Annotated in this window: 99 protein-coding genes and 1 tRNA gene (2 of these 100 running past the window's edge); 53 read left to right on the top strand and 47 right to left on the bottom strand. The window is 65.2% G+C overall.

Annotated features, from left to right (window positions below; translation table 11 throughout):
• The 5 genes from FKV23_RS14150 to FKV23_RS14130 all read right to left on the bottom strand — a co-directional run.
• Window positions 1-56, bottom strand: partial view of a M23 family metallopeptidase gene (locus FKV23_RS14150; protein WP_141624435.1) — the start only. The gene continues 733 nt to the left of window position 1, outside the view; only the first 56 of its 789 coding nucleotides appear in the window; it begins with the start codon at window positions 54-56; its stop codon lies beyond the left edge, outside the window.
• A 225-nt stretch (window positions 57-281) separates the two neighbouring features.
• Complete coding sequence (locus FKV23_RS14145; protein WP_141624434.1) at window positions 282-1,721, bottom strand: dihydrolipoamide acetyltransferase family protein; 1,440 nt, start codon at window positions 1,719-1,721, stop codon at window positions 282-284.
• Window positions 1,722-1,740: 19 nt separating this feature from the next.
• Window positions 1,741-2,772, bottom strand: coding sequence for an alpha-ketoacid dehydrogenase subunit beta (locus FKV23_RS14140; RefSeq protein WP_141624433.1), 1,032 nt, complete (start codon window positions 2,770-2,772; stop codon window positions 1,741-1,743).
• On the bottom strand, window positions 2,769-3,842 hold the full coding sequence (gene pdhA / locus FKV23_RS14135; RefSeq protein ID WP_141624432.1) for a pyruvate dehydrogenase (acetyl-transferring) E1 component subunit alpha: 1,074 nt from the start codon (window positions 3,840-3,842) through the stop codon (window positions 2,769-2,771). The genes FKV23_RS14140 and pdhA overlap by 4 nt, the downstream gene beginning before the upstream one ends.
• Window positions 3,843-4,467: 625 nt before the next feature.
• Window positions 4,468-7,356 (bottom strand): lamin tail domain-containing protein, encoded by a 2,889-nt coding sequence (locus FKV23_RS14130; protein ID WP_167285268.1) that lies wholly within the window; start codon window positions 7,354-7,356, stop codon window positions 4,468-4,470.
• A gap of 232 nt (window positions 7,357-7,588) precedes the next feature.
• On the opposite strand from FKV23_RS14130, the gene FKV23_RS14125 reads away from it, so the two are divergent.
• The 3 genes from FKV23_RS14125 to FKV23_RS14115 all read left to right on the top strand — a co-directional run bounded on the left by FKV23_RS14125 (window position 7,589) and on the right by FKV23_RS14115 (window position 10,736).
• On the top strand, window positions 7,589-8,479 hold the full coding sequence (locus FKV23_RS14125) for a tryptophan 2,3-dioxygenase (RefSeq protein WP_141624430.1): 891 nt from the start codon (window positions 7,589-7,591) through the stop codon (window positions 8,477-8,479).
• Between the two features lie 76 nt (window positions 8,480-8,555).
• On the top strand, window positions 8,556-10,139 hold the full coding sequence (locus FKV23_RS14120; protein WP_141624429.1) for an AbgT family transporter: 1,584 nt from the start codon (window positions 8,556-8,558) through the stop codon (window positions 10,137-10,139).
• An 18-nt stretch (window positions 10,140-10,157) separates the two neighbouring features.
• Complete coding sequence (locus FKV23_RS14115) at window positions 10,158-10,736, top strand: ECF-type sigma factor (RefSeq protein WP_141624428.1); 579 nt, start codon at window positions 10,158-10,160, stop codon at window positions 10,734-10,736.
• 13 nt (window positions 10,737-10,749) lie between these two features.
• Here FKV23_RS14115 and FKV23_RS14110 read toward each other — a convergent pair whose 3' ends face one another.
• The 6 genes from FKV23_RS14110 to FKV23_RS14085 form a co-directional block, all read right to left on the bottom strand.
• Window positions 10,750-11,406 (bottom strand): DUF4412 domain-containing protein, encoded by a 657-nt coding sequence (locus FKV23_RS14110; protein ID WP_141624427.1) that lies wholly within the window; start codon window positions 11,404-11,406, stop codon window positions 10,750-10,752.
• Window positions 11,407-11,445: 39 nt separating this feature from the next.
• A complete protein-coding gene (locus FKV23_RS14105; RefSeq protein ID WP_141624426.1) occupies window positions 11,446-11,964 on the bottom strand; it encodes a hypothetical protein in 519 nt (172 codons plus the stop codon).
• A 103-nt stretch (window positions 11,965-12,067) separates the two neighbouring features.
• Complete coding sequence (locus tag FKV23_RS14100) at window positions 12,068-12,829, bottom strand: hypothetical protein (RefSeq protein WP_141624425.1); 762 nt, start codon at window positions 12,827-12,829, stop codon at window positions 12,068-12,070.
• Window positions 12,830-13,102: 273 nt separating this feature from the next.
• Window positions 13,103-15,922: a serine/threonine-protein kinase gene (locus tag FKV23_RS14095; RefSeq protein WP_141624424.1), complete on the bottom strand. Its 2,820-nt coding sequence runs from the start codon at window positions 15,920-15,922 to the stop codon at window positions 13,103-13,105.
• Window positions 15,923-16,030: 108 nt separating this feature from the next.
• Window positions 16,031-17,773 (bottom strand): hypothetical protein, encoded by a 1,743-nt coding sequence (locus FKV23_RS14090; protein WP_141624423.1) that lies wholly within the window; start codon window positions 17,771-17,773, stop codon window positions 16,031-16,033.
• On the bottom strand, window positions 17,770-18,381 hold the full coding sequence (locus FKV23_RS14085) for a hypothetical protein (protein WP_141624422.1): 612 nt from the start codon (window positions 18,379-18,381) through the stop codon (window positions 17,770-17,772). The genes FKV23_RS14090 and FKV23_RS14085 overlap by 4 nt, the downstream gene beginning before the upstream one ends.
• 246 nt (window positions 18,382-18,627) lie before the next feature.
• On the opposite strand from FKV23_RS14085, the gene FKV23_RS14080 reads away from it, so the two are divergent.
• Window positions 18,628-20,226, top strand: a complete 1,599-nt coding sequence (locus tag FKV23_RS14080) for a peptide MFS transporter (protein ID WP_141624421.1) — start codon at window positions 18,628-18,630, stop codon at window positions 20,224-20,226.
• Between the two features lie 155 nt (window positions 20,227-20,381).
• Here the strand turns inward: FKV23_RS14080 and FKV23_RS14075 are convergent, their stop codons facing one another.
• Entirely contained in the window at window positions 20,382-20,915 is a 534-nt protein-coding gene (locus FKV23_RS14075) for a MarR family winged helix-turn-helix transcriptional regulator (RefSeq protein WP_141624420.1), read from the bottom strand.
• Window positions 20,916-21,035: 120 nt separating this feature from the next.
• Here FKV23_RS14075 and hppD point away from each other — a divergent pair, with 120 nt between their 5' ends.
• The 5 genes from hppD to FKV23_RS14050 all read left to right on the top strand — a co-directional run bounded on the left by hppD (window position 21,036) and on the right by FKV23_RS14050 (window position 25,608).
• Window positions 21,036-22,130 (top strand): 4-hydroxyphenylpyruvate dioxygenase, encoded by a 1,095-nt coding sequence (gene hppD, locus FKV23_RS14070; protein WP_167285265.1) that lies wholly within the window; start codon window positions 21,036-21,038, stop codon window positions 22,128-22,130.
• A 40-nt stretch (window positions 22,131-22,170) separates the two neighbouring features.
• A complete protein-coding gene (locus FKV23_RS17860) occupies window positions 22,171-22,230 on the top strand; it encodes a hypothetical protein (protein ID WP_407067682.1) in 60 nt (19 codons plus the stop codon).
• A gap of 120 nt (window positions 22,231-22,350) precedes the next feature.
• Complete coding sequence (gene hmgA / locus FKV23_RS14060) at window positions 22,351-23,682, top strand: homogentisate 1,2-dioxygenase (RefSeq protein ID WP_141624419.1); 1,332 nt, start codon at window positions 22,351-22,353, stop codon at window positions 23,680-23,682.
• A gap of 131 nt (window positions 23,683-23,813) precedes the next feature.
• Window positions 23,814-24,557 carry a hypothetical protein gene (locus FKV23_RS14055; RefSeq protein ID WP_141624418.1) on the top strand — a complete coding sequence of 248 codons (744 nt, stop codon included), beginning with the start codon at window positions 23,814-23,816 and terminating at the stop codon, window positions 24,555-24,557.
• 97 nt (window positions 24,558-24,654) lie between these two features.
• Entirely contained in the window at window positions 24,655-25,608 is a 954-nt protein-coding gene (locus tag FKV23_RS14050) for a sodium:calcium antiporter (protein ID WP_141624417.1), read from the top strand.
• On the opposite strand, the gene FKV23_RS14045 is transcribed toward FKV23_RS14050, so the two are convergent.
• From FKV23_RS14045 to FKV23_RS14005, 9 genes are all read right to left on the bottom strand, one after another.
• On the bottom strand, window positions 25,605-26,552 hold the full coding sequence (locus FKV23_RS14045; RefSeq protein WP_141624416.1) for an alpha-L-glutamate ligase-like protein: 948 nt from the start codon (window positions 26,550-26,552) through the stop codon (window positions 25,605-25,607). The genes FKV23_RS14050 and FKV23_RS14045 overlap by 4 nt on opposite strands.
• On the bottom strand, window positions 26,549-28,078 hold the full coding sequence (locus FKV23_RS14040; RefSeq protein ID WP_141624415.1) for an inactive transglutaminase family protein: 1,530 nt from the start codon (window positions 28,076-28,078) through the stop codon (window positions 26,549-26,551). The genes FKV23_RS14045 and FKV23_RS14040 overlap by 4 nt, the downstream gene beginning before the upstream one ends.
• Window positions 28,075-28,638 (bottom strand): ATP-dependent zinc protease family protein, encoded by a 564-nt coding sequence (locus FKV23_RS14035; RefSeq protein ID WP_141624414.1) that lies wholly within the window; start codon window positions 28,636-28,638, stop codon window positions 28,075-28,077. Before FKV23_RS14035 ends, FKV23_RS14040 begins: the two co-directional genes overlap by 4 nt.
• Before the next feature lie 202 nt (window positions 28,639-28,840).
• Window positions 28,841-29,182 carry a Na+/H+ antiporter subunit G gene (locus tag FKV23_RS14030; RefSeq protein WP_141624413.1) on the bottom strand — a complete coding sequence of 114 codons (342 nt, stop codon included), beginning with the start codon at window positions 29,180-29,182 and terminating at the stop codon, window positions 28,841-28,843.
• 11 nt (window positions 29,183-29,193) lie between these two features.
• Window positions 29,194-29,460 (bottom strand): K+/H+ antiporter subunit F, encoded by a 267-nt coding sequence (locus FKV23_RS14025; RefSeq protein ID WP_208543296.1) that lies wholly within the window; start codon window positions 29,458-29,460, stop codon window positions 29,194-29,196.
• Between the two features lie 20 nt (window positions 29,461-29,480).
• Entirely contained in the window at window positions 29,481-29,966 is a 486-nt protein-coding gene (locus FKV23_RS14020) for a Na+/H+ antiporter subunit E (RefSeq protein ID WP_141624411.1), read from the bottom strand.
• A complete protein-coding gene (locus FKV23_RS14015) occupies window positions 29,963-31,507 on the bottom strand; it encodes a monovalent cation/H+ antiporter subunit D (protein ID WP_244244016.1) in 1,545 nt (514 codons plus the stop codon). The genes FKV23_RS14020 and FKV23_RS14015 overlap by 4 nt, the downstream gene beginning before the upstream one ends.
• Window positions 31,504-31,851, bottom strand: coding sequence for a Na+/H+ antiporter subunit C (locus tag FKV23_RS14010; protein WP_141624410.1), 348 nt, complete (start codon window positions 31,849-31,851; stop codon window positions 31,504-31,506). Before FKV23_RS14010 ends, FKV23_RS14015 begins: the two co-directional genes overlap by 4 nt.
• Window positions 31,851-34,643: a monovalent cation/H+ antiporter subunit A gene (locus FKV23_RS14005; protein WP_141624409.1), complete on the bottom strand. Its 2,793-nt coding sequence runs from the start codon at window positions 34,641-34,643 to the stop codon at window positions 31,851-31,853. The genes FKV23_RS14010 and FKV23_RS14005 overlap by 1 nt, the downstream gene beginning before the upstream one ends.
• Window positions 34,644-34,881: 238 nt before the next feature.
• Between FKV23_RS14005 and FKV23_RS14000 the strand changes: the two genes are divergently transcribed.
• The gene (locus FKV23_RS14000) at window positions 34,882-35,739 is read left to right on the top strand and encodes an NAD-dependent epimerase/dehydratase family protein (protein WP_141624408.1); all 858 of its coding nucleotides are present in this window, start codon (window positions 34,882-34,884) and stop codon (window positions 35,737-35,739) included.
• 25 nt (window positions 35,740-35,764) lie between these two features.
• On the opposite strand, the gene FKV23_RS13995 is transcribed toward FKV23_RS14000, so the two are convergent.
• From FKV23_RS13995 to FKV23_RS13975, 5 genes are all read right to left on the bottom strand, one after another.
• Window positions 35,765-36,688 (bottom strand): universal stress protein, encoded by a 924-nt coding sequence (locus FKV23_RS13995; protein WP_141624407.1) that lies wholly within the window; start codon window positions 36,686-36,688, stop codon window positions 35,765-35,767.
• A complete protein-coding gene (locus tag FKV23_RS13990) occupies window positions 36,685-38,367 on the bottom strand; it encodes a cation:proton antiporter (RefSeq protein WP_208543173.1) in 1,683 nt (560 codons plus the stop codon). Before FKV23_RS13990 ends, FKV23_RS13995 begins: the two co-directional genes overlap by 4 nt.
• A gap of 111 nt (window positions 38,368-38,478) precedes the next feature.
• Window positions 38,479-39,366, bottom strand: coding sequence for a DMT family transporter (locus FKV23_RS13985; RefSeq protein WP_141624405.1), 888 nt, complete (start codon window positions 39,364-39,366; stop codon window positions 38,479-38,481).
• Between the two features lie 148 nt (window positions 39,367-39,514).
• On the bottom strand, window positions 39,515-40,027 hold the full coding sequence (locus tag FKV23_RS13980) for an Mpo1 family 2-hydroxy fatty acid dioxygenase (RefSeq protein ID WP_141624404.1): 513 nt from the start codon (window positions 40,025-40,027) through the stop codon (window positions 39,515-39,517).
• A gap of 46 nt (window positions 40,028-40,073) precedes the next feature.
• Entirely contained in the window at window positions 40,074-41,030 is a 957-nt protein-coding gene (locus tag FKV23_RS13975) for a phosphoribosylaminoimidazolesuccinocarboxamide synthase (RefSeq protein ID WP_141624403.1), read from the bottom strand.
• A gap of 210 nt (window positions 41,031-41,240) precedes the next feature.
• Between FKV23_RS13975 and FKV23_RS13970 the strand changes: the two genes are divergently transcribed.
• The 8 genes from FKV23_RS13970 (at window position 41,241) to FKV23_RS13935 (ending at window position 49,224) form a co-directional block, all read left to right on the top strand.
• Window positions 41,241-41,579, top strand: a complete 339-nt coding sequence (locus FKV23_RS13970; protein ID WP_141624402.1) for a J domain-containing protein — start codon at window positions 41,241-41,243, stop codon at window positions 41,577-41,579.
• Window positions 41,580-41,649: 70 nt separating this feature from the next.
• Window positions 41,650-42,324 (top strand): ribulose-phosphate 3-epimerase, encoded by a 675-nt coding sequence (rpe, locus tag FKV23_RS13965; protein ID WP_141624401.1) that lies wholly within the window; start codon window positions 41,650-41,652, stop codon window positions 42,322-42,324.
• Window positions 42,325-42,829: 505 nt separating this feature from the next.
• Window positions 42,830-44,332 (top strand): anthranilate synthase component I, encoded by a 1,503-nt coding sequence (gene trpE, locus FKV23_RS13960; RefSeq protein ID WP_141624400.1) that lies wholly within the window; start codon window positions 42,830-42,832, stop codon window positions 44,330-44,332.
• A gap of 381 nt (window positions 44,333-44,713) precedes the next feature.
• The gene (locus FKV23_RS13955; RefSeq protein WP_141624399.1) at window positions 44,714-45,418 is read left to right on the top strand and encodes a hypothetical protein; all 705 of its coding nucleotides are present in this window, start codon (window positions 44,714-44,716) and stop codon (window positions 45,416-45,418) included.
• Between the two features lie 329 nt (window positions 45,419-45,747).
• Window positions 45,748-46,329 carry an anthranilate synthase component II gene (locus FKV23_RS13950; RefSeq protein WP_141625213.1) on the top strand — a complete coding sequence of 194 codons (582 nt, stop codon included), beginning with the start codon at window positions 45,748-45,750 and terminating at the stop codon, window positions 46,327-46,329.
• A gap of 264 nt (window positions 46,330-46,593) precedes the next feature.
• Window positions 46,594-47,640, top strand: a complete 1,047-nt coding sequence (gene trpD / locus FKV23_RS13945; RefSeq protein WP_141624398.1) for an anthranilate phosphoribosyltransferase — start codon at window positions 46,594-46,596, stop codon at window positions 47,638-47,640.
• 64 nt (window positions 47,641-47,704) lie between these two features.
• On the top strand, window positions 47,705-48,496 hold the full coding sequence (trpC, locus tag FKV23_RS13940; protein ID WP_141624397.1) for an indole-3-glycerol phosphate synthase TrpC: 792 nt from the start codon (window positions 47,705-47,707) through the stop codon (window positions 48,494-48,496).
• Complete coding sequence (locus tag FKV23_RS13935) at window positions 48,493-49,224, top strand: haloacid dehalogenase-like hydrolase (RefSeq protein ID WP_141624396.1); 732 nt, start codon at window positions 48,493-48,495, stop codon at window positions 49,222-49,224. Before trpC ends, FKV23_RS13935 begins: the two co-directional genes overlap by 4 nt.
• Before the next feature lie 608 nt (window positions 49,225-49,832).
• Here FKV23_RS13935 and crp read toward each other — a convergent pair.
• Window positions 49,833-50,525: a cAMP-activated global transcriptional regulator CRP gene (crp, locus tag FKV23_RS13930; protein WP_141624395.1), complete on the bottom strand. Its 693-nt coding sequence runs from the start codon at window positions 50,523-50,525 to the stop codon at window positions 49,833-49,835.
• A gap of 232 nt (window positions 50,526-50,757) precedes the next feature.
• Between crp and speD the strand changes: the two genes are divergently transcribed.
• Entirely contained in the window at window positions 50,758-51,549 is a 792-nt protein-coding gene (gene speD / locus FKV23_RS13925; RefSeq protein WP_141624394.1) for an adenosylmethionine decarboxylase, read from the top strand.
• 220 nt (window positions 51,550-51,769) lie between these two features.
• Here speD and coq7 read toward each other — a convergent pair whose 3' ends face one another.
• Window positions 51,770-52,411 (bottom strand): 2-polyprenyl-3-methyl-6-methoxy-1,4-benzoquinone monooxygenase, encoded by a 642-nt coding sequence (gene coq7 / locus FKV23_RS13920; protein ID WP_141624393.1) that lies wholly within the window; start codon window positions 52,409-52,411, stop codon window positions 51,770-51,772.
• A 125-nt stretch (window positions 52,412-52,536) separates the two neighbouring features.
• Entirely contained in the window at window positions 52,537-53,676 is a 1,140-nt protein-coding gene (locus FKV23_RS13915; protein WP_141624392.1) for a (Fe-S)-binding protein, read from the bottom strand.
• 233 nt (window positions 53,677-53,909) lie between these two features.
• Here FKV23_RS13915 and rplM point away from each other — a divergent pair, with 233 nt between their 5' ends.
• The 5 genes from rplM to FKV23_RS13890 all read left to right on the top strand — a co-directional run bounded on the left by rplM (window position 53,910) and on the right by FKV23_RS13890 (window position 56,603).
• Window positions 53,910-54,338, top strand: a complete 429-nt coding sequence (gene rplM, locus FKV23_RS13910; RefSeq protein ID WP_141624391.1) for a 50S ribosomal protein L13 — start codon at window positions 53,910-53,912, stop codon at window positions 54,336-54,338.
• A gap of 11 nt (window positions 54,339-54,349) precedes the next feature.
• Window positions 54,350-54,742 carry a 30S ribosomal protein S9 gene (rpsI, locus tag FKV23_RS13905; RefSeq protein ID WP_141624390.1) on the top strand — a complete coding sequence of 131 codons (393 nt, stop codon included), beginning with the start codon at window positions 54,350-54,352 and terminating at the stop codon, window positions 54,740-54,742.
• A 36-nt stretch (window positions 54,743-54,778) separates the two neighbouring features.
• Window positions 54,779-54,853 (top strand) — tRNA-Gln (locus FKV23_RS13900).
• A gap of 392 nt (window positions 54,854-55,245) precedes the next feature.
• Window positions 55,246-55,719, top strand: a complete 474-nt coding sequence (locus FKV23_RS17275; RefSeq protein WP_167285263.1) for a hemerythrin domain-containing protein — start codon at window positions 55,246-55,248, stop codon at window positions 55,717-55,719.
• Window positions 55,720-55,787: 68 nt separating this feature from the next.
• On the top strand, window positions 55,788-56,603 hold the full coding sequence (locus FKV23_RS13890) for a DUF3050 domain-containing protein (protein WP_141624388.1): 816 nt from the start codon (window positions 55,788-55,790) through the stop codon (window positions 56,601-56,603).
• A gap of 124 nt (window positions 56,604-56,727) precedes the next feature.
• Here FKV23_RS13890 and FKV23_RS13885 read toward each other — a convergent pair whose 3' ends face one another.
• Entirely contained in the window at window positions 56,728-57,387 is a 660-nt protein-coding gene (locus tag FKV23_RS13885; RefSeq protein WP_141624387.1) for an acyl-homoserine-lactone synthase, read from the bottom strand.
• 115 nt (window positions 57,388-57,502) lie between these two features.
• Entirely contained in the window at window positions 57,503-58,240 is a 738-nt protein-coding gene (locus FKV23_RS13880) for a helix-turn-helix transcriptional regulator (RefSeq protein ID WP_141624386.1), read from the bottom strand.
• 189 nt (window positions 58,241-58,429) lie between these two features.
• Here FKV23_RS13880 and FKV23_RS13875 point away from each other — a divergent pair, with 189 nt between their 5' ends.
• Entirely contained in the window at window positions 58,430-59,410 is a 981-nt protein-coding gene (locus FKV23_RS13875) for a fumarylacetoacetate hydrolase family protein (RefSeq protein WP_141624385.1), read from the top strand.
• A gap of 201 nt (window positions 59,411-59,611) precedes the next feature.
• Window positions 59,612-60,268, top strand: a complete 657-nt coding sequence (gene maiA / locus FKV23_RS13870) for a maleylacetoacetate isomerase (protein ID WP_141624384.1) — start codon at window positions 59,612-59,614, stop codon at window positions 60,266-60,268.
• A 177-nt stretch (window positions 60,269-60,445) separates the two neighbouring features.
• On the opposite strand, the gene FKV23_RS13865 is transcribed toward maiA, so the two are convergent.
• Entirely contained in the window at window positions 60,446-61,558 is a 1,113-nt protein-coding gene (locus FKV23_RS13865; protein WP_141624383.1) for a PilT/PilU family type 4a pilus ATPase, read from the bottom strand.
• Between the two features lie 190 nt (window positions 61,559-61,748).
• Here FKV23_RS13865 and FKV23_RS13860 point away from each other — a divergent pair, with 190 nt between their 5' ends.
• The 20 genes from FKV23_RS13860 (at window position 61,749) to FKV23_RS13765 (ending at window position 88,437) form a co-directional block, all read left to right on the top strand.
• Window positions 61,749-62,051: a DUF4398 domain-containing protein gene (locus FKV23_RS13860; protein ID WP_167285261.1), complete on the top strand. Its 303-nt coding sequence runs from the start codon at window positions 61,749-61,751 to the stop codon at window positions 62,049-62,051.
• Window positions 62,048-62,905, top strand: a complete 858-nt coding sequence (locus FKV23_RS13855; RefSeq protein WP_141624381.1) for an OmpA family protein — start codon at window positions 62,048-62,050, stop codon at window positions 62,903-62,905. The genes FKV23_RS13860 and FKV23_RS13855 overlap by 4 nt, the downstream gene beginning before the upstream one ends.
• 447 nt (window positions 62,906-63,352) lie before the next feature.
• Window positions 63,353-63,568: a YdcH family protein gene (locus tag FKV23_RS13850; protein WP_141624380.1), complete on the top strand. Its 216-nt coding sequence runs from the start codon at window positions 63,353-63,355 to the stop codon at window positions 63,566-63,568.
• A 611-nt stretch (window positions 63,569-64,179) separates the two neighbouring features.
• On the top strand, window positions 64,180-65,556 hold the full coding sequence (locus FKV23_RS13845; RefSeq protein ID WP_141624379.1) for a pyridoxal-phosphate dependent enzyme: 1,377 nt from the start codon (window positions 64,180-64,182) through the stop codon (window positions 65,554-65,556).
• A 213-nt stretch (window positions 65,557-65,769) separates the two neighbouring features.
• Window positions 65,770-66,948 carry a cystathionine gamma-synthase gene (locus FKV23_RS13840; RefSeq protein WP_141624378.1) on the top strand — a complete coding sequence of 393 codons (1,179 nt, stop codon included), beginning with the start codon at window positions 65,770-65,772 and terminating at the stop codon, window positions 66,946-66,948.
• Window positions 66,945-67,811: an ABC transporter permease gene (locus FKV23_RS13835; RefSeq protein ID WP_141624377.1), complete on the top strand. Its 867-nt coding sequence runs from the start codon at window positions 66,945-66,947 to the stop codon at window positions 67,809-67,811. Before FKV23_RS13840 ends, FKV23_RS13835 begins: the two co-directional genes overlap by 4 nt.
• 4 nt (window positions 67,812-67,815) lie before the next feature.
• Window positions 67,816-68,964 carry an ABC transporter ATP-binding protein gene (locus FKV23_RS13830; protein WP_167285259.1) on the top strand — a complete coding sequence of 383 codons (1,149 nt, stop codon included), beginning with the start codon at window positions 67,816-67,818 and terminating at the stop codon, window positions 68,962-68,964.
• Window positions 68,965-69,024: 60 nt separating this feature from the next.
• On the top strand, window positions 69,025-70,410 hold the full coding sequence (locus FKV23_RS13825; protein WP_167285258.1) for a class I SAM-dependent methyltransferase: 1,386 nt from the start codon (window positions 69,025-69,027) through the stop codon (window positions 70,408-70,410).
• A gap of 458 nt (window positions 70,411-70,868) precedes the next feature.
• On the top strand, window positions 70,869-71,378 hold the full coding sequence (locus FKV23_RS13820; RefSeq protein ID WP_141624374.1) for a hypothetical protein: 510 nt from the start codon (window positions 70,869-70,871) through the stop codon (window positions 71,376-71,378).
• Window positions 71,379-71,520: 142 nt separating this feature from the next.
• Window positions 71,521-72,999, top strand: coding sequence for a polysaccharide pyruvyl transferase family protein (locus tag FKV23_RS13815; protein WP_407067627.1), 1,479 nt, complete (start codon window positions 71,521-71,523; stop codon window positions 72,997-72,999).
• A gap of 143 nt (window positions 73,000-73,142) precedes the next feature.
• Entirely contained in the window at window positions 73,143-73,715 is a 573-nt protein-coding gene (locus FKV23_RS13810) for a hypothetical protein (RefSeq protein WP_167285256.1), read from the top strand.
• Window positions 73,712-76,441 (top strand): CDP-glycerol glycerophosphotransferase family protein, encoded by a 2,730-nt coding sequence (locus tag FKV23_RS13805; protein ID WP_141624371.1) that lies wholly within the window; start codon window positions 73,712-73,714, stop codon window positions 76,439-76,441. The genes FKV23_RS13810 and FKV23_RS13805 overlap by 4 nt, the downstream gene beginning before the upstream one ends.
• Window positions 76,438-76,836 (top strand): glycerol-3-phosphate cytidylyltransferase, encoded by a 399-nt coding sequence (gene tagD / locus FKV23_RS13800; RefSeq protein ID WP_341867564.1) that lies wholly within the window; start codon window positions 76,438-76,440, stop codon window positions 76,834-76,836. The genes FKV23_RS13805 and tagD overlap by 4 nt, the downstream gene beginning before the upstream one ends.
• 57 nt (window positions 76,837-76,893) lie before the next feature.
• On the top strand, window positions 76,894-77,835 hold the full coding sequence (locus FKV23_RS13795) for a hypothetical protein (protein WP_141624370.1): 942 nt from the start codon (window positions 76,894-76,896) through the stop codon (window positions 77,833-77,835).
• Complete coding sequence (locus FKV23_RS13790; protein ID WP_341867589.1) at window positions 77,832-79,706, top strand: glycosyltransferase; 1,875 nt, start codon at window positions 77,832-77,834, stop codon at window positions 79,704-79,706. The genes FKV23_RS13795 and FKV23_RS13790 overlap by 4 nt, the downstream gene beginning before the upstream one ends.
• A 260-nt stretch (window positions 79,707-79,966) precedes the next feature.
• On the top strand, window positions 79,967-81,823 hold the full coding sequence (locus FKV23_RS13785; protein ID WP_141624368.1) for a hypothetical protein: 1,857 nt from the start codon (window positions 79,967-79,969) through the stop codon (window positions 81,821-81,823).
• The gene (locus tag FKV23_RS13780) at window positions 81,820-85,731 is read left to right on the top strand and encodes a glycosyltransferase (RefSeq protein WP_141624367.1); all 3,912 of its coding nucleotides are present in this window, start codon (window positions 81,820-81,822) and stop codon (window positions 85,729-85,731) included. The genes FKV23_RS13785 and FKV23_RS13780 overlap by 4 nt, the downstream gene beginning before the upstream one ends.
• Entirely contained in the window at window positions 85,719-86,660 is a 942-nt protein-coding gene (locus tag FKV23_RS13775) for an NAD-dependent epimerase/dehydratase family protein (RefSeq protein ID WP_141624366.1), read from the top strand. Before FKV23_RS13780 ends, FKV23_RS13775 begins: the two co-directional genes overlap by 13 nt.
• Window positions 86,657-87,454, top strand: coding sequence for a sulfotransferase domain-containing protein (locus tag FKV23_RS13770; RefSeq protein ID WP_167285253.1), 798 nt, complete (start codon window positions 86,657-86,659; stop codon window positions 87,452-87,454). The genes FKV23_RS13775 and FKV23_RS13770 overlap by 4 nt, the downstream gene beginning before the upstream one ends.
• Window positions 87,409-88,437, top strand: a complete 1,029-nt coding sequence (locus FKV23_RS13765) for a hypothetical protein (RefSeq protein ID WP_141624364.1) — start codon at window positions 87,409-87,411, stop codon at window positions 88,435-88,437. The genes FKV23_RS13770 and FKV23_RS13765 overlap by 46 nt, the downstream gene beginning before the upstream one ends.
• Window positions 88,438-88,534: 97 nt before the next feature.
• On the opposite strand, the gene FKV23_RS13760 is transcribed toward FKV23_RS13765, so the two are convergent.
• From FKV23_RS13760 to FKV23_RS13730, 7 genes are all read right to left on the bottom strand, one after another.
• Complete coding sequence (locus FKV23_RS13760; protein ID WP_141624363.1) at window positions 88,535-89,200, bottom strand: hypothetical protein; 666 nt, start codon at window positions 89,198-89,200, stop codon at window positions 88,535-88,537.
• 120 nt (window positions 89,201-89,320) lie between these two features.
• Window positions 89,321-89,887: a hypothetical protein gene (locus FKV23_RS13755; protein WP_141624362.1), complete on the bottom strand. Its 567-nt coding sequence runs from the start codon at window positions 89,885-89,887 to the stop codon at window positions 89,321-89,323.
• 213 nt (window positions 89,888-90,100) lie between these two features.
• The gene (locus tag FKV23_RS13750; RefSeq protein WP_141624361.1) at window positions 90,101-91,072 is read right to left on the bottom strand and encodes a sulfotransferase; all 972 of its coding nucleotides are present in this window, start codon (window positions 91,070-91,072) and stop codon (window positions 90,101-90,103) included.
• A 52-nt stretch (window positions 91,073-91,124) separates the two neighbouring features.
• The gene (locus FKV23_RS13745) at window positions 91,125-91,652 is read right to left on the bottom strand and encodes a lipoprotein (RefSeq protein ID WP_141624360.1); all 528 of its coding nucleotides are present in this window, start codon (window positions 91,650-91,652) and stop codon (window positions 91,125-91,127) included.
• A gap of 33 nt (window positions 91,653-91,685) precedes the next feature.
• Window positions 91,686-93,596 (bottom strand): sulfate adenylyltransferase subunit CysN, encoded by a 1,911-nt coding sequence (gene cysN / locus FKV23_RS13740; RefSeq protein WP_244244014.1) that lies wholly within the window; start codon window positions 93,594-93,596, stop codon window positions 91,686-91,688.
• Window positions 93,596-94,507 (bottom strand): sulfate adenylyltransferase subunit CysD, encoded by a 912-nt coding sequence (cysD, locus tag FKV23_RS13735; RefSeq protein WP_141624358.1) that lies wholly within the window; start codon window positions 94,505-94,507, stop codon window positions 93,596-93,598. The genes cysN and cysD overlap by 1 nt, the downstream gene beginning before the upstream one ends.
• A gap of 182 nt (window positions 94,508-94,689) precedes the next feature.
• On the bottom strand, window positions 94,690-96,480 hold the full coding sequence (locus tag FKV23_RS13730; protein WP_141624357.1) for an SLC13 family permease: 1,791 nt from the start codon (window positions 96,478-96,480) through the stop codon (window positions 94,690-94,692).
• Window positions 96,481-96,694: 214 nt separating this feature from the next.
• Here FKV23_RS13730 and FKV23_RS13725 point away from each other — a divergent pair, with 214 nt between their 5' ends.
• Both FKV23_RS13725 and FKV23_RS13720 read left to right on the top strand, forming a co-directional pair.
• Window positions 96,695-99,004 (top strand): glycosyltransferase family 2 protein, encoded by a 2,310-nt coding sequence (locus FKV23_RS13725; RefSeq protein WP_244244013.1) that lies wholly within the window; start codon window positions 96,695-96,697, stop codon window positions 99,002-99,004.
• A 14-nt stretch (window positions 99,005-99,018) separates the two neighbouring features.
• Window positions 99,019-100,950 (top strand): DUF2142 domain-containing protein, encoded by a 1,932-nt coding sequence (locus FKV23_RS13720; protein WP_141624356.1) that lies wholly within the window; start codon window positions 99,019-99,021, stop codon window positions 100,948-100,950.
• A 1-nt stretch (window position 100,951) separates the two neighbouring features.
• Here FKV23_RS13720 and FKV23_RS13715 read toward each other — a convergent pair whose 3' ends face one another.
• The 3 genes from FKV23_RS13715 to FKV23_RS13705 form a co-directional block, all read right to left on the bottom strand.
• Entirely contained in the window at window positions 100,952-101,908 is a 957-nt protein-coding gene (locus FKV23_RS13715; RefSeq protein WP_208543172.1) for a glycosyltransferase family 2 protein, read from the bottom strand.
• An 81-nt stretch (window positions 101,909-101,989) separates the two neighbouring features.
• The gene (locus tag FKV23_RS13710; RefSeq protein WP_141624354.1) at window positions 101,990-102,931 is read right to left on the bottom strand and encodes an electron transfer flavoprotein subunit alpha/FixB family protein; all 942 of its coding nucleotides are present in this window, start codon (window positions 102,929-102,931) and stop codon (window positions 101,990-101,992) included.
• Window positions 102,931-103,677: an electron transfer flavoprotein subunit beta/FixA family protein gene (locus tag FKV23_RS13705; protein WP_141624353.1), complete on the bottom strand. Its 747-nt coding sequence runs from the start codon at window positions 103,675-103,677 to the stop codon at window positions 102,931-102,933. The genes FKV23_RS13710 and FKV23_RS13705 overlap by 1 nt, the downstream gene beginning before the upstream one ends.
• Window positions 103,678-103,940: 263 nt before the next feature.
• Between FKV23_RS13705 and FKV23_RS13700 the strand changes: the two genes are divergently transcribed.
• From FKV23_RS13700 to FKV23_RS13690, 3 genes are all read left to right on the top strand, one after another.
• Window positions 103,941-105,356 carry a mannose-1-phosphate guanylyltransferase/mannose-6-phosphate isomerase gene (locus FKV23_RS13700; protein ID WP_141624352.1) on the top strand — a complete coding sequence of 472 codons (1,416 nt, stop codon included), beginning with the start codon at window positions 103,941-103,943 and terminating at the stop codon, window positions 105,354-105,356.
• 112 nt (window positions 105,357-105,468) lie between these two features.
• On the top strand, window positions 105,469-106,197 hold the full coding sequence (locus tag FKV23_RS13695; protein ID WP_141624351.1) for a CoA transferase subunit A: 729 nt from the start codon (window positions 105,469-105,471) through the stop codon (window positions 106,195-106,197).
• A gap of 12 nt (window positions 106,198-106,209) precedes the next feature.
• A complete protein-coding gene (locus FKV23_RS13690; protein WP_141624350.1) occupies window positions 106,210-106,839 on the top strand; it encodes a CoA transferase subunit B in 630 nt (209 codons plus the stop codon).
• Window positions 106,840-107,062: 223 nt separating this feature from the next.
• Here FKV23_RS13690 and FKV23_RS13685 read toward each other — a convergent pair whose 3' ends face one another.
• Complete coding sequence (locus FKV23_RS13685) at window positions 107,063-108,700, bottom strand: electron transfer flavoprotein-ubiquinone oxidoreductase (protein ID WP_141624349.1); 1,638 nt, start codon at window positions 108,698-108,700, stop codon at window positions 107,063-107,065.
• A 161-nt stretch (window positions 108,701-108,861) separates the two neighbouring features.
• Between FKV23_RS13685 and FKV23_RS13680 the strand changes: the two genes are divergently transcribed.
• Window positions 108,862-109,440 carry an alpha-ketoglutarate-dependent dioxygenase AlkB family protein gene (locus FKV23_RS13680; protein ID WP_208543171.1) on the top strand — a complete coding sequence of 193 codons (579 nt, stop codon included), beginning with the start codon at window positions 108,862-108,864 and terminating at the stop codon, window positions 109,438-109,440.
• Window positions 109,441-109,614: 174 nt separating this feature from the next.
• Here the strand turns inward: FKV23_RS13680 and FKV23_RS13675 are convergent, their stop codons facing one another.
• From FKV23_RS13675 to FKV23_RS13660, 4 genes are read right to left on the bottom strand one after another with little or no spacing between them, the layout of a single operon-like run.
• A complete protein-coding gene (locus FKV23_RS13675) occupies window positions 109,615-110,286 on the bottom strand; it encodes an ABC-type transport auxiliary lipoprotein family protein (protein ID WP_244244012.1) in 672 nt (223 codons plus the stop codon).
• A 17-nt stretch (window positions 110,287-110,303) separates the two neighbouring features.
• Window positions 110,304-111,230, bottom strand: coding sequence for an MlaD family protein (locus FKV23_RS13670; RefSeq protein ID WP_141624348.1), 927 nt, complete (start codon window positions 111,228-111,230; stop codon window positions 110,304-110,306).
• Window positions 111,231-111,233: 3 nt separating this feature from the next.
• Window positions 111,234-112,043 (bottom strand): ABC transporter ATP-binding protein, encoded by an 810-nt coding sequence (locus FKV23_RS13665; RefSeq protein WP_141624347.1) that lies wholly within the window; start codon window positions 112,041-112,043, stop codon window positions 111,234-111,236.
• Window positions 112,043-113,167 (bottom strand): MlaE family ABC transporter permease, encoded by a 1,125-nt coding sequence (locus FKV23_RS13660; protein WP_141624346.1) that lies wholly within the window; start codon window positions 113,165-113,167, stop codon window positions 112,043-112,045. Before FKV23_RS13660 ends, FKV23_RS13665 begins: the two co-directional genes overlap by 1 nt.
• A gap of 84 nt (window positions 113,168-113,251) precedes the next feature.
• Between FKV23_RS13660 and FKV23_RS13655 the strand changes: the two genes are divergently transcribed.
• Window positions 113,252-114,326: the 5' portion of a threonine/serine exporter family protein gene (locus FKV23_RS13655; protein WP_141624345.1), read on the top strand. 191 nt of this gene lie beyond the right edge of the window; only the first 1,075 of its 1,266 coding nucleotides appear in the window; its start codon is at window positions 113,252-113,254; its stop codon lies beyond the right edge, outside the window.

Below are 114,326 nucleotides of genomic sequence, written 5' to 3'. Positions count from 1 at the left end.
ACGCCGAGCAGGACGAGTGACGACAGGCGGAGCTGCAAACGTTTGACTGGAGTCATTAGCTTGTTCCTCTCCATTGCAGGAATGGTCCATGGATACCGGGCCCCCTGTCCTCCCGGCGACAATGCGCGATGGGTCGGCGCCAGCTCAAGCTAATGGTTACGTGCGGTTATTCTGTGACTGGTTATGCAATTTATTATTCCAGCAAGGTAAATCTCTGTCATAAATGGAGACGCCCGCGTCAGCGCGGGCGTCTCTGCACGGTCATTCCGGTCCCCCGGCACTCAGCCGGGCAATGCCAGGTCGTCGATCATCGCGCGCAGGAAGCGCGCGGCCTCACCGCCGGTGCAGGCACGGTGGTCGAAGGTCAGCGACAGCGGGATGACCTTGTGCGATTCGAAGCCGCCCATCACCGGCATCACCTGGTGGCGGCCGCGGCCGGCGGCGACGATCGCCACGCACGGCGGCACCACCACCGGGGTGGCGTAGCGGCCGGCGAACATGCCGAAGTTCGACAGCGAGATCGTGTAGCCGGTCAGCTCCGAGGCCGGGATGCTGCGCGCCTCGACCTGCGTGCGCAGCCGGTTGACCGCTTCGCGCACGCCGCGCGCGTCGAGCACGTCGGCGTTGCGCAGCGCGGGGACGAACAGGCCGTCGTCGGTATCGACCGCGATGCCGATGTCGACGTGCGGGTGCAAGGTGCGGACCAGATTGTCGCCATCGAACCAGGCATTGAGCGCCGGCACCGCCTTGCAGGCAGTCACTATCGCGCGGATCAGGCGCACGGTGATGTCGTTGCCGGGCGTCCATGCATGGATGTCGGCGTCGTCGGCGAGGGTGGTCGGCACCACCTTGCTGTGCGCATCGGCCATGACCCGGGCCATGTTGCGGCGCACGCCCTTGAGCTGCTCGGGCTGGCCGCTGGCGGCGACGCCCGGTGGCTGGGTGCGCATCGGCCGGCCGGACTGCGACAGGGTCGTGCGTTGTGCAGTCGAGCCCCTCTCCTGCTCGCGGGAGAGGGGTTGGGGTGAGGGTTGGGCTGCCGTAGCCCCCTCACCGCCGGCCCCTCTGTCGCCGCCAGAAGAAGGGAGCAAGGCGGACGGATCGGCCGCGGCCCGCTTGACGTCGGCCATGGTCACCACGCCGTCGGCACCGGTGCCGCGCACCCGGGCGATATCGACCTTGAGCTTGCGCGCCATCGCCCGCACCGCCGGCATCGCCTTGACCCCGCCGGCATTGCTGGCCTGTTCGCTGTGCACGGTGTCGGAGGACTGCATCGCACCGACCACGGTGCCGCTGTCGGCCCGTTCCGCATTGCTCTTCGCCGCCGGCTCGCCGTCATCGCGGATCGCGCCGCCTTCGTCGGACGCAACCACGCGGTCGTCGGGTGCGGGGTCCTGGCTGCCGACGCTGGTGTCGCGGTCGTTCCCGCCGTGATGGTGGCCGGTGTCCTGGCCCTCTGCACGCTGCGGCATCGACGGGTCGAGCTCGAACTCGGCCAGCATCTTGCCGGTGACGATGACGTCACCCGCCTCGCCGGCGAGTTTGAGCACCTTGCCGGACACCGGCGAGGGCACCTCGACCACCGCTTTCGCGGTTTCCATCGACACCAGGTTGTCGTCGAGGCGGATGGTGTCGCCGGGCTTGACGAACCACTCGACGATGGTGGCGTCGGGCAGGCCCTCGCCGAGGTCGGGCAGCAGGAAGGTCTTCTTGTCGCTCATTTTGGTCCTTGCAGGTCGATCAGCCGTGGTCGAGGGTACGCTTGGCGGCGGCGATGATGCGGTCCACGCCCGGCATGTACTTCATCTCCAGCCGGAACAGCGGGATGTGGGTGTCGTAGCCGGTGACGCGCTCGACCGGGGCGAGCAGGTCGTACATCGACTCTTCGGCCAGCCGTGCGGCGATCTCGGCGCCGAAGCCGGCAGTCTTCGGCGCTTCGTGCACGATCACGCAGCGGCCGGTCTTCGAAACCGACTCGGCGATGGTGGCGAAGTCCAGCGGCTTGAGCGTGGCGACGTCGATGACCTCGGCGCTGATGCCGTCGCTTGCGAGCTTGTCGGCCGCTTCCAGCGCTTCCTTCACCTGCGCGCCCCAGGTCACCAGGGTCACGTCGCTGCCGTCGCGCAGCACGTAGCACACGTCCAGCGGCAGCGCTTCGCCGTCGTCGGGCACGACTTCCTTGTACTGGCGGTAGATGCGCTTGGGCTCGAAGAAAATCACCGGGTCCGGGTCGCGGATCGCCGCCAGCAGCAGGCCGTAGGCGCGCGCGGGCGAGGACGGCATCACCACCCGCAGGCCGGGCACGTTGGTGAAGATCGCCTCGTTGGCCTCGCTGTGGTGCTCGGGCGCGCGGATGCCGCCGCCCCAGGGCACGCGCAGCACCATCGGGCAGGTCAGGCGGCCGCGGGTCCGGTAGCGCAGGCGCGCGGCGTGGCAGACGATGTGGTCGACCATCGGGTACATGAAGCCGTCGAACTGCGATTCGGCGACCGGCTTCATGCCCTGCGCGGCGAGGCCGACGGTGAGGCCGGCGATGGTGGTTTCGTCGAGCGGGGTGTCGAGCACGCGCTCGTCGCCGAACTGCTGCTGCAGGCCGGCGGTAGCGCGGAACACGCCGCCGTTGACGCCGACGTCCTCGCCCAGGACGAGTACGCTGTCGTCGTTGCGCATCTCCCAGGCGAGCGCCTGGGTGATCGCCTCGATCAGGGTAATGGCTTGTGCAGTCTGCATGTCGGTACTCGCGGCCGGGCTCTTGTCTTCGAGCTTGTTCATGCGCGGCCCTCCCGACGGATCGCGGCCTCGCGCTGTTCCAGCAGGTCCGGCGGCGGGTCGGCGTAGAGGTAGTCGAACATCGCCTCGACCGGCTGCACCGGCGTTTCGAGATAGGCGTTGATCTCGACGTCGACCTTCTTTGCGCATTCCTCGATCCAGGCTTTCTCCTCGTCCTCGCTCCACAGCTTCTGCGCGGTCAGGTAATTGCGCAGGCGGACCATCGGGTCGCGGGTCCAGGCGTCCTTGACCTCGGCATCGTCGCGGTAGCGGCGGGCGTCGTCGGCGGTGGTGTGGTCGTGCAGGCGATAGGTCAGGAACTCGATCACGCTGCCGCCCTCGCCATTGCGCGCACGCTCGGCGGCGCGGCGCATGCCTTCGAGCACTGCGATCAGGTCGTTGCCGTCGACCTGCAGGCAGTGCAGGCCGCCGGCCAGGCCCTTCTGCGCCAGCGTCTGCGCACCGGTCTGGGCCGAACGCGGGACCGAGATGGCCCAGCCGTTGTTGATCACGCACAGGATCAGCGGCAGCCGGTAGGCGCCGGCGGAGTTGAGCGCTGCGTAGAAATCGGTCTTGGACGAGCCGCCATCGCCGCAGCAGGCCACGGCCAGGCGCTTCTCGTTACGCAGCTTGAAGGCCAGCGCCGAGCCGGCCGCGTGCAGGCACTGGGTCGAGATCGGCACGCACCAGCTGAAGTCGTTGCGCGGGCCGGCGAAGTCGTTGCCGCGCTCGTCGCCGCCCCAGTACAGCAGGATTTCGCGCGCCTGCACGCCACGCATGAACTGCGCGCCGTACTCGCGGTAGCTGGGGGCGAACACGTCCTCGTCCTGCATCGAGGCGCCGATGCCGACGTGGGTGGCCTCGTGGCCGAGGCAGGAGGCGTAGGTGCCGAGCTTGCCGGTGCGCTGCAGGCGGATCGCCTTGTCGTCGAAGGTGCGCACGAACAGCATCTGCCTGAACAGCGGCAGCAGTGCCTTGGGGTCCTTGAACGCGGGCGGCAGCTTGCCGACCGGCTTTCCTTGTGGATCGAGGTATTGCAGATACTCGATCTCGAACTTGGCGGCGATGGTCATCGCGATCGTTTCCCTTGAAACAGGTTTCCGATCATAACCAAGCGACGGTAAGGGATCGTTGCGCGGTGCGGCATGCATGCGGGCCGGAAAAACGCTATGGCGGGAGCTCTGCGAGGAAGCCGGTGGCCATGGGCTTGCGGGACACGCTGTGAGTACGTCCATGTACGCTCATCGTCGGCATCCTTGCCTCCGAAGGTCCCGCAAACCCATGGCCACCAGCTTCTGGACAGTTGGTTGGCATGTGCCGGGAGAACCATCCCCACCCAACCCTCTCCTTGAAGGGTAGGGCTTTAAAGCGGTTCTTCTCCAAAGTGAGGGGGATCGCGCGGCCACGCTGGAACGCGAAGCAGACCCTCCCTGGGAGTGCGCTTCTGGAACCACCGGTCATGTCGGAACGCCGGGGGCGAAGGCCCTTGGATGCGAGTGTCCCCCGGCACCGGCCAGGGCCGGCGCCTCCTCCTTGATTTCGCACCCAAGGGCCTTCGCCCCCGGCGCCCCGGTCATCCAACAGACCCGGCGCTTTCCCCTCGATTGGGCGACTCGTTCCCAAGCCCCTATTCAAAGAACCATCAAAAAGGGCGCAGTCATCATGACCGCGCCCTGTGTTGCTGCCGAAGCTGCGGGACTATTTGTTCTTCTTGTCCTTTTTCGGCTTCTTGTCCTTCTTGGGCCCATGCACCGCCACCGAAACACTGGTCTCGTTGTCGGCATTGGCCGGGTCCGTGACCTGCGAGTGTGCGGCCACGCCCAATCGCAGCGCATCGCCGGAGCTGGCGCCCGGTGCGATCGCGTCGATCGTGAACGCGGCGTTGCTGCCGGTTGCGAGCGAAGCGGTGGTGCAGGTGACGACGGTGGTGTCGTCGTCCTGCACCGGTGCGGCGCAGGACCAGCCGGCCGGAACGGTGGCCATCGACGGCAACAGTACGGCATCGAACGCGAACGCCACCGCGGTCGACTCGGCGGCGCCCGGGCCGGCATTGGCGACCGCGGCGTTGAAACGCACGCTGTTGCCGGTCTTCACACGATGAAGATCGGTCGATGCGGCCACCGAGAGGTCGGCGCGGCGGAAGCCGGGGACGCCGATGCTCAACCGCACCGGATCGTGGTCGGAGGAGCGCACCGCAATGGTGTCGTCATCGAAGTTGTCGACGCCGAAGTCGGCATTGATCCGCGCGTGGTCGACCTGCAGGCTGCCGGCCTCGAGCACTACCGTTTCGTTGAGCAGCACGTGATCGAGGGTCTGCGCATTGCCGGCGAACACGAAGGAGTAGTGCTGTTCGGGATCGGCGATCAGCTCCGAACCGTCGACCAACGGGGTGGTCAGCGGGCTGTCGACCCAGGTCAGTACCTGCTCCGGCGCGGCCGGCTCTCCCTTGACGATGCCGAACACGTCGACATAGCCGTCGTTGAACTCGAACGCGTTGAAGTCGCCGACCAGCACGATCTTCTCGTCGGGGTCGGCTTGCTGCATCTGCTCGACCAGCCCTGCCAGGTAGGCCGCTTGCGCGCCGCGCTTGACGCGCACGCGTTCGCCGTTGGTGGCCCAGCCGCTGCTGCCAGGTGCGACGCTGTCGATGCCGCTGAGCGAGCGCAGGTGGTTGACGATCACCGAGACCGGGTAGCTGCCGGCACCGTCCTGGTGCACGCGTGCACGCAGCCGCAGCGGCGGACGATCGTTGAGCAGGCTGGTGCTGCCGTCGGGGTTGGCGAGGGTCGCGTCCTTGCCGAACTGGGTGACGTCGAGAACCTCGACCCGTGCCAGGCCGCCATCGACCGCACGGGTACTGACCAGGAAGCCGACATTGATGCCGCCGACGTCGTTGCCCGGCTCCAGGTACGGCACGTAGCCGGGCGCGGTGGCGCAGGTGGTGTCGATGCGTTCGGACAGCAGTTGCAGCACGCGGGCGTTCTCGACCTCGACCACGCCGAGGATGTCCGGCGCCTTCAGGAAGTCGCAGATCGCCAGCGCCGTCTTGCTGAGGCGCTTGTCGAGTGCTTCGGGCGTGAGCGTGGGCGCGCCGTTGCCGTCGGCGATCTCGTCGAACAGGCGCAGCAGGTTGAAGCTGCCGATGGTGACCTGATCGTAGTCCGGATCGTTGACCGCCTCGGGCAGGCGACCGCCGGCGACCGATGGCGGGGTGGCCACGTCGGGCAGCAGCGCCCAGGTGCCGGCGAAGTAATCGAGCACGCCGACCAGCCCTGCCACTTCGGCGCCGGTGTCGACCGCGATCGGCTGCGCGCCAACCTGGCCGCGGCTGCGCACCATCAGGCGTTCCTGGTTGGTGTCGAAGCGCGGCGGGTTCTTGTCGGCCGGGATCGGGATCACGTCCATCACGCCGATGCCTTCTTCGCGGAACGGCCGCGCGATACCGGGCAGGGTGACGTGGAACACGCCATCGGTGGAGGCGGTGGCGTTGCGCTCGTTGATGAAGCCGCCTGAGGCCGCGATCACGACAGCCTCGGCCACGCTCACGCGCATGCCTTCGAGTCGCTCCAGGGTGCCGGGCAGGGCATCGGGCCCGAGCTCGGCGGCGGTCAGCTCGACCGGGGCTGGCAGGGCGACGCCGGTATCCAGCAGCTCGATGGCCGGGTCGACGAGCTCGGTGATGCTGAGCTGGTTGGGGTTGGAGGCGGGAGTGAACTCGGTGACGGTGGCGGTTACCCGCACCCGGTTGCCGACGGCGACGCTCGGAGCGCTGCCGGTGAACACGAAGATGCCCTCGGAGGTGGCCGGGTTGCCATCGTCGTTGGCGCTCTGCAGGAAGAAACCGTTGTTGAACTTGAGCGCGGTGACGATGCCTTCGGTGACCACCGGCTGGTCAACGTACGGCGAGACCAGGCCGTGACCCTGGATCTGCGCGATGGTCAGTTCCTGCGCCGGCGGAGGCGGCGGAGGCGGTTCGCTGCCGCTGTTGCGCGGGTCGGGGGCGCCACGGTCGAAATCGGCGGCGTTGTCGTCGGTATCGACGCTGCCATCGCCCTTGCGCAGGGCGGCAGTGGTGTTGCTCAGGGTCGGTGTGGCGCCGCTGCCTTCGAAGCAGTTGGCGCTGCCGAAGCCGACGAAGTCGACCACCATGATCTCACCGAGCGGGCAACCGCCCGACAGTGCGCCGCCGCCGTTGACCAGCGCGACCTTGCCGTTGGCGGCTGCCATCGGGATGGTGCCGATCGCATCGGGCGTCGGCAGTGGCGTGGTGCCGCCCGCGCCTTGCGCCTGTTGCACCAGGTAATAGCCGCCCGGGGCGATGCTGCCGGCCAGCTCGGTGCGCTGCCAGCTGGAGCCGCTGGAGGAGGCGTACTGCACGCTCCAGCCGTCGAGACTGACCGCCTCGTCGCCGTTGTTGCGCAGTTCGATGAAGTCGTGGGTGTACGTGGCGCCGGAATTGCCGCCGCCGCCGTAGACCTGGCTGACGACGACCTGGGCGTTGGCGTGACCGTTGAATCCGGCCAGTGAGGCGATTGCGAGAACAGCCGCCAGAAGTTGGCCGGATGGTCGGCCAGATGGGATATGCATGGTTCCTTCCCCAGTGAGCGTGAGATGTCCGTCCCCCTGTCGGAACCGGCCCCGGTCCCGGACGGCGCAGGGCCTGTGAGCCTGCCGGAGGCATATTACGGGAAGGTGAACTCCGCGTGGCCGATGCGGTCTCGGACCGGCCGGGAGCTCCGATGCGGTACCCTTGCGCGCTCCAGAGCCTGTCCATGCGAGCTGCGCGGTGAGTGCGGACGGGCTCAAGCCGGGGATCGAGATGACCGTCAACAAGAACGAACGCGAGCTGGAATCGGGCATCCATACCGACCTGGCCGGCCGCATGAGCTATGGGGGCTACCTGCACCTGGACCGGCTGCTGTCGGCGCAGGAGCCGGTGACGGACCCGCCGCACCACGACGAACTGCTGTTCATCATCCAGCACCAGACCTCCGAGCTGTGGATGAAGCTGATGATCCACGAGTTGGGTGCCGCGCTCGATCACCTGCGCCGCGACCAGGTCTGGCAATGCCAGAAGGGCTTCGCCCGCTGCAAGCAGATCCTGCGCCAGCTGACCGAGCAATGGTCGGTGCTGGAGACGCTGACCCCATCCGAATACATGGGCTTCCGCGACCGGCTCGGGTCGTCGTCGGGGTTCCAGTCGCTGCAGTACCGCACCATCGAATTCCTGCTCGGCAACAAGAACGCCTCGATGCTCAAGGTGTTCGCCTACGATCCCGGGGCGCAGGCCGGGCTGGCGCGGGTGCTGGATGCGCCGAGCCTGTACGACGAGTTCCTGATGTACCTGGCCCGATTCGGCCACGAGGTGCCGGCGCGCCACCTGCAGCGCGAATGGCGCCAGACCCACGTCCACGACCCGGCGCTGGTGCCGGTGTTCGAACGCATCTATGAGGACACCGACCGCTACTGGCGCGAATACGCGCTGTGCGAGGATCTGGTCGACCTGGAAACCCAGTTCCAGCTCTGGCGCTTCCGCCACATGCGCACGGTGATGAGGATCATCGGCTTCAAGCGTGGCACCGGCGGCTCCAGTGGCGTCGGCTTCCTCAAGCAGGCGCTGGAGCTGACCTTCTTTCCCGAACTGTTCGACGTGCGCACCTCGGTCGGGCCGGCGGCCGATTACGGTGCCGCGCCTTCGCCGGCGGGTTGAGACTGCACCGATTCCTCCTTCCCCACGCGTCCAGCTGCACCCAGTTGCCACCTGCAAAACGTAGCCAGGAGTCGCCATGAGCCAGTCAACACCCACCCCCGCGCTTGCCTCGCGCGGCCTCGTCACCCGCTTCCTCGATGGCGTCGAGCGCATCGGTAACAAGCTGCCCGACCCGGCGATGCTGTTCCTGCTGCTGATGCTGGTGGTCTGGGTCGTCTCGGCCCTGCTGTCCAACGTCAGCTTCAGCGCGGTCGATCCGCGCAGCGGTGACCCGATCCAGATCAGGAACATGCTCAGCGGCGGGGCCCTGGTCGAGTTCATGAGCCAGCTGGTGCCGACCTTCGTCAACTTCCCGCCGCTGGGCGTGGTGCTGGTGGCGATGCTGGGCCTGGGCGTGGCCGAACACACCGGTTTCATCAACGCGATGATCAGGGCGATCATGTCGGTCACCCCGAAGATGCTGCTGACCCCGATGCTGATCGCGGTCGGCGTGCTCAGCCACGTCGCGGTCGACGCCGGCTACGTACTGGTGATCCCGCTCGGCGCGGTGATCTTCTATGCCGCCGGCCGCCATCCGCTGGCCGGCATCGCCGCCGCCTTCGCCGGCGTGTCCGGCGGCTTCTCGGCGACGATGTTCGTGCCGTCCAGCCTCGACCCGCTGCTGGCCGGCCTGACTCAGGCCGCGGCGCACATCACCGATACCTCGGTCGAGGTCAATCCGCTCAACAACTACTTCTTCACCACCGCCTCCACCTTCCTCGTGGTCGCGGTCGGCTGGTTCCTGACCGACAAGGTGATCGAACCGCGCCTGCGCGGCACCGAGGTCGACGGCGACCCGGCGGACATGCCGACCATGGATGCCCTCAAGTCGCAGGAAATCCGCGGTCTGATCGCGGCGGTTGTCGCGATGGTCGTGGCGATCGCGCTTTTCGTGGTCACCCTGGCCTGGCCGGGCACCCCGTGGGCGGCCCCGGCCGACCAGGTCCTGGCCGGCATGAACCCGCTGCTGACCGCGGCGGCACCGCTGATGCGCTCGATCGTCGGCCTGATCTTCGTGTTCTTCCTGATCCCGGGCGTGGTCTACGGCTACGTCTCCGGCAGCGCGACCTCGCACCGCGACATCATCAAGGGCATGAGCAAGGCGATGAGCGGCATGGGTTACTACGTCGTCATGGCGTTCTTCTGCGCGCAGTTCATCTACGCTTTCGGCCAGAGCAACCTCGGCGCGCTGCTGGCGATCGAGGGCGCCGCGCTGCTGCAGGCGATGAACCTGCCGATGGGCGTGACCGTGATCGGCATCGTGCTGCTGTCGGGCTTCGTCAACCTGATGGTCGGCTCGGCCTCGGCCAAGTGGGCACTGATCGGCGCGGTGATGGTGCCGATGCTGATGCAGCTGGGCGTCTCCCCCGACCTGACCCAGGCCGCCTACCGCGTCGGCGACTCCAGCACCAACATCATCACCCCGCTGATGCCGTATTTCCCGTTGATCGTGGTGTTCTGCCAGAAGTACGTGAAGTCCAGCGGCATCGGCACCCTGATCGCGCTGATGCTGCCGTTCTCGGTCGTGCTGCTGGTGCTGTGGACCGCGTTCCTGCTGGCGTTCTGGGCACTGGGCCTGCCGCTCGGCATCGGCGCGAGCTATGCGTACCCGGTCGGCTGAGGCCGGGTTGGCGCGGCCGTGAGCGACACCCGTCCGGACCCGCGCGAGGGCACTGCTCCGGCCGACACGCCGACCGAAGCAGTGCGCCGGCTGGCCGACCGACTGCTTCCGTTGTTCTACGACGACCTGCGTCGCATCGCTCACCGCGAACGCGTGCGCGGCGGCCCGGGCGGCACCTTGCAGACCACCGAACTGGTGCACGAGGCCTACCTGAAGCTGCGCAACGCGCGCGACTGGAACGACGACGCGCACTTCCTGCGGTCGGCCGCGCTGGCCATGCGCCACGCGCTGGTGAACCACGCCTGCGAGCGCCGCGCCGCCAAGCGTGGGGGCGGGGCCGCCCACGTGCCGCTCGACCTCGCCCCCGAACTGGCGGCGGAAGATGCGGCCGACGAGCGCCTGCTCGCCCTGCACGAGGCTCTCGACCGCCTGGCCGGGCATGCGCCGCGGGTGGCCGCGGTGGTCGAATGCCGCTACTTCGGCGGTTGCGACGAGGCCGAGACCGCGCGCGCGCTGGGCGTGTCCGAGCGCACCGTCCGCCGCGACTGGAAACTGGGACGGGCGTGGCTGTACCGGGAGCTGGAGGAGGGCGCCTGAGCGCCCGCCCTGCCTACATCATCTTCCTGTAATCCGGCGGGATCGCGAACACGGCGTCGTCGATGCGCTGCTTTTCCACCGACAGCACTTCCCAGACGGTTTCCATCCTTCCGTCGCCGCTGTCGCCGCTGACCTTCATCGGAAAGTGCCCGTCGAGTCCCGTCCTCCACGAGGACGATTGCATCATCGGCATGAACAGCGCGGCGAAGTCGAGGCCGAGCTGCTTCGTAACCCACATTTCTGTGCGGCCGTCATTGACGCTCACGATCCATTTCTCGCATTCGTACCCGTGGATCGTCCGGGTCTCGCCGGTCCTGGTGACCTTGTCATCGCTTTCTTCGGCGTACGGGCTCATGTCGCGCACCGGCATCTCGACCCAGGCCTTTTCCTGGGGCATCAGCATGCGCACGGTGGGCTGGCGAATGTTGCGCAGCGCGATCATCGGCTCCTCGCCACCGGCCTCCATCCGCACGTTGTCGCCCTTGATCGAATAGGTGATGCGTTCTTCGCCCATCGACGAGCCGATGACGAGCCTGCCTTCGAATGCCTGCGCGGAGAGGCGAGTTCGCGTGGAGACGTCTGCCGTTTGGGAGGGGGCATCGGCCTGCGTGGAGGCGTCGCAGCTAGCGCAGAACACCAGCAGGAACAGGGAGAGAAGGATGGTTTTCATGGCACGCAGCTCCTGTTTCGATCTATATGGCGGTGGCCGCTACCGGACCCGGCTGCCAAGTGCGCGTGCCAGTCCTTCGGCGTGTTCGCGCCGGTACTCGCTGGATGCGGTCACCACCTTGATCCCGCAGTAACGGCCACCGGCGCAGCGGAACCAGAGCTCGCCATACAGTTCGGCCCAGGTCGCGCCTTCGCCGAAGCCGTCGATCGGTTCGCCGATCTCGGCCAGTTGGCGGTATTCCCCTTCGGAAAGTACGGCGGCGTGGATGGCCTCGGGCCGGCCATCGGACAGCGTCGTCTTCGACGGCCAGATACAACCGCCGAACAGCAGGTCCTGCCGGCCGGGGGTGTGTTCGTCGATGACGGCTTCGATCTCGCTGTCCCTGAGCAGCTTGCAGGTTTCGTTGCCCCAGGATTCGGGCGCGCTGTAGCTGGACAGGCCATCGGAGCCCTGTGTGGTCGAATCTGCCTGTGGACGGTCGCAGCCGGCAATGGCCGCGATCAAGACGGTCGCCAGAATCAGTGCGGAACGGGCGATGGCGGGGATCGGGATGCGCATGGATGGAGCTCCTCCGGGCACGCCGTCCCGAGCGGATCGGGACAGCCTCACCCCCATGCAACAGGAAACGGCGCCGGATCAGGCCACGCCGGCAACCGTTCGCTCAGCCGACCAATCCGGTGGCCCAGCGCGCGAACGCATCCCAGCCGTCGGTACCTGCTAGGACCATCCGCAAGGGCTGCGACAGGATGATGGCGAGGCCGCCCCACAGCGTGACCGGGTGCAGTCGGCCGCGCGAACGGAAATCCCACAGCGCCAGCGCGACGATGAACAGGTCGGTCAGTCCCCAGAAGGCCGGCGGGCCGTAGTCCAGCACGCCCGGCCAGCGGGCGATGGCGGCGGCCAGCAGGTTGATCGTGGCCAGCAGCATCCAGCGCTTGTGGGCTTGCGGATTGCGCCGCTGGCCGAGCGCCAGCGCGACGAAAACCGTGAACAGGCCGACGTCGAAGATCGGGATCGCGAGAAACTGCAGCGGCGGCACCGGCACCGCGACGAACCCCTCCGGCCGCGCCGCGGCGACCAGCGAGCCCCACAACCCCAACACCAGCATCGCCACCGCCAGCAACGCCCCGAAGGGACCGATCCGGCGATGCACCCCGATGCGCTCATTGGCGACCAGCGACGTCTGCACGACCAGCAGCACGAACCAGGCAGCGAACACCGCGCCATGCACGAAGAAGATCGTCTCGGACGCAGCGGCATGGTCCGGGAACAGTGGCCGCAGGAAGAAGCTGCGCGAAAAGCCGATGAAGACGACAACCAGCATCGCCCATGCCATTGCGCCGAAGAAGCGCCGCTCGGCCAGCGTGCCGATGGCGAGGTGGGGTGGTGACGCCTGGACATCGAAAGGAGCGCTGCTGTTCATGGCCGATGCCCTTGACGATTGAAGGTGGACTCGGCTGCGATGCCGGGACGCCTCTGTATGACAACCGGAAATGGTGCCGAAACAGGACAAGGCCGGCGCAGGCCGTCGATCAGGCCACGCCCACCAGTGCATGGATGCCAGCCATTCCCAGCGCGCCCGCATCGGCACCGCGGCGACCGCTAGCAGCAGTGCGAGCAGGGCCAGCGCGAGCGCGCCGCGCAAGCCCTCCCGAGCGCCGAAGCACGGGGACCGGGCAATCTCCGGTCAGCGGGCTCACGGCGCCCGCTCCAGCCGCGCCAGCCAGGCTTCGGCGGCGGCGCGTTCAGCGCTGTCGGGGTGATGGTGGCGACGGTAGCCATCGACCGCGCGTTCGGCCCATCCGCGCGCCTGCGCCGCGTTCCCGGCCTGGGCCAGTGCGCGTGCATGGAGCCACCACAGTTCCGGGGCGAGGCGGGCATCGCGCAGGCCCTCGCTGCGGTCATGGGTGGCGAGGGCGTCGCCGCTGTGGCGCAGCGCGGCCGCAGTGTCGCCTTCCTCGAGGGCGAGCCGTGCCAATCCGGCCTGCGCCAGCGCGACCGAGGGCAGCCGGCGCGGTCCGGCGTCCGCCAGAACACGGGTGAGCTGGCGGCGGGCTTCCCCGATTTCGCCGCGGGCCAGCAGGAAACCGCCCCAGCGTGAGCGGATGTCCAGCACCGGGACGCTGTCGGCCGGATTGTCGGCCTCCCGGCCTTGCAGGGATTGCTGCAGCCAGTGGCGGGCTTCCGGATGGCGGCCCAATGCCGCGAGTGCTTCGCCAAGGCCTTGCTGGGCGTAGTGGATCTGGTAACGGTGGGCGGCGCTGAGCCGGTAGTCGCGTTCGGCCGCTTCCAGCAGCGGCAACGCGACCTGTGGCCGGCCTTCGCGCAGCAGGGCGATGCCGTGCGCGGCGCGGGCCAGCGCGACGGTGCCGCGCTCGTCGGCGGCGGGTTCTGCCGGCAGCAGCGGTTGCAGCGCCTCGAAGATCGCCAGTGCGCGCTCGCGCTCGCCGATTTCGTGCAGCAGCCCGGCCCAGCCGGCGGCGGCATGCCAGTAGCGGCGGTTGTGCTCGCCATGGGTCTGCTGCGTGAGCGAGGCGGCGGTGGCGAAGGCGGCCTCGGCATCGGCGGCACTGCCGAGGAAGGCTTCCAGGTGGCCTAGGTTGGCGTACATCACCTGCAGTTCGCCGTCGTCACGCTCGCGTGCGGATTCGGCCACGGTCAAGGCGCGGCGCAGCCAGTCGCGGCTGTGCGCCGCGTCGCCGTGCTGCCCGCGTTCCCAGTACGCGGTAGCGAGGTTGGCCAGCGTTATCACGCGGTCCCAATCGTCGGGGGCGGTGCGTTCGAACAGTCGTGTCGCCTCCTCCAGCGCCTGCACCCGCGCCGGCCATTGCGACAGGTCGGCTTCCAGCGCGTTGGCGCGGTGCAGCCACCAGCGTGCGCGCAGGGCGCTGTGGTCCAGGCCGGCGCGGCGGATCAGCGGGTCGGCGCGTTCGACCAGGGCCAGGGCGGTGGCGTGGTCGTCGTGCTGGCGGGCGTCGTCGGCCTCCAGCAGCAGGGCGTGGATCACTGCCGGGTGGTGGTCGCCGTGCAGTTGCCGTGCCAGTGCGACCTGGCTTGCCTGCAGCGCGGCGTAGCGTTCGCGCTCGCCGAGGGCGCGGTAGATCTCCGCAGTCAGGCCTAGCATCTCCAGTTGCAGCTCCGGACGATCGGCGAACTCGCTGTCCAGGCGTGCGCTGCCGATGTCGAGCAGTTCGCGCGCGGTGATCTGGCCGCGTGGGCGGTCCGACGCGATCCGCGGGTCGCTGGCCTTGAACAGCTGGACCAGGTAATTCCTGATCGCGGTGGCCTGGGCGGCCTGCTGCTCGGCGCGACGGGCCTGCCAGGCCGTGCCAACCAGTCCGGCGGTCAGGGTCATGAGCAGCGTGGCGGTGGCGGCGACCGGCCAGCGGTAGCGGCGCAGCAGGCGTCCGAGCACGTACAGGCGTGCGCCTTCACGTGCGGCCACGGGGGCGCCGTCGAGCGCACGCTGGATGTCCTGGTGCAGCGCGTCCACGGTGACGTAGCGGCGTTCCGGTTCCCGGCGCAGGCATCGCGCGACGATCGCCTCCAGGTCGCTGCGCAACCGGTGCGGCGCGTGCGCCAATGCGGTCCCCGCGGCGGCGACCGCGCGCATCGGTGGCGCGGGCGTGTCGAGCATCAGCCGCACCGTCCGCACCAGCGGTTGCCCTTGCAGCGGCCAGGGGCGTGTATCGGTGAGCAGATGGAACAGCAGCAGACCGAGCGCGTGGATGTCGGTTGCGGTGGTGACCGGCTCGCCGGCCAGTTGCTCGGGTGCGCACCAGTCCGGGGTCAGGACGGCCTGGGTGAGGGTGGGCGCGGCGGCATCGACGATCGGCTTGGCGATGCCGAAGTCGAGCAGGCGTGCGCGGCCGGCGGCGTCGACCAGAATGTTGGATGGCTTGATGTCGCGGTGCACGACCAGGTTGCGGTGCGCATGGTCGACCGCATCGCAGACCTGCAGCAGCAGGTGCAGGCGGTTTTCCGCCGGCAACGCATGCTGCCGGCAGTAGCGGTCGATGGGCTCGCCTTCGACATACTCCAGCGCCGCCCACGGCCGGCCATCGGTGCTGATGCCGCCATCGAGCAGGCGGGCGATGCCGGGATGCTCGAGGCGGGCGAGGATCTCGCGTTCGGCGTGGAAACGCTCGACCTGGGCCACCGCCTCATGACGCAACAGCTTGAGGGCGACGGTCTGGTGGAAGGCGCCGTCGGCGCGCTCGCCCAGGTAGACCTCGCCCATGCCGCCATGGTCGAGCGGCGCACACACCAGCCAGGGACCGAGCCGATCGCCGGACGAAAGGGTGAAGCCGGCGTCTGTCATGCCGGATGCGGGTGCGGGCGATGAATCGAGATAGCCTTCGGCCGAGGCATCGGCCTGCAGCAGCGACATCACTTCCGCATGCACCTGCTCGTCGCTGCAGACGGCGTTGACGTACGCCGCCCGTGCCGCTGGCGGAAGGCGGCTGGCAGCGGCGAACAACTGCTCGATCCGTTCCCAGGAAGCCTGGTGCTTCATCGGCGGACCCGTCCTCGTGGTGCCACCGCGCGCGGACTGGCGGCGGTCTAACAGGCTGTTCTTCAACAGCCTGCCAAGGATAGCGCCGCACGCGGGGGTGGATGGCGGTCAAGTTGGCCGGCCGATCCCGCGGCAGGCCTTCGTCATGTCGAGACCGGCCTGCTGCAGTTGGCTGCGCAATACCGGATTGTCGCAGGCGCGGCCCAGGTCCAGAGGCGGCAACGAGCGTGTGTCCGCCGGCGATGCCGGTGTGGGCAGCGGGGGCTTCGGCTTCGTCGGCGAGGATGGGGGTGGGCCGCCTCCGCTGCTCCGGCCACCACCTTGTGCCTGGCCCGCCGGTCCGCCGCCAGCGGCCTCGCGGCACAGCGGCGTGTCGGGCGCGTAGGCCGTGCGCTTTAGGACGTGCTTGCCCTCGGAATGGACGCCACCCGTGCTTTCGATCTTCCTGGTCCGCAGCAGGCCGAGGATCGCATTGACGCCGTCGGCGATCAGTTGCGGAACCTGCCAGCCGATCCCGGGGGCGACATGTATCGCCAGCGTCGCCGCACGGCAGACGTTGGGCTGCAGCGGCAGGGCCAGATTGGAGCCGCGCGAGACGCCCACCGACGAGGTCATCGCCATGTACGGACCCACCCGGAAGCCGAACCCGCCGATCCCGGCCAGCACCCGCAACTGGTGGGCGAGCACCATGCCGCTGACGCCGACCGAAATTCCACGCAGTCCCTCGACCATGCCGCTGTTAACCGTCTGGATGACCGGGCCGCCGAATTGGCCGAAGCGGCCGTCGCGGTAGCCGAAGTGCAGGTCGCCCTGCAGGCCGTAGTCGCCGATTGCCTTGAGCACGCTGTTGCTGGCGCTGAACGCCGACTTCACCATGAACCGCTGGTGCAACGACAGGCTCAGCGGGCTGCCGATGTTGAGCAGGATCGGCAGGGTCATCGCTACCGGCACCAGCCGGCCCAGGGTGTTGATGTTGGCGTCGACCTTGCCCTGCGTGGTCGCGACGAAGCCCAGCCGCAGACCGGCCGCGCCGCTGAGCCGCAGGCTGGCCTCCTTGAGCTTGCCGATGCCGATCCTGAGCCGCACGTGCACGCGCGGTGCCTGCAGCCGCAGCTTGGCCACGAATTCGATGTTGGCCTGGCTGTTGCTGAGCGCGGTGCGGATGCCGATGCCGCCGGCGCCGACTTCGGGGATCACTCCGATCTGCAGCGGCAGGCGGCCTGCGGCAGCCGGCCATGCCCGCGGCCACGCCTGCAGTACCCCGAACGCCTCGGCGCGGGCCAGTTCCTCCTCGGCGTCGCGTTCGCGCCAGGGCACCGCCGGCGACAGGTTCATGTCGGTGCCCGGCAGGCCCGGGGCCACCTCGACGATCGCGCGGGACAGGTCCACCGGCTGCTCCAGTGCCAGGTCGCAGTCGCGGATGTAGTCGGTCAGCTCGGCCGGGCCCAGCACCACCACCACCGCATCGCCGGCGCGGTGCATCGCCAGCACCCGCCCGGCGCAGCGGTCGGTGATCAGGGCGACTGCGCCGGGCCGCAGGCGCGAGGCGCCGCGGGCGCCGGCATCGATGACCCAGGTCAGGCCGTCGTCGCCGCGGTCGAGGATGCTGGATGCGCCGTCGCGGACCATGACCACGTCGGGCTGGTAGTGGATGTCGCCCTCGGCGGGTGCCATGCCATAGCGCAGCTCGGCCTCGCCGAGCTCGGCAGCGCCGAGCAGGCGCGGTTCGGACGGTCCGCGGCCGCAGCCGGCCAGCCACACGCCGAGGCCGGCGAGGGCGGCGCCCTGGCAGAACGCCCGCCGGCCCGGCATCCAGATCGGACGGTCCCGGCCAGGGTCGAAACCGCTCACGGCCGGTGCTCGGCCTCCCCGGCCAGCAGCCGGGCGTCGGCGGAACGCGCCGCGGCGACCAGCGGTTCGTGCAGCAGCGTCTCGTCGATCAGACGGACTGCGCCGACCACGATCCAGGTCTCGCCACGACGGAAATAGACCGTGCTGCGGCGCAGCCAGCCCTCGTCGCCGAGGTCGTCGATGGCGGTGAAGGCGTCGGGGTCGCGCTCGTTGAGCCGGCGGTCGGTGGCGACCAGCGTCTGCGCGCCTTCGCCGATCGCGACATCGACCTTGGCCACCGGTCCGGCCGGGAAGCCGGGGTAGACACAGCTGGGCCGGACCGAGCCGAGGTTGAACGACTGCGGCGTATCGAGACGCAGCTTGACGATCGCCTCCGCCTCTTCCTGGGTGACCAGCGCGCAGGGGTCGATCAGCGTCGGGTCGGGGCCGGTGTCGGGTGCCGCGGCCACCGCGGCTTCGGCCGGGTCTGGCTGGGCGATCAGGTGAGCGAGGTCCGCATCGACTCCGATCGCGCTATCCGACGCGTCGCTGCCGCGGGAACAGGCGGCGCAGGCGACCAGCAGGCCGACCAGCAGGCTGCGGGAGATGGACGGGCAGTATGCGGGCATGGGGTGTCTCCTTGCCGCCCGGCGTACGACGGGCTTGTGTCCATCCAGAACAGGAAACCGACCCGTGACCGGACATCCGATACGACTGCCCGAGGGAAATGCTGCACTGCCGCAATACGCCGCCGGTTTGACTCCGCCGAGTCGCAGCGGTTACACCTTGCGGTCGTTTTCACGCCCCCGGTTCCGGCCGGGGGCGTCCGATCCGTCTGCCCAGGGCTATCCGTGGCCCGCAGGAGTCCACCACACATGAGTTCCACACCCGGTTCCGTCGGCGAGGAAGGCAAGACCCTTCTCGGCCATCCACGCGGCCTGTTCATGCTGTTCTTCGCCGAAATGTGGGAGCGTTTCTCCTACTACGGCATGCGCGCGCTGCTGGTCCTGTACCTGACCAAGCACTGGTTGTTTTCCGACGGCGAAGCTTCGGTGGTGTACGGCGCCTATACCGCGCTGGTCTACATCACCCCGGTGATCGGCGGCTACCTGGCCGACAAGTACCTGGGGCAACGCAAGGCGGTGTTGTATGGCGCGGTGCTGTTGACCATCGGCCACTTCCTGATGGGCTTCGAAGGCGATGGTGGGCAGGGCAGTCCCGCGCTCGATGCGTTCTGGCTGGCGCTGGCCTTCATCATCGTCGGCTCGGGCTTCCTCAAGGCCAACATCTCGGTGATGGTGGGGCAGCTGTATCCGCGCACCGACGTGCGCCGCGATGGTGCGTACACGATCTTCTACATGGGCATCAACCTCGGCGCCTTCCTCGGTTCGCTGCTGTGCGGCTACCTGGGTGAGGTGTACGGCTGGAAGTACGGCTTCGGCGCCGCCGGCGTCGGCATGTTGCTGGGCCTGATCGTGTTCGTGATCGGAAAGCCGTTGCTGCAGGGGCGCGGTGAGTCCAGGGCGCCGGCCAAGCTGCGCGAACGCATCGCGGGCATCCCGTTCGAATGGCTGCTCTACGGTTTCGGCATCCTCGTCGTCGTTGCCTGCTGGTGGATGGTGCAGAACCAGAAGGTTGTGGGCTGGGCGCTGTTCGTCAGCGGCATCGTGCTGCTGGCATACGTGATCTGGACGGCGGTGACCAAGCTCGACCGCCATGCGCGCGATCGCATCTTCGCGGCGATGATCCTGATGATCGGTTCGGTGCTGTTCTGGTCGTTGTTCGAACAGGCCGGCTCGTCGCTGAACCTCTATACCGACCGCTACGTGGACCGCAACATGCTGGGCTGGGACGTGCCGGCTTCGATGTTCCAGTCGATCAACGCGATGTACATCATCCTGCTGGCGCCGTTCTTCGCGATGCTGTGGACGTGGCTGGGCAAGCGGGGGCTGGAGCCGCCCGCACCGGCGAAGTTCGGACTGGCCATGATCCAGCTTGGCTTCGGTTTCCTGGTGCTGGTGGCCGGCGCAGCGGGTGTCGCCACCGGCAACATGACGCCGGTGCTCTTCATCTTCCTGATCTACCTGCTGCACACCACCGGCGAGTTGTGCCTGTCGCCGGTTGGGCTGTCGGCGATGAACCGGTTGGCGCCCGCGCACCTTGCCAGTCTGATCATGGGCTGCTGGTTCTTCGCGTCGGCCACGGGCAACTTCGTCGCCGGATTGATCGCGGCTGCGACGGGTTCGGAAGCCGCGTCCGGCGAGGATGCCGCCCAGCAGGTGGTGCTGGAGGTGTACACCACGGTCGGCTGGGTCGCGGTGGCGGTGGGTGTCGGCTTCATGATCGTGGCGCCGCTGATCCGCAAGCTGATGCACCTGGACACGCTCAAGGATGACAACCCCGCGCTTGCCGGTGTGGGCGAACTTGCAGAACCGGCCGCTGCCGGCATGCATCCGGAAGAAGAACTGAAGTGACGATCCACACCCGTGCCCGCATCGCGGGTACGGGTGGCGACGGGTGGTCATCGAATCGAGAACGGCGGCCTTGGGCCGCCGTTCTTCGTTGTATCGGGTGTGGGTGGTTTGCAGGCTGGCCCAGTCTCAGCGGCCGGGAAGCAGTACCGGTGCCTTCAACCTCCGGCTGCGTCGGCTTCGGCCTGCAGCTCCAGTTCGTCGAGGCGGTCGAGCAGGTTGAACAGCGCCGTGCGCTCGTCCTCGCCGATGCCGCCGAGCAGGCGCCGCTCGAAGTCCAGCGCCAGCGGCACGATCTCGTCGTAGATCCTGTAGCCGTCCTCGCTCAGGCGCAGCACCGAGCGGCGGCGGTCGTCGTCGTGCATCTCGCGCTCCAGCCGTCCGGCTTCGACCAGCCGCGAAACCGCCCGGCTTACCGCGACCTTGTCCATCGCGGTGCGCTGGGCGACCGCGTTGGCCGACAGGTCCGGGTAGCGGCCGAGCACGGCCATGACCCGCCATTCGGTGATGCTGAGGGCGAAGCGCTGCGAATAGACCTGCGCGATCGCCGAGCTGACCCGGTTCGACAGCACCGACAGGCGGTAGGGCAGGAAATGCTCGAGATCCAATTGGGCGTGACCCAATTGGGCGTGACCAGGGCGGGTGGGGCCGCGGCCCTGCGGGGGCTTGGTTGCCGGCTTGGACGTGTTCATTGCGTACGATGGCCTTGCGTATGGTTTCATTTGAAACTATAAAGGGTGATTATGAAGCGCGACAGTGCGCGCCGCCCATCCAGCCATCCCAGGCAACCCAGGCAGAACCCAGGAGTCCCCATGAGCGCCCAACCCAACCTTGGCATGCAGGTCACCACCTTCGAGAACCCGCTCGGCATCGATGGCTTCGAGTTCGTCGAGTTCGCCGCGCCGCAAGGCCAGGCTGGATCCCTGCACGACTATTTCCGCAAGCTGGGCTTCACGGCCGTGCTGCGCCACAAGCGCCGTCCGATTACGGTGTATCGGCAGGGCGGTGTCAACTTCCTGGTCAACGAAGATCCGGACGGTTTCGCCGCCGACTTCGCCGCCAAGCACGGCCCGAGCGCCTGCGGCTTCGCGATCCGCTTCAAGGAACCGGCCGGCAAGGTGTTCGACACCGTGGTCGGCAACGGCGGCGAGGCGATCACCGACAAAGCCGACAGCAAGGCCGTCGACGCGCCGGTGGTCAAGGGCATTGGCGACTGCATGCTGTACCTGGTCGACAGGTACGGCGACAAGGGCAGCATCTACGACGGCGACTACGAGGCGATCGAAGGTGCCGACCCGAATCCGGCCGGTTTCGGCCTGACCTTCATCGACCACCTGACCCACAACCTGTACTTCGGCAACATGCAGAAGTGGTCGGACTACTACGAGAAGCTGTTCAACTTCCGCGAGATCCGCTACTTCGACATCAAGGGCGCAAAGACCGGTCTGGTGTCGAAGGCGATGACCGCGCCGGACGGCATCGTCCGCATCCCGCTCAACGAGTCCAATGACCCCAAGAGCCAGATCAACGAGTACCTCGATGCCTACAAGGGCGAGGGCATCCAGCACATCGCCTGCTTCACCGACGACATCTACACCACCGTCGAGGCGATGCGCGCGCAGGGCGTGGAGTTCCTCGATACTCCGGACACCTACTTCGAGGTGATCGACCAGCGTATTCCCGACCACGGCGAGGACGTGCCGAGGCTGGCGAAGAACAAGATCCTGATCGACGCCGACCCGGAGACCCAGCAACGCAAGCTGCTGCAGATCTTCACCCAGAACGCGATCGGTCCGATCTTCTTCGAGATCATCCAGCGCAAGGGCAACGAGGGCTTCGGCGAGGGCAACTTCCAGGCCCTGTTCGAGAGCATCGAGCGCGACCAGATGAAGCGCGGCGTGCTGTAATCGGCGCCGCCTTCTGGATGGTTCGCAGCACGATCCCGAGGTGGATGCAGCGCGTACCGACTGTTTGGAATCCCAGGGGATCACGGTAATGCGGTTCTGACAACGATGCTTTGAACCAAACGGAAGCGGTGGTTGGGGCGATCTTCAACTTCGCTGGCCGCCAGACCCTCACCCCAACCCCTCTCCCGGAGTGAGAGGGGATTCAAGCGGTGTTTTCAACATGGCAATCGCAAGCAACGGCTACCAATCAGGCTTCGGCAACGAGTTCGCCACCGAGGCGCTGTCCGGCACCCTGCCGGTCGGGCGCAATTCGCCGCAGCGGGTCGCGCACGGGTTGTACGCGGAGCAGCTGTCGGGCACCGCGTTCACCGCGCCTCGAGCCGAGAACCGCCGCAGTTGGCTGTATCGGATCCGCCCGGCGGCGGTGCACGGCTCGTTCGAGCGCTATCTGGGCGCGCCAGGCATGCAGCCCCCGGCTTCCATTGGCAGGTTCCACAACGACTTCGGCGACGGTCCGGTCAGCCCGGACCAGATGCGCTGGAATCCCCTGCCGACGCCGGAACGGCCGACCGACTTCATCGACGGCCTGTTCACCATGGCCGGCAACGGCTCGCCGGCCGCGCAGCACGGGATCGGCATCCATCTGTACGCGGCCAATCGCGACATGGACGGGCGATATTTCTACGACGCCGACGGCGAACTGCTGATCGTGCCGCAGCAGGGGCGGCTGCACATCGCTACCGAGCTGGGCGTGCTCGAGGTCGAGCCGCAGGAGATCGCGGTGGTGCCGCGCGGCATCCGTTTCGCGGTCTCGCTCCCCGACGGCGAGGCACGCGGTTACGTCTGCGAGAACTTCGGCGCTCTGCTGAAGCTGCCCGACCTCGGCCCGATCGGCAGCAACGGACTGGCCAACCCGCGCGATTTCCTGACCCCGAATGCGGCATACGAAGACAAGCAAGGCAACTTCGAACTGATCGCCAAGTTCCAGGGCCACCTGTGGCGTGCGTCGATCGGCCATTCGCCGCTCGACGTGGTCGGCTGGCACGGCAACTACGCGCCGTACAAGTACGACCTGCGCCGCTTCAACACCATCGGCTCGATCAGCTTCGACCATCCCGACCCGTCGATCTTCCTGGTGCTGCATTCGCCCAGCGATACCCCCGGCACCAGCAACCTGGACTTCGTGATCTTCCCGCCGCGCTGGCTGGTGGCGCAGGACACGTTCCGGCCGCCGTGGTTTCATCGCAACATCGCCAGCGAGTTCATGGGCCTGATCCACGGCGCCTACGACGCCAAGGCCGAGGGCTTCGTGCCCGGCGGCGCCTCGCTGCACAACTCGATGACCGGACACGGCCCGGATGCGGAAACCTTCGACAAGGCCAGCAGCGCCGATCTGTCGAAGCCGGACGTGATCGCCGACACCATGGCTTTCATGTTCGAGACGCGCGCGGTGATCCGGCCGACCCGGCAGGCGGTCGAAGCGGCGCATCGCCAGCGCGACTACCAGGCTTGTTGGGCCGGCCTGGAGAAACACTTCACGCCACCGGGCTGATGCACACCCCGCGGAATCCGCGAATGCCCGGGCAGGCAGGTCCGGCTCACGCCTGCCTGCCGGCCCGATGCGGTAGGCTTTAGTCCCCCGCGGGCCGGATGCAGCCCGGGGCTCCCCTGATGAGGCAGTCCATGGACCCTGTCGTTTCCGTTTGTCGTACCCCGGCTGTTGCCACCGCTTTATCCCTTGCGCTGGCTGTTGCCGTGCTGGCGGGCTGCCAGCCGCAGGGGAGCGAGGTCACAACCGCCGGTGAGCCGTCTGCGCCGGTGCTGGAAGGGGCGGACACCGCCGCCGGACCTGGCGACGGCGACGCGCAGGACGACGACTCCGGTGAAGTCCATGAGAGCCTGTTCGACGATCAGCCCGTCGAGGACATTCCCCCGGCCACCGCCGCGGCCCTGTTGCCGTCGGTGCGCGAGCCCGCCCTCGCGCGGCGGGATGGCTATGGCCCGCTGCGATTCGGCATGAGCGTCGAAGAGATGCACGCGGCAGGCGGTGATGGGTTGTCTCTGGTTGCTGCCGGCGGTGCCGTGGAAGAGGGGGCCTGCCGCTACCTGTGGCCGGAAAGCGAGACGCCTGAAACCCGCCCGGCCTTCATGATCGAAGGCGGCCGGTTCGTCCGCTACGACATCTCAGATGCCGCTATCGAGGCGCCGCAAGGCGGCCGTGTCGGAATGCCGGCCGATGAGGTGCGCGCGCTGCATGCCGGCCACGAAACCATTCCGCACAAGTACGTTGAGGGTGGACAGTACCTGCGCGTGGCCGGTGACAGCGATGACGTCGTGCTGGTATTCGAGGTCGATGCAGCCGGCCAGGTCAGCCGCTGGCGCGTGGGCCTGCCGCCGCAGGTCGATTACGTCGAAGGTTGCTCGTAACCCCGGCCGGGGAACGGTCGGGCCGGCTCGATCCGGGACTATCAGTCTGCGCCGGCAGATGTTGCTGGCCCGCGTCACTTGGTGAGGGGAGCACGATATGCCTGCTGCCATTTTGTGGTTCGTCCTCGGCCTGGTTCTGCTCGCGCTGGGCGGCGATTCCGTGGTCAAGGGCGCCTCCGGGCTGGCCCGGCGGTTTGGCGCCTCGCCGTTCGTGGCCGGACTGGTCCTGGTCGCGTTCGGCACTTCGCTGCCGGAGCTGGCGGTCAATCTCCGGGCCATGCTGGAGGGGCAACCGGGACTGGCGCTGGGCAACGCAGTCGGCAGCAATATCGTCAATTTCGGCCTGACCCTCGGCGCGGCTGCACTGGCGGCACCGTTGCTGGTGCGTTGGCGTGCGTTGTCGCCGCTGCTGCTCCTGCTGCTGCTTGGCACGCTGGCGGTAATCGGGCTTGGCCTCGACGGGTCGTTGGGACGGATCGATGGGCTGCTCCTGCTGGTCGCCTTTGTCGCCGTGCTCGCGTTCGCCATCGCCCGTACCCGTCGCGAAGCTCCGGAACTGCAGGATGCGATCGCCGCCTATGCGCAAACCCGGACCGGGCTCGACCTGAATCTGATACGGCTGGCGATTGCGGCGGTGCTGATGTATTTCGGCGCCGTGCTGGTGATCCGGCACGGGCTGGTGCTGGGCTCGGCCATGGGCCTGACGCCGTTGCTGACCGGCCTGCTGCCGGTCGCGATCGCCACCGCCCTGCCGGAAATGGCCGCGGCGGTAGTCGCAGCGCGGCGCGGGCAGGGCGAGATGGTGGCCGGTCATGTGATCGGCTCCAGCCTGTTCAACCTGTTCGTCATCGTTGGTGGCATGGCGCTGTGGCGGCCGGTGCCGATACCGGTCTCGTTCATCCGCTTCGAGTTGCCGGCGGCGCTGCTGATCGCGCTGATGCTGGTGCCGATGCTGCGTGGCGACCTGCGCCTCAGCCGCGGCGAGGGCGGGGTACTGGTGGCGGCATTCGCCGGCTGGGTGGCGCTGGAACTGCTGTTCCTGAACAGTTAGGCCGCGAAGCGTTCACGAACGAAAGCGGCACGCGCAGCGAAGTCGAGATCCTTGCCGCCTTCGCGGTCGATCAGCTCCAGCCGGCTGCGCAGGCCGCGGCGGTTGGCGATCTGGATCGACAGCCCGGGGCGGGCATTGAGTTCGAGAATCAGCGGACCATGGGTGCGATCGATCACGATGTCGACGCCCAGGTAACCCAGGCCGGTCAGTTCGTAGCCGCGCGCCGACAGTTCCAGAATCCGTTGCCAGCCCGGGATCGTGATGCCACTGAGAGGCTGCATCGTGTCCGGATGGCGGTCGATGCTGTCCTCGTGCCAGACGCCATGCGCGGTCAGCCCGGTGGCGATGTCGATGCCGGTACCGACCGCGCCCTGGTGCAGGTTGGCCTTGCCGCCGGATACCCGCGTCGGCAGACGCAGCATCGCCAGCACCGGAAAGCCCCGGTGCACGATCACCCGCACGTCGGGCACGCCGAGGTGGGAGATCGCGGCGAACACGTCGTCCGGCTGTACCCGGTACTCGACCATCGCCTGGTCCGGGCGGCCGCCGAAGCTGTACATCCCGGACAGGATGTTGCCGAGGTGGTGGACGATGTCGTCGCGGGACAGGCGTGCGCCGTTGATTTTCAGGAAGCCCTCGCCGAGCCGGGCGGTGACCACCACGATACCGTCGCCGCCGGCGCCGCGGGCGGGCTTGATGACGAAGTCGTCGTGGCCATCGAGGATGCGTTCGAAGCGCCGTGCATCGTGGTAGTTCGACACCACCCCGTACAGGTCCGGCACCGCCATGCCGGCGTCCAGCGCCAGCTGCTTGGTCAGCAGTTTGTCGTCGACGCGCGGATACAGCCGGCGTGGATTGCCTTCGGCGATGTACAGCGCGTTGCGCGCGTTGAGGCTGAGCACACCGGCCTCGCGCAACTTCCACGGCGGCACGAACCAGCTCATCGACGTGCGACTTCCCCGAATGCGCGGAAGCGAAGCAACTCGCTCAGACGGTAGCCGGTGTAGCGGCCCAGGAGCAGGGTGATCGCGAGCACGATCAGCAATACTTCCGGGAACACGAACACGAAGTGCTCCACCTGCGGGTGGTACATCGCCAGATAGCACGCAATCGCGACCACGAGGCTGCCGATCGCCTGCTTGATGGCATCGGCAGGACCATGTTCTTCCCAGACGATCGAAATGCGCTCGATGGTCATCGCCATGATCACCATCGGGAAAAGCGCCACCGAAAGACCGACGTCGAAGTTCAGCCGGTAGCCCAGCAGGCTGACCAGCAGCATCAGCATGATCACCACGATCACCACCACCGCCAGCCGCGGCACCAGCAGCAGCTTGAGGTGCTCCAGGTAGAAGCGCACGGCCAGGCCGAGCACCACGATCATCGAGAACAGCATCACGCCGGAGGCGAGGTCGGTCTCGCGGAAGGCCAGCGAGATCAGCACCGGCATGAAGGTGCCGAAGGTCCGCACCCCGACCACGTTGCGCAGGAACACGATCAGCAGGATGCCGATCGGTATCAGCAGCAGCGCGCGGTAGACGTTCTGCACGTGCACCGGCAAGGTGGTCAGCGAGTACGCCATCACCGGCGAATGCGCCAGTTCGGCCTGGCGGGTGACCATGTCCAGTGCCGGTTCCAGGGATCGTGTCACCGAGAACTGCAGCCGCGGCTGACGGGCGTGTTCGACCGAGAACAGCGGCTCGTCGCCGTGCCACCAGATCAGGAAGTCCTTCGGATAGCCATGCGAGCCGTCGGCCGGATTGATCGGAATCCAGCGGTCGCCGTTGTTGACCTCCAGCCACGGCTCCGGCTGCAGGTTGCTGGCGCCGCTGCCCAGGCGGATGCCTTGCACCATCCTTGCCGGGATGCGTGCGCCGGCCAGGACCTGAATCGCGGTACGGGTACGTGCCTCGGGCGAGGCTGGCTTCGGCAGCAGCAGTTCCACATTGCCGTCCGCTGCCGGGCTGGCGAGCAGCCTCACCAACAGCGAGGAGAAGGTGGCGATGTCGGCCGACTTGCCGCGCACCTCGTCGAGGATCGCCTCGACTGCAGCGCCTTCCAGGTCGCCGTATTCGGGCGCGCGCTCCAGCGCGGGCACGCCCTGTGGCTTGCGCACACCTTCCTGGCGGGCCACCGTGGCGCGGTAATAGAGGGTTTGCGGACCGGAAGCGCGACGGATGCTCCACAGCGCCAGCCGGTTGTCGTCACGGCTCTCGGTCTGGATGCCATAGCCGCGCGAGACGAAGTTCTCGTCGACCAGCACATGACCGACCGGTGCGAGCGGGATCGCCATCTCGGCCTTGACCGGTCCGCTGCCCGGCTCGAACGCCAGCCGCGCCTCGACGACCCAGCTTTCCACCTCGGTCGCGGGCGACAACGGATAGCCGAGCACGCGCGTCTTGTAGCCGATCAGAGACACCGCAGTGGCCACCAGCAGCACCACCAGGGCCAGCAGGTGCCAGCGCCTCATGCCGGGCGCATCCCCGTGTCGGCGATTTCGGCCTTGTCGCTCTCGCACGCGGGCCGCTGGATGAAGGTCGCGCCGGAATCGACAATCACGTGGTCCTTCATGAAGTTGCGCCCGACCAGCACCGGGTACACGAACGAGCTGCGGTCGATCAGGGTGAACTCTTCCTTGCGTCGGACCGTGCCCAGGCACATTTCCAGCGAGACCACCGGGCGTCGCTGGACCTCGCCACCATGACGGCGGATGCGAACATGGCGGACCAGGGTGGCCTCAAGCGTCCGGTCGACGTCGCGGGCCGGGTCGCGGACCACGAAGCGCACATGGCGCTTGCCATCCCGCTCGAACACTTCGACTTCATCGGCGGTCAGCGACGAAGTGGTGGCGCCGGTGTCGAGCTTGGCCTTGAGTTGCAGCGGGGCCTGCCCGACCTCCACCCATTCGACCCAGCCGAGGATGTCCTTGCTGCGGCCCGCGCTGGCGGACGCCGCATCGGAAGGGGATGGAAGGGCGGCCAGCAGTCCACTGGCGACCAGGCATAGGCAGGTGATTGGTGTTTTCGTCATCGGTATCACGGCGGTACGCAGGACACGCGTGGTTTCAGGTAAAACCACTTAAACGATCAATCGTACCCTCATTGTGATCCGGATGGCCGCGGCGGACCGGTTGTCTTTCAGGAACTGTGCATCCGGTCGCCGATGCAGCGGCGCCAACCGCCGGGAGGCTGATTTCCGTTCTGGAACAGCGACTTGCGTCCGGGGCAGTCGTTCAATCGGGGCGGTTGTCGCCGTCTTCCGCCAGCCTGGAGGGGCGCTGTTCCATGCCCAGCTTGAGCGCCGCCAGCGACATCAGGTGGGCGCTGATCGGGGCGGTGATGAACAGGAACAGGGTGACCAGGATCTCGCGCAGGCCGAGGCCGTCGCCGTGCCAGGCGTGCCAGCCGATCGAGGCGACCAGGATGCAGCCCACGCCGAGTGTGCTGGCCTTGGTCGGGCCATGCAGGCGCTTGAAGAAATCCGACAGCTTGACCAGGCCGAGCGAACCGACCAGGACGAAGCCGCTGCCGATCAGCAGCAGCGCGGCAAGCAGGTACTCGAGCACGACGTTCATTCGCGGGTTTCCTATTCGACGATGTCACGGCGCAGCACGTACTTGCTGAGCATGACCGTGCCGACGAAGCCGAGCATGGCGATGATCAGCGCCGCCTCGAAATAGATCGACGAACCCAGGTACATGCCGAACAGAATCAGAGCGGCGATGGCATTGATGTACAGCGTGTCCAGCGCGAGGATCCGGTCCGGCACGGCGGGACCGGCCAGCAGCCGGTACAGGCTGAACAGCATCGCCACCGCGACGATGTAGAGGGAGATGTTGACCGCGAGGCTCAGAACGGAGGTGGAGAGGACGGTCACGTGAATATCTCCTTCAGCAGCGACTCGTAGCGGGCCTTGATCTCCGCCACCTGGGCATCGGCATCCTTGAGGTTGAAGCAGTGCACGAGCAGGTAACGGCGGTCGGCGCTCAGTTCCGCGGAAACGGTGCCCGGGGTCAGGGTGATGATGCTGGCCAGGGCGGTGATGCCATGGATGCTGGTCAGGTCCAGCGGTACCCAGATGAAGCCCGGGGTCAGCACGCGCTCGGGGCCGAGAATGCGACGGGCGACCTCGATGTTGGACAGGATCATGTCCCAAAGCACCCGCCGGAGCAGCCTCATCAAGGCAGGGATGCTGCCGAAGCGGGCGCGCTCGGGTTCCAGCAGCCCGGCCAGCCATGGCAGCAGCAGGGCCAGCACCACCCCCAGGGCGACCTGCCCCGGCGAGAGTTCGGCGACCAGCAGCAGCCACAGCAGCAACACCGCCAGGCTCAGAGGCAGCGAGGACAGCCGGCGCATCATGGCGACGGCTCCCGCAGCTGCGGCGCAGTCCCGTGGGCGGCGTTGATGTAGTCGGCCGGAGCCAGCAGCTGCGCGGCTGCGTCGCCGGTGTAGCGCATGATCGGGCCACCGAACAGGGTCATGGCGATACCGTACCCCAGCAACAATATCGCTGCGGCGACCTGTGCCGGTTGTGGCGGTGCCGGGGACGAGGCGGTTTCCGGCCACGGCCGCGCACGCCAGAACACCTGGCTGGCGGTGCGCGCCAGCGCGACCACGGTCAGCAGGCTGGTGACCAGCACGATCGACCACACCCAGGCCACGTTGGTGGCAGGTACCGCTTCGAGCAGGAGCACCTTGCCAAGGAAGCCCGACAGCGGCGGCATGCCCGAGGTCGACACCGCGGCCACCGCGAACAGCGCCCCGAGCAGGGCGCTGTGGCGCAGCGGGCCGGCGACATCGAGGTTGTCGCCGGCCACGCCGCGCTGGCGGCGGACCAGGTCGGCGACCAGAAACAGTGCGCCGGCGACGAAGGTGCTGTGGACCAGGTAGTAGAGTCCGGCCGAGACCGTTTCCACGGTATCCAGCGAAACGGCGATGAACAGCGTCGCTGCCGAGGCGATCACCAGGAACGCGACCAGCATCCGCAGCGATTTGCTCGCCAGTGCGCCAAGGCTGGCCAGCACCAGGGTCAGCAGGCCGGCCGGCAGCAGCCAGGTCCAGGCCCAGCCGGCCAGCTCGCCGGCTTCGCTGCCGAATACCAGGGTGTATACGCGCAACACCGTGTAGACGCCGACCTTGGTCATCACCGCGAACAGCGCCGCCACCGCCGCCGGGGCACGTGAGTAGGCGTTGGGCAGCCACAGGTACAACGGCACCAGCGCGGCCTTGGCGCAGAACACCACCAACAGGATGCCCGAGGCGGCGCGGATCAGCGGCAGGTTGGCAGGGTCGGCCTGGCCGATCCGGAACGCCAGCTCGGCCATGTTGAGGCTGCCGAGCATCCCGTACAGCAGGCCCAGCGCGATCAGGAACAGGGTCGAGGCGGTGATGTTGAACACCACGTAATGCAGGCCGGCGCGCATCCGTGGCCCGCGCCCGCCGCTGAGCAGCAGGCCGTAGGAGGCGATCAGCATCACCTCGAAGAACACGAACAGATTGAACAGGTCGCCGGTCAGGAAGGCGCCGTTGAGGCCGGCCAGCTGCAGCTGGAACAGCGCATGGAAGTGCAGTGCGCGGCGGTCCCAGCCTGCACAGGCGTACAGCAGGCTGGCGATCGCGAGCAGGGTCGTGGTCAGCACCAGCAGCGCGCTGGTGCGGTCGGCGACCAGGGCGATGCCGAGCCGTGCCGGCCAATCGCCGAGCAGGTACATCGTGACCGTGCCGTCATCGGCGGCCCGCAGCAGCGCCGCCGACGTCGCCAGCAGCGCCACCATCGCGACCGTGGAGAGCGCGCGCTGGACGCCGATGCCATGGCGTTCCAGCAACAGCAGCAGTGCGCCGGCCAGCAGCGGCAGCAGGACCGGCAGGACCGGCAGATGGGTACCGATCGTCTCGATCACGGCATGCCCTCACCGCCGGCGTCGACATGGTCGCTGCCGTTGTCGGAACGGCTGCGTACCGCGATGACGATGGTGACCGCGGTCATCGCGAAGGCGATCACGATCGCGGTCAGCACCAGCGCCTGCGGCAATGGGTCGGTATGGTTGGCCAGCGTGGGCGCCATGCCATCGACCAGCACCGGCGGCTTGCCGATGGCGAGCCGTCCGGCCGAGAAGATCAGCAGGTTGGTGGCGTAGGAAAGCAGGGTCAGGCCAAGGATCACGTCGAAGCTGCGCGAGCGCAGCAGCAGATAGATACCGGCGGCGGTGAGCACCCCGATGATGCTGGCGAGGGCGAATTCCATCAGCCGGCCTCCTGGGCTGGAACTTGCTGGGCTGGAGCGGGGGAGCGCGGCGGCTTGACCGTGCCCATCATCGAAAGGATCAGCATCGCGCCACCGAATACGACCAGGTACACGCCGATGTCGAAGCCGATCGCGCTGGACAAGGGCACTTCACCGATCAGCGGCAACTGCAGGCCGACATGGCCGCTGGTCAGGAACGGGTAGCCCATCAGCATCGGCACCAGGCCGGTCGCCGCCGCGATCAGCAATCCCAGGCCGATGCAGCGCGCGTAGTCGAAGCCCAGCCGTGCCTCGACGTAGTTCGAGCCGAGCAGTACGTACTGCAGCAGCAGTGGCACCGCCAGCACCAGGCCGGCGATGAAGCCGCCACCCGGCGCGTTGTGGCCGCGCAGGAACAGGTAGATCGACACCGCCAGCGCCAGTGGGAACAGCAGGTGGCTGAGGTTGGCCGGCATCGGCAACGTATGCGCGGGACCGGGGATCACTTCATCGGCGGCAATCCTCGCGCGCCGCAGCAACGCATGCACGACCAGTCCGGCGATACCGAACACGGTGATTTCACCGAAGGTGTCGAAGCCGCGGAAGTCGACCAGGATCACGTTGACCACATTGCTGCCGTAGGCCTCGGGCAGCGAACGCGCCAGCAATTCGGTGGCGATGGTGTCGAGCGGACGGGTCATCATCGCGTAGGCAAGGCCAGCGATGCCGAGCCCGACCACGCCCGCGATGACGCCGTCGCGCCAACGCCGCATGCGCCTGTCGGTCGGTGCCGATTCCTGCGGCAGGTAGTTCAGCGCCAGCAGCATCAGCGCGATGGTGACGATCTCCACCAGCAACTGGGTCAGGGCCAGGTCCGGTGCCGACATCAGCACGAACATCATGCTCACCGCCAGCCCGACCGCGCCGATCACCACCAGGGCCACCAGACGCTTGCGATGCAGCACCACGGTCGCCACCGTGGCGGCCATCGTCACCAGCCACATCGCCCATCCGAGCGGTGGCATCGGCTGGCTGGTACCCGAAGCGGTGGCAAGCGCCGCCAGCGTCGGCGCACCGGCAAGCGCCAGCACCGCCACCAGCACCCACCACAGCGAGCGCTGCAGGCTGCCGTCGGTGACGTGGAAGGTGAAGCGGCGGGCGTTGACCAGCAAGGCACGGGTGTTGACCCGGAACAAGTGGCGGCCTATCGCCCGCCGGGCGATCGCATGGATGTTGAACAGCCGGCGCAGGCCGAGGTAGAGCAGGATGCCGCCGATCACGCCACCCAAGCTCATCATCAACGGCAGGTTCAGCCCATGCCAGATCGCCAGACTGTAGTCGGGAACCGCATCGCCGAGCACGCCGGTAGCGGCTGCGTGCAACACCGGCGCGACCGTCCATGCCGGCACGATGCCGACCGCCAGGCACAGCACCACCAGTACCTCGACCGGGATCTTCATGAACCGCGGCGGCTCGTGGATCTCGCGATCGACCGCACGCGGGCCGCTGCCGAAGAAAGTGTCGTGGACGAAACGCACGCTGTAGGCCACGCCGAACACGCCGGCCAGGAAGGCCACGACCGAAGCGGCGGTGCGCACTCCGGCATGGCCCTCGATCTCCAGCGCCAGGGCGAAGAACATCTCCTTGGACAGGAAGCCGTTGAGCAGCGGGATGCCGGCCATCGCCAGGGTGGCGATGATCGCCAATGCACTGGTGAACGGCAGGTAGCGGCGCAGGTTGCCGAGCCGACGCATGTCGCGGGTGCCGGTCTCATGGTCGATGATGCCGGCGGCCATGAACAGCGAGGCCTTGAAGGTCGCGTGGTTGAGGATGTGGAACAGGCCGGCGACCACCGCCAGCGGCGTCGACAGCCCGAACAGCATCGTGATCAGGCCCAGGTGCGAGATCGTCGAATAGGCGAGCAGTCCCTTGAGGTCGTGCTGGAAGATCGCGTTCCACGCTCCGACCAGCAGGGTCGCGGCGCCGACCGCGGTGACCACGTAGAAGAACAGGTCGGTACCGGCAAGCACCGGGTGCAGGCGTGCGAGCAGGAACACGCCGGCCTTCACCATCGTCGCCGAGTGCAGGTAGGCCGAGACCGGGGTCGGCGCCGCCATCGCGTGCGGCAGCCAGAAGTGGAACGGGAACTGCGCGCTCTTGGTGAAGATGCCGGCCAGCACCAGAGCGAGGATTGCCGGATACCAGGCATGGGCGCGGATCGCGTCGCCGGCGGCCAGTACCGCGTCGAGCTCGTAGCTGCCAACCACCTGGCCGATCAGGATCACGCCGCCGAGCAGCGCCAGGCCGCCGGCACCGGTGATCGTCAACGCCATCCGCGCGCCTTCGCGCGCCTCCTTCTTCTGCGACCAATAGCCGATCAGCAGGAACGAGCTGATCGAGGTCAGCTCCCAGAAGATCGCCAGCAGCAGCAGGTTGCCCGCCAGCACCATGCCCAGCATCGAGCCCATGAACAGCAGCAGATAGCCGAAGAACTTCGGTGCATCCTCGCGTTCGCTCAGGTAGTAGCGCGCATACATCACCACCAGCACGCCGATCGCCAGCACCATCAGCGCGAACATCCATGCCAGGCCGTCCAGGCGCAGGGAGAACATCAGCCCGAGCTGTGGCATCCAAGGGTGGACCGATGCCGGGATTTCGCCGCGCAGCACCTGTGGCGTGAACAGGGCCAGCAGGCCCAGGCCCAGCAATGGAGCGGCACCGGCCAGCCAGGCCGTGGTCCGGCGCGAAGCCGAACGGTGCAGCATCACCCACAGGGCGAATACGAACGGCAGGGCTAGCAGGAGTTCAAGCATCTCGCTCCAACAGGCGCGTGGGGTGGAGGGGAGGGGCACTGCAGCGTGTTCGCGCGTGCCGCAATGGCCGGCCATTCTACCCGATGCGAACCGGCCGGCCGTGCGTTGCGGCCGGCCGCTATGCTGTGCGCATGGCACTGGAATCGATCCCGCTTTTCCGCGAATCGCGCGCGAGCATATTTATATGGGCCGCGCCCGGACGGAATGGAAATAATGGTTCTCCCGATCGGAGCGGCATATGCGCACGGCATTGATCTTCGGCGGTAGCGGACAGATCGGGCGACCGTTGTTGCGGCGCCTGGTGCACGGCGGCTGGCGGTTGCTTGCGCTGTCGCGCGAGCCCCGGGCGGGCGCCGAAGGTGTGACCTGGCTGCGCGGCGGTTTCGATGCGCTGCCGGCGTTGCCGGCCCGGGTCGATGCGGTGATCAGTGCCGGACCGCTGGATGCGTTCGCGCGCTGGTACGCGCGGACGGGCGTCAGGACGGATCGCGTGGTCGCCTTCGGTTCGACCAGTGTCGAGGTCAAGCAGGACTCCGTCGATGCCGCCGAGCGTGACGTCGCCCGCCGTCTGCGCGAAGGCGAGGCAACGGTACTGGCGACCGCATCGGCGCGCGGCACCCCGGCGACGCTGCTGCGACCGACCCTGGTCTACGGTGCCGGTCGCGACGCCACCTTGACCCGGATCGCGGCACTGGCCTCGCGATGGGGGCGTTTCCCGTTGCCGCGTGGCGCCAACGGCCTGCGCCAGCCGGTGCACGTGGACGACCTGGCCGCCGTCGCAGTGGCCTGCATCGACGCCCCGGCCAGTTTCGGCCGCGTCTATGCGCTGCCGGGCGGCGAAACCCTGCCGTATCGCGAAATGGTCGCCCGCGTGCTGGCAAGCCTGCAGCCGCCGGCGCGGCTGGTGGAACTGCCGTCGCCAGTGTTCTCGCTCGCGTTGCATGCTGCACGCCTGCTAGGTCGAGCGCCCGGCGAAGCGGTGGTCGCCCGGATGCGCGAGGACCTGGTGTTCGACGCCGCGCCGGCACAACGTGATCTCGGTTACGCACCGCGGCCGTTCAAACCGACGCCGCAGATGTTCGGGCGCCGAACGTAGCCATCGCGGAAGCGGGTTGCTGCGGTCAGCCCGCCGGCCGGCGCACAAGCAGCACATCGCAGTGCGCGCTTTCGAGGATTCGCTGCGCGACACTTCCCAGCAGGACGTCGGAGAGCATGCTGCGGCCGTGGCTGCCGACGCTGACCAGGTCGGCATCGCGGCTGCGCACGTACTCCCGGATCAGCCGCGCCGGCTCCATGTGTTCGACCACTGGCACGACGTTGCCGCGCAGCAGGGCGGGCAGGCCGGATGCATCCAATGTCGTGCGCGCCTGTTCCAGGGCCTCGTCGAGCGTGTCAGCTATCAGTTCCTCGCGTCGTGTCCCGGCTTCGACCAGGCCCAGCATCGGTACGTCCGCGCCGTGGACCAATGCGCCCGCGGTGGCGGTGTCGCCAAACCAGCGCGCGGCCACTGCCAGCGCGTGTCCGGCCGGGGTGGAAAAGTCGCTGGCGAAGGCGATGTGGCGGTAGGCGTGGCGGGGGCGTCCGCGCACCACCAGCAGAGGTTGCGGTGCGTGCCGGGACAGCCAGCGGATGGTGGCGCCGGGCAGCGAGGACAGCAGCGGGCCGCCCTTGGCGATGCCGGTGACGATCAGGTCGCAGCGATGCCGTTCGGCGGCATGCAGCAGGGCTGGTCCCACTTCTCCGGACTCGACATGCACTTCGACCTCAACGTCCTCGACACCCGCGCCGCAATCGTCCAGATCACGCCGCAGTTCGCGTTCGGCGTCCTGCGCCGGTGTTCCGGGGCGTGCCCAGGCCGGCGACGGCAACAGTTCCCGGCGCAGTTCCGTTGAGCGCTCCGATGGGGCGACCGTGACTGCCACCAGGCGCGCATTCCAGTGGCGGGCGAGCATGACCGCGCGTGCCAGCGCGCGGTCGCAGCGGGCGCCAAGGTCGGTCGCCAGCAGGATCGAGGACGGTGACGCGAGGGGGCCGGTCGGGCTCATGTTTCCAGGCTCCGTGGGGCAGGGCGGGATTGCAGCGCGTCGCCGATCCGGCGCGCGGCGTGGTCGGCGGCGTCGTGGAACGGGAGCAACACTTCGTCGGCGCCGGCTTCCAGCAGTCGCTTGCCTTCGACGCTGGAATGCGCGGTGACCGCGATCGGCCCCTCGTAGCCGCAACGACGCAGGCTGTGGACCAGTTGCCGGTCGAGGTCGGGATCGCGCAGGCTGCTGACCACCTGGCGGGCGCGATCGAGCGGCAGGCCGGCGACGAAGTCATCGTCGCCGGCGTCGCCGAACAGGACCTGGATCGGCCCCGGGCGTGCACGCGCCAGCACCTCGGGGTCGAAATCCACGCCGACCACGTCCAGGCCCGCGGCGCAGAGCCGCTCGGACAGGCGCAGGCCGTAGCGGCCCATGCCGAACACGATCACGTCGGCCCGGCCATGCTGCTCGTCGTAGTTCTTCTCGCGCCACGGGTTGGCACGCTCGAACGCGCCCAGCCAGGGCTCGCACAGCGCGTAGAGGCGGTGCGAGTAGAGGATCATGTAGGTGCTCAGGGTGATGGTGATCAAACCCACCAGCGTGACCAGGCCGAGTGCAGCGGGGTCGACGTGGCCGACGGCCACGCCCATGCCGATGAAGATGATCGAGAACTCGCTGATCTGGGCCACGGTCAGCCCGGCCAGGAACCCGGTGCGCTTGCGGTAGCCCATCGCCCCCATGATCGCCATCACGATCAGCGGGTTGCCGACCAGCACGAACAGCGAGAGCAGGATCGCGGCCGGCACCTCGGCGCCGAGAGTGTTCATGTCGAGCTGGGTGCCGAGGTGGACGAAGAAGAACAGCAGCAGGAAATCGCGAAGGCTGGCCAGGCGCGCGTTGATCGCCTCGCGGAACGGCAGCGAGGCCAGCGAGAAGCCGGCCAGGAACGCGCCGACCTCCTTGCTGAAGCCGAGCCATTCGCCGCCTGCCGCAAGCGTCGTACCCCAGGCCACTGCGAACACCAGCAGCAGCTCCTGCGAGGCGGCCATCCAGTGCAGCACGCGCGGCAGGACCCAGCGCATCAGTATCGCCACCACCACGCCGAGGCCGGCGACCTTGAGCAGGATCTCGCCGACCTGGGCCAGCACGGTGGTGCCCTCGCTGGCGCCGCCCTGGGTGCCGATCACCATCATCGCCAATACCACCGCCAGGTCCTGCACGATCAGGAAGCCCATCGCGATGCGGCCATGCAGCGAGTCGATCTCTCGCTTGTCCGAGAGCAGCTTGACGATGATGATCGTGCTGGAGAAGGTCAGCGCCACCGCCACGTACAACGCGCGAAGCCAGTCCATGTCCAGGGCCAGGCCGATCAGGAAGCCGAGCACGATGGTGAAGGCGAGCTGGCCCAGGCCGGTCGCCAGCGCCACTACGCCGAGTTTCCGGATCAGGTGGATGTCGAGCTTCAGCCCGACGACGAACAACAGGATGGTCACGCCGATCTCGGCCAGCAGTTCCATCGGTTCGTTCGCGCTGACCCAGTCCAGCACCGACGGGCCGGCAATGATGCCGATCAGGATGTAGGCCACGATCACCGGCTGCTTCAGGCGCAGCGCGACCACGCCGAGCACGGCGGTGGCGAACAGCAGCAGGGTGATCTCGTTGTACATGGACGTGGAGTCGCCGACCGGAGGGCGAAGCATCGGCGTCTGCCGCTGCGGCCCTGTTCAACCAGTCGTCATCATAGGCCGACGCGTGTGCCCGGATGGTGCACCTACCCGATCCCATGCCTACGGCGGAGGCGCCTCACATGGCTAGATCTCTTCGGCGACCGGTGCCGGGCGACTCTTGCGCAGCGACCGCAGTGCGACCCCGAGCACGCCGCCCAGCACCATCGCGCCGCCCAGCCAAAGCTTCGGCCCGGGGCGGTCGCCCCAGAACGCGATGCCGAGCGCGATCGCCAGCGGCGGCACCAGCAGCAGCCACGGCGTGACCTGGGCGACCGGATGGCGCTGGATCAGCACGTAGTACAAGCCGTGGCCGAGCAGCGAGGAGATGAAGGCCGCATACAGCGCGCCGGTCCAGCCGACCCAGCTGACCGAGGGCAGAGTCGCGATCGCGCCCGGCTCCAGCCACGTGCTCAGCGCGACCAGCGGCAATACGCTGAACACCGCGGTCCAGCCCTGCTGGCTGAACATGTCCAGGCCGCGCAGCGGCTTCATCAGCACCGTGCCGATGGCCAGGAACAACGCCGAGACCAGCATCACCACCAGTGCTTGCGGTCGCTCCAGCACCATCGGGTCGAAGCCCAGTACCAGCACGCCGGCGAAACTGATCGCGATCGCCAGCCCGGTCCGCCAGCCGAAGCGTTCGCCCAGCACCGCCCAGGCCAGCAGCGCGGTCATCGGCACGTAGCTCTGCATCACGATCGCCGGCGAGGACAGGTTGCCGGCCAGTTTCAGCGCGGTGAAGCTCAGCCCGAAATGCAGCACGCCCACGCACAGGCAGACGGCTACCAGCCGCGGCCATTGCCCCGGTGCCGGCCGCTTGAGCATGAACACCAGCGGCACCGCGAGCAGGGCGAAGCGCAGCGCGGTGAACAGCACCGGCGGGATCTCGCGCATCGCCAGCGCAGAGGTCAGGAAGTTGCCGGCCCAGGCCAGCACGACGATCAGGATCAGCAGGAGGTCGCGTGGAGACATGGGCGCAGCCGGTACGGAGTCAGGGGCACCGTCGTTCCCGCCGAGGCGGGAACCTGTGGACGTGGGCCTGTCGAAAAGCGAAGTCCATGGATCCCCGCTTTCGCAGGGATGACGATCAAAGGCGAATCACGGGATGAGCGCCGCGCGCTCAGTAACCCCAGCCCAGCTTGCGGTACAGCTTGGCCAGCACCCAGGCCGGCCCGACCAGCAGGTAGCGCAGGTCGGTCAGGAAGCTCGGCTTCCGGCCCTCGAACAGTTTGCTGTGGCCGACGAACTGGCCGATCCACGCCACCACGAAGACGCCGACGGCCAGGTACAGCAGGTTCATGGTGCCGAAGGTGCCGTGCAGCCAGCGGGTCGCCCAGGCCATCGCCACGAATACCGCGAGCATGCCGAAGGCGAGCCGGCGCGAGGCGCGGTAGTAATAGGCCCAGGCGACGAACATCGCCACCCCGGCCCAGAACCCGGCGCGGAACCAGGTGCCCGGCGAGGGGATGCACCACAGCAGCGCGATCACGCTCCACAGGATCGCCGGCACGCAGATCACGTGGATGAGCTGGTTGGCCGGGTTGCGGTGGTCGGCGGAGTAGCTGTCGAACCAGACATCGATCTGGCGGCGCGACGTGGCCGGCTCACGGGGCGTGTCGGTGGCGGTGTTCATGGCGGACTCCCTGGCTCGGGTCCAGTCTACGCTGAACCCGGGCCGCTCAATCGATTCCGATCCCGGCCAGCTTCTGCAGCGCTTCCGCGTAGCGGGACCGGGTGCGCTCGATCACCTCCGGCGGCAGCCGCGGGCCGGGTGGCGCCTTGTCCCAGGCCAGCGTCTCCAGGTAGTCGCGGATGATCTGCTTGTCGTAGCTCGGCGGGCTGGTGCCGACCTCGTACTCGTCGGCCGGCCAGTAGCGCGAGGAGTCCGGCGTCAGCATCTCGTCCATCACGTACAGGCGGCCGTCGGCGTCGGTGCCGAACTCGAACTTGGTGTCGGCCAGCAGGATGCCGCGCTCGGCTGCGAAATCGGCGGCGTAGCGGTACAGGCGCAGGGTCGCGTCGCGCACCGCCTCGGCCAGCTCGGCGCCGCACAGCCTGACCGCGGTGTCGAAGTCGATGTTCTCGTCGTGGTCGCCGACCGCGGCCTTGGTCGAGGGGGTGAAGATCGGCTCGGCCAGTTTCTCGGCCTGGCGCAGGCCGTCGGGCAGGGCGATGCCGCTGATCCGGCCGGTGCGCTGGTAGTCCTTCCAGCCGCTGCCGATCACGTAGCCGCGGGCGATGCACTCGATCGGCACCGGCTTGAGCCGGCGGGTCACCACCGCGCGCTGCAGATATGGCGCCGGGTCGACGCCTTCCGGCAGCACCGAGGCGACATCGATTCCGGTCAGGTGGTTGCGGACGATGTGCTCGGTCTTGTGGAACCAGAAGTTGCTGATCTGGCACAGCATCGCGCCCTTGCCCGGGATCGGGTCGGGCAGCACCACGTCGAAGGCGCTGAGGCGGTCGGTGGCCACCATCAGCAGGCAGTCGCCTGGCGCATCGTCGGGCAGGGTTTCGCGCGGCAGGTCGAACACGTCGCGGACCTTGCCGCGGTGGCGCAAGGGCAGCCCCGGCAGATCTGATTCGGACAGCACGGTCCTGGATGGAGTGTTTCGGGTCAGTGGCGTGGACAACATGGACAACGGTGTACCCCCGGTTGTACGCATCTGGCTTGCATGCATCCCCTTGCGCGGGTGACCGGATAAGCCGCGCCCACGCGACAGGGCCGGCCAGTGTACGCCTGTCCGCGCCGGTGTGCAGGTACACTGCCGTCTGGCTTTGGATGGCCCCTGGGCGCGGCCGGCGATGGCGCCCCGTGCCCTCCCCGGATTACCGACAGAGATGCCATGACACGCTGGTACGGAAAACTGCTGGGCCTGATCGCAGGAGCGCTGCTGCTGCGCTTCAACCCCCTGCTCGGGGCGCTGATCGGCCTGCTGATCGGCCACGCTTTCGACGCCGACTGGTTCAGGCTGCGCCGCGCCGGTCCCAACCCCTATGCCGCACTCGGCCTGGACGAGCGTGCCAGCGACGACGAGGTGGATCGCGCCTACCGCCGGCTGATCGCCCAGTACCATCCCGACCGCCTCGAAGGCGCCGCTCCCGAGCTTCGCCAGCAGGCCGAAGCCAGGGCCCGCGAGCTCAATGCCGCCTACGACCGCATCAAATTCCTGCGCAAACGGTAGAAGCGCCCTTGGGCGCGACACCGCGTGCTTTATCGCGCCCAAGGGCGCTCCTACGGCTATCGAGAACACCATGCAACCGACCGTGATCGCCCCGTCCATCCTGTCCGCCGACTTCGCCAGGCTCGGCGAGGAAGTCGACAACGTGCTCGCCGCGGGCGCCGACTGGGTCCACTTCGACGTGATGGACAACCACTACGTGCCCAACCTGACCATCGGCCCGATGGTCTGCGAGGCGCTGCGCAAGCACGGCGTGACCGCGCCGATCGACGTCCACCTGATGGTCGAACCGGTCGACCGCATCGTCCCCGACTTCGCCAAGGCCGGAGCCTCGCTGATCAGCTTCCATCCAGAGGCCAGCCGCCACGTCCATCGCACGGTGCAGTTGATCAAGTCCAGCGGCTGCCAGGCCGGCGTGGTGTTGAACCCGGCCACTCCAGTCGAAGTGCTCGACTACGTGCTGGAGGAACTCGACCTGGTACTGCTGATGTCGGTCAACCCGGGCTTTGGCGGCCAGGCCTTCATTCCCTCGACGCTCGACAAGCTGCGCAAGGTACGCGCGATGATCGATGCGCGCGCGCCGCACGTGCGGCTGGAGATCGACGGTGGGGTCAAGGCCGACAACATCGCCGAAATCGCGGCGGCGGGCGCCGACACCTTCGTCGCCGGCTCGGCGATCTTCAACGCCGACGACTATGCCGACGTGATCGGCCGGATGAAGACCGCCGTGGCCGGCGTGCGCGGCTGAGCCGCTTGTAAAAGGTTCTTGTCCCAAGTGAGGGGGAGCTCGCCTGCAGCGAAGGTGTGGACGCTGCCGCTTGTGCTCGATCGCAGGGTTTCGCCGCTGCCTGGGTGTCCCGGCGCCCCGTCATCCCACAGGCCCGGAGCTTTCCCCTTGATCGGGCGAAGAACCTTGCAGAAGAACCTTGCAAAAACTGGAAGGGCGACGCCGCCCGGCATCGCCCTTCGGAAGATTTGGAGGCGATCCTGCCTCCGCCCATCGTCCTTGGTAATGGACTCCCATGTTCCGGACGCTTGATGACAGGATGATTACGCCGGGATGGCGATGCGGTTATTCCTCCAGTCGGGAACGCCATTTGTCGCGCCGCGTCGTTCGGCTACAGTAGCCGCCATGATGAATCGGGCGAACATGATTTCCTGCCGTGGCAGCACGGGCCGTGGCAGCAGGGGTTGGCGATGGCGGCCGAAAGCCGCGTTTGCCATCGCCCCGTCGACCACCCAGGAATCGCCACGTGACCACGCCCGCCCGATCTGATGCCGCCAACTCCCTCGAACAATTCCAGCGCCTCGCCGCCGAAGGCCACACCCGCATCCCGGTCGTGCGCGAGGTCTTCTCCGACCTCGACACCCCGCTGTCGGTCTACCTGAAACTGGCCGACGGCCCGCATACCTACCTGTTCGAATCGGTCGAAGGCGGCGAGCGCTTCGGCCGCTATTCGATCATCGGCCTGCCCGCGCGACGGGTGTATGCTTTCGCCGGCCACAGCCTGTTCGTGACCGAGCACGGCGAACTGGTCGAGCATCGCCAGGTCGAGGATCCGTTCGCCGAGGTCGAGCGTCTGCGCAGCGAGCATTCGGTGCCGAAGATCGACGGTCTGCCCGGCTTCACCGGTGGACTGGTCGGCTGGTTCGGCTTCGAATGCATCGGCTACATCGAGCCGCGCCTGGCCGGTGGCGACAAGCCGGATGAACTCGGCACGCCCGACATCCTGCTGATGCTCAGCGAGGAACTGGCGGTGTTCGACAACCTGCGCGGTCGCCTGTACCTGATCGTGCACGCCGATCCGCGCGAACCGCAGGCGTACGCGAAGGCCTCGCGCCGCCTCGACCAGCTGGTCCACCGCCTGCGCCACGCCGGCGCCGGTTATCCCGAAACGCTGGATCCGAACGGCCTGGACGAGGCCGACTTCGTCTCCGGCTTCACCCGCGAGGGTTTCATCGCCGCGGTCGAGAAGTCAAAGGAGTACATCCGCGCCGGCGACATCTTCCAGGTCGTGCTCAGCCAGCGCCTGTCGGTGCCGTTCAAGGCGCGCCCGGTCGACGTGTACCGCGCGCTGCGGGCGCTGAACCCGTCGCCGTACATGTACTTTCTCGACGTCGGCGACATGCAGGTGGTCGGCTCCTCGCCCGAGATCCTCGTGCGGCTGGACGACAATACCGTCACCGTGCGTCCGATCGCCGGCACCCGCCCGCGTGGCGCCACGCCGGAGGAGGACGACGCGCTCGAGGCCGAGCTGCTCGCCGACCCCAAGGAGCGCGCCGAGCACCTGATGCTGATCGACCTCGGCCGCAACGACACCGGTCGTGTGTCCGAGCCGGGCACGGTGAAGATGGGCGAGCAGTTCACCATCGAACGCTACAGCCACGTCATGCATATCGTCAGCGAGGTCACCGGCACGCTGAAGCAGGGCATGAGCTACGCCGATGTGCTGCGCGCGACGTTCCCGGCCGGTACCGTCAGCGGCGCGCCGAAGATCCGCGCGCTGGAAATCATCCGCGAGCTGGAACCGATCAAGCGCAACATCTACTCCGGCGCCGTGGGTTACATCGGCTGGCATGGCGATGCCGACACCGCGATCGCGATCCGCACCGCCGTCATCCAGGACGGCCGCCTGTACGTGCAGGCCGGCGCAGGCATCGTCCACGACTCCGACCCGCAGAAGGAGTGGGAGGAGACGATGAGCAAAGGTCGCGCGCTGTTCCGTGCCGTCGCCGAGGCTGCCCGCGGTCTCTAGAACGCCTTCCCTTTGCGTTCTCCAGGCCGCGAGTCTGGCACATGCCCGGACTTGCTCCCTGCGGACCCCATCGCTGGCACGCCTGCTTCGTCGGCAGGCTATCCATGGCCGCCCGGGCAGGCTGTTTTTCGACCGCCTGCCCGGGCGGCCGTTGTGACCGGGATGTCCAGGAATGCCCGTTCTCATGATTACCTGCGAACTGTGGAAAGGCCCGCAGAACAGCACATTGCCAGGGCGCGATGGGGACAGGCACCTGTATTCACAGATGAACGTCAGACGCGTTCTTCACGGCAGGCCGTGTTTATTGAAGGCGCATTCATTGGCTGTCCGCATCAATGTTCCCGGGAGGTTCGCAGAGCTGTCCATCAGGAGGTGAAGGCGATGCATCTGGTCGAAGATCGTTTCGTGCAAACCCGTTTCTCCAACACCTATCCCCGAACGGTGGAACTGTTGTGCCCGCGGTGCTTCAAGCTTTCGATCCTCGAGGCACGCAACTGGCAGGAACACGGCCAGCAACTGGTGGCCAGCGAGCTGACCTGTTCGCGCTGTGAGCAGACGGTGCTGTTCGTGCAGTTGCTCAAGGGTGACGGTATCTGCAAGGACGATGGGCTGTACTGCCACCCGGCCCCAGGCGGGCGTGCGGCGATGGAAGGTGTGGCTTACCTCGAGTCGCTGTCGGCATCGCTGGCACGCAGTTACGACTCCGCGCTCAAGCTCTACAACCATGGCGAATGGGGTGCGGCGGCGCTGATGGTGCGCCACCTGATCGCCGGCCTCACCGTGCAACTGCTGGGCGGGGATCAGCGGCAGCAGCCGCTGCCTGACCGGCTTGAAGCGCTCAGCCGCGACCTCGATCTGTCCCGGCCGCTGCAGGACATCGCCGCGCTGATGGAGCCGGACGGCACCCTGGGCCACCAGTTCGAGGACGAAGCCTCCATCGACCGGGTCGGCGTCGACCTGATGCTGGAGCTGGTCGAGCAGCTGGTGGACTACCTGGTGGTCATGCCGGGCGCGATGGACGACCTCAAGCGCCGCATCGCGACCGCTCCGGTGCCGTTGCGGCGCGACCGCTCCGGCGCCGCCTGAGCCCCGACCGCACTCCGCGCCTGCGGGCAACCGTATCGGCCGCAACGGTCGCGCTGGCCGCGTGGAGCGGCTAAAGTACCGCCCATGATCACGCAGATGCCCCTCGGCCCGATGGCCGGCAACGACTGGCGATGGTGGCGTTGAGCCCCATCCGCCCCGTCCTGCCGCCCATCGAGAGCCTGCCGCGTGATCCTCGCGTACCGACCTGACCCGATTCCGGGTCCCCGCCACTTCCCGCTTCCTGTTTCCTTCCCGACCCGTCTGGCGTCCATGCCGCGCCGGTCCGGGATGGTCGGGTGTTCCTCCATGTCTGCAACGAGCCGCGTCCGATGCTGCTGATGATCGACAACTACGACAGCTTCACCTGGAACCTCGTGCAGTACCTGCAGATGCTCGGGGCCGAGGTGAAAGTGGTCCGCAACGACGAGCTGTCGGTCGCGCAGATCGAGGCACTGGCACCCGAACGGATCGTGGTCTCGCCCGGGCCGTGCACGCCCAACGAGGCCGGCGTCTCGGTCGAGGTGATCCGTGAACTGGGTTCGCGGGTACCGCTGTTCGGCGTCTGCCTCGGCCACCAGAGCCTGGGCCAGGCCTATGGCGGGCGGGTGGTGCGCGCAAAACAGATCATGCACGGCAAGACCTCGCGCATCCGCCATCGTGGCGAGGGCGTGTTCGCCGGTTTGCCGGATCATTACGAGGCCACCCGCTACCATTCGCTGGTGGTCGAGCGCGACGGCCTGCCCGACTGTCTGGAAATCACCGCCTGGACCGAGGATGGCGATGGCGGCTTCGACGAAATCATGGGCCTGCGCCACCGCGAGCATCCGGTCGAGGGCGTGCAGTTCCATCCCGAGTCGATCCTGACCGAGCACGGGCATGCGCTGTTGAAGAACTTCCTGGAGAGGCACTAGGGCGTGTTGACCATTGTCCAGCAGGTCGCGTGGCCCCTGTGCGGTTGCCAGGCAAGGCGCGCACCGCCGTGCCGTAGTCATTCTACGGTCAAGGTGCGCAACGCGGCATGGCGGCCGCACAGGGGCCACCCGGAGGGCCAGGGCTGTGTGCCCGCATCGCCGTGTCATCGCTCAGTCGTGTATCGACATACACTTCCTCACTCTTCCTAGCGCTGCGGGCACACAGCCCTGGCGCGACCTACTGGACAATGGTCAACACGCCCTATGCCCATCACCCCGCAAGAAGCCCTGCAACGCACCATCGAGCATCGTGAGATCTTCCACGACGAGATGGTCGAACTGATGCGCCAGATCATGCGCGGCGAGGTCAGTCCGACCATGACCGCGGCGATCCTGACCGGCCTGCGGGTCAAGAAGGAAACCGTCGGCGAGATCGCCGGCGCGGCGACCGTGCTGCGCGAATTCGCGCGCCCGGTCGAGATTGCCGATCGCAGTGGACTGGTGGACATCGTCGGCACCGGCGGCGATGGCGCACACACCTTCAACATCTCCACCGCCAGCATGTTCGTGGTCGCCGCTGCCGGTGCCAAGGTCGCCAAGCACGGCAACCGCAGCGTGTCGTCCAAGTCGGGCAGCGCCGACGTGCTGGAAGCGCTGGGCGCGAACATCGAGCTGCAGCCCGAGCAGGTCGCGCAATGCATCGACCGCTGCGGGATCGGCTTCATGTTCGCGCCGGTGCACCACCCGGCGATGAAGATGGTTGCGCCGGTGCGTCGAGAGATGGCCGTGCGAACGCTGTTCAACATCCTCGGCCCGCTGACCAACCCGGCCGGTGCGCCGAGCATCCTGATGGGCGTGTTCCATCCCGACCTGGTCGGCATCCAGGTGCGCGTGCTGCAGAAACTCGGCGCTCGGCGCGCGCTGGTAGTGTGGGGTCGTGACGGTCTCGACGAACTCTCGCTCGGCGCCGCGACCCTGGTCGGCGAACTGCGCGACGGCCAGGTGCGCGAGTACGACGTGCACCCGGAAGACTTCGGCATCGCGATGGCCGCGACCCGCAACCTGCAGGTCGGCGACGCGCTGGAATCGAAAGCGATCGTGCTCGACGTGCTGGCCGGCAAGCCCGGCCTGCCGCAGGACATCGTGGCGATGAACGCCGGTGCGGCCCTGTACGTGGCCGGCGTGGCCGACTCCATCGCCGACGGTATCGCGCGCGCGCGCGAGGTCATGGCTTCCGGCGCGGCCAAGGCCAAGCTGGACGAATTCATCGCATTGACCCGTGAACTGCGAGTGGAGAGTGGAGAGAAGTGAGAAATGAGTAGAACCGACCCGCTTTTCCCCCTCTTTTCTCATTCCTCTCAACTCTTCATTGGCCATGAGTGACATCCTCAACACCATCCTCGCCCGCAAGGCCGAGGAGATCGAACAGCGCAGCCGGATGCGGCCGCTGGAAATGGTCCGCGCACGCGCCGAGGCGATGCCTGCCACGCGCGGCTTCGTCCGCGCGATCCGCGACAAGGTCGATGCTGGCCAGGCGGCGGTGATCGCCGAGGTCAAGAAGGCCAGCCCGTCGAAAGGCCTGATCCGCCCGGACTTCAAGCCTGCCGAGATCGCGCGCAGCTACGAGGCCGGCGGTGCGGCCTGCCTGTCGGTACTGACCGACATCGATTTCTTCCAGGGCAGCAACCTCTATCTCGGCGAGGCGCGCAACGCGTGCTCGCTGCCGGTGTTGCGCAAGGACTTCACCATCGACCCGTATCAGGTCCATGAGGCGCGGATGATCGGTGCCGACTGCATCCTGCTGATCGTCGCTGCGCTCGAGGACGGGCCGATGATCGAGATGGCCAACCTCGCCCATTCACTCGGCATGGACGTGCTGGTCGAGGTGCACGACATCGACGAGCTGGAGCGTGCGCTGCAGACCGACTGCGAGTTGATCGGGGTCAACAACCGCAACCTGCGCACCTTCGAGGTCTCGCTGGAGACGACCCTGGATCTCAGGCAGGCGGTGCCGCCGGATCGTATCCTGGTCACCGAGAGCGGCATCGCGACCACGGCCGATGTCGCCCGCATGCGCGATGCGGACATCAATGCCTTCCTGGTCGGCGAGAGCTTCATGCGCGACCCTGATCCGGGCGCGGCGCTGCAGCGGCTGTTCGCGGCATGAGCGTCGCCGACACCCGCTACCCCGTCGTGCGGGCGGACGCGCCGCTGGTCGTGTTCGACTTCGACCACACACTCTACGACGGCGATTCCGGCAGCCACCTGTTCCTGTGGCTGATCCGGCGCAGCGTCTGGCGCAGCCTGCTGGCGCTGTTGATCGCACCGCTGTTCGGGCCGCTGGTGGCGTTCCTGCCGACCCGCCGACTCGGCATTTCCGGCTTCGTCTGGGCCGGTACGGTTGGCTTGCACGGCCGTCACGATCTCGATGCGCTGATCGACCAATATGTCGATGCTCACCGCGAGCAGATCCGCAAGCGCCTGCTGCCGATCGCGCTGGAGGTGTTCCGCGAGCATCGCGAGAACGGCGATCGGGTGGTGGTCGCCACCGGCGCGCCGCCCGAGCTGGCGCGCGCGATCCTCGCCTTCGTCGCCCACGAGGACGTGCCGGTCGTGGGCACCGAGGTCGGCCCACGCCTGGGCGGAATCGGCCCGGGCCGGCATTGCCACCATCAGATGAAGATGACGATGCTGCGCGAGGCTGGCTTCGACAGTCCGATGTGGAAAGCCTATTCCGACAGCTCCGCCGACCTTCCGCTGCTGCAAGCCGCGGCCGAGCCGGTGGTGGTCAATCCGAAGCATGGGCGGGTGCGGATGTTCCGCGAAGTGCTGCCAGCCGGCACGCCGATCCTCAACTGGGGCTGTCCCGGCCGCGGTGGCGATCCGGTGCAATAGCCCACGCCCGCAAAGGCAGGGCCACCGGCTTCCGGAGGCCTTGCCGGCGCTCGGGGAAAGTCATCGAAGCCCCACCCCGACGGGCGGCGACTCCTGCCGAAGCCGTTGTCCCCGGGATGGAAGAAGCAAAAAAAGTTCTTCTTCCATGTGAGGGGGAGCTTGCCTTCAGCGAAGGCGTGGGCGCTGCCGCTTGCGTTCGATCGCCGGTTCTCGCCGCTGCCTGGCTGTCTCGACGCGACCTGCCGGCCTTGACGGCGAATGTCCCCCGGCCGCCGCTGCGGCGGCCTTCTCCTTTATTTCGCCGTCAAGGCCGGCAGGCCACGTCGGATCGCGCGGCCACGCTGGAACGTGAAGCCGGCCTCCCCCGGGAGTCCGCTTCCAGGACCATCAGCCATGTTGGAACGCCGGGGGCGAAGGCCCTTGGGTGCGAAATCAAGGCGGAGGCGCCGGCCCTGGCCGGTGCCGGGGGATATTCGCATCCAAGGGCCTTCGCCCCCGGCGCCCCGATCATCCAACAGACCCGGCGCTTTCCCCTCGATTGGGCGAAGAACCAAAAAAAACGGGCGCCTCGAAGGGCGCCCGTTCATGCATCGGCGATGTCCGGGCCTTCAGCCGCGGGTGCCGTACAGCACCACGGTCTTGCCGCGGGCGTGCAGCTTGCCATCGGCCTGCAGCTTCTTGAGCACGCGGCCGGCCATCTCGCGCGAGCAGCCGACCAGGCGCGAGAGCTCCTGGCGCGAGACCCGCAACTGGGTGCCGTCGGGGTGGCTCATCGCTTCCGGTTCGCGGGCCAGGTCGTGCAGGGCGCGGACGATGCGGTCGGTCACGTCGAGGAAGGCCAGGCGTCCGGCCTTGCGGCTGGTGTCGAGCAGGCGACGCGAGATCTGCGCACCGATCGCGTACAGCAGCTTCGGCGCATCCCCGGCCAAGCGGGTCAGCAACAGGTCGTAGAAGCGGTCGTGGCCGATCTCGGCCAGCTCGCAGGCGGTGCGGGTGCGCAGGATCACTTCGCGCTGCTCGCTTTCGATGAACAGGCCCAGTTCGCCGACGAATTCGCCGGGACCGAAGTAGCCCAGCACCAGCTCGCGGCCATCGTCTTCCTCGGTGATGATGCTGACCGAGCCTGAGACGATGTAGTAGAGGGTGCTGGCCGGATCCCCGGGGCGGAATACATCGGTCCGCGACGGGTAGCGTCGGCGGTGGCAATGAACCAGGAACCGCTCGATGGTGGCGGCGTCCGGCGTCAGCGGGCTGTGGGTGCGGCGGAGGGCGGTGAGATGGGCGACCGGATCGGCTGGCATAGTTTGAATTTGGTCTAGTGGTAATCCTTCAATCGACGGAGCTTAGGCCCAAGCGACGCCCGGGGGCAAATCCTGACGTGACATGACGGTCGCGAAAGGGGGCCATGCAGGTCGGGAAGATGGCCGAGACCGGGATGTTGGCGACCGGGGCGGTCTGGCGGGGCCTCGCTTTCGTGGCCATGGCGATTGCCGCATAATTCGCCCCCTCAGCCGTCCCCCGGGAAATACCGACGTGGTCAAGCCGTTGCCTCGCCTGAGGTTGCAGGGTTTCAACAATCTCACCAAGGCCCTTTCGTTCAATATCTACGATGTGTGCTTCGCCGCCTCCGAGGACGAGCGCAGGCGCTACATCGAATACATCGACGAGGCCTACAACGCCGATCGCCTGACCCAGATCCTCACCGACGTGGCGGAGATCATCGGCGCCAACATCCTCAACATCGCGCGCCAGGACTACGATCCGCAGGGCGCGTCGGTGACGATCCTGATTTCCGAAGAGCCGGTGATCGACAAGAAGGACGCCAAGGGCGTGATCTCCGACGCGGTGGTCGCGCACATGGACAAGTCGCACATCACCGTCCACACCTATCCGGAGACCCATCCGGACAACGGCATCGCGACCTTCCGTGCCGATATCGACGTGGCCACCTGTGGCGTGATCTCGCCGCTGAAGGCCCTGAACTACCTGATCGAGAGTTTCGAGTCCGACATCGTGATCATGGACTACCGCGTGCGCGGCTTCACCCGCGACGTGAAGGGCCGGAAGCACTACATCGACCACAAGATCAACTCGATCCAGGACTACCTGGCCCGGCCGATCAAGTCGCGCTACGAGATGCTCGACGTCAACGTCTACCAGGAGAACATCTTCCACACCAAGATGCACCTGAAGGACTTCGACCTCGACACCTACCTGTTCGAAGAGAAGGCGCGCAACCTGTCGTTCAAGGAGCGGCTGAAGATCGAGGCGCGGCTCAAGCGCGAGATCGAGGAGCTCTACCACGGGCGCAACCTCGTGGATTGAGGGAGGCTCTTCCCTGGATAACAGAAAGCCCGCCGGAAATGGCGGGCTTTTTGTTTCTCTCATGAAGCGGGAGCCATTGCGGAGAAGCCGGAGGCCCTGCCTTTGCGGGACATGCACGAATCCCCGCTTCGCGGGTCCGGCCCTCCGGCATGGCCCCCGGCGCCCCAGTCCTCCAGCAGCCCCAGATCTTCTGGACCGCAGGCGATGCCGGTCATCGCCCTCAGATCCGGTAGGCGACGGTCTTCATCAGCTTCGACGCCAGCGCCATCAGGCTCGGGATCGGCGGCGGCAGCACGCGGGCACCGGCGGCCTCGGCGTTGTCGGCGTGGCGGGCCTCGTCGGCCTTCATCACTTCCAGGATTGCGCGGCTGCGGGCATCGGCGGCCGGCAGCTCATCGAGATGCTCGTCGATATGGGCCTCGACCTGACGCTCGGTCTCGACCACAAAACCGAGGTTCCAGCCGTCCCCGCGCAATCCGGCCACGGCGCCGATCGTGAAGCTGCCGGCGTACCAGAGCGGGTTGAGCAGGCTGGGACGGTCGTCGAGCTCGCGCAGGCGGTCGGCGCACCAGGCCAGGTGATCGGTCTCCTCCTGCGCGGCTTCGAGCAGGTGGGTACGGGTCGCCGGGTCGCGTGCGACCGCGGCCTGGCCGGAGTACAGCGCCTGCGCGCAGACCTCGCCGACGTGGTTGATCCGCATCAGCCCGGCCGCGTGGCGGCGCTCGGCCTCCTCCAGCGCCACCTCGGGGGTGTCGCCGGCCGGGTTGGGACGTTCGGCGGCGGGCGCCCCGAGCACGGTTTCAAGGGCGCGCTGGGTGTCGTCGAGGAAACGGTCGAGCGGGGTCAGGCGGCGGGTCTGCATGGGCGGAAGTTTACGCCTCATTGGGCGTCACTCCGGAGAAAGCCGGGATCCATTGCTCTTGGTGCAGGTCGTTGAAGGCAAAGTCAAGGTGGCCCCGGCTTTCGCCGGAGTGACGGTATTGGGTCCTAGTCCACCTGCGCGGCCAGCAATTCGATCGGGTGCTGCACCGGCAGCGCCGTACCGCCGGCCAAGTGCAGCCGGCAGCCGATGTTGGCACTGAGCAGCAGGGTCGCACCCGAGGCATGCAGCCGGTCCAGCAGTGGCTGGCGGAAGCCGGCGGCGCGATCGGGATCGGTGACCATCTGCGTGCCGGCCGCCCCACAGCAGTCGGCGGCCAGCTCGACCACGTCCAGCCCCGGCACCCGCGCCAACAGGTCGCGCAGGGCCGGCGTCGAGCCGACCACGTTGCGCTGGGTGCAGGGCACGTGCAGGGCGATGCGGGCATCGAGGCGGCGGAAACGCAGCCGCTCGCCGTGTCGATGCAAAAAGACAAGGGCATCGACTGTTTCGCTGCCGTCCGGCATCGCCGCGGCCACCTGTTCATGGCAGCCGCTGGCCAGGGTGAGCACGGTGCCGGAGCCGGTGAATGCCGTGCGGTTGGCTTCGGCCAGTGCCCGGGCACGGTCCTGGTCGCCGCCGTGGACATGCAGGCTGCCGCAGCAGGTTTGCCTGGATGGTGACGACAGGTCGAGGTCGAGCACGTCCAGCAGCCGGGCCAGCGCTGCACGCAACGGTGCCTCGTAGCTGCGGGCAATGCAGCCGATGAACACGGTCACAGAGGGGCGCGACCCGGATCGGGACGGGAGTGCGGCCGGTGCCGGGGGCCTCGGCACCGGCCGCAGCATGGCCGGCAGCAGCGGGAAAAGCGTCCGGTACAGGCCGATCAGCCGGGTCAGTCGTGCCGGGCGGGCGGCAAGGGCTTCGATCAGCTGCTGCTTGCGGCCGACGTGGCGACGCTGGCGCTGGCGGTTGCGAGCCAGGACCAGCAGCCGACCGTATTCGACCCCGGCCGGGCACACCGCCTCGCAGCTGCGGCAGCCAAGGCAGTGGTCGAGGTGGGCCTCGGTGGCCACGGTCGGGGCGATCGTGCCCTGCGACAAGGCCCGGGCCAGTGCAATCCGGCCCCGCGGCGATTCGGCTTCCAGCCGGTCGCGGGCATAGGTTGGACAGGCCGGCAGGCACAGTCCGCACTGTACGCAGCGATCGGCCAGCGCCAACAGCGGGTCAGGTGCGGGCAATGAACCGGGAGGGAGTGGGGTGGGCATGGTCTGCGATGTTAGGTCCTGTCGGCGCGCTTCGCGCAGGCCGCGGGCGCATGAACAGGATGGCTTCGGCACGGGGCCTGACTTGCACGGACTGTGGATAGTCGCTATGATCCCGCCTCTTTCGTCCGCGAAGCCCGTCTCTGACGTGCCCGCTGGTCAACAACGCGAGGCAAAGTTCCGGCCGCCCGCCGACCCGGAATCCGCCCGACCAGATTCACCTGAATAGAGCAGTCATGAAGACATTTACCGCCAAGAACGAGACCGTCCAGCGCGACTGGTACGTCGTCGATGCCGAAGGCAAGACCCTCGGCCGTTTGTGCTCCGAGCTCGCGCGTCGTCTGCGCGGCAAGCACAAGCCCGTCTACACCCCGCACGTCGATACCGGCGATTACCTGGTGGTGATCAATGCCGAGAAGATCGCCGTGACCGGCAAGAAGCTGCAGGACAAGATGTACCACCGTTTCACCGGCTACATCGGCAACCTGAAGTCCGAGACCCTGGGTCAGGCGCTGGAGCGCCACCCGGAGCGCGTCATCGAGATCGCCGTCAAGGGCATGCTGCCCAAGAACCCGCTCGGCCGCGCGATGTACCGCAAGCTCAAGGTCTACAAGGGCTCCGAGCATCCGCACGCTGCCCAGCAGCCGCAGCCCCTGGACATCTAAGGTAACCAGACATGGCAATCCAGCAGAATTACGGCACCGGCCGCCGCAAGTCCTCCACCGCGCGCGTGTTCCTGCGCAAGGGTGGCGGCAACATCACCGTCAACGACCGTCCGCTCGATGAGTTCTTCGGTCGTGAGACCGCGCGCATGATCGTGCGCCAGCCGCTCGAGCTGACCCAGTCGACCGACAAGTTCGACATCAAGGTCACCGTGATCGGCGGTGGCACCACCGGCCAGGCCGGTGCGATCCGCCTGGGCATCGCCCGCGCGCTGGTCGAGTACGACGAGAACCTGAAGTCCGAACTGCGCAAGGCCGGCTTCATGACCCGCGACGCCCGCGAGGTCGAGCGCAAGAAGGTCGGTCTGCACAAGGCCCGTCGCGCGACCCAGTTCTCCAAGCGCTAATCAACGCGGTTGTCGTTACGCTATAATCAGTTCCATAGCCCCGTCGCCAAGTGGTAAGGCATCTGACTCTGACTCAGACATTCGGTGGTTCGAATCCATCCGGGGCTGCCAGATTCAAGTAGTGCTTCCGGGCAGCGATGCTCCGGACGAAGAACCCGCCGCAAGGCGGGTTTTTTCGTTTCCCGATCCCTGTTCGCCACCCTGTCAGGGCTGACAGGTATCTGATCCAGGGTGCCGGCGGTAAGGTTGAACGCAGGGACGCCCGGACGATCGTCCGGGATGGGAGTGGACCAGGAAGGTCTGCCCGTGGTTCGGCCATGTATATGGACTGCGGTAACTCTTCCGGCGCAGGCTGGAAGGGTGGCGTCTGGGCAGGCCATGGACTGGCTTGCCCAGATTTCCCAAGGTTGATGATCTTCCCGTGGAATGATCTGGGGATGTACGAAGGGGGTTCGGTGCTGGGGTTTATGCGAAAGCTGATGGGGCAGGCTCCTGAACGGACCATGCCCGCCGTGACCGCGCCGGCCTTCGGCACTACCGGTCAAGCGCGTCCAATTGCCTACGACCCGGCGCTGGTGCCCGCGCTCAAACAGGATCACCACGATCTGGTCGCGCTGTTCAGCGAGATCGGCCATTGCGCCAAGCTGGACCGCTTCGATGACATTCCCAAGCTGCTGGTCTCGTTCAAGACCAATCTTGAGGCCCATCTGATCGCCGAGAACGTGCGTTTCTACAACTACGTCGAGCGCACCCTGGAAGGCGACAGCGAGAACACCCTGTTGATCCGCAGCTTCCGGCGCGAGATGAACGCGATCGCGCGCGGAGTGGTGGACTTCGTCAAGAAATATCAGCTGGCCCGCTTCGACGTGGATACCCGCCGTGCCTTCATGGCCGATTACGAGGCCGTCGGCGATCTGCTGGCCCAGCGCATCCAGCGCGAGGAAGCCAGCCTGTACCCGTTGTACCAGCCGATCTGAGGGCCGCAGAGCCGTTCGAGGCCATCAGTCACACGACCAAATCGACACCGGCACGGGAGGAGTTGCGCATGGAAAGAGATGTCGTACTGACGCCCCAGATCAACCGACTGCGCCGTGGCCTTGAATGCCACGGGGTCTTCGACGAGCTTCGCGATATCGAGTCGTTGCGAGCATTCATGCAGGTGCATGTCTTCGCGGTGTGGGACTTCATGTCGCTGGTCAAACGCCTTCAACAGGATCTGACCTGTGTGCGTTTGCCATGGATGCCGCCGGCCGACCCGGCCAGTGCCCGGCTGATCAACGACATCGTCCTGGCCGAGGAAAGCGATGTCGATGCACAGGGTCGGCCCGCGAGTCATCTCGATCTGTACCTTGCCGCGATGCGTGACGTCGGCGCATCGACCGGAGCGATCACCCGCTTCCTGTCCGAGTTGCAGGACGGTGCGGACTGCGCGCAGGCATTGGACGCCGCGAATGTGCCCGCGTTCGTGCGCGAGTTCGTGCTGGGCACGATCGAAACCGCGACCGGGAGCAGCACGCTGGAGGTGACGGCCAGCTTTCTATACGGTCGCGAGAACATCATCCCGGGCATGTTCAAGGGCCTGCTCGAGCGCTGGAACATCGACAGCAAGCAGGCACCGGGTTTCGTCTATTACCTGGAGCGCCATATCGAGCTCGATGGCGATGCCCACGGACCGGCAGCGCTGCAGATGATCGGCAGCATGCTCCTGCGCGAGCCCGAGCGTCTGGCCACGGCGCGGCGTGCCGCGCGCGACGCCCTGCTGGCGCGGCATGCGCTCTGGGACGGTACGCAGAAATTGCTGCGGCATACCCGCACACGTGTTTTCAGGGAAGAAGCTTCCGAGGCAACGGTGATCGCCTAGGGCGTGTCACCCACTGCCCCGCAGCAACGCGATCTGCCGGGCAATCGGGCCACGGTCGCGGTTGCAGCCACATGGCTGCAACCGCCATGGACGGACCTGCCGTCCCTGGGACCTGGAAGCGATCTCACGCAGCTCGTGGCAGCGTGGCCGGCATCCGGTCAGGTCCAATGCCGTTGCCAGCGGCGATTGCGCCGGCAACGGCAAGGTTGCCGGCATCCAGCGGCAGAGCGAATGCCAGGCTCATCACCCGCCCGATACGCCGGGGCCGGCCCAGCCTCTCAACCTGCAGCCCCAATCGCAGCAGCATCCGTTCAAACGGCGCGCTGGTGACGCCGACCAGGCTGCCGATCCGGCGGCTGGCGCAGAACAGCAGCAGGTGGCCGACCATCCGGGCCGGAAGGGCGCTGAAACCGTAACCGCCTGCACAGACCTCTTCGGCTACTGCGAACCGGCTCACTTCCCATGTGTCCAGGCGAGCTGGGATGCCGTGATCGTCGGCCAACTCGGGAAACACGTCACGCAGCATGTTTGGCCCCAATGTCGGCAATACCCGACAGCAGCCGAGTACCCGCGACCCACGTGGCCGATCGTGGCCGGCGTTGTGCGCAAGCAGGTAATGCGGGCGGAGGAGGTCGAAGCCGTCGCGTTCGCGGCCATGGACGACCTCGACGTCCCAGCCGAGGCGATGGTGGAATACGTCGGCCCGCAGCCGGTGCATGCCGTCCATGAGCGAAGCGGGGATATGGCGGTCGCCGGCGCGGCCGATCGTGATCGTCGTCATCATGCTCGAACTCCCTGTCGTGGTTGGAGACGACAGAGGAGCGCAAGCCCGTAGACGTTACAGCTGCAAGGACTGACAGGGTGGTCGTGCGCAAAGCGCGAGGATTGTGATCAATCTCTCAGTAGGAGGCGATCAGGCCCATCGATACGGCTCGGGCCACAGCCGCCTGGCGGCCGGACACGCCGAGCTTTCGGCTCGCGTTCTGCAGGTGGAAGACGACCGTGCGCTCGCTGATTCCAAGCAGGTGTCCGATTTCCCAACTGGTCTTGCCGGCCGAGGCCCAGAACAGGCATTCGCGCTCGCGTCCGGTCAGCTCGGGAATATCGGCCCCGGGGCGGGTCCGGGCGAAACGGCGCCCGGCTTCATGGATGAAATGCGCAAGCAGATGGAGATAGGGCAGGTGGGACGCGAACACCGGAGCCATCCGGGCTTCCCCGGCAAACGACAGCAGTCCCCAGCTGGTGCCCGGACCATGGATCGGCACGCTCACGCCGGCCCCCATGCCGAACTCGCTGGCTTCGCCGAACATCTGCCGCACTGTCTGCAGGTGCGGGTCGACCACGCGGCGATCGCTGCGCATGGCGTCCTGCCATTGCAGCGGGATCGAATGGTCGTGGCAGTGCGCCACGATCGGGTCGATGCGCAGGTAGTCCTGCTCCAGGTAGCGTTCCACCCATGCCGGCGGATAGCCGCCCAGGGTGAACTGATGCCGGCGGTCGTCGACCAGGGGCAGGTCCAGCGCGTACAGCCAGTGGCTGATGCCGAGCGCCGCCGTCAGCCGGTCCACCGCCCGGGTCAATTCGATCGCCGTCTGGCAGTCCTGCAGTTCGGCAAATGTCTGGAGAGGGGGTAGCATCGCAGGTCTTTCCCGGCCGCACGATGGAACACTACCAGCGGGGCCGCACCAGCCGGGTCGGACGGTGTCAGTATCCGGCAGCCGATCACATTTGCGGACCTATCCGGCGTTGCCGGAACGCGTCGGCGAACAGGTTACAATTGAAACCATTGCGCTCCGGCGCCACCCAGACATGCAGATGGAGTTCCGATGAAGCTTGGTTCCCTGAAAGAAGGCGGCCGTGATGGCACCCTGATCGTGGTCTCGCGAGACCTGAGCCGCGCGGTGCGCGCCACCGGCATTGCCGACACCCTGCAGCGTGCACTGGAGGACTGGTCGAACCTGGCGCCACGCCTGAACGCCCTGTCCGACGCGCTCAACAACGGCAACGCCGACGACGCGTTCGAACTCGACCACGCCACGTTGGCGGCGCCGCTGCCGCGCGCCTACGAGTTCGTCGACGGCAGCGCCTACCTGCCGCATGTCGAGCGCGTGCGCCGTGCCCGAGGCGCCGAGGTGCCGGAAAGCTTCTACACCGATCCGCTGATGTACCAGGCGGTCAGCGCCGGCTTCTACGGCCCGCGCGATCCGGTGCGGGTGCCGAGCGAGGAGTTCGGCATCGACCTGGAGGCCGAGATCGTCGTCGTCACCGACGACGTACCGATGTCGGCCTCCCCGGAGCAGGCCGCCGGACATATCCAACTGGTCGGTCTGGTCAATGACGTGTCGCTGCGCAACCTGATCCCGGGCGAGCTGGCCAAGGGTTTCGGTTTCCTGCAATCCAAGCCGCGCTCGGCACTGAGCCCGGTGTTCGTGACCCCGGACGAGCTCGGCGATGCCTGGCAGGGGAGCAAACTCCATCTGCCGCTGCTGACGCACATCAATGGCGAATGGTTCGGCGCGCCGGAAGCCGGCATCGATATGCAGTTCGATTTTGCCCAACTGGTTGCGCACGCGGCGAAGACCCGGCCGCTGTCGGCCGGCACCATCGTCGGCTCCGGTACCGTCGCCAACGAGGACACCTCGCTGGGCGCGTCGTGCTTTGCCGAGCGCCGGACCGTCGAGACGCTCGAGCACGGCAAGCCATTGACGCCGTTCATGAAGTTCGGCGACAGCGTGCGGATCGAAATGCTCGACAAGGCCGGCAACAGCGTGTTCGGTGCGATCGAGCAGAAGATCGAAAAGGCTTGACTCTTCGCCGTCGCCCCGGCGGAAGTCGAGCCATTCTCGCTTGTTCGAGATTGCCGGTTGGCGGCAAGTTCAAACGGATCTACGATCTCCGGCCTTGGCGCATCGTGCCAGGGCGTTCGTACGGGCCGCGAACCAGTGGTTCGCATACGGCCCGTCCTCAGCCCGGCTTGCGCCGGGATGACATCTCCGGGAAGCACGCAGATGACTGAACCGCTGAAGCTGTATTCCTACTGGCGCTCCAGTGCCGCCTATCGCGTGCGGATTGGCCTCGACCTCAAGGGGCTGCCGTACGAGACCGTGCCCGTGCATCTGGTCAGGGATGGGGGCGAGCAGCATGCGGAGGCGTTTCGCCGCACCAATCCGCAGGAACTGGTGCCGGTGCTGCAGCACGGCGAGCGCGTTCTCGGACAGTCGCTGGCGATCCTCGAATACCTCGACGAGACCTGGCCGCAGCCGTCGTTGTTGCCGGCCGATGCTGTCGGTCGTGCACGGGTGCGGGCGCTGGCGCAGGCGGTAGCCTGCGACATCCATCCGCTCAACAACCTGCGTGTGCTGCAGTACCTGGAGAACACGCTTGGCCAGGATGCGGACGCGCGCATGGCCTGGGTGCGGCACTGGATCGGCATTGGTTTTGCCGCAATCGAGGCGATGCTCGACACCCCTGCTGGCGGCCGTTTCTGCCACGGCGACGCCCCGACCCTGGCCGATTGCTGTCTGGTACCGCAGGTCTACAACGCGCGCCGCTTCAAGCTCGACATGGCACCATACCCGAACATCGAACGGGTCGAAGCCGCCTGTCTCGAATTGCCCGCGTTCGATGGTGCACGGCCGGAGAACCAGCCTGACGCGGTGGAGTAGGGGGCTTGAACAAAGGCCGCCATTCCTGCCTTCGCGGGAATGACGAGCGCCATAGGGGACTATTTGCAGCCCGGATAGGCGTAGCGCACCCGGGCCCAATCCAGACCGGCCGCTCCCGGGCGCGGCCTTCGGCCTTGCCCGGGCTGTGCGGCTGAGGAAATCCGGCCTTGCTTCGTTTCAGTGTTCGCTGGTCTGGAACACGTCCGCGTACGGATCGTGCTCCGCGCCCGAACCTTCGGACAGGCGGAACTTGAGCGCCAGACCATCGCGCGAATCGGCGGCCTTGAGCGCTTCTTCCATCTCGACCCTGCCTTCCTTGACCAGCCGGAACAGGCACTGGTCGAAGCTCTCCATGCCTTCCTCCAGCGTTTCCTCCATCGCCTGCTTGATCTCGTGCACCTGGCCGCGGCGCATCAGGTCGCGGATGTGCGGGGTGTTGATCAGCACCTCGGCCGCCGGCAGGCGGCGGCCGTCGGTACCGACCACCAGCCGCTGCGACACCACCGCCTTGAGGTTCAGGGCAAGGTTCATCAGCACGTTCTTGTGCGCGGACTCGTTGAAGAAGTTGAGGATGCGCTCCAGGGTCTGGTCGGCGTTGTTGGAGTGCAGGGTGGCCAGGCACAGGTGGCCGGTCTCGGCGAAGGCGATCGCCGCCTCCATGGTCGCCGCGTCGAGGATCTCGCCGATCAGGATCACGTCCGGCGCCTCGCGCATCGCGTTCTTCAGCGCGTTGTGGAAGGCATGCGTGTCGAGGCCGACCTCGCGCTGGTTGACGATCGACTTCTTGTGCTTGTGCAGGTACTCGATCGGATCCTCGATGGTGAGGATGTGCCCGGACGTGTTGCTGTTGCGATGGTCGATCATCGACGCCAGCGTGGTCGACTTGCCCGAGCCGGTGGAGCCGACGATCAGCACCAGCCCGCGCGGGGCCATGATGATGTCCTTGAGCACCTGCGGCAGTTGCAGCTCCTCGATCGACGGGATCACGCTGCGGATCGCACGGATCACCATGCCGACCTCGCCGCGCTGCTTGAACACGTTGATGCGGAAGCGGCCGGCGTCGGGCAGGGCGAGCGCCATGTTCAGCTCAAGATCACGCTCGAACTGCGGCACCTGACCTTCGTTCATCAGCGAGTAGGCGATCTTCTTGACCATGCCCGGCGGTAGACCTGTGTTGCCAAGCGGGTAGAGTTTGCCCTCGACCTTGATGTAGACCGGCGCGCCGGTGGTCAGGAACATGTCCGACGCGTTCTTTTCCGTCATCAGCTTCAGGAAATAGCCGATGTCCATACTGCTGCCCCCAAACAGACTGGTACCACAACATGAGCGATGGCTGGCATTGCAAGCCGGCCACCGGCTTCAGACAATGGCCGGGCGATATCGCTACCGCATGGCCTCCCCAATGACTCCAAGCTTCGCATACTTCCGCAGCCTGCTGATTGCCGCAGTTCTCGCTTCCGGGCTTTTCGCGTGTGCCAGCATGCCACCGCCGACCTCCGAACTGGCCGCCGCCCAGCAGGCGATCGCCAAGGCGTCGGACGCCGATGCCGACATGTACGCGGCGGAGGATCTGGCCCAGGCGCGAGAGGCGCTGAGTCGGGCGCAGGCGGCGATGGCCGATGGCCGCGCGGCCGATGCCCGCAAGTTCGCCCTGGCTGCCAACGCCGATGCCGACCTGGCACGGATGCGTAGCGAGTCGACCCAACTGGATGCACAGCTCGCCCAGCGCCGCGCCGAAATCGCCCGGCTGCAGCAGCGCCTCGGGCAGGAGGATGGTCGATGAAGAGGCAATCGATGTTTGCCGTCGCACTGCTGTCGGCGGTCATGTTTACGGCCGGCATGCCGGCGGCCCGGGCCCAGCAGCAGGGACAGACGTACGAGGCGCTGAGCCAGCGTCTGGCTGTGCTTGATGCCGATCCGAAGCTGGCCAGCCAAGGGGCCTATGAACGCTTCCAGGCCCGGGAGGCGCTGGAAGCGCTGGACAAGGCCCGCAGCGCCGACCGGGAAGCGGCCCGCTATGTCGCCGAGCGCCGGGTCACCATTGCCGAGCTGGCTGCTCGCAATCAGGCCATGCAGGGCGAGCTGCTGCAGCTCGAACGCCAGCGCAGCGACCTGCTGATAGAGGCCAGCCGCCGCGATGCCGCCAGCGCACGCGCCGAGGCCGAGCGTCTGCGCCTGCAAGCGCAGATGCAGGCCGAGGAGGCTGCCCGCCTGCGTGAGCAGGCCGATGCCGGCGAGGCGGCGATGCAGGATGTCGAGGTCGCCCTGAAAGGCGTGGCCGGGGCACAGGAAGCTCGTCTGGCTGCTGCCCGCGAGCGTCAATCCAGGCTCGCCCGCGAGGAGGCCGAGCTGGTCGCCGGGGCCAAGCTGCCACCGTTCAAGCGCGAGCGCCGCGGCGACGTGTTCACCCTTTCCACCGATGCCTTCACCTCCGGACGGGCGGCCCTGACCTCGTCTGCCGAGGGCAATGTCCGCGCGCTGGCCGCCTATATCCAGGCCATGGGCGGCAGTGGCACGGTCCGGGTCGCCGGGCAGGGCGCCGACGTGGTCCGCGATGCCCTGACCGCGGCCGGTGTGCCGGCCTCGCGGATCCAGACCGCCGGCGGCGGCACGCGGCTCGAGGTGGTCGTGCCCTGACGGGGCCCGAAATCCGCATGGCGGATTTCGGGGTTTACCAAGCGGAGCCTGGTGAACGTCCCCCCTGAGTCAGGGGGCTGGGCCCGGTTTCGGGGAGGGGCGCGTTAGGCTTATTGGGGCGGTCTGCCCTGTTCATTTCTGGGTGCTTGCCGCTCCCGTTTTCGAGGAGTAGGGTCATATATTCAAGCGGCTCCCACCCGCTTGGAGTCGAGCCAGGTACGATGAAGCACGCGCCCTCTCCGTCCCGCCCCATCGCCCGTGACCGGGTCGTGGCCGAGATGTGGGGACGCGATAAAGGAGTCGTGCTGATCCATCCCCTGCCTGCTCGCATCGCTGACCTGCATGCTGCGCCTCGGCCTCCGGCCGGGGCGTTTTCGTTTGCAGGCCCTCCACAGGGCCATCCGTGCTCTTCAGACGTTCCCCACGATTTGCTGAAAGGAGGTTTCCATGTTCGAAGAACAGCCGCAGCCCGAGATCGAGGCGCTGATCAAGGCAAACCCTGAATTCAAGCAGCTCTACCAGCGCCACAAGCTGTTGGACAAGAAGGTCACCGCAGCTGAGCTCGGCGTGCTGCCGATCGATGACGTTACCCTCGGACAGATGAAACGCGAGAAACTGGCAGCCAAGGATCGCCTGCTGCGGATCTACGACGAAGTGCATTGATTGCGGGCTGTGCTCGGCAATCAATCCCAAAGTTCTCTGCGAACCATGGGCCCCGCCGAGCACGGCCATACCCCCATCCGCGGACGTTTACCAAGCCCGCTTGGTAAACCCCGAAACCTGCTGCGCAGGTTTCGGGCCCCGTCAATGCGCTTCCACACCCCCATTCGCGCCTGCGGCGCGAATCGCCCCCTGACTCAGGGGGGCAGGATCCCCGGGCCGCGCCCGGGAATCCCCCAAAGTTTGCTTTGCAAACCTTGGGCCCCGCCGTGCACTGCCACACCCCCATTCGCGCCTGCGGCGCGAATCGCCCCCTGACTCAGGGGGGCAGGATCCCCGGGCCGTGCCCGGGAATCCCCCAAAGTTTGCTTTGCAAACCTTGGGCCCCGCCGTGCACTGCCATACCCCCATTCGCGCCTTCGACGCGAATCGCCCCCTGACTCAGGGGGCTGGTTGGGCAATGCGGGGTAATCGTGTGCCCATGGTGTTGTTGAGCGTGACTCCCGGGCGGCGGGCCTCCTCGTCGGCCTGCCGTCCGGGATCCTTGAGTCCCGGCCGGTTAGAATTGTCCGGCTCGCCGCGCTTCTGCGGCTCAAGGAAACCGGGCCGACCGCATGCCAATCCACGCCTCCGTACTCGAACTGATCGGCGCTACTCCCATCATCAAGGCCCAGCGCCTGGATGCCGGCGTCTGCGAGCTGTACTTCAAGCTTGAATCGCAGAATCCGGGCGGCTCGATCAAGGACCGCATTGGCCTGTCGATGATCGAGGCGGCCGAGAAGCGCGGCGACATCAGGCCCGGCGACACCCTGGTCGAGGGTACCGCGGGCAACACCGGCATCGGTCTTGCCCTGGTCGCGCAGCAGAAGGGCTACAAGCTGATCCTGGTGGTCCCGGACAAGATGAGCCGGGAGAAGATCTTCAACCTCAAGGCGATGGGCGCGCAGGTCGTGCTGACTCGTTCCGACGTCGCCAAGGGTCATCCCGACTACTACCAGGACATGGCCGAGCGCATCGCCCGCGAGACGTCCGGCGCCTACTTCATCAACCAGTTCGGCAACCCCGACAATCCGGCCGCGCACGAGTTCGGCACCGGCCCGGAGATCCTGGAGCAGATGAAGGAGGCCGGCGGCGTCGACGCGATCGTGTTCGGCTGCGGCAGTTCCGGCACCATGACCGGCCTGTCGCGCTGCTTTGCCGAGCATTCGCCGCACACCGAACTGGTGCTCGCCGACCCGGTCGGCTCGATCCTCACCGAGTACATCAACGAGGGCACGTTGAGCGAGAAGTCCGGCAGCTGGATGGTCGAGGGCATCGGCGAGGATTTCCTGCCGACCATCTCCGATTTCAGCCGGGTGAAGAAGGCCTACTCGATCAGCGACCAGGAAAGCTTCCTGACCGCGCGCGAGCTGCTGGCGAAGGAGGGCATCCTCGGCGGCTCCTCGACCGGCACCCTGCTCGCCGCCGCGCTCAAGTACTGCCACGAGCAGACCGAGCCGAAGAAGGTCGTCGTGCTGGTGCCGGACACCGGCAACAAGTACCTGTCGAAGATGTACAACGACTACTGGATGCTGGACAACGGCTTCCTCGCGCGCGAAGCGAGCGGCGACCTGCGCGACCTGATCCTGCGCCCGTACAGCCAGCGCGACACCGTGGTGGTCGGCCCCGGCGACCTGCTGGTCACCGCCTACCAGCGGATGAAGCTGTACGACGTCTCCCAGCTGCCGGTGATGGATGGCGACAGCATCGTCGGCATCGTCGACGAGAGCGACGTGCTGCTGCACGTCTACGGCGACGAAGCCCGGTTCCGCGACCCGGTTTCCACCGCGATGGTCAGCAAGCTCGACAAGGTCCAGGTCGGCGCCCCGATCGAGGCCCTGCTGCCGGTGTTCGACCGCGGCCACGTCGCCATCGTGATGGACGGCGAGCGCTTCATCGGCCTGATCACGCGTATCGACCTGCTGAATTACCTGCGGCGACGGGTGCAATGACGTGGTCCTGCCCGGCAGGCGGGATGCGAAATCTCACCGAAGCATCGAATCCGTGACCCCTGTCGCGATGGATTTGCCGTCGCCTCAACCATCGTTCAGGTGACGGGAAAGTCCCTGAATCCCGGGCAAAAACCGGGTCCGGGATCGCGGTGCCCGATGGTAGACTTGGCGGTCGCCATGCCCCCGGGCATGGTTCTGAAGGAATACCAGCCAATGACAGAACGACAATCGGATGGCGGGACGCCCAAACTAGGCTTGGGCACCCTCGCGATCCACGCCGGGCAGGCGCCCGACCCCAGCACCGGCGCGGTGATGACGCCGATCTACGCGACCTCGACCTACGCCCAGGCCAGCCCGGGCGAGCACCAGGGCTTTGAGTACTCGCGTACCCATAATCCCACCCGCTTCGCCTACGAGCGCTGCGTGGCGGCGCTTGAGGGCGGCAGCCGCGGCTTTGCCTTCGCCTCGGGCATGGCGGCGACCTCGACCGTGCTGGAACTGCTTGATGCCGGCAGCCACGTCATCGCCATGGATGATGTGTACGGCGGCACCTACCGTCTTTTCGAACGCGTCCGCCGCCGCAGTGCCGGGCTGGAAGTGAGCTGGGTCGACCTCAGCGACGTGGCCACCTTCGAGGCCGCGATCCACCCCGAGACCCGCATGGTCTGGATCGAAACCCCGACCAACCCGATGCTCAAGCTGGTCGACATCGAGCAGATCGCCGCCATCGCACACCGGCATGGCCTGCTGGTCGTGGTCGACAACACCTTCTGCTCGCCGATCCTGCAGCGTCCGCTGGAACTGGGCGCCGACATCGTCATGCACTCGGCGACCAAGTACCTCAACGGCCACTCCGACATGGTGGGTGGCATCGTCGTGATTGGTGACAACGCCGGACTGGCCGAGCAGATGGCCTTCCTGCAGAACTCCATCGGCGCCGTGCAGGGGCCCTTCGACAGCTTCCTCGCCTTGCGCGGCCTCAAGACCCTGCACCTGCGGATGAAGGCTCACTGCGACAACGCGCTGGCGCTGGCGGAATGGCTGGAAACCCACCCGGCCATCGAGAAAGTGATCTATCCGGGACTGAAGTCGCACCCGCAACATGAACTGGCCATGCGTCAGATGGACGGCTTCGGCGGCATGATCAGCATCGTCCTCAAGGGCGGTGTCGAAGCTGCAAAGCGCTTCTGCGAACGCACCGAACTGTTCGCGCTGGCCGAGTCCCTCGGCGGCGTCGAAAGCCTGGTCAACCATCCGGCGATCATGACCCATGCCTCGGTGCCGGCGGAGCGGCGCGAGCGGCTGGGGTTGAGTGATGCGCTGGTGCGGTTGAGTGTGGGGGTGGAGAGTGACCGGGATCTGCAGCTGGACCTTGACGAAGCCTTGTCGTGAACGAATCCATCGACAGCAGCAATGAGGTTTCCATCCGCGCAGACGCCCGCGGCACCGGCGCTCCGGGATACTTCTGGCGCGAACTGACCGAAAGTTTCCGCCACCCCGATTTCTGGGCGCTGTCGAGCTGGCTCGACATCATCGTGCGCGCGCGCAAGTCGCGGCTCGGCATCTTCTGGTTGATGGCGCCCGCGGTCGTGTACGTGTTTGGGCTCGGTACGTTTTTCATGAGCATGCGCGGGCTCAGGGCCGGCGCCTCGTCCGGCGAGTATTACGCGCATGTGGCGCTGGGGGCGATGATGTTCCGCACGCTGATGTCGACGATCATCGGCAGTGCCAATGTGTTCGTTGGCAGCCGGGCTTTCATCATGGACGGCCACATGCGTCTGACCGACTACTTGCTGCAGGCGCTGGCAAAGGCATTCTTCGACTTCTGCATGTACGTGCCGGTGGTTGCATTTGCACTTTGGCTGGCGGGGGACATCAACCCGCTGGGCCTGCTGCTGGCCGTGCCCACGCTATTTTTGCTCTATGTGAATGCATTGTGGATGGCAGCCGTGTTCGCGGTGATCGGTGCGCGGCTGCCGGATTTCGGGCAGTTGCTCGGCAATGTGTCGATTTTCATGTTCCTGTTGACGCCAATCATCTGGTATCCGGAAATGATGCCGCCCGAAAGCATCAGGGGGCAGTTGATGCGCTTCAACCCGTTCTTCCATTTCGTGGAAATGTTCCGCAACCCGATCCTCGGCGAGCCGGTCGAGCCGGGCACGTACTGGTATGTGGGGATCATGACCGTCGGCGGCCTGACCTTGGCGACATTCCTGTACCGGCGCTACGCGCGCTATGTGCCGTTGTGGATATGACCCGATGAGCGCATATATCCGGGCTCGCAACCTGACCCTCGATGTACCGATCTTCCTGCAGCCCGATCGTGAGGCCACGGGCTGGGCCGGCATGCTCATGGGGGCGGCGTTCGACCCGCCCCGGCGCAGGACGATCCGCCTGCTGGAAGACCTCGATCTCGACGTCCGCGAAGGCGATCGCCTGGCGATCCTAGGTCGCAATGGGGCCGGCAAGAGCACACTGCTGCGGGTGTTGAACCGCGTTTATCAGCCCACCCGCGGGCAACTGGAAATACAGGGCAGCTGCCAGGCCCTGTTGAACATGTCGCTGGGTTTCAATGGCGAGGCCACCGTGCGCGAGAACATCTTCCTGCGCGGCGTGGCCATGGGGCTGAAATCCTCGTTCCTGCGCGATCAAGTTGAGTCCATCCTCGAATTCGCCGGTTTGCAGCACAAGGTCGGCCACCGCCTGCGCACGCTGTCTTCCGGGCAGAGGCTGCGATTGGGCTTCGCCATATCGACCTCGGTCCAGCATGACATCATGCTGATGGACGAGTGGGTTGGCACCGGTGACGCCGACTTCATGGCCAAGGCCAGGGAGCGCATGCGAGGGCGGGTGAGCGGCAGCAAGATCGTGGTGCTGGCCAGCCACAGCGTCGGCCTGCTGCGCGACATCTGCAACAAGGGCATCGTGCTTGAAGGTGGCCGGCTCGTGCATGCGGGTGACATCACCTCGTCGCTCAAGTGCTACCACGATCTGCTGGCCCGGTTGCGTGCGGAGCGGCAGGCCATGATCGAGGCGCCGGCCGATGGTGCGCATGTCTATGGCGCCATCGAGGAGATCCGTCCGGCGAAAAAACCCGGGCAGTTCGTGCTCAAGGGCTGGATGGTCGATACCGACGGCGCGGTTCCCGCCGGGTTAGCCTTGGAGCGGGATGGGCACCTGTACACCACAAGTGATCTCAGATGGTGTCGGCGGCCGGACGTGGTGAAACATTTTGGTCTGAGCAACGACATGTGCGGCTTCCTTGCGGTCGTGGCAGTGCCCGGGGTGTCACAGCCGTCGGAGCTGGGCCGCAATGTGCGGGTACTCGGCGGTGCAAACCCGGAACTGGTCGATGCGGAATTGCGCATGGCACCAGCGGTGATTGAAACCCTGCGCTCAAGTTCGTAAAAGACAACCGTGCGGACTCCCTTGGGGATGCCAGCACACTCAAGGAAAATCCCTGCAACAATGGCCCAATACCAGTCCTTTCCCGATGCTGCCGGCGACTCGCTCACGCTTGACAAGCTAAAGGCGCTCCGGTTGCCTGGCTTGTCCGGCAAGGCGTTCCTGGACGTGGGCTGCAACGAAGGTTTCTTCTGCGGTTTTGCCCGCTTCCAAGGCGCGGCGCGCGTGGTGGGCATCGACCACTCCGCACAGTTCATAAAGCGTGCCCGCAAACGCTTTCCCGACTGCGAGTTCCATTGCCAGGGTTGGGAAACGCTCCCGGACGGCGAGTTCGACGTCATCCTGTTGGCGTCCGCGCTGCATTATGCAGAGGACCAGCCGGCGCTGATACAGGCTTTGGTGAACAAGCTTTCGCGCGATGGCGTGCTGGTACTCGAACTGGGCATCGTATCCGTACGGAAGGCCGCCTGGGAGCGCGTCAAGCGTGGCATCGACGAGCGCCTGTTCCCCAGCATGGCGATGCTGCGCCAGGTCCTGGCCGGCTATGCATGGAAATGGATGGGGCCGAGCGTTTCGCAACAGGGCGATCCTGTTGCCCGTCATGTCGTCCATATCAGCCGTCGTCGACCGGTGGCCTATCTGCTGATGCAGCCGCCTGGATACGGCAAGAGCAGCATCGCCGCCGGGCTGTTCGCTCCCGCTGGAGTTCCAGTGATATCCGGTGACCACCAGGTCGCACTGGTCGGCAAAGGTCGCATCGAAGCCTCCGAACCGTTGCGCAAGACGATTGCGGAGGATTACTCGCCGTTCGAACTCGATCGGATCATTCGCGCGGTGTTCGAGCAGGGCATGGGCCCCGAGCTGGTCGATATCTGGTTGGTGGGGGCGGGCGAAGGCGATGTGGCGATTGATGTCTACGTGCCTCCAGAGCATCACGACAGCGTCGAGCGGCTGCTGCAGGCACGTGGTTATCTACCGGTGCGCCTGGGGTGGGAGCGTGTGGGCGCCGCTCCGATGCCAGACGAAGCGCTGGCCCAATACTCCGAGGCGTTTTATCTGTCGATGCTGCAGCCTGCCTCCGGTGTAGTGGCAGACGAGAAGACGCGGCGATTCGAGCCCGCGGGTTTCGTCGACGAAATTTCCGTTGAAGCGGGCAGCCTGATTATCCGGGGCTGGGCCATCGACAAGCGGGGCGTATTGCCGGAGCGGATGGGAGCGAAGCTTGGTCGTCGGAGTTTGCAGGTGACTGCGGTTGAGAAACAGATGCGGCCGGATGTACAGAAACACCTGGGATTGCCGCATGCGCTGGTGGGTTACCGCATGAGCCTGGTGGCACCCAAGGTGCTCACGGCGTCTGATGTGGGCGGTCTTCAGGTGTGCGTGCCTGGTGGCATCACCTTCACCCTTGCCGGAAGTATCGACAGCATCTTCCGGGGGGTGGCGCCCTGACCCTCGGGGCGGAGAGCGAAAGCCTGCGATGGTGTCTCGAAATTGGCGGGCCAAGACAATGGCGGTTATATTATCGAAGTCGTCGGTTTTCAAACTGTCTGAAGGTCTGGATACGGAAAATCCTTCGGACCTGCAGGTGCTCGGTGGATTAGAACCCGGGCATGTGGGTGCGCCGTTGCTCCTTTCAGAAGAGGTTGTCGAGCGGCTGAGGACGGCCATGCTGGATTGAGCACACGATCATATGACGGTGTCTGCATGAAAATATAAGATACCCAGCAATGAGTCCGTAATTTGAACTGTGCAAGTCAGTATTGAGAATAAGCTCCCGGTTCGGACCGGGGATATTGACTGCCTGAGTACCTGAGTTCGATGGTTGAGCGGAGCTGCCTCAACCTCGAGATCATCGACGACGACGACGACGACGGTTCTGCCGACCGTCGATGGAAACCCCGCCCAGAATGAGCAGACCCACATTGGCACAGGACCACTCCAAGCCGATCTGTCAAGTCGGTGATCGTCCACCCGATCGCGCCGCTGGACCCCGCGAGACCTTGTCTCGTTTGGTAGCACTGATCAATCCCAAGGTCAGGATTGCGGCAGGCTTTCAGAAACTATGGTTCTTCCAGGACGATATCCTGACACTCGACTACAGGTCGTCCGAGGGAATCCGCTACGCTTTCGACTTCCGTGTAACGGAACGGGGCGTCAGCGTGGCGATCGTTGGACGTGACGACTCGTCCCGCCACAGCATTCGGAAGAGATGCGGCGCGTTCGGCAAGCTGATCGATAGCAACAGGCGCATCGAGCTGAAGTGGTGGCGCCATTCGACGCCAATCGACACAATTGCAATCGATGCGGTCGGCCATCTGCAGAGAGCTAACACTGCAATGTCCACGCCGTCGCCGTGGGCGCCGCCGCGCAGTATCCCATCATATTGGTGGATCATCGCCGAAACTTCGGCGATCTGATTGGCCCCTGGATCGTTGAGATGCTCTCCGGGAGGCCGAGCCATAACACCATTGGCCTCCCCAACGCAGGCAACGCGCTTGTCGGCGTCGGATCCTTGATCACATCGCTCCAACGTCCCGGTACAACGATCTGGGGTCGGGGTTGATAGCTCCACTTACTGCGAGTACACGAGAACGGTTGAAGGGCCGCGTGCCGAAGCACATTCTCGCGGTCCGCGGCAAGCGCACCCGTCATGAGTTGATCACCCAGCTCGGTTGGGAAGTTCCTGAGGTTTACGGAGATCCAGCCTTGCTCCTGGAGCGCCTGTACGCGCCTTCAACGGAATCTGCTGTGGACGCGGCCTATACGGTGTGCCCTCACTACCTGCATATGAAGGACATTGCCGGCCGAGCCGATTTGCGGGGGCACGCACGTCTCGTCGACGTGCAGCGTGACGCAGAAACCGTCGTGACGGAGCTCGCCAACTCTCGAGCGGTCATCTCTACCTCGCTTCATGGACTCATTGTTGCCCAGGCTTATGGCGTGCCATGGGTGTGGCTGCGGATCGCCGATAAGCAACTTGCAGGCGATGCGTTCAAGTTTGAAGACTTTTTCACTACGCTTGATCGAGACAACGTTGCAGCCACTACGTTGACTGTAGAAGAATTGAAGAGCGCTGATTTTGCGGCCATCGCGAAGAAGGCTAGAGTTCCGCGAAGCAACTTCGACGCGGCCGCCCTGATCGACGCGTTCCCGTATTCCGTCCTTGGCCCATTGCAGTCGCGAAGCGCGGCGGACGTGGGGGTGGTGCTCCGCGCTCCGAGCCCGGCGAGCTCAGAGGACTCACGGTCCGCTGCATCGCCAGATTTCAGATTGCCCGTGGTTCTCATATCATTCAACCGGGGCTCAATGTTGCGCAGGGTGGTCGACGGCTACCGGAGTCAGAGCATTCCTGTCGACATCTTCATTCACGACAACGGGAGTGATGATCCCGAGACCTGTGGAATACTCACGCAGCTTGAAAACGAAGGCGTGGTGGTTTTTCGACGTTCCAAGATTAGCTCGCCCAAGGAGCTCAACCTTGTGGACGAATCCGTACAGAGGATTTTTCAGACTCGGCCTGCCTCACCGTACGCTGTCTCGGACTGCGACGTGTCTATCGCGGAGAGTTCTCCTGCGACGCTTCAGGTCTACCTGGATGTTCTGCAAGCGATGCCTGACGTCGAATGTGTTGGCCCGATGCTCCGCATCGACGACGTGCCAAGTTCCTATCCGCTCTACAACGCGATGCTCAACCGCCACATCCGCCGGTTCTGGTCCAAGGAGCCGCAATGGGCACTGGTCGGGGGCGCCGGCTCGCGTTCCAGCGTGCTCCCATCGACACCACCCTTGCAGTGTACCGAGCAGGTGAACCCTTCCGACGGCTCAGGCAGGGTGTCAGGATGTACTACCCGTTCGACGCACGGCACCTGGACTGGTATCCCCACGAGCATGCTGAGGCGTATCGGGCCAGTGCTGATGGCTCGGCGATCAGCAACTGGTCCAATCCGGCCCGCGAACGCGCGAATCGCGATGTACGGATACAGCAGACAGAATACCGCACGGTCGTGGAAGGCGAGGACGGGGCGCTTGTCGCTGTGACGAGGACCGTCGAGCCCGGTCACTCTGGATTGCCCAGTTCGTGAAGGGCGTAGTGCTCCCCGATGAGTCCTGAAGGCTAACGTGTGGTTGGGCGACATGGCGGCGATCATGAGCGGCCGGTGCGACCACGGCAGGAGAAACCAGTGCTACCGACAATCGATACAGTGCAACGCGAAAATCTCAAGCTTTCCGAGGCGCTGCTGCTTTGTCAGCGCGAGCTCGCGCAGGTACGTCAGATGCAGGAACCGCTGATGGAGCAGTGTAGCCAGTGGCGCGCCGAAAGCACCAGCGTGGAAGTAGTCTCGACGTACCTAGCTGAAGGCTTGGCCGAGCACCTCTCGCGTGCCTACTGGGAAATGCATGAACCCCGCAGCCCAATTACCTGGCGTCGGTTCCTGATTTCGCGATGGCCGTGGTTGCGCAGCCTGCTCCAGAGATGGCGGTCGACGGCCGCCCTGGCGGAAGCTGAGCACACGCGCCTGATCGAGTCGTCGTCGCTGTTCCAGGCAGCGTGGTACTTGAAGCAGAACGCCGATGTGGTGTCGGCGGGTATCAGCCCCGCCACCCACTACCTCCTGTGCGGCGCGCGCGAGGGCCGGGATCCGGGTCCAGAATTCAGCACGCGCGACTACCTCGCACAACACCCCGAGTGCGAGCAGTCCGGGGTCAATCCGCTCGTCCACTACCTGCAGTCGCAGCTGAAGTCGCCGGCATGAGTGCCGGGGACATCATCGACGCTGAACGCGCCGTTCCGATGAAGGCGCATTCGCCCGAAGGCGCCGGGGTCATCCTGGCATGCAAAGCGTTCCTGCAGCGGTCCGGGTGGTTCGATCGGGACTGGTATCTGGAGCGCTGTCCGGAAGCCGCTGCCGGCGATGCCGACCCGCTGCGCCACTACCTGACTTTCGGGGTGCGCCAGGGCATCGCGCCTAACCCGTTCCTCGACGGGCTCAACCAGAGGAAGGTTATCCCGTCCTCCCAGGCAACTGACTTGCCAGCTGACGACGACCCGCAACTGCAGGCCGAAATCGACCTGATCGCGGCCAGTGGCCTGTTCGATGCGAACTACTACCTGGACCACAACCCGGATGTGGCCGCCAAGGGCGTCGATCCGCTGTACCACTTCTGCCGGTACGGCTGGCGGGATCTGCGCAGGCCTCGGCCTGGTTTCGATGTCTGGTGGTATTGGGTGACCTATCTGGATCCCGCGCGCGAAGTCATCAATCCACTGGTGCATTACGCGCTGATTGGGCAGGTCGCCGGTTATCGAGAACACCCGAAGCCTTATGTCCCGGGAGCTGGCCACGCCCATCGACCAGGAGCACAGGTGCGCCGCATCTGTCTGTTCGCTGGCTACGACCCGGATGGCATTGTCGACGACTATGTAGTGACCTTCCTGCGCGAGCTGAGCCGCTACGCCGATGTGTATTACCTGGCCGACTGCGCCATGCAGGATGGCGAGCTGGACAAGCTGCGACCGTACACCAAGGGCTGTTGGGCCCATCGCCACGGTGCCTATGACTTTGGCTCATGGTCGGCACTGGCCAGGGATTACGTGGGTTGGGATCTCATCGAAAGGTATGACGAGCTGCTGTTGGTCAATGACAGCAGCTATCTGTTGAGTGAGCTTGGATCGGTCTTCGCAAGGATGGACGACAAGGCCTGCGACTGGTGGGGGATGCAGGCCACGAAGGGGTTGGCACGAACCCGCGACAACCCGTCCAACCAGTTCTCACAGCCCATTCCACTCAATGAGGTGAAGACGCGGCTTGTCGATGGCTACGAGGACGATTACCTCTACGACTTCCATGTCGGTTCTTATTTTGTGGTCTACCGGCAACCCGTGGTACAGGACGCCGGTTTTCGTCGCCTGCTCGATGCCGTACGTCCTCAGAAATCCAAACTCCGCATAATCCAGAAATACGAGATCGGCTTCACTCATTATCTGATCGGCAAGCAATTTGCGTTCGATACATTCATCGACCGGCTCTATCCCTTCCATCCAATCTACACGCGCTATCACTTCGACTTGATCAGGGATGGCTATCCGTTCCTCAAGCGCTACTTCCTTTCCGAGAACCACTACGACACGCCGGGACTGGCCGGTTGGAAGAAGACGATACGCAATCTGGTCCCCGATGCGGACGTCGACATGATGGAGCGCAATCTGTGGAGGGTCTCGGACCATGACAAGCTGATTCGCAGCTTCCGGATCGTGGAAGATGCCCGCGGGCAGGTAGTCGTGCCAAAGATGCTGAATGACGAGGAGTTCAAGAAGGCGGACCAGGAAACGCCGAAGTTCGATCATTGGTGGGCATTTCCGGCCTGTGCGTTCAACAACACGTTCGCGGGCAACGAACGTGCCTTGTTCGAGGAAGTGCGCAGCGACCCTTCAATCAAGAAGGTCGTGCTGACACGCGGCAAGAACATTGAAATTGATGGCGAGAACGTAACCGTGGTTCCGCTGCGCAGCCCGGAGGGTCAATACCACCTGCTGCGTGCCCGACAGATCTTCATCAAGCACAGCCCCAGCCGCAACCTCGTGTTTCCTGTTTCGTCTTCGCTGCACAACCTGATCAACTTGTGGCATGGCGTCCCGCTGAAGCGCATCGGCTATGCGTCCCTTGACATGCAGGACAAGCTCAGGGCGATTGGTGGGGAACACGCAAAATGCCGGGCGGTGATCAGTTCGTCGAAGATCGACAGCATGGCCATGGCATCTGCGTTCTATCCACTGAGCTACAACAAGGTGTGGTGCACAGGCCTGCCGCGAAACGATTTCATCGTGCGCGACTTCGATCAGCTGCCAAGCGACCTGCGAGTGCAGTACGAGCGGTTGAAGGACTTGTGTGCGGGGCGCCGCTTGATCCTCTTCGTGCCCACCTTCAAGGCCGACCAGCAGGATGCCTATTATCGTTTCTCTCCAAGCGAGCTTGCCCATCTGCATGCATGGCTGGGTGACAACAATGCGGTGCTTGGGGTGCGAGAGCACATGGCCGACCAGGCCCGGAACTATTACAGCCAGTTGCGTGGCGTCGACACCATCGATCTGTCGGACCGCAGGTTCCCCGATGTCGAGATGCTGTACCGGTTGGCCAGTGCATTGATCACCGACTATTCAAGCTGTTTCATTGATTTCATGCTGACTGAGCGCCCCATGATCAGCTTTGCATACGATCATGACAGTTATGCGAATGCGGAGCGCGGGCTTTTCTATGACATGGAGCATGTGTTCCCGGGGCCCGTATGTCGGGACTTCCCGCAGCTCATGACCGCCCTGGAAAGGGTCTTCACGCCGCGCGATGAGCTGGAGATGGAGAGCTACGGCTGGAAGCGAAAGTTGTTCTTCGATCACATTGACGACGGGAATGCCTGGCGGGTCGCCAAGAGGGTCAGGCAGCTCTACGTCCGCGACGACGTTGAGACGGACTGGAGACTATGATGCGGACCATCATTACCTATGGAACCTTCGACATCCTGCATGTTGGCCACATCAACTTGCTGCGACGCGCGCGCGAACTGGGAGACCGTTTGATCGTCGGGCTTTCCACAGATGCTTTCAACGCCAAGAAACACAAGGCTTCCTTGCTTGACTACGGCAACAGGAAGGTGGTGCTGGAGGCCATACGGCATGTTGACCTCGTGATTGCGGAGGAGACATGGGAGCAGAAGGTCTCCGACGTGAAGAAGTATGCAGTAGACGCCTTTGTCATTGGTGATGACTGGAAAGGGGAGTTCGACTTCCTGGGCGATTACTGTGAGGTGATCTACCTGCCGCGCACAGAGGATATTTCGAGCACGTCGATCAAGCAGACCTTGCTTTCCGCGGCGCGCTGAAATGGAACCGTCAGCTGTGCCCCGTATTCTGGATGGAGTGTAGAACGGGATTGTCCAATGCGCCTGCTCGCCGACGACATTGCGCTGGTAGAATCATCGCGGCTCCTTGACTCACAGTGGTATATGCAGCGGTACCCCGATGTTGGGCATCTTGGGGTCAGCGCGGCGGAGCACTATGTCCGGATGGGAGGCGCCATGCTGCGCGATCCTGGCCCTGGATTCAGCGCCCGGGACTACCTGAAGAGCAATCCCGATGTGGCTGCTGCAGGGATGAATCCGCTCGTCCATTATCTTGCGTTCGGGCGGCATGAAGGTCGGACGTGCATTCCGGTGCTGGACTCACAGCCGGTGGGGGACGATGCGAGTACGGCTGGACAGGAAGGCGGAGGCGCCGAGGGCAACATGGATGTCCTGCGCGAGAGTCTGCTGTTCGATCGCAGTTACTACCTTGAGGCCAACCCGGATGTCGCAAGGCACGGCATCGATCCGCTGTTGCATTACGTCAAGTACGGTGCAAAGGAGGGGCGCCAGCCGAACCCTTGGTTCTCCACCCGCATGTATCGGGCCACCTACCAGTCTCCCGACGATGCCACGAATCCGCTGGTCCACTATTTGCGGAGTCCGGATAGCCGCATGACCAGGACATCGGCATTTTTCGACGGCGGATTCTATTCATCGAGGTATGACGATGTGGCCCGATCGGGGCTGACTCCATTGGAGCACTACCTGGCAAGGGGCGTGCTGGAAGGAAGGGAGACGCATCATGCCACCGGCGCACATGCGTCTGCAGGCAGGATCATCGATTGCCGTGCAGTGCGGGTAGCCGTGATCGTCCCGGTGGCCAGCGCAGGCCCTGGAGTGCTCGATAGCATCCATAGCGTCCTCCGGCATACGCCGCTCGGAGCGACGAATCGGTTGCTGGTCGTCGTTGATTCTGGGGGGGGCATGATCTTGATGAGGAGTTGCTGCGCCTTGCCAAGAATCCCGGTGTCGATGTGATTCGGAATTCGTCGAGGCTGGGCCGTAGCCGGAGCATCAACATGGCTTGCGAGCTGGCCGGCAGCGATGACGTAGTCCTTCTCGGAAGCGATACGGTGGTTGGGCCACATTGGTTGCGCAACCTCAAGATTGCGGCATATCGCACGGATCGCACTGGAACGGTGACGCCTGTCTCCAACAATGCAGGCGCGTACTCCGTGCCGCGCCCAGGGCTCAATGAAGCGCCCGAAGGGCTCGACGTCGAAGCATTGGCCAGGATCGTTTCCGATTGTCGGATCCGCACGCCATTCGAGGTGCCCATCGGTGGTGGCTTCTGCCTGTATGTGAAACGCGCCTTGATCGACGATATCGGCATGTTCGATGTCAGGGCATCACCCTTAGGCGGCATGGGAGAAGACGAGTTCTGCATGCGTGCGTTGATGGTCGGGTGGTGTCATCGCGTCGATCCTGCAACCTACGTGGGCAAGTCCGGTTCGCAACCGTCCGATGAGCCGAAGGTCTCGGTCGAGGCCTGCGTCGAGGGGGCGTGTCCGGAGCTTGCGGGTGCCAAGCGCGCGCTCGCGTTGTCGCGCGACTTCGAGTTGGCCCGGTACCGGATCGCCCGCAAGCTGGATTGGGCGACGCGGAGTGGGTGCAAGCCGAAGCCGCGCATCATGTACGTGATTTCCACCCGCGTCGGAGGCACGCCACAAACGAACGCCGATCTGATGCGTGCGGTCGCCGGCGACTACGACTGCTATGCACTATGGTGCAACCGCCATTGCGTCGAGGTCATGCAGGTGGGCCGAAGCGATTACAGGACCCTCGAACGCTATCCGTTGTCTGAGCCTGTCCGCTTCGCCACTCATGTCAGCAGTGAGTACGACGATATAGTCCGCCGTATCCTCGTAGATTGGGGAATCGATCTGCTGCACATCCGTCATGTCGCATGGCACAGCCTGAACCTGGTTGACGTGGCAAAGAGTCTGGATATCCCTGTCGTCCATTCCTTTCACGATTTTTATTCCATCTGCCCCTCCGTCACCTTGGTTGGAGAAGACGGTAGCTATCATTCGACCGGCGTGACCGAAGGTGCGCGCAATCCGTTGTGGCGTAACGATCCCACCGATACGGGAATGAACGAGGCCTGGCTCGCGCATTGGAAACAGCGCATGCAGGGAATGCTGGGAGGTTGCGATGCCTACATCACCACCAGCACGAGCGCCAAGGAAATTCTCGCCAACGCACTCCCCCTGCTTGTGCAACGCTCATCGGATTTTCACATCATTCCGCACGGCCGGGACTTCGAGCGATTCACACAGATGGCCGACCTGTCGGACATCGGGCAAGGTGAACCCTTGCGCATCCTGCTGCCCGGAAACATCGGCCTCCAGAAGGGATTGGAACTGGTCAAGCAAGCAAAGGAGCTGGATACGTCGGGGAAGTTCGAGTTTCACCTGCTGGGCAAGGCTGGACCTGGATTGGCCAGCCACGTGGTCGATCATGGGCCGTATGAGAGGGAAGAGTTTGCCGAGCGGGTGGCAGCGATCAGGCCGCATATCGCCGCCGTGCTGTCCATCTGGCCAGAAACCTGGTGCCATACCCTGACGGAATGCTGGTCTTGCGGGGTCCCTGTCCTGGGCATCGAGCTTGGGGCTGTTGGTGAGCGCATCGGTCGACACGAGGGGGGCTGGCTGCTTCAGCCGCCGGCGAGCGCGCAGGCTCTGATTGAGGCACTTGTTGCCATCCGTGAATCCACGCCGGAACGTGTGCTCAAGGCCGGTAACGTCCGCCGCTGGCAAATCACCCATGGGCGAAGCGATAGCACGGCCGCGATGGCTGGGCAGTATGTCGATATTTACCGTGGGCTGATGTTGAACGGGCCTCGATAACTGGGCCGCCGTACGATGCTGCCTAGACCTGGGATGGGTTAGAATTCGCCCTTCCATGCTGGACAGGCCGGTCATTGCCGAGCAGGCCCAATGAACACCTTCGTTGTTGGCGTTGTGACAAACAGAGGATCAGAGTGGCGACTTCGAAGCGACGTCTGACTGGGCGGCGGGCACTGTTCGTGCTCGGAATGCACCGCTCTGGAACTTCCGCACTTGGCGGCGTGCTTGCCAAGCTAGGCGCCCAGCCGCCCAAGTCGCTCATGGAGCCCACCGCAGCCAATCCCCGCGGCTATTGGGAGTCGTCGGCATTGATGCAGGCGCACGACCAGATGTTGAGGGCTGCGGGAAGTCGGTGGAACGACTGGGGCCCATTCAACCCGGACTGGGCCGATACGGAGATTGCTGTCAAGTTTCAAGAGCTGGTCGAACCACTGGTTGAGCGGGAGTTCGGCGACCATCCGCTGATCCTGATCAAGGACCCGCGGATATGCCGCTTCTTTCCGTTCTGGCTCGAGGTGCTCAAGAAACTCAAGATTACCGCCCAAGCGATCATCCCGGTCAGGCATCCGCTTGATGTCGCGAGGTCTCTGGAGCTGCGTGACCATTTTGGCCGTGATCGCTCGTACCTGCTATGGCTCCGGCACATGCTGGATGCCGAGGCCAGTTCGCGTACCGTGACGCGCACCTTTGTCGGCTACGACCAACTACTTGACAACTGGAAGAATGTGGCCGGAAAGATCGCCACGGACCTTGATCTCAAGTGGCCGAAGATGTCGAGCGACACGGAGGCTCTTATCGCGGACTTCCTGTCTGCCGAGCTGCGCCATCATCATTCTACGGGCACGCCGGTCGCTGCAAGTATGGAGTTGTCGGACTGGATTGGGACGGCCCACCGCATCCTGGACGGTCTTGCCGATGGAGCAAAGGAATCGCAGGCGGACAGGGAAACCCTGGATCGGATTCGCAACGAGTTCGATCGCACCTCGGGTGTTTACGCGGCAGTAGTGCGGGAGCACGAAACACGTGTCGAGGGCCTATACGCGGACGTGAAGACACGTCTTGCGGAGAGAACCAGGGAGCTGCAGGACCTGTCTGGCAAGCACGAGGAAGTGGTGCAGGGGCACGCACAGGGCCAGGACGCTCTCGCAAAGCAACGAGATGAAATCTCTGCGCTGGCCACTGCGATCGAAAGCCTCCAGTCAGGGCATGAGCGGATGCAGGCCAACCTGATCCGCGAACACAAGGAAGCGCTGTCTCGGACGAGCGCCCTGTTGGCGGAGAAGACGGCAGCCTGCGAAGGCCTGTCGTCCAAGTATGCCAAGCTGGCCGACGAGGTTCTTGCGCAGACGAAAGAACTGGTGGCCACGCAGCATGCGCTGACGACTGCGGAAGCGTCCGGTGAGGCCCAGGCGCGGGATCTTGCCGAACTTCGCGACAAGTTGCGTGAATGTGAAGAAACAATCGAGGCACGCTTCCAGGAAACAGCCAAGCTGACGCGGATGGTCCTGGACCTGGAGAAGGCGGTTGCAACCAAGGACAAGTTGCTTTCCGATGCCGAAACCAAACGCCGCGCGATCAGCAGTGAACGCGACAAGGCGGTCGAGCGAGAACAGAAGGCGCTTCATGCCTTGGAGGAATCAAGGAGAGGCGCCATTCTGTCGGAGTACCGCCTGGCGGCCGAGTCGGCAGCCGAAAGGCAGTTGTCTTCCGAGTACCGGGCACACCTGGAAAAGATCGTCGGTAGCCGGCTCTGGAAGCTACGCAAGAGTCTGGGGCGGGGCGGCGTTCATTCCGAGGCCGAGCAGTCACTTGCGCCGCGTGCACGTCAGGTGGAGCAGGAAGGCAAGTTGCGCGACTCCGGAATTTTCGACGAGGAATGGTACCTCTCCCGCTATCCGGAGGTTCGTGAAAGTGGCCTGGAACCCATAGAACACTACCTGGTCCACGGCGCCCTTCTCGGGTTCGATCCCGGCCCCGGCTTCGAGACGTTGTCCTACCTTGCCCGTTACCCGGATGTTCGCCACGCCGGTGTCAATCCATTGCTCCACTACATCGAGCATGGGCGACAAGAGGGTCGAATCGCGTCCGGGAGAGATAGGGTGATGACAGAACGATGAGTATTCGCAAGCCGGATTTGGCCGCGGTCCACGGCACGGATCTTTTTAACAGTGAGTGGTACCTGGCTCGATATCCGGATGTGGCCATCCTGGGCATGGATGGAGCAGAGCATTACCTCAGGATCGGTGCGCGGTTGCTGCGCGATCCCGGACCGGCATTTCATACGGCCTATTATTTATCTTCAAACAACGACGTCGTCAGGTCGGGAATGAATCCGCTGGTTCACTTCCTTCGTTATGGGAGGAGCGAGGGCAGGCGATGCATTCCGCCAACTTCTTCGGATCAACGCACTGCGGCGCCCATGGAGGACAATCGCCGCCAGCGTGTCCAAGGGACGTACCGGGAGTTTCCGGGTCGCTTGCCGCAGATCGAGGGCGCGCGCACGATTCTTGTATGTGCCCATGTCGCGGGCAAGCACCTGTTCGGCGGCGAACGCAGCCTTCTTGACATCCTGGATGGATTGCAGAGCGCGGGTTATAACGCCGTTGCTACAACCCCGGGTATTGGCAACCTGGAGTACCTCGATGCGCTGCGTGACCGTTGCGTCAGCGTCGTATCGTTCCGTTACCGGTGGTGGCGAGACAACAATCCACTGGATGAGCGCAGCATTGCCGATTTTGCTCGTGTCATCGCCGATCACGGCGTCGACGCTGTCCACGCCAACACCATCATGCTGCGCGAGCCGCTGATCGCCGCCCGTCGTGTCGGCATTCCGGCAATCGTGCACGTGCGGGAACTTATCGCGCATGACGTTGCCCTCTATGACCTGCTCGGGCAGACGCCAGAGCAGATCACTGCGGAAGTACTTGGGTCAGCGGACTGGGTCGTGGCCAATTCCGAAGCAACTGCGCAGGCGTTCCCCAAGCGGGAAGCGACTTTCGTAATTCCCAATACCGTCGATGCCGCTGCGTTTGCTTCCGTGCAGGCCACGCACGATGAAGTCGTCAATGTCGGAATGGTGAGCAGCAACTTGCCGAAGAAGGGAATCCTCGACTTCGTTGCGGTTGCGCGATTGCTTGAAGATGAAGTTCCAAATGCCCGCTTTCTTCTCATCGGGCCACAAAACGAACATACGCGCGCACTGGAAGCGCAGCAGGAGACGGGTGAGATGCCGGGCAATATCGTCCTGGCGGGTTACCGCGCGGACCCGGTCCAAGCGATGTCGGAGATTGACATCCTGCTCAACCTCTCGCACTTCCAGGAGTCTTTTGGAAGGTCGGTGGTAGAAGCGATGGCCGCGGGCCGTGCAGTGGTTGTGTACGACTGGGGCGCGCTTGGGGAATTGGTGGTGCCCGGCATCACCGGTCATGTTGTCCCGTACAGGGATGTTTCAGCAGTCGCGGACAAAGTGAAGGAGTTGTGCCTGGATAGAGATGCTCTCCGGGCTATGGGCGAGGCCGGTCGGAAGCGCGCAACGGCTGTGTACGGAAAATCGAAGTACGCTGCACACATGAAGGATGCGTACGAGAAAGTATTCAGGCACGCAGACGAAGGGTCAGTGCCAAGATTGGTCCTGCCGGCACGCGACCTTGCCGCGGCCACGGACGCGCAGCAACCGATGCGCATCGCATATTTCATGTGGCACTTCCCGGTACCTTCGGAGACTTTCGTCCTCAACGAGCTTCGCATCCTGGTCGCACAAGGGCACGACGTACTCGTGTTCTGCCGCCAGTCGCCGTACAAGGAGTTCAAGCCAGACTTCCCGATCGAATGGACGCGCGTCGAGGATGCGGATGATCTGGCTCGAAAGCTGATGGAAAGTGGACGCCAGATCGTGCATTCGCATTTCACCTATCCGACCGTGACGGAGATGGTCTGGCCAGCATGCGAAACGGCCAAAGTGCCCTTCACCTTTATCGCCCATGCCCAGGACATATTCCGCTACCGTAATGATGAGAAGAACCGGATAGGAGAGATTGGAAGGTCACCCTGGTGCCTGCGGGTGCTGGTCCCGTCGCGCTTCCACCGGGACTACGTCGAAGCTCGCGGCGTGCCGGCCGAGAAGTTGTTGATCAACCCCAACGGAATCGACCCGGAACTCTACGTTGGCAGTGAGGATGTCGAGCGCGCGACGCGAGCCAGGCGAAGCGTATGCGCGGTGCATCGCTTCACCGAGAAGAAGGGGCTCGAGCACCTGATTCGCGCTGGCAAGTTGTTGGCTGTCGAAGGTATTTCCATCCATCTGTACGGTTATGGTGATCTCGAAGAAACCTATCGCAAGCTGATCGACGAAGATGGCTTGGACAATGTGTTCATCCATGGCCCGATAAAGTCTCGCGACGAGATGCTCGCAGTGTTCCGTGAACATGACTTGTTCGCATGCCCATCGGTACGCGCCGCAGATGGCGACATGGATGGCATCCCGACGGTTCTTATGGAGGCGATGGCCAGCGGCATGCCGGTAATCACCACTGACATTTCGGGCATCCCCGATCTGGTACAGGATGAAATCACGGGCATTGTCTGTGAGGCGACGTCGGCTTCGATCGCCGAGTCCGTGCGGCGCTTCTATGCAATGTCTGATACGCAGGTACGGGGCATCATCGAAGATGCCAAGGCCCTGATCAGGCGCGACTTCAACGCCACGCGGCTGACTTCTGCATTGCTGAGGTTGTGGCAGCGCCGGACGATCGACGTGATGATCGTCAGCTGGAACAACTTGCCGCAACTTCGCGAAGTGATCGGGCGCCTGCAGAAGTTCACGCGGCTGCCTTTTCATCTATTGGTCTGCGATAACGGAAGCGCGCCCGATGTTGCGGCGTTCTTGTGCGACGTACACGCCAAGCATGACAACACCAGCATCATATTCAATCGCGAAAACGCCTATGTTGGGCCGGGTACCAATATCTGCCTGCAGCACGGCAACTCCGATTATGCAGTGTACGTATGCGGCAAAGAAGGATTTGTACTCGACTATGGGTGGGAGAAGAGCCTGATTGACTACATGGATGCCAATCCAGATGTTGGCTTGGCTGGTACGCAATGTTATTCGCCAAGCTATCTCACCGGAGCCAGGTATCCGGAGGCCATTCCTCTCTTCGACAAGTTCCGAAACAAGCAGTTCGCGAAAGACAATCCCGAACGGCGCTTCAGTCATGTGCAGGGTGGCTTCTTCGTCATTCGTCGTGCCATGTACGACGCCATTGGTGGATTCAGCAACAGCGTCCCGCATAGCTATACCGATGTCGAATACAGCTATTACGCTGAGAGCGAAGGCTGGAAGCTGGGGACGCCACCGCGATTGCTTGCCCTGTTCAACAAGACCCGTCCGGATCTGTTCTCGCGCATCGATGAATCGATCGCGGCGACGCACCCGCCGATGCTCGAGGACTTGCCACTGCTCGATCGCATAGCAGGGAGGCAGGCGGCGCATTGCAATGTCTGTGGCTGGCATGGAGATGCGTTCGAACTGCGCAATGATCTCAGGTGCTGCAGTGCCTGTGGCTCCACACCCGTCGATCGGACCCTGTACCGGTACTTGGCCGAGTCCATGCTCACTTACAGGCGCCTGACCGCGTTGGGTGTGAACGTCGGAGATGCCATGACTGACATCTGGAAGAAGCAGTTCCAGGGACAGATGATGAGCGGCGCTGAGCTCCGCAGCCGACTGGCGCAGAAGGGCGCACTGGAATTCCGAGCCGGCTCGATCAAGGTCGCGTACCTTGATGATGTGCTCGATGGTACCGATTCCGATGGCCCGGTACTCAAGGAGCTGGACCGGATTCTCGCCAGCGATGGCATACTGCTCGTGCGCCAAAAGCATGCAATCGACGTTCCCGGGTTGTTGAAGGGCGCTTGTGGCCTGCATAGCCTGGAGCAGGTGCGATTTTCGAGTCGCGTGGTCCGGTACGACAGTGCGCCGCTTTATGTCGGGCGCAGGATCGAGGTGGCCCAATGCGTGTCGTGATCGTAGGTGGTGCAGGTTTTATCGGCTCTGCGCTCGCGCAGTCGCTTTTGGCGAAAGGTCTGCGGCCGCTGGTACTAGATACCGCGACACGCCTGGCCAAGGCCAATGAAACGCTGCGAGACATCGCGACGGCCACGTTCGACTTCACCATGGATCGGAATGCGGAGGCCCTGTTTGAAGGCGCGGACGCATTGGTGCATCTCGCATGCACCACCAACCCGGCTCATTCCATGGAGAGCATCGCTTGGGATGCGGAATCCAACATCGCACCCAGTATCAGGCTGTTCGATGCGTCGGTTAAGGCAGGCGTGCGCCGGGTCGTGTTCGCCTCCAGCGGCGGGACCGTCTATGGCGCGCCGCAGCGCCTGCCCGTAGTCGAAACCGACCCGACTCTTCCCCTGAGTGCTTATGGCGTTTCCAAGCTCGCCATCGAGAACTACCTAGCGCTTTACTCCGGGCTTGAGGGCATCAGCTTGCGCGTGGCCAACCCATATGGCGCCTATCAACTGGGAGGCGCGACAATTGGCGTTATCGCGCGCTACGTTTCAGAAGTGATGGCCGGAAGAAGCCCGGAAGTCTGGGGCGATGGCAGCGTGGTGCGGGACTACATCGCGATCGAAGACGTGGTTTCGGCTTTCCATGCGGCTCTGACTTCGGAAGTCCTCCGTTCTGGTGCATACAACATAGGTAGCGGCGTCGGGACGAGCATCAATCAAGTGATCGACGCGATCCGAGAGGCGTCGGGTAGAGCGCTGGATGCCAAGTACCTGCCAGGCAGGACATACGATGTGCCGGCCATTGTTCTGGACAGCAGCCGTTTCGCGAATGCGACCGGATGGAGTTGCAGGCTACCCTTCGGAGATGGGGTCGGGAAATTGTGGCAGAAGGCCCAGGCACTGCATGCCGGAACAGGAACACTTGTCGAATGAGTATCAGAAAGCCCAACTTCATGATCATCGGGGCGCAGAAGTGCGGCACCACTTATCTGTGTGCGGCGCTATCCAGGCACCCTCAGGTATTTCATTCCGATCCGAAAGAACTGCTGTTCTTCCAGCGCAAGGATGTATCAGCAGAGACATTCGACGACTATCTGTCCAACAATTTCACTGCTGCCGGGGACCAGCCGCTCGTTGGCGAAGGCTCCACTGTGTATTTCCAGTGGCCCAATGCATTGCCGAACATCAAGAAGTACCTGGGCACCGACTTGAAGATGATCGTGTGCCTGCGTCACCCGACCGATCGCGCTGTTTCCTTCTATCTGCATAATTACCGCAAGAAGCGCCTGACCGGTGCCGAGGTACTGACTCACTCTCTCGGCGACGTGCGTGTATCACCCGTAACTTCCAGCCTGTACGCCAAGCATATCGAGCGGTGGTTGGAGGAATACGGGGACAACATGCATTTCATGCTCTTCGATACGCTGGTTGAATCGCCTACGGCATTCGTTGGCGAAGCCTGCGACTACCTGGGGATTCCAAACGTCTGTCAGTTGCGCGACAAGCCAGTCAATCGCGGCTTCGAACTTTGCTGGGATGGCGACTCCCTCGTTGCAATGAATGAACAGGGAGAGAGGTTGGAAGGCGTGGGTTTTTCTCGCCAGGAACTCGAAGACCTGCATGCCTCTTTCAGTGACGACGTCGAGCAGACCGAGCGTCTGATCGGAAGATCGTTGGCAACGTGGAAACAGTTGCCTACCTTCCTGGACAAGCAAAAGAACTGGTGAGCGCAATGGGCGGTAACTCCGACGGGGAGATAGTGCGAGGAGTAGCACACGGCACGCAGGATGACGTATTGATGGCCAGTGATGGCACGTTGTTTCTGGCCGGTGGTCGGCACGAAGTGATCAAGCTCTTCTCCGGCGAAAAGCAGCCAAGCGAGGCATCGCGATGCAACCTGGCCGAGAACATCGAGCACAGGCAGACATACTGCGAACGACATGGCATCCATTTTGAAGCGTTCGTGTTCCCGGACAAGATGCCGGCACTGGGCAACTTGCTGCCGTTCAGCCCCGTGTCGTTGTTCGAAAACGGCTATGCGCTGGCGCCAAACCTGAAATGTCACTACCTGGGGTCTGAGCTGGCATCTTGCGAGGCGCCGTTTCCCAAGACGGATACGCACTACAGCGTTGAAGGCAATCATGCCTGTGCGAGAAGGATCGCAAGCCCGCTTTTCGGTGAAAGGCTCGATCAGTTCGACGCAATCGTGTCCAGGAACACAGTGCGTAAGAACAATTTCTGCGGTGACCTCGGCAGAAAGTTCGACCCACCAATCATCGAGAGTGCAACGGCGTTGCGCCGTTTCCCTGGATTCTCCATGGAAAGCAACGGCATGCAAAGCGGAAACGACGGGCTTATGATGATCGCAAGCAATGCAGACGCCATAAGCGACAAGCGTGTCCTGCTGTTCGCCGACAGCTATTTCCGCGCGTTAATTCCCTATCTGGCGTTCTTCTTTTCTCATGTAGTTTTCTGCAGGACCCGTTTCTTCCACTACGAGCTGGTACAGGCCATCGCGCCGGACGCCATATTCACCGGCATGGCCGAGCGCTATCTTTCCAGCTGCGAGAGTGATGATCGTCGTCCGCACTTCTTGTCATATCCATTGTCGAAGGGGCGGGTACTTCAACCGAGCGACGGATTTGGCGCCGCGTTCGACGCAACAGTGCGAAATGGGAAGCTGACGGAACATGCGACATGGCGCAGTTGATTGTGCCGTAGTCGAGTAAGTGAGGCGGTGGTGTTTAAGAAGAGCTTGCTCCCACCCTTCCGTAGTCGGATCAGTATTGGCTCTGGGTTCCGGCCAGCTATGGCTCCCAGTGTTGTGCTCCCTCGGGTACAGCGCTAGCGAAAATGTCGAGAGCCTGCTTTCCATCCGGCCCGATAGTGGTTACCAGCCGCGCTTTCGGCAATGTGTCGGCAATGTTGACGCTTAAAAAGGTCACCAGGTCATCATAGGCATCGGCACCGTCAATACCGTCAATTCTGATCCGGCAGCTCCGGCTGCGGCAATCGACCGAGCTGGCATGTACATTCAGATTGGATTGCTCGAAGGCATCGAGGAGGGCGCTGTCCACAAGTACTGCCGATTGGGCTGCCCACGCGGCATTGATCGGCTCGTCCAGGTATGCCTTCTCTAATCGGTCCTGCCGATGCTGCTCTTCCTGCCTGGCGTACTCTGGATCATTCCTGAGTCGCTCAACATGCTGCCGCTGCGCGACGTAGGCGACCACTCCCGGCGTACTGCGGGACTTGGCGGAATGGTAGGGTGCCTGCGAGGCGGTCTGTCGTTGTTCTATCGCGTCGAGACGATCCATCAAAGTGCGGAGCTGTTGAGATACTTCCGGGGGAGCTGTATTGGGAGTGCGGAAGAACAGATAACTACCCCCTACACCAACCCCCAAGCAGATCAAGCCGGTAAACAGGATGCCTAGGGGCGAAATCGCGAAGCCTTGGTGAATTGTCGTCTTCATGGGCGGTTGTCCAACATGGTGATGTGGAGGACGCGGATTCTCCCTCCATAAGCCGGAGATCGGCGTCGAAAGACGCTATCTTCCTGCCGGCAACATGGTTGCCGGCAGGAGGCTCGTTGGTCAGAAGACGATTTCAGGGTGGGTGTCCGAATATTCTTCCAGGTTGAAGCCAAAAAGCCTCACGCCCGGAGTCAGGCGACAGTTGACGCCTAGCACCCGGTTGTCGCTGTTTCCTTCAAGCATGTCAGGAAATGTTCGAGAGTATGCGGTGCCGGGAGTGCCATCGATGGTGACCGATGCTGTTTCTACGATGGTCCCGGTGGCTCTGTTTGCGATCTGTGCATTGCAGACCGAAGTGCCGGCGGTGCTGCCATACTTCACACTCACTCTGATGACTCCCCTGCCGCTATCAGGGGTGGTCGTGCTGTCAGCGAACTTCCAGGTTTGCTCGGTATCCATCGTCAGGCTGCACGCGACCCAGCGATTGCCTGGGGATACATTCTGAATATAGGTGGCGCGGATATCCCAGTCACCGTAAGCGGCGCCAAGAGCTGGCATGCAAGCCGCGGGTGCGAATGACTTGTCATCAGCTGCAGTGAACTGCTGCGCTGCAGCATTGCTGGAAATGCCCACCACTGCGATCGCCAGAGCGGCTAGTGCGAGAGGTTTGAGAGGAGCGATATACATAGGACGTCACCGTTTCATAAAGGTCGTGGGATGAGGGGCGGGAAGCCACTGATCGTCCCCTCACCCAGCCATACGCAATCTGCTGGACGAATGGGACACGATGTCTATGAACGGTCGCCCAGTCAGGTGAGCCGCGAGACGCCCGGCGAGCGGTGGGAGGGTGCTGGAGCTACGTTTTTTTTCCATCCGGGATGGGATGCCATCAGGGATGCCCTAGACTTGCGCCGCTACCTGCTTGCTTCTGGTTCCTGCTTCAAGGGCGAGGAACTTTTCCGCGATGGCGCTGGCAATGACGTCCAACTGCTCCTGCGAGAAGGCCAGCGGTTCATGCTCTTCGTCGCCTACGTACGGCTCGATGGAGTCAAGGCAATACAGCTCTTTGCCAAACAGCTCGTTCGCGACCTCGATATCGGCCCGCATCCTTGCGGCAAAAGTTTCGAGCGTGTCGCGTGACTCCTTGGGATTGTCATGTCGAATGTCTGGCAGTTTGGAGCAAAGCGCTTCACTGAGGAAGGCTGCCTTGTACGGCAGAAGGTCGTTCAGAGCGCTCTGAAAATACATCTCGGATCGGGTAAGGGAGCGGTTGATGACATTCATTTTTGGCGATACCAGAGTGCCTTCAGGAACTCCGAGCCAATCTCCGACAATCTCCAGCAGATTGCTCTTGTTTCTGGAGAAGCTCTCGACGCGGATGTCTATCCCGGATGCTTTACAGGCAAGATAGAAAGCAACGGCCTTCTTCGGCTGATTGAAAGCGCGAAGATACTTTTTGAAGGACACCCCCTTGAAACCCTTCTTCACGGCCTGTTGATAGGACGATGCGACGTTTCCGACTGGGTCGCGCACAAGTAGCAGCGCCGAGATAGGCGTCTTCGGGTACTGCGCACGGATCTCGTCCAATAGCTCGGTATGAAGAGTCTTGAAGATACTCTCGCTGGAAATCAGAAGCCGGCTTCCTGCTAGATCGGCGGTGGAAAATCCGATGCATTCCGTGAATGCGCCGGTGACGGGCCGGATGTTGCCGTGCGTGACGAGGCCCTCCAGAGCGCGCTTTTTGGTCCTTTCAGCGATTGGATACTCGATACCTCGCGCGTTCAGCCGATCCAGCGATTCAATAATGGCGCCCTGAATGTAGCTGGTGCCTGTTTTTCCGTGCCCGGCATGCAGTAGAATTTCTTTCGGCATGAATATGGATTTCCTGGTTCAATCCAAATGGGATGAAGCGAGGGGCGGCGCCCTACTGTTTGCTGATGTTGTCCCCGTCCATGTTGCTGGTATAGGCGAAGTCGATTGAAATTATGCCGTTTGCCTTGGGGTTGCTGGGGTTGCTTCCAGGTGAAGAGTCCGCGGTTAGGATCGTGGAACCGGCGCGTGCCTTGGAGAAGTGCACGCTGACACGACCTTCATTCCCGTCACTGCGCTGCCGCTCCTTGTAGCCGATATCAGTGAGGTTCTTCTGTAGCGAAACCAGGGCCGAGGCAGCATCGGATTCGAGTACTTCCATCGTCACGCGCCGTCGGACGCGGTCATTTTTGTGCGTATAGATCCGGTCCGAGCGCAGGTGGTACGCAAACTCTGGTGCGAGGCCGTCCGGGAATGGATTGTACCCTTTCGTATCTGGGCAGTTCGCTGCGGCCGTAGCCCCGGAAATATCCGTCGCAACTTCAGTCTCGACGGTCGCCGTATTCTGCGGGGCTGGTGCGGGTTTATTGCAACCTGTGAGTGCGACGAGGGCGACGGTAAGGAGAAGAGACGTTTTCTTCATTGTTATGCCTATGGAATAGTTGTGGCGAATAAATCAAGCGTCGACAGCTGGTGGTTTGCCGTCCCTTAGTGAGGCAATGACGCTTTCTGCAAGGCTGACCGCCGAAACGGAAACCGTGTTCAAGTGGACCTCGGGTGCCTCCGGCACCTCGTACGGCGAATCAATGCCAGTAAAGTTTCTAATCTCCCCGGCCCTCGCCTTGGCGTAGAGCCCCTTGACGTCGCGTTGTTCGGCCACGTCCAGCGGCGTATCAACGAAGACTTCAAGAAACTCGCCCTCGTCGAACATCTCCCGCGCCATGCGCCGTTCGGCGCGGAACGGGGAGATGAAGCTGACCAGCACGATCAGGCCTGCGTCGACCATCAGCCTGGCGACCTCGGCGACCCGGCGGATGTTCTCGACGCGGTCCTCGTCAGTGAAGCCCAGGTCCTTGTTGAGGCCATGGCGGACGTTGTCGCCGTCGAGGATATAGGTGTGGTGGCCCATCGCCAGCAGGCGTTTCTCGACCAGGTTCGCGATCGTCGACTTGCCGGAGCCGGACAAGCCGGTGAACCACAGGCAGCGCGGGATTTGGTGCTTGATCCGACTACGCGCGGCCTTGTCGACGTCGACGTGTTGCCAGTGGATGTTGCCGGCGCGGCGCAGGGCGAAGTCGAGGGCGCCTGCGGCGACGGTGCCGTTGCTCTGGCGGTCGATCAGGATGAACGCGCCCAGCTCGCGGTTGTCGGCATATTTCTCGAACGCGACCGGCTGGTCCAGATAGAGGTTGCAATAGGCGACTTCGTTCAATTCCAGGTGCTTGGCCGCCAGCTGATCCTGGGTGTTGACGTCGATCTTGTGCTTGATTTCGGTGATCTGCGCGCCGACGGTACGGGTGCCGATCTTGAGCCAGTACGGACGACCGGGCAGCAGTGGCTGCTCGCCCATCCAGATCAGGTGGGCGGCGAACTGGTCGGCGGTTTCCGGTGGATTAGAGGCGGCGGCGATGACGTCGCCACGGCTGGCGTCGACCTCGTCCTCCAGGGTCAAAGTCACGGCCTGGCCGGGGACAGCGCGTTGCAGGTCGCCATCGGCGGTGACGATGCGCGCGACCTTCGAGCGCTGCCCAGACGGCAGCACCGCTACCTCCTCGCCCACCGACACCGCATCTGCGACCACCGTGCCGGCGAAGCCGCGGAAATCCTGATTGGGTCGGTTGACCCACTGCACCGCCAGACGGAAGCCGGTACGGCCGTCGTCGCGGCTGGCGTCCACGGTTTCCAGGTGCTGCAGCAGGCTGGGGCCGTCGTACCACGGGGTGTTGGACGAGGCCTCCAGCATGTTGTCGCCCTTCAGCGCCGACAGCGGGATGCAGGTGACGTTGGCGATGCCGAGCTGGCCGGCCAACTCGCTGTAGCCGGCGACGATGTCGTCGAACACTTTCTGGTCGTAGCCGACCAGATCCATCTTGTTGACCGCCAGCACCACGTGCCGGATGCCGAGCAGCGAGACGATGTAGCTGTGGCGGCGGGTCTGGGTCAGCAGGCCCTTGCGTGCGTCGACCAGCACGATGGCGAGGTCGGCGGTGGAGGCGCCGGTGACCATGTTGCGGGTGTACTGCTCGTGGCCGGGGCAGTCGGCGACGATGAACTTGCGCTGGTCGGTGCCGAAGAAGCGGTAGGCGACGTCGATGGTGATGCCCTGCTCGCGCTCGGCGGCGAGGCCGTCGACCAACAGGGCGAAGTCGATGTCCTCGCCCTGGGTGCCGTGCTTGCGGCTGTCAGCTTCAAGCGCCGCCACCTGGTCGTCGAGCAGCAGCTTGGTATCGTGCAGCAGGCGCCCGATCAGGGTGCTCTTGCCATCGTCGACGCTGCCGCAGGTGATGAAGCGCAACAGGCTCTTGGTCTCGTGCTGCTGCAGGTAGGCGGCGACGGCGGCCCGGGCGTCGGCATTCATCGTGTCCATTAGAAATACCCCTCCTGCTTCTTCTTCTCCATCGACGCGGACGGGTCGTGGTCGATCACCCGGCCCTGGCGCTCGGACGTGGTCGAGACCAGCATCTCGGCGATGATCTTCTCCAGGCTGTCGGCATCGGACTCGATCGCACCGGTCAGCGGGTAGCAGCCGAGGGTGCGGAAACGGACCTGTTTCACCATCGCCGTCTCGCCGTCGCGCAGCGGCAGGCGCTCGTCGTCGACCATGATCAGCGCGCCGTCGCGCTCGACCACTGGACGTTCGGCAGCGAAGTAGAGCGACGGCACCGGGATGTTCTCGCGGTAGATGTAGAGCCAGACATCGAGCTCGGTCCAGTTCGAGATCGGGAACACGCGCACCGACTCGCCCTTGTGGATGCGGGTGTTGTAGAGATTCCACAGTTCCGGGCGCTGGTTCTTCGGATCCCAGCGGTGCTGGGCGTTGCGGAAGCTGAAGATGCGCTCCTTGGCGCGCGACTTCTCCTCGTCGCGGCGGGCACCGCCGATCGCGGCGTCGAAACCCCACTTGTCCAGCGCCTGCTTCAGGCCCTGGGTCTTCATCACGTCGGTATGGACGGTGGCGCCGTGGCTGATCGGACCGATGCCCTGGGCCACGCCGTCGGGGTTCATCCAGGTGCGCAACTCGGTGCCGGTCTCCGCCGCACGGCGGTCGCGGAAGGCGATCATCTCGCGGAACTTCCAGCCGGTATCGACGTGCAGCAGCGGGATCGGCGGCCGCGCCGGGTAGAACGCCTTGACCAGCAGGTGCAGCAACACCGAGCTGTCCTTGCCGACCGAATACATCATCACCGGGTTCTGGAACCCGGCGGCGACCTCGCGCAGGATATGGATGCTCTCGGCTTCGAGCCGGTCGAGGTGGGACAGTTGCGAGGTGGAAAGCATTGCGGTTTCGGGAGCCTTGTGGGATGTGATTCCGGAAAGACGGGAAGGTTAACAGAGGAGCGCGACCCGGCCACGCTGGAGAATGCAGTATTCAGCTTTCGTACGACTGGTGAAAATGAGTCGGGGTGATAAGCCCATAACGCGGGCAGGTTTCCGCGACCAATGCCGGTCCTGCCACCCGATTAAAACGGCCATAAACGCGGAATCGCCCACAGTACCGCGATTCCGACGGTGATGGACAAGGGTAGCCCGACCCGCACGTAGTCGGAAAAACGATAGCCGCCCGGGCCGTAGATCATCATGTTGGTCTGGTAGCCGATCGGGGTGATGAAGCCGGCCGAGGCGCCCATCATTACCGCGATCACGAATGGCATTGGTGCCACTCCCAGTTGCTGGGCGGCGGCCATGCCTATCGGGAACATCAGCACCGCGGCGGCGTTGTTGGTCAGCATCTCGGTGAACACGACCGCGGCGACGTAGACCAGCACCAGGGTCCAGAACGGGTCCCCTCCAGCCCAGTCCGTCAATGATGCCGCTACCACCTCTGCCACGCCGCTCTGCTTCAGCGCCGCGCCCAGCGCGAACGCGCAGGCGATCACCACCAGCAGGCGCAGGTCCAGGCTGCTGCGCAGCTCGGCCAGACTGACGCAGCGCGCCGCGATCGCGGCCACCGCGGCGCCCAGCGCCGAGTAAAGGATGTTCACCCCGAGCAGGGTATTGGCGAGAATCATCAGCCCCACGATGCCCAGCGCAGTGAGCGCCCGGCGGCCATCGACCCGGGCCGGACCGTCGATCTGGCTGGCGATCAGGAAGTCCGGCGAGCGGCCATGGCGTTCGAGGAAGCCTCTGTCGGTCTCGATCAGCAGCGTGTCGCCCGGCTGCAACACGATGCTGCCCGGTTTGCGATGCAGGCGCTGGCCATGATGGGAGATCGCAATCACCGCCGCGTTGTAGCGGCTGCGGAAGGCCGACTCGACCAGAGTCCGGCCGACCGCCGGGCTGAAGCGTGACAGCACGACCTCGACCAGGGTGCGTTGGCCACCGGCGTCGTCGACCTTGAACACCTGCTCGGTCGCTGGGCGCAGGCCGGGCAGCTGGCGCAGCTCACGTACGGCGTCGGTCTGGCCGACGAAGACCAGACGGTCGCCAGCGCGCAGCCTGACCTGCGGGCTGACCGCGGCATGCACGATGTCGCCACGCACCAGTTCCAGCAGATAGGAGCCGGACAGGTGGCGCAGGCGGGCCTCATCGATGGTCTTGCCGGCCAGCCCGCCCTCATCCTCGACCAGCATCTCCACGGTGTACTCGCGGACATCGGCCACCGCCTGCTGCAGGGTGGAGCGACGCTGCGGCAGCAGCCAGCGACCGAGCGTCAACAAGTAGGCAATGCCCGCAAGCGCCGCCACGGCGCCGACACCGAGCGGGGTGAACATATGCAGGCCCGGCAGGCCCGCCTGCAATACCAGCCCGGAGACGATGAGATTGGTACTGGTGCCGACCAGGGTGCACATGCCGCCGAGGATGGTGGCGTAGTTCATTGGCATCAGCAGTTTGGACGGGGCGATGCCGCGTTGCCGGCTCCATTGCTCCACTGCCGAGGTCAGCATTGCCACGATCGGGGTGTTGTTGATGAAGGCGCTGAGCGGGGCGGAAATACCGACCAGACGTGCCTGTGCATGCAGCGTGCCATTCGGCCGGCCAAGCACCCAGTCGCCGATCCAGCGGATTGCCCCGGTGGTCTTGAGCGCCGCCACCAGCACGAACAGCAGGGCCACGGTCAGCACGCCGGGGTTCCAGAACCCGCCCAGCGCCTGTGCGGGGGTGAGCACGCCGCTGGCCATCAGCACGGCTGCCGCCCCCGCGAGCACCTTGTCGGGGGTGAAGCGCTCCCACAACAACAAACCGAGGGTCGCGACGATGACCGCGATGGTCAGCCAGCCTTGCCAGCCGAAAGCACTGGTGATTTCGCCCATTCAGTTCCTTACGGGATACGTGGTCCAGCGGAGGCCGGCAGGCCCTGCGGGGCGGCATTCTACCTTGAACCGGGTGAAAGCTCGGGAGGGCGGAGCCTTGGGCAGGCGAGAGACTGCGGATAAGCTATCCGGCTACCGTGCGGCATTGTCGGCCGTCGTAACATCCTGGAGGGCGTTGGTGCCGAGGGTCGTGTCGAGGAAGTCGGAGGAGGCCGTGCGCTGGGAAGTCGTGGCTCGCGCGGGAGAACCCCCGGTCGCGGTCGAGTTGTGGCCGGACGCCTTCCTTGAGCCGATCGATGGCGAAGATGGTCCTGAATGGCGGTCGCGTGGCGAGCGCTCTGGCTTTGGCACGAAGGGTTCGTTCGCCTTGCCTGCCGGCTGGTACGAGGTCAGCGGGCAGTTGAATTCCACGGACGAATCGACTCTAGTGCCGTGCCTGTACCTTGCGTATGTGCCTGGAAGCGACGGAGACCACCAGATCCTTCTGCCCGATCCGGACAGAAACGGTCGGGTCAGGGCCCTGGTCCTATTGAAATACGACGTAACGGGGCTCCGCTTCTCTCCCGGAAGCGGGATCCTGAGATTCCGGATGGGCAGGTTCGGCATTTGCCGGCTCACCCGGGCGAACGCCCTCTGGAAGATGCTGGTGCCGCTGGAGGGCGAGGGCTCCGGCCTCGCCAGAGCCCTCGCCCGTGGTGGGCGGTTCCTGAGCGATTGCTTGGGCGCAGGTGTCTCGACGGCAACGGCGCGACTGTTCTCCAGCTACCGGAAGCGGTTGCATCCACGTGAACTTGGCGACTACGAGGGCTGGGTGTTGCGGTTCGACACATTGGGCAGCGCGATGATAGGCGAGCTCGGTGATCGCGTCGCCCGGCTCGGCCCCGTGAAGCCATTGATCTCCGTATTGTTGCCCACCTACCAGACCCCGGAACGCTGGTTGCGCAAGTGCATCGAAAGCGTGCAGGCGCAGGTGTACCCGAACTGGCAACTCTGTATTGCCGATGATGCATCGTCCGACCCGAAGGTCATGGAGGTCATCCGTGAATATGCAGGTTCCGACCCACGCATAGTCGCGGTTCGCCGCGAAAGCAACGGGCACATTTCCGAAGCCTCGAACTCGGCGCTGGAAATGGCCAGTGGCGATTTCGTGGCGTTGCTCGACCACGATGACGAGCTGCGGCCACACGCCTTGCTTGAAATGGCCGAGGCCATCATGGAGGCGCCGGATATCGGCCTGTTGTATTCGGACGAGGACAAGATCGATGCCGAAGGTCGCCGTTTCGACCCCTACTTCAAACCCGACTGGGATCCGGACCTGCTGCGTAGCCAGAACTACGTCTGCCACCTGACCGTGATAAGGACGGAGCTGGTGCGTGCCGTGGGCGGTTTTCGCAAGGGGTTCGAGGGCAGCCAGGACCATGACCTCATCCTTCGTTGCACCGAATGCCTGCTGCCGTCGCAGATCCGACACATCCCCAAGGTGCTCTATCACTGGCGGGCCATCCCGGGGTCTACGGCCCTGACACGTGATGCGAAGGACTACGCCGCAACAGCAGGTGTTCGTGCCGTCGACGAGCAGCTGTCCCGGAGTGGCACGGGCGCACGGGCCGAAGAGCTGTCGCACGGCCACTATCGGGTGCGCTGGCCGCTGCCCTCACCCAGGCCGAAAGTCAGCCTGGTGGTGCCGACGCGGGACAAGGCCGGTCTGTTGCGGCTTTGCATCGACAGCATCCTGCAGCGTTCGACGTACCGCGACTTCGAGATCGTGGTCGTCGACAATGGCTCCTCCGAGCCCGATGCGGTCGAGTACCTGGAGTCATTGAGGGGTGTCGACCAGGTTCGCGTGTTGCGTTACGACGCGCCATTCAATTACTCGGCGATCAACAACTGGGCAATCGCACAGTGCGATGGCGAAGTAATCGGGCTCGTCAACAACGACATCGAGGTGATCACCCCCGATTGGCTGGAGGAGATGGTGTCGCATGCGATCCGTCCGGATGTAGGTGCGGTCGGAGCAATGCTGTACTACCCCAACGACACGATCCAGCATGCGGGCGTGATCCTCGGTGTGCACGGGGTGGCGGCGCACGCATATGCCGGAATGGTGAAGGGCTACCCTGGGCATGGTGGGCGAGTGCGGGTTGCGCAGGGCCTGTCAGCCGTTACGGGCGCCTGCCTGCTGGTCAAGCGGGAGAGGTTCGAGCAGCTTGGCGGGCTGGATGAAACGCTGGCGGTGGCCTTCAATGACATCGACTTCTGCCTTCGCCTGCGCGAGGCTGGTTATCGCAACGTCTGGACGCCGTTCGCCGAGCTGTACCACCATGAATCTGCATCGCGTGGCAGCGAAGATACCGAGGCTAAGAAGAAGCGATTTTCAGGAGAGGTCCAGTTCATGATGAATCGATGGGACGGTATGTTGCTGCGCGATCCCGCTTATAACCCCAACCTGAGCTTGCAGGATCTCAACTTTGCGTTGTCGTTCCCGCCCAGGAATGCCGATGGCAGGCGGGATATCGCGCCCTGATCCAGGCCATTCGCATGGATGCCACATCTCGCATTCCCCACGGCAGGATCATTGTCGGCTTGATTCTGGCGACGTTGGTCGGGCTGGCCCTGATGTCGCACGTCCGCAGTCGGGTAGCAATTGAGTTCACCCTGCAGGCGCAGTCGACCGGATGGCTCCAAGTTTTCCATGACAGGGCCGGGCGTTGGTCCGAGAGGCGGTCGCGCTGGTGGCCCGTCGGCCCGTCCACGACGGCCCGGCGTCTGGAGGTAGGCGGAAAGGATGCGAGGTTCCTGCGAGTGGATCCGCCGAATGGTGACGTGACCCGCTTGTGTGGACTGAGTGTTGCGGGAGTGGCGGGTCAGTTCGAAATCCTGGGGGGCGACCGCGTCGAACTCCAACGTTCGCAGGACTGTCTAGTGGTGACGACGTCGCCGCAGGCGGTCGATCCGTTGTTCTCGTTGCGTTTCACCGGTGCCTCGCTCGACACGATCGACAGGGCCGGACACTGGCGTGGCATCCGTGACTGGGCGTTGCTCCTGATCGGCGTGTTCCTCTCAACGTTTGCGGTCGTGCACAGGAAATCGTGGTCGCGAGCGATCGAGTCCATGCCGACGTGGCCCGGCTTCTTTGTGCTGGAACGACGGATCGTGCTGGTGTGCGTGCCATTGATGTTGGCGTTCGGAATCGCTTTCATCGCGATCACTCCACCGGGAGCGGTGCCGGATGAGGCGGCGCACCTGGCCAAGATCGTGAAGATCGGTGAAGGCGTGCCGTTTGGAAATGCCGATGGTCGGCCGATGCCGAGCACGCATGCGATGTACGGTCCTTTCAGCGACTATTTGATCAACAAGACGCCCTTCACGTACGGGCAGTTGCAGCAGCAGGCGAACCAGCCGCTGGCCTGCGAGCCGGAAACGGTCGCGTTACCCCGCGGTGCGGACGGGTACTTTCCGCACCAGCACCTGCTGCCGGCCGGGTTGTTCAAGGCCTCGTGCATGACAGGGGCGTCGTTCGGGACCTTCCTTTACCTGTCGCGTTTGTTGAATCTGCTGCTGGCCACGGCGCTGGTCGCGTGGGGACTGTCGAAGGCTGTGCGCGGGAAGTGGGCGTTGCTGCTGGTGGCCCTCCTGCCGATGAGCCTGTTCCAGATGGCGTCGATTTCGGCCGACTCGCTGACGATTGCCGCCAGCCTGGCGTGGCTAGGCCTGGTGTCGGGGATCGCGGGGGGCAAGGTCACGCCCGGGAAAGCGGCCCCGGCGCTGTGGACGCTGGCCTTGGTGATCGCATTGTTGAAGCCAGGCGCGGCGTGGGTACTGGCATGCTTGCTGTTCTGCAAGCCCGCCTATGACCGGGCCGGAAAATCCTTTGCTCGTGCGCTGGCCCTGCATGTCGCCCTGCCGTGGGCGATCCACGTGGCGTGGGCATTGTCGGCATCGGACAACGCACCGGTACTGAAGGGCGTGGACCCGGCGGCCAACCTGGCCTTGCTTGCAAGCGAGCCGGTGACGTTCCTGCGGATGTTGGTGAGTACCTATACAGGTGAACGAGGGCTGCTGCAGCTGGAGCGGATGATTGGTGTGCTGGGCTGGCTCGATGTCAGGTTGTCGGGCTGGGCTTACGCTGCAGGCATGTCGGCGCTGTTGGCTGCGTTCTGGGCCAATGGTGTGTCGCGGGAGCCGTGGCGCGTCCTTGGATTGGCGTGGGCTGCCGTGCTCGGGTCATTGGTCCTGGTGGCCTTGCCGCTGTTTTTCCTGTGGACTCCGCTTGGCCACCCGGCGATCGAAGGATTGCAGGGGCGGTACTTCATCCCGGCGGCGGCATTCGCCCTGACCTGGAGCTCGCTGCGCTCGCCTGCCGGCATCCGCGTGTTGCTGGTGGCGTGGATGCTGCTGGTGGTGGTGGCGATCAACGTGGATGCCCTGCGCCAGATGTATTTGGCGTACTTCGTGGTGGGCCGTCCTTGACTCAATCCCTCTGCTGCAACGGACGTCTTGGCACCGTGGTCATATCGTAGGCCAGGAAAGCCAGCAGCAGTTGCAGACCGGCCAGGACCGACAGCGCAGCGAGGATCACCGTCCCGGTGGTTGCGGCGATCCCGGTCGATACGGACAGCCACCAGTGGTAACTGCCATGTGCCATGCCGAACAGCAGCAATGCCGAGCCTGCGACCAGTTGCAATGAAGCCACCGAAAAATCGCGCAGGAAGTACTTGTAGAAAATCCGTTTACCCAGATTTCGCAGGTGCCCGGCCAGGAACGGTCCGATCACGCGCCCGATCCGCAGGTTGCTGATCTCGTCGCCATAGTGCGCCGGCATGGGCACGTCCTCGACGACGGCGTTGACCGTGTTGAGCCGGAACAGCAGGTCCGTCTCGAAGAAGTAACGCGGGCTGACCTTGTCCAGTGGAAGGCATCGCAGCGCGGTCGCATGGATGGCGGTGTAGCCGTTGGTGGGATCGAACAGGCTCCAGTACCCGCTGGACATCTTGTTCATGAACGACAGCACGGCGTTGCCGACGAGGCGCTGCTTCGGCATTCGTCGTACCACTTCGACGTCGAAGAACCGGTTGCCCTTGGCGTAGTCGGCCTCGCCACGCAGCAACGGCGTGATCAGGGCGGGCAGTTGCGCGGGATCCATCTGGCCGTCACCGTCGATCTTGACGATGATGTCGGCGCCGCGTGCCAGCGCTTCCTGGTAGCCGCTGATGACTGCAGCGCCCACGCCGCCGTTGGTTTCACGGCGGATCACGACGGCACGGCCGTCGCTGCATTGCGACTGCACGAAATCGCCGGACCCTTCAGGGCAGGCATCGTCGACCACCAGGATCAGCTCGACGAACGCGGGAATGCTGGCAATGACGTCCAGGATGTGCCGGCGGACGCGGTAACACGGGATTACCACCGCAATCCGCGGGACACTCATCGCTGCCCCGGGATTTGCATCAACCGCCTTGGCGGTGTCTGGTAGCCTGCACTCCATCGCTTTTGAGTCCAACGATGCTTGTCAGCTCAGCGCCTGCTCGAGTTCTGGCAACACCTTGAACAGATCGCCCACCAGGCCGATGTCCGCGATCTCGAAGATCGGTGCGTCGGCATCCTTGTTGATCGCGACGATGGTGCCAGCATCCTTGATGCCGGTCAGGTGCTGGATCGCGCCGGAGATGCCGATGGCGACGTAGAGTTCGGGGGCGATGATCTTGCCGGTCTGGCCGACCTGCATTTCGTTCGGCACGTAGCCGGCATCGACCGCGGCGCGCGAGGCGCCGACGCCGGCGCCGAGCTTGTCGGCGAAATCGAAGATGATCTTGAAGTTTTCGGCCGAGCCGACGCCGCGGCCACCGGAGACGACGCGTTTCGCGCTCTGCAGGTCGGGGCGATCGCTGCTGCCGGCCTCGAGGCCGACGAAGCGGGTATGGGTCGGCAGTTCGGCGTCGACCGATGCCGCTTCCACCGCGGCGTTGCCGCCCATGCCGGCTTCCGGCCACGAGGCGGTGCGCACGGTCGCGACCACGGTGTGGTCGGCCGGGGCCTCGACGGTGATGATCGCGTTGCCGGCGTAGATCGGGCGCTTGAAGACGTGGCTGCCTTCGACCGCCATGATGTCCGAGACTTGGGCGACGCCGAGCAGGGCGGCGATGCAGGGCATCAGGTCCTTGCCGAAGGTGGTCGACGGGCCGAACACATGGCTGTAGCCGTTGGCCAGCTTGGCGACCTGCGGGGCCAGCACTTGGGCGACGGCGTGGGCGTTGGCGTCGTTGGCGACGGCCAGCACCTTGGACACGCCAGTGATCTGCGCGGCCTCGGCGGCGATCGTGGACGGGTCGGCGGCCAGCACGACGATGTCGATGGACTTGGGCGAAAGCGCCTGCGCGGCGGACACGCACTTGGCGGTGGAGGCGTTCAGCTTGCCGTCCAGGTGTTCGGCGACGATCAGTACCTTGCTCATTACAGCAACCCCTTCTGCTTCAGTGCGGCGACCAGTTCGGCCGCGTCCTTGACCATCACGCCCTTGCTGCGCTTCGGCGGCGGGGCGTAGGCGGTGGTCTTCAGCGTGTCGCCGGTGTCGACGGCCAGGTCGGCGAACGCAATGGTGTCGATCGGCTTGCTCTTGGCCTTCATGATGTCCGGCAGCTTGATGAAGCGAGGCTCGTTCAGGCGCAGGTCGGTGGTGACCACGGCCGGCAGGTCGACTTCCAGCGTCTCCAGGCCGGCATCGACCTCGCGGGTCACGGTCGCCTTGCCGTCAGCGATGTCCAGCTTCGAAGCGAAGGTCGCCTGCGGGCGGCCCCACAGCGTGGCCAGCATCTGGCCGGTCTGGTTGGCATCGTCGTCGATCGCCTGCTTGCCGAGGATCACCAGATCCGGCTGCTCCTTCTCGATCAGCTTGAGAAAGGTGCGCGCGGCGGTCAGCGGCTGGATCGGGCCGTCGCTGACCACGTGGATGGCGCGGTTGGCGCCCATCGCCAGGCCGTTGCGCAGGTGCGCCTGGGCGTCGGCCGGCGCGATCGTGGCGACCACGACCTCGGTCGCAACGCCCTTGTCGCGCAGGCGCAGGGCTTCTTCCAGCGCGATTTCGTCGAAGGGGTTGGGCGACAGCTTGACGCCGTCGGTGACGACGTCGGAGCCATCCGGCTTGACCTGGATGCGGACGTTGAAGTCCACCACGCGCTTGTAACCGACCAGGATCTTCATCGAGTGGGGGTTCCTTTGGATTGCATGCCGAAAGAGGCCGAGGGTCCCGGATTCTAGCCGAGTCTGAATCCATACGCATGCGAATGTCCCGCGTTCCACAAGGGAGGCCCAGGGGGTTCACGGGGCGAATTCCATCGCCTGCGACTGCGGGTTGGGCGGGGTGTGCCTGGCCGGATCGTGTCTGCCTTGGCGTGAATCCGGATGGGGAGATGACTGGTCTATGCTGTGCCGGTCACGCAGTCCGACAAGGAACGAGGCGAATCATGCTCCATCCCGTGGTACTGAGCGGCGGCAGCGGCACCCGCCTGTGGCCGCTGTCGCGGCAGAACCAGCCCAAGCAGTTCCTGGCCCTGATGGGCGACCGGTCGCTGTTCCAGGAGACCGTGCTGCGCGCGCATGCCCTCGAGGGCGTGCAACCACCGGTGACGGTCTGCAGCGAGGACCACCGGTTCATGGTCGGCGAGCAGCTGCAGGCGGTCGGCGTGCCCAGCGGCGGCATCGTGCTGGAGCCGGTCGCGCGCAATACCGCACCGGCGATCGCGCTGGCGGCAATGCACGTGCTGGCACGCGATCCCGGCGCTACCCTGCTGGTGATGCCGGCCGATCATCTGATCGAGGACGAAGCCGCATTCCGTACCGCCGTCGACACCGCCCGTGCGCTGGGCGACGAGGGCTGTCTGGTCGCGTTCGGGATCAAGCCCGACTACGCCGAGACCGGTTACGGCTACATCCTCCGCGGTGACGCACTCGGTACGGATGGCGGCTACCGGATCGAGAGCTTCGTCGAGAAGCCCGACCTGGCCACCGCAGAGCGCTATCTTGCCGAAGGCACCTATGCCTGGAATTCGGGCATGTTCCTGTTTCGCGCCGATCGCTATCTGGAAGAGCTCGGCAAGCATGCGCCGGAGATGATGGCGACAGTACGCGAGGCCTATGCGCAGGCCGAGTCCGATCTCGACTTCACGCGTATTCCCGAGGCGATGTTCGCCGCCAGTCCCAGCGACTCGATCGACTACGCGGTGATGGAGAAAACCGACCGCGCTGCGGTGGTGCCGGTCAGCTGCGGCTGGAGCGACATCGGCTCGTGGTCGTCGCTGTGGTCGGTGGCCGAGCGCGATGCCGACGACAACCTCCACGAGGGCGACGTGATCTCGGTCGACACCAAGGGCAGTCTCGTGCGCGCCTCGGAGCGGCGCATGATCGCCACCCTCGGTGTCGAGGACCTGGTCATCATCGACACCGCCGACGCCACCCTGGTGGCGCGCAAGGACCGGGTGCAGGACGTCAAGGCGATCGTCGACCGTCTCAAGGGCGAGGGGCGGCAGGAACACCTGTTCCACCGCAAGGTCTATCGCCCCTGGGGCAGCTATGACTCGATCGGCGTCGGTCCGCGCTTTCAGGTCAAGCGGATCGTGGTCAAGCCCGGTGCCGCGCTGAGCCTGCAGAAACACGCCCACCGCGCCGAGCACTGGGTGGTCGTTTCCGGGGTGGCCGAGGTCACCTGCGACGACAGCGTGTTCGACCTGCGCGAGAACGAAAGTACCTTCATCCCGCTCGGCAGCGTGCATCGGCTGCGCAACAACGGTACCGAGCCGGTCGAGCTGATCGAGGTCCAGTCCGGCAGCTATTTGGGCGAGGACGACATCGTCCGGCTGGAGGACGTGTACGGTCGTTCGTGAGCGCCGGTTGCCGGCGGGCCGGGCCCATTGCCCGAACGTACGGTTCGGTCGGGTCATGTGGGCGCGATACACTTGCCCACCCGTATAGCCCGACCCGCAAGGAGCCGTACCGATGGCCCAGTCCGCCGCTGGCGAAGCCAGGAGCAAGCTTTACCCCGACGCCAAGTCCGCACTCGACGGCATCGTCGCCGACAACCAGACCCTTGCGGTCGGGGGCTTCGGCCTGTGCGGCATTCCCGAGGCGCTGATCGAGGCGCTGCATGACTCGGGGGTCAAGGGTCTGACTGCCATTTCCAACAATGCGGGCGTCGACGGCTTCGGCCTCGGCCGGCTGCTGGAGACCCGGCAGATCCGCAAAATGATTTCGTCCTATGTCGGCGAGAACAAGGAGTTCGAGCGCCAGTTCCTGGCCGGCGAGCTGGAGCTGGAGTTCAACCCGCAGGGCACCCTGGCCGAGCGCCTGCGCGCGGGCGGCGCAGGCATCCCGGCGTTCTTCACCGCCACCGGCTATGGCACCGTGGTCGCCGAAGGCAAGGAAACCCGCGAGTTCGACGGCAAGCACTACGTGCTGGAGACCGCGCTGACCGCCGACGTGTCGCTGGTCAAGGCATGGAAGGCCGACAAGGCCGGCAACCTGGTGTTCCGCAAGACCGCGCGCAATTTCAACCCCGCCTGCGCGATGGCCGGCAAGGTCTGCATCGCGGAAGTGGAGGAGGTGGTCGAGGTCGGCACCATCGACCCGGACCAGGTCCACCTGCCCGGCATCTATGTCGACCGTATCGTCCACAACCCCACGCCCGAGAAGCGCATCGAGCAGCGCACCGTGCGCGCCGCCGCCTGAGGAGAAGAAGACATGCCATGGAACCGTGACCAGATGGCCCAGCGCGCCGCGAAAGAACTCACCGACGGCGCCTACGTCAACCTCGGCATCGGCCTGCCGACCCTGGTGGCCAACCACATCCCGGACGGCATAGACGTCTGGCTGCAGAGCGAGAACGGCCTGCTCGGCATCGGCCCGTTTCCGGCCGAGGACGAGGTCGACGCCGATCTGATCAACGCCGGCAAGCAGACCGTCACCGCCCGTCAGGGCGCCAGCTACTTCGGCAGCGACGACAGCTTCGCCATGATCCGCGGCGGTCACATCGACCTGGCCATTCTCGGCGCGATGCAGGTCACCGACCGGGGCGATCTCGCCAACTGGATGGTGCCCGGCAAGATGGTCAAGGGCATGGGCGGGGCGATGGACCTGGTCGCCGGCGTCAAGCGCGTGGTGGTGCTGATGGAGCACGTCGCCAAGGACGGAAGCCACAAGATCCTGCCCGAATGCACCCTGCCGCTGACCGGCGTCGGCGTGGTCGATCGCATCATCAGCGACCTGGGCGTGTTCGATGTGACCGCCGAAGGCCTCAAGCTGGTCGAGCTGGCGCCGGACGTGACCGAAGGCGACGTGCGCGAAAAGACAGGCGTTCCGGTTGCTGTCTGATTGACACTTTGCATGTCATCCCGAGCGTAGCGAGGGAGCTGCTGTGGTGACATTTCGGCAGGACGCAGCCGGGCATGCCTTTGCATGACACGCCGTAAACCCATCCTTGGGGCTCGGCTGCGGCATCCATGCCGCAGACGGTCATGCAAAGGCATGTCCGGCTGCGTCTGGATAGTTTGCTGGAAAGCCGCTCCCTCGCCGCTTGCGGAAAGATGACGCCGGATCAGAGATTCTGGTAGTTCGGCCCCGAGCCGCCTTCCGGCGTCACCCAGTCGATGATCTGGTAGGGATCCTTGATGTCGCAGGTCTTGCAGTGGACGCAGTTGGCGGCGTTGATCTGCAGGCGCTTGCCGTTGGCCTCGTCCTCGACGATCTCGTAGACGCCGACCGGGCAGAAGCGGATGCAGGGATTGCCGTATTCCTCGGCACAACGGGTCACGCAGACCGAAGTGTCATGTACGCGCAGGTGAACCGGTTGGTCCTCGTCGTGCTCGGTGGCGGCGAAGTAGACGCCGGCGAGGCGGTCGCGCGGTTCCAGGGTGCGTTCGACGTAGTCGCGCTTCGGTTGCTCGTGCTCACCGAGCTTGTCCAGCGACGACCAGTCCGGCTTGTTCTTCAGCGTCCACGGCGACAGGCCGCCGGTGATCGTTTCCCACGCGGCGTTGAGCATGCCGAACCACAGTCCGCGCTTGAAGCCGGGCTTGATGTTGCGGACCTTCTTCAGCTCGGCCATCGCATCGGAGCTGCGCAGTTTGGCGTCGAAACCTTCAGGCTCCAGCTGCGATGCCACCAGGTGCTCGGCGGCGAGCATGCCGCTGCGGATCGCCTGGTGGGTGCCCTTGACCTTGGGTACGTTGAGCAGACCGGCGGTGTCGCCGATCAGCAGCGCACCGGGCATCTCCACTTTCGGCAACGACTGCCAGCCGCCGGTGACGATCGCGCGCGCGCCCGCAGAAATGATGCTGCCACCTTCCAGCAGCGGCTTGATCGTCGGGTGGTTCTTCCACTGCTGGAAGGCTTCCCACGGCTTGTAGTCCGGGTCGCTGTAATCGAGGCCGCTGACGTAGCCGAGCGCGATCCGGCCCTTGTCGAGGTGGTAGAGGAAGCTGCCGCCATAGGTCTTGCTGTCGGCCGGCCAGCCGAAGCTGTGCACGATCTTGCCGGGAGAAACGCGCTCCTCCGGAACCTGCCACAGCTCCTTGATGCCGATCGAATAGCCCTGCGGGTCGCTGTCGGCGTCGAGCCTGAACTGCTTGACCAGGCGCTTGGTCAGGTGGCCGCGCGCGCCCTCGGCGAGCACGGTGACCTTGGCGTGGATGTCGATGCCGGCGGTGAAGCCGGGCTTGTGCGAACCGTCCTTGGCCACGCCCATGTCGCCGATGCGCACGCCGATGACCTTGCCGTCGGCGTCGTGCAGGGTTTCGGCGGCGGCGAAGCCGGGGTAGATCTCCACCCCGAGCGCCTCGGCCTGCGGCGCCAGCCATGCGCACATCGCGCCGAGGCTGACGATCACGTTGCCGTGGTTGTTCATGCCCGGCGGTACCGGCAGCTTGCGGCCACCGTCGCGGCTCAGCAGCCAGAATTCGTCTTCGGTCGCCGGCACGCAGATCGGCGGCGGGTTGTCGCGCCAGTTCGGCAGCAGGGCGTCGAGGGGCCCGGTCTCGATCACCGCGCCGGACAGGATGTGGGCGCCGACGCTCGAGGCCTTCTCGATCACGCAGACCGAGATCTCGGGGTTCAACTGCTTGAGCCGGATCGCGAACGCCAGTCCGGCCGGACCGGCGCCGACAGTGACGACGTCGTATTCCATCACGTCACGCTCGACCGGTTCGACTTCGGCGGCAGGTTGGATTTCGCTCATGCTGGCTGCTCCGCTCGCGGCTTGCTTGGGTATCGACCTGGCATTGTCTCAAAACTCCGGCCTGCCAGCGTGGAATACCAGCCAAACCGCTCCACAGGAATTCTGCAGGGGTGGCCACCGGCTTCTGGACACTCGGTCGGTGCACTTCCAGACTCTGCCGGATGATTCCCGTCCGACTGCCCGATGCCCGTATCGAAATGGACCCGGAATGGTTGTCCCGGCGCGATGCGGAAGCGCTGTTCCACCAGTTGCGCGATGGGATCGCCTGGGAGGTGCACCGCATCCGACTGTTCGGCCGCATGCATGCCTCGCCACGGCTGAGCTGCTGGATCGGGGATGCCGGTGCGCGCTACCGCTATTCCGGCACGTTGTTCGAGCCGCATCCGTGGCCTGAGGCGCTGTTGTCCGTGCGGGCACGATTGCGCAGGGAACTTGGCGTGGACTTCAACAGCGTACTGGCCAACCTGTACCGCGACGGCCGCGACGCGATGGGCTGGCACAGCGACGACGAGCCCGAACTCGGCCCGGAGCCGGTCATCGCTTCGGTCAGCCTGGGGGCGACGCGGCGTTTCCTGCTCAAGCACCGGATCCGCCCGGATGCGCGACTGACACTGGAACTGCCGCCCGGCAGCCTGCTGGTGATGTCGGGGCCGACCCAGCGCCACTGCCAGCATGCGTTGCCGCGCACGCAGCGGATGGTGGGGGAGCGGATCAACCTGACCTTCCGCAGGGTCCTGTAGGAGCGCCGAAGGGCGCTCCTACAGATCAAAAGGGAATCCAGCCCCCTGAGTCAGGGGGCGATTCGCGCCGTAGGCGCGAATGGGGGTGTGGCAGTGCACTGCGGGGCCCAAGGTTTGCGCAGCAAACTTTGGGGATTCCCGGGCACAGCCCGGGAATCGCGCCCAAGGGCGCTCCTACCGATGGGCGCTGAGTTCGTGCGCGTTGCCGGATTCGAGCACCCAGCCGACCATCTCCCGGCTGTTGGCGGCCAGCGCCTGCTCGAATGCGGTGACCACGTCGGCCATTGCCGGGCTGGCCGCGGGGACCGACTGCAGGAACACCCGCGACGCGGCCACCTGCTGATCGCGTACGTGCAGCAGCTTGGCGCTGATCTCGACCACCGCCGAGGGCAGGGTGGCACCGGCATAGTCGGATTCGAACCGGCGCAGATCCATCACCAGTTTGTAGTCGGCGCCGATGCCGCTGCTCTGGCGTGCCACCGCATCGATCCGGCCGGAGTCCTCCAGCGCCTGCAGGACGCTGTCGAGCACCATGCTGCCCGGCGGTCTCGCCCAGCGGGCCCCCTGGTAGACCTGGAGCTCGTTCGATTGTGGCCGTACCGCGATGCGCAGGCTGTCGAATCCGGTGCTGACCTCGGGGTCGGCGATCGACAGCTGCCAGTCCGCGCGCGGCCAGCCGGGGTCGGGCAGGACGCGCGGAGCGGGCGCGTAGCGGACGGACGCCTCCCTCGGGCCGGCATTGCCGAGGATCGAGCAGGCCGGCAGCACGAGCAGGGCCAGCAGCAGGGTCGGCAGCAGGAGGGCCGAGCGCGGGTCCGGCTCGATGCCCATAATTCTGGTCGGCATTCTGATCGGCATTCTGATCATTCGGGGACGAACTCCTTGGGTGCGTCGCGGCCCAGCAGGTAGCGGGTCGGGTTGCTGTCGAGGCGGTCGCTCATCCGGCGAAGGTCACGTACCAGGACCCGCAACTCGGCCAGGGTCGGGCCCAACTGGGCCAGGCCATCATTGGCGAAGCTGCCGATCGCGGCGCGATTCTCGCCGAGGATGCTGTTGGCGTTGCCGGCGGCGTCATCGAGGTTGGTCAACGTGCTTTCCAGTCGTGCCACCAGCCCCGGCAGCTTGGCGACCAGCTCGCGGTCTAGGCTTTCCATGGCATCGCGGGTCGTGACCAGGGTCGCTTCCAGCTGCTCGGTGGAACGCCGTGCATTGGCGATCATGGCGCCCAGGTCTTCGCGCTGGTCGGCGATCGAACCGGTCGTCGCCTCGAGGTTCTCCAGCGTCCTGGCGATGTTGGCGACGTTGTCCTCGCTGAGCACCTGGTCGAGCCGGGACACGAGCCGGTTGGCGGTGTCGGCGATGTTCTGAAGCGCCGAGGGTTCGGTTTCGATGACCGGAACCTCGCGCTGGTCGGCATCGACCAGCAACGGAGCGCCCGGGCTGCCGCCGGTGAGCTGGATGATCGGGCTGCCGGTGAGGCTGGGCATCGACATCTTGGCGCGGGTGTCGGTCTTGACCGGTGCGCTGGCCTGCACGCGCAGGTGGGCGAACACCCGGCGCGGGTCGTCCGGCGCCAGCCGCAATGATTCCACCGTGCCGACCGAGATGCCGTTGTACTGGACCATGCTGCCCTCCGACAGCCCTGTCACCGGCTCGTTGAAGATCACCGCATAGGCCTGCCAGCTCTTCTCCGACGAGTACTTGGCCGCCCACAGCGCGAACAGCAGCAGGAACAGGGTCACGACGATCGTGAATGCACCGATGAGCACGTAGTTGGCTTTGGTTTCCATGCGTCAGATTGCCTCTCGGGCGGCCTGCGCGGCGCGCGCGCGCGGTCCGTGGAAATATTCCCGCACCCACGGATGATCGAGTTGCTCCACTTCCTCGACCGGCGCGCAGGCGATGACCCGGCGGTCGGCGAGCACGGCGATACGGTCGCAGATAGCGTACAGGGTGTCGAGATCGTGGGTGATCAGGAACACGGTCAGCCCCAATGCCTGCTGCAGCGTGCGGATCAGGCGGTCGAACGCGGCCGCGCCGATCGGGTCGAGGCCGGCGGTGGGTTCGTCGAGGAACAGCAGCGGCGGGTCCAGCGCCAGTGCGCGCGCAAGGCCTGCACGCTTGCGCATGCCGCCTGACAACTGCGCGGGCAGTTTGTCGATCGCGTCGGCGGGCAGGCCGGCAAGCTTGACCTTGAGCAGGGACAGCTCGTAGAGCAGCGAGCCCGGCAGGTGAGGATGGTATTCCTTCAGCGGCACCTGCACGTTCTCGCCGACGGTCAGCGACGAGAACAGCGCACCGTCCTGGAACAGCACACCGCAGCGGCGCTCGATCTCGCGGCGCCGGACGGGATCGTGGGCGACCGCGTCGATGCCGAACACCGCGATCTCCCCCGCGTCCGGCCGCCGCAGGCCGAGGATGGTCCTCATCAGCACCGACTTGCCGGAGCCGGAGCCGCCGACCACACCGAGGATCTCGCCCGGCCGCACGTCGAGGTCGAGGCCGTCGTGAACGACCTGCTCGCCGAAACGGTTGACCAGTCCGCGTACGCGGACGATCGGCTCGCCTGGCTTCATCGTCGGTGCGATCCGGAGCGTGCTCATCAGTAACCCATCTGCATGAACCAGATGGCGAAGAACGCATCGGCCACGATCACCATCGAGATCGCCTGCACCACGCTTGACGTGGTGCGCTCGCCGACCGACTGTGCCGTGCCCTCGACCTGCAACCCTTCCAGACAGCCGATCAGGGCGATCATCACCGCGAACACCGGCGCCTTGACCAGGCCGACCAGGAAGTGCCGGAGTTCCATCGTCTCGTGCATGCGCGCCAGATACTGCTGTGGCGGGATGTCCAGACCGTAGGCGCCAACGGTCAGGCCGCCCAGCAGGCCGGCGACCATCGCCACGAAGGTCAGCAGCGGCAGCATCACCAGCAACGCCAGCACGCGCGGGATCACCAGCAGGTCGATCGGGTCCAGGCCGAGGGTGCGGATCGCATCGACCTCCTCGCGGCTGACCATCGCTCCGATCTGGGCGGTGAACGCACTGGCGGTGCGGCCGGCAAGAATGATCGCGGTCAGCAACACCGCGAACTCGCGCAGGAACGCGATGCTGACCAGTTCGACCACGAAGATGGTCGCGCCGAAATCGCGCAGGATGTTCGCGCCGAGGAAGGCGACCACCGCGCCGACCAGGAAGCAGAGCAGGGCGACCAGCGGTACCGCATCGAGACCGACCTGCTCCATGTGGTACACGGTCGCGGTCGGGCGGAACCGGCGCGGCTGGCCGAACATCCTCGCCAGCTTGGCCAGCACCTCTCCGAAAAAGCCGATCAGCGCCAGGAACTCCCGCCAGTTGCGGTGTACCGCGCGGCCGAGGCGGGCCAGGGCCTCGGCCACGCCGTATTCGCGCCCGCGAGCGGGGCGATCGTCGGCGACGTCTTCGATCGCCTCGACCAGAGCGCGGTGGTCCTCGTGGAACAGGCAGGCGTCGAAATCGATGCCGCGGCGCCGGGCGAAGCGGATCAGCTGCAGCACGCCCAGCGAATCCAGCCGGGCCACGTCGCGGGCATCGAAGCGGGTGGCGTTCTCCGGCGCCGACCGCAGCGCCTGGCTCAGTTCGGTCGCGAAGTTGAGCGTCCAGCGTCCGGTCAGCCGCATCAGGGCCGGCTGGTCGGGGTCGATGGCAAGCCGTGGCGCTTCAGTCTGGGACGGTTGATGGGCCATTGTCGGCGAGGATACATGCTGGCCGCTGGCGGATGCATGCATCGCAGGCTGTTGGAAGGCGGTGCCTCGTGCCATCCTTCCGCCATGTCGGACCCTACTCTCCAGGAAGCAACGCCGCTGAGCGCCGCGCGCTACTCGGCCCGGATCAATTTCGTCTGCGAGCTGGCCGCGCGCCTGCACACCTATGGCACCACGGCCCAGCGCCTGGAAGGCGCGATTACCTCGGTGGCCGACAAGCTGGGGCTGGAGTGCGAGCCCTGGGCCAATCCGACCGGTCTGATCCTGAGCTTCAGCGACCCGCAGCGACCGGCCGGTGAGAGCGACGTGACCCGGGTGATCCGACTGCCGCCGGGCGAGAACGACCTGGCCCGGCTCGGCGAAACCGACCGCATCGCCGAGGCGGTACTGGCCGGACAGATGGGTCTGGCCGAGGCCCACGTCGCAATGGCGGTACTCGACGAACCGCCGGGGACCCGGGCGCGGCTGCTGCAGATATTGGGTTACGGCATGTGCGCCGCGGCGGTGGCCGGCCTGCTGCGACTGCCATGGCTGGAGATCGCGCTGGCCGGCGCCAACGGTCTGTTGATCGGCTGCCTGGTGCAACTGGCCGACCTGCGGCCACGGCTGAAGGAGGGCGTGGACGTGATCGCGGCACTGGTTGCCACCGCGGTCACGGTGCTGGTCGCCAGCTTTTTCATTCCGCTCAACCAGAACACCGTGATCATCGCCTCGCTGATCGTGCTGCTGCCCGGCATGGCGCTGACCAATGCGATCAACGAGCTGAGCAGCCAGCATCTGGTCGCCGGCTCGGCGAGGTTTGCCGGTGCGGTGACCACGATACTGAAGCTGGGTATCGGTACCGTGGTCGCGCTGTATGTCGCCAGCCTGGCCGGGTTGGAGCCGCAGGTGCGCGCCCTGCGGCCGCAGCCGGCATGGGTGGAATGGTGTGCGGTAGCGCTGGCAGCCGGTGCGTTCGCGATCCTGTTTCGCGGTCACCGTCGCGACTATCCGGTGGTGATGGCTGCCGCCGCTGGCGGTTACCTGATATCACGCCATGTCGGTTTGGCCATGGGCAGCCTGGCCGGCATATTCGTCGCGGCCCTGGTCATTACCGTCGCCGGCAATGCCTATGCCCGCTGGCTGCAGCGTCCCGGCGCGG

This window comes from Lysobacter alkalisoli, from assembly GCF_006547045.1.
GTDB lineage: Bacteria > Pseudomonadota > Gammaproteobacteria > Xanthomonadales > Xanthomonadaceae > Marilutibacter > Marilutibacter alkalisoli.
This window is presented reverse-complemented; position numbering and strand designations above follow the sequence as displayed.

What these genes read in the sequence shown, in the direction of transcription:
- FKV23_RS14045 (WP_141624416.1), bottom strand. Translation starts at nt 26,552, where the DNA reads ATGAGCTGGTTCGTGCCGCCGTGGAAGTTGCGCGAGGCCGGTGTGCTC.
- FKV23_RS13985 (WP_141624405.1), bottom strand. Translation starts at nt 39,366, where the DNA reads ATGTCTCCACGCGACCTCCTGCTGATCCTGATCGTCGTGCTGGCCTGG.
- FKV23_RS13995 (WP_141624407.1), bottom strand. Translation starts at nt 36,688, where the DNA reads ATGAGCCCGACCGGCCCCCTCGCGTCACCGTCCTCGATCCTGCTGGCG.
- FKV23_RS13775 (WP_141624366.1), top strand. Translation starts at nt 85,719, where the DNA reads ATGCGTGTCGTGATCGTAGGTGGTGCAGGTTTTATCGGCTCTGCGCTC.
- FKV23_RS14035 (WP_141624414.1), bottom strand. Translation starts at nt 28,638, where the DNA reads ATGACGAAAACACCAATCACCTGCCTATGCCTGGTCGCCAGTGGACTG.
- FKV23_RS14105 (WP_141624426.1), bottom strand. Translation starts at nt 11,964, where the DNA reads ATGCGCATCCCGATCCCCGCCATCGCCCGTTCCGCACTGATTCTGGCG.
- FKV23_RS14055 (WP_141624418.1), top strand. Translation starts at nt 23,814, where the DNA reads ATGGACCCTGTCGTTTCCGTTTGTCGTACCCCGGCTGTTGCCACCGCT.
- FKV23_RS13975 (WP_141624403.1), bottom strand. Translation starts at nt 41,030, where the DNA reads ATGTTGTCCACGCCACTGACCCGAAACACTCCATCCAGGACCGTGCTG.
- pdhA (WP_141624432.1), bottom strand. Translation starts at nt 3,842, where the DNA reads ATGACCATCGCCGCCAAGTTCGAGATCGAGTATCTGCAATACCTCGAT.
- FKV23_RS14000 (WP_141624408.1), top strand. Translation starts at nt 34,882, where the DNA reads ATGCGCACGGCATTGATCTTCGGCGGTAGCGGACAGATCGGGCGACCG.
- trpC (WP_141624397.1), top strand. Translation starts at nt 47,705, where the DNA reads ATGAGTGACATCCTCAACACCATCCTCGCCCGCAAGGCCGAGGAGATC.
- FKV23_RS13825 (WP_167285258.1), top strand. Translation starts at nt 69,025, where the DNA reads ATGGCCCAATACCAGTCCTTTCCCGATGCTGCCGGCGACTCGCTCACG.
- FKV23_RS13980 (WP_141624404.1), bottom strand. Translation starts at nt 40,027, where the DNA reads ATGAACACCGCCACCGACACGCCCCGTGAGCCGGCCACGTCGCGCCGC.
- FKV23_RS13660 (WP_141624346.1), bottom strand. Translation starts at nt 113,167, where the DNA reads ATGGCCCATCAACCGTCCCAGACTGAAGCGCCACGGCTTGCCATCGAC.
- FKV23_RS13970 (WP_141624402.1), top strand. Translation starts at nt 41,241, where the DNA reads ATGACACGCTGGTACGGAAAACTGCTGGGCCTGATCGCAGGAGCGCTG.
- FKV23_RS13820 (WP_141624374.1), top strand. Translation starts at nt 70,869, where the DNA reads ATGAGCAGACCCACATTGGCACAGGACCACTCCAAGCCGATCTGTCAA.
- FKV23_RS14020 (WP_141624411.1), bottom strand. Translation starts at nt 29,966, where the DNA reads ATGATGCGCCGGCTGTCCTCGCTGCCTCTGAGCCTGGCGGTGTTGCTG.
- FKV23_RS13690 (WP_141624350.1), top strand. Translation starts at nt 106,210, where the DNA reads ATGCCATGGAACCGTGACCAGATGGCCCAGCGCGCCGCGAAAGAACTC.
- FKV23_RS14010 (WP_141624410.1), bottom strand. Translation starts at nt 31,851, where the DNA reads ATGGAATTCGCCCTCGCCAGCATCATCGGGGTGCTCACCGCCGCCGGT.
- FKV23_RS14080 (WP_141624421.1), top strand. Translation starts at nt 18,628, where the DNA reads ATGAGTTCCACACCCGGTTCCGTCGGCGAGGAAGGCAAGACCCTTCTC.
- FKV23_RS14120 (WP_141624429.1), top strand. Translation starts at nt 8,556, where the DNA reads ATGAGCCAGTCAACACCCACCCCCGCGCTTGCCTCGCGCGGCCTCGTC.
- FKV23_RS13675 (WP_244244012.1), bottom strand. Translation starts at nt 110,286, where the DNA reads ATGCCGACCAGAATTATGGGCATCGAGCCGGACCCGCGCTCGGCCCTC.
- FKV23_RS14095 (WP_141624424.1), bottom strand. Translation starts at nt 15,922, where the DNA reads ATGAAGCACCAGGCTTCCTGGGAACGGATCGAGCAGTTGTTCGCCGCT.
- FKV23_RS13805 (WP_141624371.1), top strand. Translation starts at nt 73,712, where the DNA reads ATGAGTGCCGGGGACATCATCGACGCTGAACGCGCCGTTCCGATGAAG.
- FKV23_RS13665 (WP_141624347.1), bottom strand. Translation starts at nt 112,043, where the DNA reads ATGAGCACGCTCCGGATCGCACCGACGATGAAGCCAGGCGAGCCGATC.
- FKV23_RS13750 (WP_141624361.1), bottom strand. Translation starts at nt 91,072, where the DNA reads ATGCCGAAAGAAATTCTACTGCATGCCGGGCACGGAAAAACAGGCACC.
- FKV23_RS14100 (WP_141624425.1), bottom strand. Translation starts at nt 12,829, where the DNA reads ATGAACAGCAGCGCTCCTTTCGATGTCCAGGCGTCACCACCCCACCTC.
- FKV23_RS13680 (WP_208543171.1), top strand. Translation starts at nt 108,862, where the DNA reads ATGATTCCCGTCCGACTGCCCGATGCCCGTATCGAAATGGACCCGGAA.
- FKV23_RS14085 (WP_141624422.1), bottom strand. Translation starts at nt 18,381, where the DNA reads ATGCCCGCATACTGCCCGTCCATCTCCCGCAGCCTGCTGGTCGGCCTG.
- FKV23_RS13830 (WP_167285259.1), top strand. Translation starts at nt 67,816, where the DNA reads ATGAGCGCATATATCCGGGCTCGCAACCTGACCCTCGATGTACCGATC.
- FKV23_RS13990 (WP_208543173.1), bottom strand. Translation starts at nt 38,367, where the DNA reads ATGCTTCGCCCTCCGGTCGGCGACTCCACGTCCATGTACAACGAGATC.
- FKV23_RS13710 (WP_141624354.1), bottom strand. Translation starts at nt 102,931, where the DNA reads ATGAGCAAGGTACTGATCGTCGCCGAACACCTGGACGGCAAGCTGAAC.
- hmgA (WP_141624419.1), top strand. Translation starts at nt 22,351, where the DNA reads ATGGCAATCGCAAGCAACGGCTACCAATCAGGCTTCGGCAACGAGTTC.
- tagD (WP_341867564.1), top strand. Translation starts at nt 76,438, where the DNA reads ATGATGCGGACCATCATTACCTATGGAACCTTCGACATCCTGCATGTT.
- FKV23_RS13770 (WP_167285253.1), top strand. Translation starts at nt 86,657, where the DNA reads ATGAGTATCAGAAAGCCCAACTTCATGATCATCGGGGCGCAGAAGTGC.
- FKV23_RS14050 (WP_141624417.1), top strand. Translation starts at nt 24,655, where the DNA reads ATGCCTGCTGCCATTTTGTGGTTCGTCCTCGGCCTGGTTCTGCTCGCG.
- FKV23_RS13785 (WP_141624368.1), top strand. Translation starts at nt 79,967, where the DNA reads ATGGAGCCCACCGCAGCCAATCCCCGCGGCTATTGGGAGTCGTCGGCA.
- cysD (WP_141624358.1), bottom strand. Translation starts at nt 94,507, where the DNA reads ATGCTTTCCACCTCGCAACTGTCCCACCTCGACCGGCTCGAAGCCGAG.
- FKV23_RS13760 (WP_141624363.1), bottom strand. Translation starts at nt 89,200, where the DNA reads ATGAAGACGACAATTCACCAAGGCTTCGCGATTTCGCCCCTAGGCATC.
- FKV23_RS13715 (WP_208543172.1), bottom strand. Translation starts at nt 101,908, where the DNA reads ATGAGTGTCCCGCGGATTGCGGTGGTAATCCCGTGTTACCGCGTCCGC.
- FKV23_RS13935 (WP_141624396.1), top strand. Translation starts at nt 48,493, where the DNA reads ATGAGCGTCGCCGACACCCGCTACCCCGTCGTGCGGGCGGACGCGCCG.
- FKV23_RS13685 (WP_141624349.1), bottom strand. Translation starts at nt 108,700, where the DNA reads ATGAGCGAAATCCAACCTGCCGCCGAAGTCGAACCGGTCGAGCGTGAC.
- rpe (WP_141624401.1), top strand. Translation starts at nt 41,650, where the DNA reads ATGCAACCGACCGTGATCGCCCCGTCCATCCTGTCCGCCGACTTCGCC.
- coq7 (WP_141624393.1), bottom strand. Translation starts at nt 52,411, where the DNA reads ATGCAGACCCGCCGCCTGACCCCGCTCGACCGTTTCCTCGACGACACC.
- FKV23_RS13705 (WP_141624353.1), bottom strand. Translation starts at nt 103,677, where the DNA reads ATGAAGATCCTGGTCGGTTACAAGCGCGTGGTGGACTTCAACGTCCGC.
- FKV23_RS13915 (WP_141624392.1), bottom strand. Translation starts at nt 53,676, where the DNA reads ATGCCCACCCCACTCCCTCCCGGTTCATTGCCCGCACCTGACCCGCTG.
- FKV23_RS13670 (WP_141624348.1), bottom strand. Translation starts at nt 111,230, where the DNA reads ATGGAAACCAAAGCCAACTACGTGCTCATCGGTGCATTCACGATCGTC.
- trpD (WP_141624398.1), top strand. Translation starts at nt 46,594, where the DNA reads ATGCCCATCACCCCGCAAGAAGCCCTGCAACGCACCATCGAGCATCGT.
- FKV23_RS14110 (WP_141624427.1), bottom strand. Translation starts at nt 11,406, where the DNA reads ATGAAAACCATCCTTCTCTCCCTGTTCCTGCTGGTGTTCTGCGCTAGC.
- rpsI (WP_141624390.1), top strand. Translation starts at nt 54,350, where the DNA reads ATGGCAATCCAGCAGAATTACGGCACCGGCCGCCGCAAGTCCTCCACC.
- FKV23_RS14145 (WP_141624434.1), bottom strand. Translation starts at nt 1,721, where the DNA reads ATGAGCGACAAGAAGACCTTCCTGCTGCCCGACCTCGGCGAGGGCCTG.
- FKV23_RS13875 (WP_141624385.1), top strand. Translation starts at nt 58,430, where the DNA reads ATGAAGCTTGGTTCCCTGAAAGAAGGCGGCCGTGATGGCACCCTGATC.
- FKV23_RS13880 (WP_141624386.1), bottom strand. Translation starts at nt 58,240, where the DNA reads ATGCTACCCCCTCTCCAGACATTTGCCGAACTGCAGGACTGCCAGACG.
- FKV23_RS13860 (WP_167285261.1), top strand. Translation starts at nt 61,749, where the DNA reads ATGCCACCGCCGACCTCCGAACTGGCCGCCGCCCAGCAGGCGATCGCC.
- FKV23_RS13890 (WP_141624388.1), top strand. Translation starts at nt 55,788, where the DNA reads ATGGAAAGAGATGTCGTACTGACGCCCCAGATCAACCGACTGCGCCGT.
- FKV23_RS14130 (WP_167285268.1), bottom strand. Translation starts at nt 7,356, where the DNA reads ATGCATATCCCATCTGGCCGACCATCCGGCCAACTTCTGGCGGCTGTT.
- FKV23_RS14125 (WP_141624430.1), top strand. Translation starts at nt 7,589, where the DNA reads ATGACCGTCAACAAGAACGAACGCGAGCTGGAATCGGGCATCCATACC.
- maiA (WP_141624384.1), top strand. Translation starts at nt 59,612, where the DNA reads ATGACTGAACCGCTGAAGCTGTATTCCTACTGGCGCTCCAGTGCCGCC.
- FKV23_RS13865 (WP_141624383.1), bottom strand. Translation starts at nt 61,558, where the DNA reads ATGGACATCGGCTATTTCCTGAAGCTGATGACGGAAAAGAACGCGTCG.
- FKV23_RS13950 (WP_141625213.1), top strand. Translation starts at nt 45,748, where the DNA reads ATGCTGCTGATGATCGACAACTACGACAGCTTCACCTGGAACCTCGTG.
- FKV23_RS14040 (WP_141624415.1), bottom strand. Translation starts at nt 28,078, where the DNA reads ATGAGGCGCTGGCACCTGCTGGCCCTGGTGGTGCTGCTGGTGGCCACT.
- FKV23_RS14005 (WP_141624409.1), bottom strand. Translation starts at nt 34,643, where the DNA reads ATGCTTGAACTCCTGCTAGCCCTGCCGTTCGTATTCGCCCTGTGGGTG.
- rplM (WP_141624391.1), top strand. Translation starts at nt 53,910, where the DNA reads ATGAAGACATTTACCGCCAAGAACGAGACCGTCCAGCGCGACTGGTAC.
- FKV23_RS13855 (WP_141624381.1), top strand. Translation starts at nt 62,048, where the DNA reads ATGAAGAGGCAATCGATGTTTGCCGTCGCACTGCTGTCGGCGGTCATG.
- FKV23_RS14075 (WP_141624420.1), bottom strand. Translation starts at nt 20,915, where the DNA reads ATGAACACGTCCAAGCCGGCAACCAAGCCCCCGCAGGGCCGCGGCCCC.
- crp (WP_141624395.1), bottom strand. Translation starts at nt 50,525, where the DNA reads ATGCCAGCCGATCCGGTCGCCCATCTCACCGCCCTCCGCCGCACCCAC.
- FKV23_RS13695 (WP_141624351.1), top strand. Translation starts at nt 105,469, where the DNA reads ATGGCCCAGTCCGCCGCTGGCGAAGCCAGGAGCAAGCTTTACCCCGAC.
- cysN (WP_244244014.1), bottom strand. Translation starts at nt 93,596, where the DNA reads ATGGACACGATGAATGCCGACGCCCGGGCCGCCGTCGCCGCCTACCTG.
- FKV23_RS13885 (WP_141624387.1), bottom strand. Translation starts at nt 57,387, where the DNA reads ATGATGACGACGATCACGATCGGCCGCGCCGGCGACCGCCATATCCCC.
- FKV23_RS13955 (WP_141624399.1), top strand. Translation starts at nt 44,714, where the DNA reads ATGCATCTGGTCGAAGATCGTTTCGTGCAAACCCGTTTCTCCAACACC.
- FKV23_RS17275 (WP_167285263.1), top strand. Translation starts at nt 55,246, where the DNA reads ATGCCCGCCGTGACCGCGCCGGCCTTCGGCACTACCGGTCAAGCGCGT.
- FKV23_RS14140 (WP_141624433.1), bottom strand. Translation starts at nt 2,772, where the DNA reads ATGAACAAGCTCGAAGACAAGAGCCCGGCCGCGAGTACCGACATGCAG.
- FKV23_RS13755 (WP_141624362.1), bottom strand. Translation starts at nt 89,887, where the DNA reads ATGTATATCGCTCCTCTCAAACCTCTCGCACTAGCCGCTCTGGCGATC.
- FKV23_RS13840 (WP_141624378.1), top strand. Translation starts at nt 65,770, where the DNA reads ATGACAGAACGACAATCGGATGGCGGGACGCCCAAACTAGGCTTGGGC.
- FKV23_RS14030 (WP_141624413.1), bottom strand. Translation starts at nt 29,182, where the DNA reads ATGAACGTCGTGCTCGAGTACCTGCTTGCCGCGCTGCTGCTGATCGGC.
- FKV23_RS13700 (WP_141624352.1), top strand. Translation starts at nt 103,941, where the DNA reads ATGCTCCATCCCGTGGTACTGAGCGGCGGCAGCGGCACCCGCCTGTGG.
- hppD (WP_167285265.1), top strand. Translation starts at nt 21,036, where the DNA reads ATGAGCGCCCAACCCAACCTTGGCATGCAGGTCACCACCTTCGAGAAC.
- FKV23_RS13780 (WP_141624367.1), top strand. Translation starts at nt 81,820, where the DNA reads ATGAGTATTCGCAAGCCGGATTTGGCCGCGGTCCACGGCACGGATCTT.
- FKV23_RS13845 (WP_141624379.1), top strand. Translation starts at nt 64,180, where the DNA reads ATGCCAATCCACGCCTCCGTACTCGAACTGATCGGCGCTACTCCCATC.
- FKV23_RS13795 (WP_141624370.1), top strand. Translation starts at nt 76,894, where the DNA reads ATGCGCCTGCTCGCCGACGACATTGCGCTGGTAGAATCATCGCGGCTC.
- FKV23_RS13720 (WP_141624356.1), top strand. Translation starts at nt 99,019, where the DNA reads ATGGATGCCACATCTCGCATTCCCCACGGCAGGATCATTGTCGGCTTG.
- FKV23_RS13730 (WP_141624357.1), bottom strand. Translation starts at nt 96,480, where the DNA reads ATGGGCGAAATCACCAGTGCTTTCGGCTGGCAAGGCTGGCTGACCATC.
- FKV23_RS13850 (WP_141624380.1), top strand. Translation starts at nt 63,353, where the DNA reads ATGTTCGAAGAACAGCCGCAGCCCGAGATCGAGGCGCTGATCAAGGCA.
- FKV23_RS13745 (WP_141624360.1), bottom strand. Translation starts at nt 91,652, where the DNA reads ATGAAGAAAACGTCTCTTCTCCTTACCGTCGCCCTCGTCGCACTCACA.